The organism is Corynebacterium sp. H130 (assembly GCF_037572395.1).
Classification (GTDB): domain Bacteria; phylum Actinomycetota; class Actinomycetes; order Mycobacteriales; family Mycobacteriaceae; genus Corynebacterium.
This window is the reverse complement of sequence record NZ_JBBHLA010000002.1, coordinates 1-114,877: the sequence shown is the minus strand read 5'-3', so window position 1 is coordinate 114,877 and position 114,877 is coordinate 1. Positions and strand designations below refer to the sequence as shown.

At 58.6% G+C, this 114,877-nt stretch carries 113 protein-coding genes, 1 tRNA gene and 1 other RNA gene (1 of these 115 cut by a window edge); 76 read left to right on the top strand and 39 right to left on the bottom strand.

Annotation, left to right across the window (positions count from 1 at the left end; genetic code table 11):
- Positions 1-421: the 5' portion of a Maf family protein gene (locus WG939_RS04095; protein ID WP_339982916.1), read on the bottom strand. Its footprint begins 155 nt before the window's first position; only the first 421 of its 576 coding nucleotides appear in the window; its start codon is at positions 419-421; the stop codon falls past the left edge of the window.
- Positions 422-559: 138 nt separating this feature from the next.
- Here WG939_RS04095 and WG939_RS04090 point away from each other — a divergent pair, with 138 nt between their 5' ends.
- Positions 560-1,282: a vWA domain-containing protein gene (locus tag WG939_RS04090; protein ID WP_339982913.1), complete on the top strand. Its 723-nt coding sequence runs from the start codon at positions 560-562 to the stop codon at positions 1,280-1,282.
- Between the two features lie 137 nt (positions 1,283-1,419).
- On the opposite strand, the gene WG939_RS04085 is transcribed toward WG939_RS04090, so the two are convergent.
- The 3 genes from WG939_RS04085 to WG939_RS04075 form a co-directional block, all read right to left on the bottom strand.
- Entirely contained in the window at positions 1,420-1,632 is a 213-nt protein-coding gene (locus WG939_RS04085) for an acyl-CoA carboxylase subunit epsilon (protein WP_339982911.1), read from the bottom strand.
- Positions 1,633-1,640: 8 nt separating this feature from the next.
- Complete coding sequence (locus WG939_RS04080; RefSeq protein WP_339982909.1) at positions 1,641-3,266, bottom strand: acyl-CoA carboxylase subunit beta; 1,626 nt, start codon at positions 3,264-3,266, stop codon at positions 1,641-1,643.
- Positions 3,267-3,388: 122 nt separating this feature from the next.
- Positions 3,389-4,987, bottom strand: coding sequence for an acyl-CoA carboxylase subunit beta (locus tag WG939_RS04075; RefSeq protein WP_339982907.1), 1,599 nt, complete (start codon positions 4,985-4,987; stop codon positions 3,389-3,391).
- Between the two features lie 190 nt (positions 4,988-5,177).
- On the opposite strand from WG939_RS04075, the gene WG939_RS04070 reads away from it, so the two are divergent.
- Entirely contained in the window at positions 5,178-5,939 is a 762-nt protein-coding gene (locus WG939_RS04070; protein WP_339982904.1) for a biotin--[acetyl-CoA-carboxylase] ligase, read from the top strand.
- Between the two features lie 35 nt (positions 5,940-5,974).
- Positions 5,975-6,370 (top strand): PH domain-containing protein, encoded by a 396-nt coding sequence (locus tag WG939_RS04065; RefSeq protein ID WP_339982901.1) that lies wholly within the window; start codon positions 5,975-5,977, stop codon positions 6,368-6,370.
- A 24-nt stretch (positions 6,371-6,394) separates the two neighbouring features.
- Here the strand turns inward: WG939_RS04065 and WG939_RS04060 are convergent, their stop codons facing one another.
- Complete coding sequence (locus WG939_RS04060; RefSeq protein WP_339982899.1) at positions 6,395-6,844, bottom strand: hypothetical protein; 450 nt, start codon at positions 6,842-6,844, stop codon at positions 6,395-6,397.
- Between the two features lie 91 nt (positions 6,845-6,935).
- Here WG939_RS04060 and WG939_RS04055 point away from each other — a divergent pair, with 91 nt between their 5' ends.
- Genes WG939_RS04055 through WG939_RS04045 form a run of 3 tightly spaced genes read left to right on the top strand, consistent with a single transcriptional unit; the run spans position 6,936 to position 9,059 of the window.
- Positions 6,936-8,093 carry a 5-(carboxyamino)imidazole ribonucleotide synthase gene (locus WG939_RS04055; RefSeq protein ID WP_339983734.1) on the top strand — a complete coding sequence of 386 codons (1,158 nt, stop codon included), beginning with the start codon at positions 6,936-6,938 and terminating at the stop codon, positions 8,091-8,093.
- A complete protein-coding gene (gene purE, locus WG939_RS04050; RefSeq protein WP_339982895.1) occupies positions 8,093-8,593 on the top strand; it encodes a 5-(carboxyamino)imidazole ribonucleotide mutase in 501 nt (166 codons plus the stop codon). Before WG939_RS04055 ends, purE begins: the two co-directional genes overlap by 1 nt.
- A 1-nt stretch (position 8,594) precedes the next feature.
- A complete protein-coding gene (locus tag WG939_RS04045) occupies positions 8,595-9,059 on the top strand; it encodes a YdcF family protein (protein WP_339982893.1) in 465 nt (154 codons plus the stop codon).
- A gap of 51 nt (positions 9,060-9,110) precedes the next feature.
- Here WG939_RS04045 and WG939_RS04040 read toward each other — a convergent pair whose 3' ends face one another.
- From WG939_RS04040 to WG939_RS04015, 6 genes are all read right to left on the bottom strand, one after another.
- Positions 9,111-9,743 carry a response regulator transcription factor gene (locus WG939_RS04040; protein ID WP_339982890.1) on the bottom strand — a complete coding sequence of 211 codons (633 nt, stop codon included), beginning with the start codon at positions 9,741-9,743 and terminating at the stop codon, positions 9,111-9,113.
- A complete protein-coding gene (locus WG939_RS04035; protein WP_339982887.1) occupies positions 9,740-10,873 on the bottom strand; it encodes a histidine kinase in 1,134 nt (377 codons plus the stop codon). Before WG939_RS04035 ends, WG939_RS04040 begins: the two co-directional genes overlap by 4 nt.
- A gap of 10 nt (positions 10,874-10,883) precedes the next feature.
- Positions 10,884-11,711, bottom strand: a complete 828-nt coding sequence (locus WG939_RS04030) for a hypothetical protein (RefSeq protein ID WP_339982885.1) — start codon at positions 11,709-11,711, stop codon at positions 10,884-10,886.
- 2 nt (positions 11,712-11,713) lie between these two features.
- Entirely contained in the window at positions 11,714-12,373 is a 660-nt protein-coding gene (locus WG939_RS04025) for an ABC transporter ATP-binding protein (RefSeq protein WP_339982882.1), read from the bottom strand.
- 169 nt (positions 12,374-12,542) lie between these two features.
- Positions 12,543-13,676, bottom strand: a complete 1,134-nt coding sequence (gene hypD / locus WG939_RS04020) for a hydrogenase formation protein HypD (RefSeq protein WP_339982878.1) — start codon at positions 13,674-13,676, stop codon at positions 12,543-12,545.
- Positions 13,673-13,936, bottom strand: a complete 264-nt coding sequence (locus WG939_RS04015; RefSeq protein ID WP_339982876.1) for a HypC/HybG/HupF family hydrogenase formation chaperone — start codon at positions 13,934-13,936, stop codon at positions 13,673-13,675. Before WG939_RS04015 ends, hypD begins: the two co-directional genes overlap by 4 nt.
- Before the next feature lie 73 nt (positions 13,937-14,009).
- Between WG939_RS04015 and hypE the strand changes: the two genes are divergently transcribed.
- Positions 14,010-15,113, top strand: coding sequence for a hydrogenase expression/formation protein HypE (gene hypE, locus WG939_RS04010; protein WP_339982874.1), 1,104 nt, complete (start codon positions 14,010-14,012; stop codon positions 15,111-15,113).
- Positions 15,114-15,210: 97 nt separating this feature from the next.
- The gene (locus WG939_RS04005) at positions 15,211-15,513 is read left to right on the top strand and encodes a hypothetical protein (protein WP_339982872.1); all 303 of its coding nucleotides are present in this window, start codon (positions 15,211-15,213) and stop codon (positions 15,511-15,513) included.
- A gap of 75 nt (positions 15,514-15,588) precedes the next feature.
- Here the strand turns inward: WG939_RS04005 and hypF are convergent, their stop codons facing one another.
- Positions 15,589-17,721, bottom strand: coding sequence for a carbamoyltransferase HypF (gene hypF, locus WG939_RS04000; RefSeq protein ID WP_339982869.1), 2,133 nt, complete (start codon positions 17,719-17,721; stop codon positions 15,589-15,591).
- Positions 17,722-17,746: 25 nt separating this feature from the next.
- On the opposite strand from hypF, the gene WG939_RS03995 reads away from it, so the two are divergent.
- The 6 genes from WG939_RS03995 (at position 17,747) to WG939_RS03970 (ending at position 23,849) form a co-directional block, all read left to right on the top strand.
- Positions 17,747-18,079, top strand: coding sequence for a hydrogenase maturation nickel metallochaperone HypA (locus WG939_RS03995; protein WP_339982866.1), 333 nt, complete (start codon positions 17,747-17,749; stop codon positions 18,077-18,079).
- A 3-nt stretch (positions 18,080-18,082) separates the two neighbouring features.
- Entirely contained in the window at positions 18,083-18,889 is an 807-nt protein-coding gene (gene hypB, locus WG939_RS03990; protein WP_339982863.1) for a hydrogenase nickel incorporation protein HypB, read from the top strand.
- Positions 18,890-19,237: 348 nt separating this feature from the next.
- Complete coding sequence (locus WG939_RS03985) at positions 19,238-20,416, top strand: hydrogenase small subunit (RefSeq protein WP_339982860.1); 1,179 nt, start codon at positions 19,238-19,240, stop codon at positions 20,414-20,416.
- On the top strand, positions 20,416-22,167 hold the full coding sequence (locus WG939_RS03980) for a nickel-dependent hydrogenase large subunit (protein ID WP_339982857.1): 1,752 nt from the start codon (positions 20,416-20,418) through the stop codon (positions 22,165-22,167). The genes WG939_RS03985 and WG939_RS03980 overlap by 1 nt, the downstream gene beginning before the upstream one ends.
- On the top strand, positions 22,164-23,318 hold the full coding sequence (cybH, locus tag WG939_RS03975; protein ID WP_339982854.1) for a Ni/Fe-hydrogenase, b-type cytochrome subunit: 1,155 nt from the start codon (positions 22,164-22,166) through the stop codon (positions 23,316-23,318). Before WG939_RS03980 ends, cybH begins: the two co-directional genes overlap by 4 nt.
- A 3-nt stretch (positions 23,319-23,321) precedes the next feature.
- A complete protein-coding gene (locus WG939_RS03970; RefSeq protein WP_339982851.1) occupies positions 23,322-23,849 on the top strand; it encodes a hydrogenase maturation protease in 528 nt (175 codons plus the stop codon).
- Here WG939_RS03970 and WG939_RS03965 read toward each other — a convergent pair.
- Positions 23,822-24,166 (bottom strand): hydrogenase maturation nickel metallochaperone HypA/HybF, encoded by a 345-nt coding sequence (locus tag WG939_RS03965; protein WP_339982849.1) that lies wholly within the window; start codon positions 24,164-24,166, stop codon positions 23,822-23,824. The genes WG939_RS03970 and WG939_RS03965 overlap by 28 nt on opposite strands.
- 26 nt (positions 24,167-24,192) lie before the next feature.
- On the opposite strand from WG939_RS03965, the gene WG939_RS03960 reads away from it, so the two are divergent.
- A complete protein-coding gene (locus WG939_RS03960; protein ID WP_339982847.1) occupies positions 24,193-25,314 on the top strand; it encodes a nickel-dependent hydrogenase large subunit in 1,122 nt (373 codons plus the stop codon).
- 5 nt (positions 25,315-25,319) lie between these two features.
- A complete protein-coding gene (locus WG939_RS03955) occupies positions 25,320-25,592 on the top strand; it encodes a HypC/HybG/HupF family hydrogenase formation chaperone (protein WP_339982845.1) in 273 nt (90 codons plus the stop codon).
- Between the two features lie 192 nt (positions 25,593-25,784).
- On the opposite strand, the gene WG939_RS03950 is transcribed toward WG939_RS03955, so the two are convergent.
- The 6 genes from WG939_RS03950 to WG939_RS03925 are packed head-to-tail and all read right to left on the bottom strand — an operon-like array spanning position 25,785 to position 32,158.
- On the bottom strand, positions 25,785-26,606 hold the full coding sequence (locus WG939_RS03950) for a carbohydrate ABC transporter permease (protein WP_339982843.1): 822 nt from the start codon (positions 26,604-26,606) through the stop codon (positions 25,785-25,787).
- A 2-nt stretch (positions 26,607-26,608) separates the two neighbouring features.
- Entirely contained in the window at positions 26,609-27,538 is a 930-nt protein-coding gene (locus WG939_RS03945) for a carbohydrate ABC transporter permease (RefSeq protein WP_339982840.1), read from the bottom strand.
- Positions 27,539-27,572: 34 nt separating this feature from the next.
- Entirely contained in the window at positions 27,573-28,820 is a 1,248-nt protein-coding gene (locus WG939_RS03940; RefSeq protein ID WP_339982837.1) for an ABC transporter substrate-binding protein, read from the bottom strand.
- A gap of 44 nt (positions 28,821-28,864) precedes the next feature.
- The gene (locus WG939_RS03935; RefSeq protein WP_339982835.1) at positions 28,865-29,884 is read right to left on the bottom strand and encodes an ABC transporter ATP-binding protein; all 1,020 of its coding nucleotides are present in this window, start codon (positions 29,882-29,884) and stop codon (positions 28,865-28,867) included.
- A gap of 12 nt (positions 29,885-29,896) precedes the next feature.
- On the bottom strand, positions 29,897-30,559 hold the full coding sequence (locus WG939_RS03930) for a TIGR03089 family protein (RefSeq protein ID WP_339982833.1): 663 nt from the start codon (positions 30,557-30,559) through the stop codon (positions 29,897-29,899).
- A gap of 24 nt (positions 30,560-30,583) precedes the next feature.
- Positions 30,584-32,158 carry an LCP family protein gene (locus WG939_RS03925; RefSeq protein WP_445227870.1) on the bottom strand — a complete coding sequence of 525 codons (1,575 nt, stop codon included), beginning with the start codon at positions 32,156-32,158 and terminating at the stop codon, positions 30,584-30,586.
- Between the two features lie 71 nt (positions 32,159-32,229).
- Here WG939_RS03925 and rfbD point away from each other — a divergent pair, with 71 nt between their 5' ends.
- From rfbD to WG939_RS03905, 4 genes are all read left to right on the top strand, one after another.
- Complete coding sequence (rfbD, locus tag WG939_RS03920; RefSeq protein ID WP_339982831.1) at positions 32,230-33,072, top strand: dTDP-4-dehydrorhamnose reductase; 843 nt, start codon at positions 32,230-32,232, stop codon at positions 33,070-33,072.
- Complete coding sequence (locus tag WG939_RS03915; RefSeq protein WP_339982827.1) at positions 33,069-33,965, top strand: glycosyltransferase family 2 protein; 897 nt, start codon at positions 33,069-33,071, stop codon at positions 33,963-33,965. Before rfbD ends, WG939_RS03915 begins: the two co-directional genes overlap by 4 nt.
- Positions 33,966-33,980: 15 nt before the next feature.
- Positions 33,981-35,069, top strand: coding sequence for an NDP-sugar synthase (locus WG939_RS03910; RefSeq protein WP_339982825.1), 1,089 nt, complete (start codon positions 33,981-33,983; stop codon positions 35,067-35,069).
- A gap of 322 nt (positions 35,070-35,391) precedes the next feature.
- The gene (locus tag WG939_RS03905; RefSeq protein WP_339983730.1) at positions 35,392-35,670 is read left to right on the top strand and encodes a WhiB family transcriptional regulator; all 279 of its coding nucleotides are present in this window, start codon (positions 35,392-35,394) and stop codon (positions 35,668-35,670) included.
- Between the two features lie 3 nt (positions 35,671-35,673).
- On the opposite strand, the gene WG939_RS03900 is transcribed toward WG939_RS03905, so the two are convergent.
- Positions 35,674-36,126, bottom strand: coding sequence for a metallopeptidase family protein (locus WG939_RS03900; RefSeq protein ID WP_339982822.1), 453 nt, complete (start codon positions 36,124-36,126; stop codon positions 35,674-35,676).
- Positions 36,127-36,218: 92 nt separating this feature from the next.
- On the opposite strand from WG939_RS03900, the gene WG939_RS03895 reads away from it, so the two are divergent.
- The 4 genes from WG939_RS03895 to manA are packed head-to-tail and all read left to right on the top strand — an operon-like array spanning position 36,219 to position 40,185.
- Positions 36,219-36,605 (top strand): DUF3499 domain-containing protein, encoded by a 387-nt coding sequence (locus tag WG939_RS03895; RefSeq protein WP_339982819.1) that lies wholly within the window; start codon positions 36,219-36,221, stop codon positions 36,603-36,605.
- Between the two features lie 45 nt (positions 36,606-36,650).
- Positions 36,651-38,042, top strand: coding sequence for a phosphomannomutase/phosphoglucomutase (locus WG939_RS03890; RefSeq protein ID WP_339982816.1), 1,392 nt, complete (start codon positions 36,651-36,653; stop codon positions 38,040-38,042).
- 9 nt (positions 38,043-38,051) lie between these two features.
- A complete protein-coding gene (locus WG939_RS03885) occupies positions 38,052-38,987 on the top strand; it encodes a hypothetical protein (RefSeq protein ID WP_339982814.1) in 936 nt (311 codons plus the stop codon).
- Positions 38,988-38,997: 10 nt separating this feature from the next.
- Positions 38,998-40,185 (top strand): mannose-6-phosphate isomerase, class I, encoded by a 1,188-nt coding sequence (manA, locus tag WG939_RS03880; RefSeq protein WP_339982812.1) that lies wholly within the window; start codon positions 38,998-39,000, stop codon positions 40,183-40,185.
- A gap of 51 nt (positions 40,186-40,236) precedes the next feature.
- On the opposite strand, the gene WG939_RS03875 is transcribed toward manA, so the two are convergent.
- Positions 40,237-40,983, bottom strand: coding sequence for a hypothetical protein (locus WG939_RS03875; protein ID WP_339982809.1), 747 nt, complete (start codon positions 40,981-40,983; stop codon positions 40,237-40,239).
- Between the two features lie 334 nt (positions 40,984-41,317).
- On the opposite strand from WG939_RS03875, the gene WG939_RS03870 reads away from it, so the two are divergent.
- From WG939_RS03870 to secA, 8 genes are all read left to right on the top strand, one after another.
- On the top strand, positions 41,318-41,671 hold the full coding sequence (locus WG939_RS03870) for a DUF4259 domain-containing protein (protein WP_339982808.1): 354 nt from the start codon (positions 41,318-41,320) through the stop codon (positions 41,669-41,671).
- Between the two features lie 2 nt (positions 41,672-41,673).
- On the top strand, positions 41,674-42,303 hold the full coding sequence (locus tag WG939_RS03865; RefSeq protein ID WP_339982806.1) for a dTMP kinase: 630 nt from the start codon (positions 41,674-41,676) through the stop codon (positions 42,301-42,303).
- Between the two features lie 51 nt (positions 42,304-42,354).
- On the top strand, positions 42,355-43,038 hold the full coding sequence (gene mtrA / locus WG939_RS03860) for an MtrAB system response regulator MtrA (RefSeq protein ID WP_339982805.1): 684 nt from the start codon (positions 42,355-42,357) through the stop codon (positions 43,036-43,038).
- 12 nt (positions 43,039-43,050) lie between these two features.
- The gene (mtrB, locus tag WG939_RS03855) at positions 43,051-44,661 is read left to right on the top strand and encodes an MtrAB system histidine kinase MtrB (protein WP_339982803.1); all 1,611 of its coding nucleotides are present in this window, start codon (positions 43,051-43,053) and stop codon (positions 44,659-44,661) included.
- Positions 44,651-46,363 (top strand): MtrAB system accessory lipoprotein LpqB, encoded by a 1,713-nt coding sequence (lpqB, locus tag WG939_RS03850; protein WP_339982800.1) that lies wholly within the window; start codon positions 44,651-44,653, stop codon positions 46,361-46,363. The genes mtrB and lpqB overlap by 11 nt, the downstream gene beginning before the upstream one ends.
- Before the next feature lie 110 nt (positions 46,364-46,473).
- A complete protein-coding gene (locus tag WG939_RS03845) occupies positions 46,474-46,971 on the top strand; it encodes a ComF family protein (protein ID WP_339982797.1) in 498 nt (165 codons plus the stop codon).
- Positions 46,972-47,117: 146 nt separating this feature from the next.
- Positions 47,118-47,780: a ribosome hibernation-promoting factor, HPF/YfiA family gene (hpf, locus tag WG939_RS03840; RefSeq protein ID WP_339982794.1), complete on the top strand. Its 663-nt coding sequence runs from the start codon at positions 47,118-47,120 to the stop codon at positions 47,778-47,780.
- 193 nt (positions 47,781-47,973) lie between these two features.
- Entirely contained in the window at positions 47,974-50,610 is a 2,637-nt protein-coding gene (gene secA / locus WG939_RS03835) for a preprotein translocase subunit SecA (RefSeq protein WP_339982791.1), read from the top strand.
- Here secA and WG939_RS03830 read toward each other — a convergent pair.
- A complete protein-coding gene (locus WG939_RS03830) occupies positions 50,607-51,038 on the bottom strand; it encodes an Rv3235 family protein (RefSeq protein WP_339982788.1) in 432 nt (143 codons plus the stop codon). The two genes, secA and WG939_RS03830, sit on opposite strands and share 4 nt — an antisense overlap.
- A gap of 160 nt (positions 51,039-51,198) precedes the next feature.
- Between WG939_RS03830 and WG939_RS03825 the strand changes: the two genes are divergently transcribed.
- From WG939_RS03825 to WG939_RS03810, 4 genes are all read left to right on the top strand, one after another.
- Complete coding sequence (locus WG939_RS03825; protein WP_339982786.1) at positions 51,199-51,609, top strand: HAD family hydrolase; 411 nt, start codon at positions 51,199-51,201, stop codon at positions 51,607-51,609.
- A gap of 1 nt (position 51,610) precedes the next feature.
- On the top strand, positions 51,611-52,117 hold the full coding sequence (locus tag WG939_RS03820; protein ID WP_339982783.1) for a DUF6912 family protein: 507 nt from the start codon (positions 51,611-51,613) through the stop codon (positions 52,115-52,117).
- Positions 52,118-52,253: 136 nt separating this feature from the next.
- The gene (locus WG939_RS03815) at positions 52,254-53,309 is read left to right on the top strand and encodes a ferredoxin reductase (RefSeq protein WP_339982781.1); all 1,056 of its coding nucleotides are present in this window, start codon (positions 52,254-52,256) and stop codon (positions 53,307-53,309) included.
- Positions 53,310-53,319: 10 nt separating this feature from the next.
- The gene (locus WG939_RS03810) at positions 53,320-54,594 is read left to right on the top strand and encodes a fatty acid desaturase family protein (protein ID WP_339982779.1); all 1,275 of its coding nucleotides are present in this window, start codon (positions 53,320-53,322) and stop codon (positions 54,592-54,594) included.
- A 75-nt stretch (positions 54,595-54,669) separates the two neighbouring features.
- On the opposite strand, the gene WG939_RS03805 is transcribed toward WG939_RS03810, so the two are convergent.
- The 3 genes from WG939_RS03805 to aroA are packed head-to-tail and all read right to left on the bottom strand — an operon-like array spanning position 54,670 to position 58,272.
- Entirely contained in the window at positions 54,670-55,959 is a 1,290-nt protein-coding gene (locus WG939_RS03805) for a chloride channel protein (protein ID WP_339982776.1), read from the bottom strand.
- A complete protein-coding gene (gene rsgA, locus WG939_RS03800) occupies positions 55,959-56,972 on the bottom strand; it encodes a ribosome small subunit-dependent GTPase A (protein WP_339982774.1) in 1,014 nt (337 codons plus the stop codon). Before rsgA ends, WG939_RS03805 begins: the two co-directional genes overlap by 1 nt.
- Positions 56,965-58,272, bottom strand: coding sequence for a 3-phosphoshikimate 1-carboxyvinyltransferase (gene aroA, locus WG939_RS03795; protein WP_339982772.1), 1,308 nt, complete (start codon positions 58,270-58,272; stop codon positions 56,965-56,967). Before aroA ends, rsgA begins: the two co-directional genes overlap by 8 nt.
- 19 nt (positions 58,273-58,291) lie before the next feature.
- On the opposite strand from aroA, the gene WG939_RS03790 reads away from it, so the two are divergent.
- Positions 58,292-58,936, top strand: a complete 645-nt coding sequence (locus tag WG939_RS03790; protein ID WP_339982770.1) for an SOS response-associated peptidase — start codon at positions 58,292-58,294, stop codon at positions 58,934-58,936.
- A 351-nt stretch (positions 58,937-59,287) separates the two neighbouring features.
- Here WG939_RS03790 and ybaK read toward each other — a convergent pair whose 3' ends face one another.
- Complete coding sequence (ybaK, locus tag WG939_RS03785) at positions 59,288-59,788, bottom strand: Cys-tRNA(Pro) deacylase (RefSeq protein ID WP_445227877.1); 501 nt, start codon at positions 59,786-59,788, stop codon at positions 59,288-59,290.
- A gap of 68 nt (positions 59,789-59,856) precedes the next feature.
- Between ybaK and WG939_RS03780 the strand changes: the two genes are divergently transcribed.
- The gene (locus tag WG939_RS03780) at positions 59,857-60,432 is read left to right on the top strand and encodes a sigma-70 family RNA polymerase sigma factor (RefSeq protein ID WP_339982765.1); all 576 of its coding nucleotides are present in this window, start codon (positions 59,857-59,859) and stop codon (positions 60,430-60,432) included.
- Entirely contained in the window at positions 60,429-60,674 is a 246-nt protein-coding gene (gene rsrA / locus WG939_RS03775) for a mycothiol system anti-sigma-R factor (protein WP_339982762.1), read from the top strand. The genes WG939_RS03780 and rsrA overlap by 4 nt, the downstream gene beginning before the upstream one ends.
- Positions 60,675-60,740: 66 nt before the next feature.
- Here rsrA and WG939_RS12040 read toward each other — a convergent pair whose 3' ends face one another.
- The 3 genes from WG939_RS12040 to WG939_RS03765 all read right to left on the bottom strand — a co-directional run bounded on the left by WG939_RS12040 (position 60,741) and on the right by WG939_RS03765 (position 62,439).
- Positions 60,741-60,815: a 50S ribosomal protein bL37 gene (locus WG939_RS12040; protein ID WP_445227876.1), complete on the bottom strand. Its 75-nt coding sequence runs from the start codon at positions 60,813-60,815 to the stop codon at positions 60,741-60,743.
- Between the two features lie 76 nt (positions 60,816-60,891).
- On the bottom strand, positions 60,892-61,152 hold the full coding sequence (locus WG939_RS03770; protein WP_339982760.1) for a WhiB family transcriptional regulator: 261 nt from the start codon (positions 61,150-61,152) through the stop codon (positions 60,892-60,894).
- Positions 61,153-61,470: 318 nt separating this feature from the next.
- A complete protein-coding gene (locus WG939_RS03765; RefSeq protein ID WP_339982758.1) occupies positions 61,471-62,439 on the bottom strand; it encodes a diacylglycerol/lipid kinase family protein in 969 nt (322 codons plus the stop codon).
- Between the two features lie 37 nt (positions 62,440-62,476).
- Here WG939_RS03765 and WG939_RS03760 point away from each other — a divergent pair, with 37 nt between their 5' ends.
- The gene (locus tag WG939_RS03760) at positions 62,477-62,902 is read left to right on the top strand and encodes a hypothetical protein (RefSeq protein ID WP_445227869.1); all 426 of its coding nucleotides are present in this window, start codon (positions 62,477-62,479) and stop codon (positions 62,900-62,902) included.
- Here WG939_RS03760 and WG939_RS03755 read toward each other — a convergent pair.
- A complete protein-coding gene (locus WG939_RS03755; RefSeq protein WP_339982755.1) occupies positions 62,899-64,155 on the bottom strand; it encodes an Rv3212 family protein in 1,257 nt (418 codons plus the stop codon). The two genes, WG939_RS03760 and WG939_RS03755, sit on opposite strands and share 4 nt — an antisense overlap.
- Positions 64,152-65,501: a DEAD/DEAH box helicase gene (locus WG939_RS03750; protein WP_339982752.1), complete on the bottom strand. Its 1,350-nt coding sequence runs from the start codon at positions 65,499-65,501 to the stop codon at positions 64,152-64,154. Before WG939_RS03750 ends, WG939_RS03755 begins: the two co-directional genes overlap by 4 nt.
- A 138-nt stretch (positions 65,502-65,639) precedes the next feature.
- Here WG939_RS03750 and WG939_RS03745 point away from each other — a divergent pair, with 138 nt between their 5' ends.
- The 8 genes from WG939_RS03745 (at position 65,640) to WG939_RS03710 (ending at position 78,108) form a co-directional block, all read left to right on the top strand.
- Positions 65,640-65,864, top strand: a complete 225-nt coding sequence (locus tag WG939_RS03745; protein WP_339982750.1) for a DUF3107 domain-containing protein — start codon at positions 65,640-65,642, stop codon at positions 65,862-65,864.
- A 9-nt stretch (positions 65,865-65,873) separates the two neighbouring features.
- Positions 65,874-66,761: a DUF3152 domain-containing protein gene (locus tag WG939_RS03740; protein WP_339982748.1), complete on the top strand. Its 888-nt coding sequence runs from the start codon at positions 65,874-65,876 to the stop codon at positions 66,759-66,761.
- Between the two features lie 21 nt (positions 66,762-66,782).
- A complete protein-coding gene (locus WG939_RS03735) occupies positions 66,783-67,634 on the top strand; it encodes a TIGR02569 family protein (RefSeq protein WP_339982746.1) in 852 nt (283 codons plus the stop codon).
- Between the two features lie 66 nt (positions 67,635-67,700).
- Positions 67,701-70,901, top strand: a complete 3,201-nt coding sequence (locus tag WG939_RS03730) for an ATP-dependent DNA helicase (RefSeq protein WP_339982744.1) — start codon at positions 67,701-67,703, stop codon at positions 70,899-70,901.
- Entirely contained in the window at positions 70,894-74,247 is a 3,354-nt protein-coding gene (locus WG939_RS03725; RefSeq protein ID WP_339982742.1) for an ATP-dependent helicase, read from the top strand. The genes WG939_RS03730 and WG939_RS03725 overlap by 8 nt, the downstream gene beginning before the upstream one ends.
- A gap of 9 nt (positions 74,248-74,256) precedes the next feature.
- Positions 74,257-75,312: a potassium channel family protein gene (locus WG939_RS03720; RefSeq protein ID WP_339982740.1), complete on the top strand. Its 1,056-nt coding sequence runs from the start codon at positions 74,257-74,259 to the stop codon at positions 75,310-75,312.
- Positions 75,313-76,056, top strand: a complete 744-nt coding sequence (locus WG939_RS03715; protein WP_339982738.1) for an NAD(+) diphosphatase — start codon at positions 75,313-75,315, stop codon at positions 76,054-76,056.
- Positions 76,057-78,108 (top strand): ATP-dependent DNA helicase UvrD2, encoded by a 2,052-nt coding sequence (locus WG939_RS03710; protein ID WP_339982736.1) that lies wholly within the window; start codon positions 76,057-76,059, stop codon positions 78,106-78,108.
- Here WG939_RS03710 and WG939_RS03705 read toward each other — a convergent pair.
- Positions 78,105-79,001: a hypothetical protein gene (locus WG939_RS03705; RefSeq protein ID WP_339982734.1), complete on the bottom strand. Its 897-nt coding sequence runs from the start codon at positions 78,999-79,001 to the stop codon at positions 78,105-78,107. The genes WG939_RS03710 and WG939_RS03705 overlap by 4 nt on opposite strands.
- A 20-nt stretch (positions 79,002-79,021) precedes the next feature.
- Between WG939_RS03705 and WG939_RS03700 the strand changes: the two genes are divergently transcribed.
- Positions 79,022-79,522 carry a M48 metallopeptidase family protein gene (locus WG939_RS03700; RefSeq protein WP_339982731.1) on the top strand — a complete coding sequence of 167 codons (501 nt, stop codon included), beginning with the start codon at positions 79,022-79,024 and terminating at the stop codon, positions 79,520-79,522.
- On the opposite strand, the gene WG939_RS03695 is transcribed toward WG939_RS03700, so the two are convergent.
- Positions 79,519-80,811 (bottom strand): zinc-dependent metalloprotease, encoded by a 1,293-nt coding sequence (locus WG939_RS03695; RefSeq protein ID WP_339982729.1) that lies wholly within the window; start codon positions 80,809-80,811, stop codon positions 79,519-79,521. The genes WG939_RS03700 and WG939_RS03695 overlap by 4 nt on opposite strands.
- Positions 80,812-80,902: 91 nt before the next feature.
- Here WG939_RS03695 and WG939_RS03690 point away from each other — a divergent pair, with 91 nt between their 5' ends.
- The gene (locus tag WG939_RS03690; RefSeq protein ID WP_339982727.1) at positions 80,903-81,946 is read left to right on the top strand and encodes a YlbL family protein; all 1,044 of its coding nucleotides are present in this window, start codon (positions 80,903-80,905) and stop codon (positions 81,944-81,946) included.
- Between the two features lies 1 nt (position 81,947).
- Here WG939_RS03690 and WG939_RS03685 read toward each other — a convergent pair whose 3' ends face one another.
- Both WG939_RS03685 and WG939_RS03680 read right to left on the bottom strand, forming a co-directional pair.
- Positions 81,948-82,535 carry a hypothetical protein gene (locus WG939_RS03685; protein ID WP_339982725.1) on the bottom strand — a complete coding sequence of 196 codons (588 nt, stop codon included), beginning with the start codon at positions 82,533-82,535 and terminating at the stop codon, positions 81,948-81,950.
- 38 nt (positions 82,536-82,573) lie between these two features.
- On the bottom strand, positions 82,574-83,038 hold the full coding sequence (locus tag WG939_RS03680; RefSeq protein WP_339982723.1) for a PPA1309 family protein: 465 nt from the start codon (positions 83,036-83,038) through the stop codon (positions 82,574-82,576).
- Between the two features lie 89 nt (positions 83,039-83,127).
- Here WG939_RS03680 and WG939_RS03675 point away from each other — a divergent pair, with 89 nt between their 5' ends.
- The 12 genes from WG939_RS03675 to WG939_RS03620 all read left to right on the top strand — a co-directional run bounded on the left by WG939_RS03675 (position 83,128) and on the right by WG939_RS03620 (position 98,031).
- The gene (locus WG939_RS03675) at positions 83,128-86,049 is read left to right on the top strand and encodes a UPF0182 family protein (protein WP_339982720.1); all 2,922 of its coding nucleotides are present in this window, start codon (positions 83,128-83,130) and stop codon (positions 86,047-86,049) included.
- Between the two features lie 163 nt (positions 86,050-86,212).
- Positions 86,213-86,286: transfer RNA gene (locus WG939_RS03670), tRNA-Met, on the top strand.
- 769 nt (positions 86,287-87,055) lie between these two features.
- Entirely contained in the window at positions 87,056-89,164 is a 2,109-nt protein-coding gene (locus WG939_RS03665) for a pyruvate formate lyase family protein (RefSeq protein WP_339982718.1), read from the top strand.
- 5 nt (positions 89,165-89,169) lie between these two features.
- Positions 89,170-89,421 (top strand): autonomous glycyl radical cofactor GrcA2, encoded by a 252-nt coding sequence (gene grcA2 / locus WG939_RS03660; protein ID WP_339982716.1) that lies wholly within the window; start codon positions 89,170-89,172, stop codon positions 89,419-89,421.
- A gap of 6 nt (positions 89,422-89,427) precedes the next feature.
- A complete protein-coding gene (pflA, locus tag WG939_RS03655) occupies positions 89,428-90,297 on the top strand; it encodes a pyruvate formate-lyase-activating protein (protein ID WP_339982714.1) in 870 nt (289 codons plus the stop codon).
- Positions 90,298-90,532: 235 nt separating this feature from the next.
- Positions 90,533-90,814: a FeoA family protein gene (locus tag WG939_RS03650; protein WP_339982712.1), complete on the top strand. Its 282-nt coding sequence runs from the start codon at positions 90,533-90,535 to the stop codon at positions 90,812-90,814.
- Positions 90,811-92,745 carry a ferrous iron transport protein B gene (gene feoB, locus WG939_RS03645; protein ID WP_339982710.1) on the top strand — a complete coding sequence of 645 codons (1,935 nt, stop codon included), beginning with the start codon at positions 90,811-90,813 and terminating at the stop codon, positions 92,743-92,745. The genes WG939_RS03650 and feoB overlap by 4 nt, the downstream gene beginning before the upstream one ends.
- Before the next feature lie 434 nt (positions 92,746-93,179).
- Positions 93,180-94,676, top strand: a complete 1,497-nt coding sequence (locus WG939_RS03640) for a methylmalonyl-CoA carboxytransferase subunit 5S (RefSeq protein WP_339982708.1) — start codon at positions 93,180-93,182, stop codon at positions 94,674-94,676.
- A 10-nt stretch (positions 94,677-94,686) separates the two neighbouring features.
- The gene (locus tag WG939_RS03635) at positions 94,687-96,246 is read left to right on the top strand and encodes an acyl-CoA carboxylase subunit beta (RefSeq protein WP_339982706.1); all 1,560 of its coding nucleotides are present in this window, start codon (positions 94,687-94,689) and stop codon (positions 96,244-96,246) included.
- Between the two features lie 9 nt (positions 96,247-96,255).
- On the top strand, positions 96,256-96,507 hold the full coding sequence (locus tag WG939_RS03630; protein WP_339982704.1) for a hypothetical protein: 252 nt from the start codon (positions 96,256-96,258) through the stop codon (positions 96,505-96,507).
- Positions 96,508-96,515: 8 nt separating this feature from the next.
- Positions 96,516-96,875, top strand: coding sequence for a biotin/lipoyl-containing protein (locus WG939_RS03625; RefSeq protein WP_339982702.1), 360 nt, complete (start codon positions 96,516-96,518; stop codon positions 96,873-96,875).
- Between the two features lie 304 nt (positions 96,876-97,179).
- Positions 97,180-98,031: a S1 family peptidase gene (locus WG939_RS03620; protein WP_339982700.1), complete on the top strand. Its 852-nt coding sequence runs from the start codon at positions 97,180-97,182 to the stop codon at positions 98,029-98,031.
- On the opposite strand, the gene hisN is transcribed toward WG939_RS03620, so the two are convergent.
- Together hisN and WG939_RS03610 are read right to left on the bottom strand one after the other, a co-directional pair.
- Positions 98,023-98,799 carry a histidinol-phosphatase gene (gene hisN, locus WG939_RS03615; RefSeq protein WP_339982698.1) on the bottom strand — a complete coding sequence of 259 codons (777 nt, stop codon included), beginning with the start codon at positions 98,797-98,799 and terminating at the stop codon, positions 98,023-98,025. The genes WG939_RS03620 and hisN overlap by 9 nt on opposite strands.
- 9 nt (positions 98,800-98,808) lie before the next feature.
- Positions 98,809-99,654: an inositol monophosphatase family protein gene (locus tag WG939_RS03610; protein WP_445227868.1), complete on the bottom strand. Its 846-nt coding sequence runs from the start codon at positions 99,652-99,654 to the stop codon at positions 98,809-98,811.
- A 23-nt stretch (positions 99,655-99,677) separates the two neighbouring features.
- On the opposite strand from WG939_RS03610, the gene WG939_RS03605 reads away from it, so the two are divergent.
- The 9 genes from WG939_RS03605 (at position 99,678) to ssrA (ending at position 106,118) form a co-directional block, all read left to right on the top strand.
- Positions 99,678-100,121 carry a hypothetical protein gene (locus WG939_RS03605; RefSeq protein ID WP_339982694.1) on the top strand — a complete coding sequence of 148 codons (444 nt, stop codon included), beginning with the start codon at positions 99,678-99,680 and terminating at the stop codon, positions 100,119-100,121.
- Between the two features lie 11 nt (positions 100,122-100,132).
- The gene (gene prfB / locus WG939_RS03600) at positions 100,133-101,227 is read left to right on the top strand and encodes a peptide chain release factor 2 (RefSeq protein WP_339982692.1); all 1,095 of its coding nucleotides are present in this window, start codon (positions 100,133-100,135) and stop codon (positions 101,225-101,227) included.
- A 360-nt stretch (positions 101,228-101,587) separates the two neighbouring features.
- Positions 101,588-102,526: a hypothetical protein gene (locus WG939_RS03595; RefSeq protein ID WP_339982689.1), complete on the top strand. Its 939-nt coding sequence runs from the start codon at positions 101,588-101,590 to the stop codon at positions 102,524-102,526.
- Between the two features lie 246 nt (positions 102,527-102,772).
- Positions 102,773-103,462: a cell division ATP-binding protein FtsE gene (gene ftsE, locus WG939_RS03590; protein WP_339982687.1), complete on the top strand. Its 690-nt coding sequence runs from the start codon at positions 102,773-102,775 to the stop codon at positions 103,460-103,462.
- A gap of 1 nt (position 103,463) precedes the next feature.
- A complete protein-coding gene (ftsX, locus tag WG939_RS03585; protein WP_339982685.1) occupies positions 103,464-104,366 on the top strand; it encodes a permease-like cell division protein FtsX in 903 nt (300 codons plus the stop codon).
- Between the two features lie 43 nt (positions 104,367-104,409).
- Entirely contained in the window at positions 104,410-104,898 is a 489-nt protein-coding gene (gene smpB, locus WG939_RS03580; protein WP_339982683.1) for an SsrA-binding protein SmpB, read from the top strand.
- An 11-nt stretch (positions 104,899-104,909) separates the two neighbouring features.
- Positions 104,910-105,377: a hypothetical protein gene (locus tag WG939_RS03575; RefSeq protein ID WP_339982681.1), complete on the top strand. Its 468-nt coding sequence runs from the start codon at positions 104,910-104,912 to the stop codon at positions 105,375-105,377.
- On the top strand, positions 105,355-105,705 hold the full coding sequence (locus tag WG939_RS03570) for a DUF488 domain-containing protein (RefSeq protein ID WP_339982679.1): 351 nt from the start codon (positions 105,355-105,357) through the stop codon (positions 105,703-105,705). The genes WG939_RS03575 and WG939_RS03570 overlap by 23 nt, the downstream gene beginning before the upstream one ends.
- 35 nt (positions 105,706-105,740) lie before the next feature.
- Positions 105,741-106,118, top strand: a transfer-messenger RNA (tmRNA) gene (gene ssrA / locus WG939_RS03565).
- A gap of 44 nt (positions 106,119-106,162) precedes the next feature.
- On the opposite strand, the gene WG939_RS03560 is transcribed toward ssrA, so the two are convergent.
- On the bottom strand, positions 106,163-106,438 hold the full coding sequence (locus WG939_RS03560; RefSeq protein WP_339982677.1) for a type II toxin-antitoxin system RelE family toxin: 276 nt from the start codon (positions 106,436-106,438) through the stop codon (positions 106,163-106,165).
- Positions 106,435-106,683 carry a type II toxin-antitoxin system RelB family antitoxin gene (gene relB, locus WG939_RS03555; RefSeq protein ID WP_339982675.1) on the bottom strand — a complete coding sequence of 83 codons (249 nt, stop codon included), beginning with the start codon at positions 106,681-106,683 and terminating at the stop codon, positions 106,435-106,437. The genes WG939_RS03560 and relB overlap by 4 nt, the downstream gene beginning before the upstream one ends.
- A gap of 148 nt (positions 106,684-106,831) precedes the next feature.
- On the opposite strand from relB, the gene WG939_RS03550 reads away from it, so the two are divergent.
- From WG939_RS03550 to WG939_RS03530, 5 genes are all read left to right on the top strand, one after another.
- Positions 106,832-110,491 (top strand): phosphoribosylformylglycinamidine synthase, encoded by a 3,660-nt coding sequence (locus WG939_RS03550; protein ID WP_339982673.1) that lies wholly within the window; start codon positions 106,832-106,834, stop codon positions 110,489-110,491.
- A 186-nt stretch (positions 110,492-110,677) separates the two neighbouring features.
- Entirely contained in the window at positions 110,678-111,658 is a 981-nt protein-coding gene (locus WG939_RS03545) for a siderophore ABC transporter substrate-binding protein (protein ID WP_339982671.1), read from the top strand.
- A gap of 53 nt (positions 111,659-111,711) precedes the next feature.
- Complete coding sequence (locus WG939_RS03540) at positions 111,712-112,713, top strand: ABC transporter permease (protein ID WP_445227867.1); 1,002 nt, start codon at positions 111,712-111,714, stop codon at positions 112,711-112,713.
- A 106-nt stretch (positions 112,714-112,819) separates the two neighbouring features.
- On the top strand, positions 112,820-113,827 hold the full coding sequence (locus WG939_RS03535; protein WP_339982668.1) for an iron chelate uptake ABC transporter family permease subunit: 1,008 nt from the start codon (positions 112,820-112,822) through the stop codon (positions 113,825-113,827).
- Positions 113,824-114,579 carry an iron ABC transporter ATP-binding protein gene (locus tag WG939_RS03530; protein ID WP_339982665.1) on the top strand — a complete coding sequence of 252 codons (756 nt, stop codon included), beginning with the start codon at positions 113,824-113,826 and terminating at the stop codon, positions 114,577-114,579. The genes WG939_RS03535 and WG939_RS03530 overlap by 4 nt, the downstream gene beginning before the upstream one ends.
- Positions 114,580-114,877: the final 298 nt, after the last annotated feature.

Below are 114,877 nucleotides of genomic sequence, written 5' to 3'. Positions count from 1 at the left end.
GCTCTCCACTCCGGGCGTATGCCTCAATGTCCTTGTCACTCGGGGAACCAAAATTTACCACCGTCCGCGCGGTCCCGGCGAACGTACCACCAGGTGCGATGATGTAGTGCCCGGTCAGGAGCTCTGCAGACTTGCCGCGCTGCTGTTTCCACCGCTCAATCGTATTTTCAACGGTGTGGGGTTTGCCTTGCAGTTGCCCGTCGAGAAGCAGCATGGAGTCGCAACCCACCACCACGTCGTGCGGGAAGCTCACCGCCTCGGCCTTGGCTTGCGCGAGCTTTTCGACGACCGGTGGCGTGGCCCCAAACTCTTTGATGATGGCGTCCTCGTTGACGTCAGCCGGAGCGATCACCGGATTGACTCCCGCGGATTCGAGGATCTTCTTACGGGACGGGGAAGCCGAAGCGAGTACGAGCAGCATGTTCCCAGGATAGCGTTCGATAAACATTTGGTGACAAAACCGAAATTTGCGGGGACGTTCCTGCCGTCTCCGCATCAAAATAAGTGAACTTACTTTTCATAGGACGGATCGGACATGTTTAGATAGATCCTCGCAACGATGATTGCCCTAGGTGAGGCCGCGCTTGCAACACCAGCAGCGAATGCGGAGGAAAAGTCAGCCACGATGCTCATTATCGATGCCTCCGGCTCCATGGCCAACAACGACGCCGGCGGCAAGACCCGCATGGAGGCGGCGAGAGATGCGGGCAAGAAATTCGTGGATGAGGCGGGTGAGCTGGGGCTCGTCACATATGGCAGCAAGGTCGGTAGTGGCCCGGCGCTGAAGGAGAAGGGCTGCGCCGATATCGATGTGGTGAGCAAGCCGGCCAAGGGAAACGCAGCGAAGATGAAGGCGGAGATCGATAAGCTGCAGCCGAGCGGCTACACCCCGATCGGCAATTCGCTGCGCAAGGCCGCGGAGCAGTTCGGTGAAAGCCGGGCACCGTCATCCTCGTCTCTGACGGCATCGACACCTGCGCCCCGCCGCCTGCCTGCGAGGTCGCAAAGGAACTTAAAAAAGGGCGTTGACCTGGTCATCAACACGATCGGCTTCAATGTCGACGTGCGTGACGCAGGCAGCTTGTCGACGGCACTGAAGGAGGCAAACACTCGAACCGCTGACCGCTACTCGAGTTCCGTCCCAGCACTGCAAGGCGCTTCCGTACTTGTTGGTAGGCGGAGTTGTTGTGGTGTTGATGGCGGTGCTGGGCATTTCCTTTGCTCTTTGACGGAAATAGCTGCGGAAAGCTGTGAGCACGCGACTTTGACGAAGTTGTTTTGACGAGGATCCGAGGTGGCGGCTTTTAAGCGGTAGGGCTATCCAGCAAACCTCGTCCAAACGACTTCGTCAAAGATTGTAGGGGTACGAAAAGCAAAAGGCCCGGGATCCTGTTAAGGATCCCGGGCCTTAAAAGCAACCTAGAAGTACGTTACGTTGTGGAACGCATTCGGGTTGTACGTGGTTGGGCGCTGCAGACGCTCGGAGAGGCTACCCCAGTTGTTGCGGTCAGGCTTTTCCTCTGGTGCGCCGGCTGCAGCCAGACCAGCGAAGAGCGCGGTCAGAGCAGCTACCTGGGTAGCATCTGGGTTGCCCTTCGTGATGGTCAGAAATGACTTTTTGGTCTCTTCCATGGAAATCCTTACAGTGGGATGTTGCCGTGCTTCTTAGCAGGCACGTTGACGACCTTGCGCTCAAGCAGACGCAGGCCTTCGATGATCTGGCCACGGGTCTCAGATGGTGGGATAACCGCGTCGACGTAGCCGCGCTCAGCAGCCATGTATGGGTTGACGAGGGTCTCCTCGTAATCCTGCTCGTACTGCTTCATCAGAGCCGCAACGTCCTTGCCCTCGGCTGCCGCAGCCTTAAGCTCCTTGCGGTAGATGAAGCCGACGGCGCCGGAAGCGCCCATGACGGCGATCTGAGCGGTTGGCCATGCCAGGACGATGTCCGCGCCCATGTCCTTGGAACCCATCACGGTGTAAGCGCCACCGTAGGACTTACGGGTAATGACGGTGATCTTAGGGACGGTTGCCTCAGAGTATGCGTACAGCAGCTTTGCGCCACGACGGATGATGCCGTCGTACTCCTGGTTGGTGCCAGGGAGGAAGCCAGGAACGTCAACGAACTCGATGATTGGAACGTTGAAGGCGTCACAGGTGCGGACAAAGCGGGCAGCCTTTTCGGAAGCCTTGATGTCCAGGCAGCCTGCGAACTGCATTGGCTGGTTAGCAACGATGCCGACAGAGCGACCTTCGACGCGACCGAAGCCGATGACGATGTTCTCGGCGTAGCCTTCCTGGATCTCCAGGAACTCGCCATCGTCGACAACGCGGGTGATGATGTCCTTGATGTCGTAAGGCTGGTTTGGAGAGTCCGGGATGATGGTGTCGAGCTCGAGGTCGGTGTCGTTGATGTTCTCCTGGATGGAGCCAACCATGATGTCGGCGTCCATGCGTGGCGCCTCAGCGCGGTTGTTGGAAGGCAGGTAGGAGACGAGATCGCGGACGAAGTCGAGAGCATCAGCATCGTCAGCACCGGTGTAGTGGGAGGTGCCGGACATTGCCATGTGGGTGTGTGCACCGCCCAGCTCTTCCTGGGTGACCTCTTCGCCGGTAACGGTCTTGATGACGTCAGGACCGGTGATGAACATCTTGGAGGTCTTGTCCACCATGACGATGAAGTCGGTGATGGCTGGGGAGTAAACGTGGCCACCAGCACAAGCGCCCATGATCAGGGAGATCTGAGGGATGACGCCCGATGCCTGAACGTTGCGGTAGAAGATCTTTGCGTAAGCGCCCAGGGAGACAACGCCCTCTTGGATACGCGCGCCAGCGCCTTCGTTAATGCCGATCAGCGGAACACCAGTCTTGACAGCCAGGTCCATGATCTTGACGATCTTCTCGCCGTAAACCTCACCGAGCGCGCCACCGAAAACAGCGCCGTCCTGGGAGAAGACACAAACCTTGCGGCCATCGATGGTGCCGTAACCGGTCACAACACCGTCGGTGACAGGTCGCTTGGCGTCCAGGCCGAAGTTCTTCGAGCGGTGACGTGCAAGAGCGTCAACCTCGACGAAGGAACCTTCATCCAGGAGGTACTCGATACGCTCGCGGGCAGTCTTCTTGCCAGCTGCGTGAACCTTCTCAATGGAAGCTTCACCCATTGGAGCGCGGGTCTCGGCAATGCGGGCGCGAAGGTCGGCCAGCTTACCTGCGGTGGTCGTAAGATCGGGCGCCTGTGCGCCAGTGTTCGTTGCGGCAGTCATGGCAATCAGTCTAGGGGGTTGACCTACTTTTGTTCACAGAGTGGGCAACTCAATTGAGTTCAACCCCAAAAATAGTGGTGACTCGCCCCGCTTTTAGGGGTAAAAGCGGGGTAAATCACGAATTACAACGGGATGTTTCCGTGCTTACGGGCGGGGCGAATCACATTCTTGCTGCGAAGGAGGCGAAGATTGCGAGAGATCTGCTCGCGGGTCTCGGATGGCAGGATGACGGCGTCGATAAGCCCGCGCTCGGCGGCGGCGTACGGGGTGAGCATATGCTCCTCATACTCGCGCTCAAAAGACTTGATGAGCTGCTCAACGTCCAAGCCCTTGGCCATCGCGTCCTTGATCTCCCGGCGATAGATGAAGCCCACCGCCCCCGCTGCGCCCATGACTGCGATCTGGGCTGTTGGCCATGCGAGATTCACATCGGCGCCAAGGCCCTTCGAGCCCATCACGCAGTAGGCGCCACCGTAGGCCTTGCGCATCGTCACCGTAATTTTAGGGACAGTGGCTTCGCCGTAGGCGTAGAGCAGCTTTGCGCCACGACGGAGGATACCGCCGTATTCTTGGCCGGCGCCGGGGAGGAAGCCGGGGACGTCGACAAGCATGATGATTGGGATGTTGAAGGCGTCGCAGGTGCGGACGAATCGGGCGGCCTTTTCGGAGGAGTCGATGTCGAGGCAGCCGGCGAAATGCATCGGTTGGTTGGCGACGAAGCCGACGGATTGGCCATCGATGCGGCCGAAAGCGATGACGACATTCTCGGCGCGGTCGGCCTGGATTTCGAAGTAGTCGGAATCGTCGGTGAGGACGGAGATGACGTCGCGCACATCGTATGGGGTGGTGGGGGAGTCCGGGATGATGGAATCCAGGAGTAGATCGTCCACGGACTGCTCGAAAGGCTCCGCATCTTCCAGCGGCGCGTAATCGCGGTTGTTGCTCGGGAGGAACTCGAGGAGGTCTTGAACCCACTCGAGCGCTTCCTCATCTGTCTGTGCGACGTAGTGGCAGTTACCGGCCGTGGTCATGTGAGTGGAGGCGCCACCGAGCTCCTCCTGAGTGATGATTTCGCCAGTGACCGTCTTAATAACGTCCGGACCGGTGACGAACATCTTCGACTGCTTGTCGGCCATGACCACGAAGTCGGTAAGCGCAGGTGAGTAAGCGTTGCCACCTGCGCACGCGCCCATGATCACGGAGATTTGCGGGACGACGCCGGATGCGTTGACGTTGTGATAGAACGTGCGCGCAATCTGATCCAGGGATACGGCGCCGTCCTGGATGCGGGCGCCCGCGCCCTCGTAGAGGCCGATGAGTGGGCGACCGGTAGTGACGGCCAGCTCCATGATCTTGATCATTTTCTCGCCGTAAACCTCGCCGAGCGCGCCACCCATGACCGTGCCGTCCTGGGAGAAGACACATACTTCGCGGCCATTGATGGTGCCCCAACCGGTGACGATGCCATCCGTGACCGGGCGCTTGGCGTGCATGCCGAAGTCATGGGTGCGGTGGCGGGCGAGCATGTCGGTTTCGACGAAAGAGTCCTCATCCAAGAGGAAGTCCAGGCGCTCGCGGGCGGTGAGTCGGCCTTCGCGCTCCTTGGAAATGGTGAGCGCTTCTTCGCGGCGAGCCTTGAGGTCAGCGATCTTTTCAGACGTGCTGGCGTGGGCCGTGCTGGTTGGTTCCTGCAGGCGTGGCAAAGGTGAGGAAATGGTCATGTTCGAGGATTCTAAAGTGAAAGTTGGTTAGTTTCCACTAAGAAACAAAAATAGTTGAGGTTTGGCTCATGTTTTTCCTGTTCAGGGTGCGAAAGAAATCTACGTCACACGGCGTGTCGAAGGGCCAGCAACATCCTGGGGGTTTGCGTGCGGCAGTGCCGGAATTTACATAGAGCTACACTGTGTCACTATGAGAACCCCTTTGGACGTCGAGAAACTGCGTGCACTTCCGCTGCCACGCATCGACTACACCACCGAAACCGGATCTACCAATGCTGATCTGGTAAAAGCTGCACTTGAAGGCGCTCCCGAGTGGAGCGCAGCGGTAACCGAGTTTCAAAATGCAGGTCGTGGGCGGCACGGGCGAGTGTGGACAGCGCCACCGATGTCCCAAGCAACTCTCTCCATACTTATTAGGCCTACAGAGGTTGAGCGACTGGGCACCATGCCGCTGGTAACAGGACTCGCACTTATCGACGTCCTTTCCAGCGACTACGATGTCGCCCTGAAATGGCCCAATGACGTTCTGATTAATGGTCGTAAGGTCTGCGGCATTCTGGCGGAAGTGGCGCAGTTCCAGCCAACACCTGCCATTGTCATCGGCCTCGGTGTCAACGTTTCGCTCACCCAGGAAGAACTCCCAGTCCCGCATGCCATTTCGCTGGAAATGGTGGGTCCAGAAGTGGACAGGACTCAGCTTGTGGGCGCCATCCTGCTCGCGCTGAAAAACCGCCTGGAGCAGTGGATGGCAAACGATCCGTCCTTGATGGAGGACTACCGCAAGGTCTGCAGTTCTATTGGACAGCAGGTTCGGGTGCATTTACCTGGCGACAAGGAACTGCTGGGCGAATGCGTTGGCGTCGCCGACGACGGCCTTATCCACGTGCGCTCTTCAGATGGGGAAGTGCACGCCATCGCAGCCGGAGATGTTGTCCACCTGAGGTTGCAGTAGTGGACGAGCAGCTAAGACTGGACTTCACTGCCCCTTTGACCTCGTTAACATTTCCGGTCATCGAGTCAATGTTCCTCACCACCGTGTGCTGGATGGCGATCGGCTGGGTGGATAGCCAAAACATCCCAGACTTGCACAACGGCATTGTTGCCCTGTGGGCTTTGTTGATGCTGTGGCGTCTAGTTCTGCCGGTTGTGCGCTCTCGCCGGCAGCGGTTTGCCCTCACCGACCAGCGAATCATCGTGCGGGCGCCAAGCTTTGGGGCTCGAGAGGATTCTATTCCTTTGGTGCATGTTCTCGGGGCCTACAAGCGTAAAGGGGCTCTATACGTTGACGTGGCTGGAATGAGCCGACCATTGGTGTTCCGGGATGTACCGCGTGCCAAGAAAGTGGCGGCGGAAATCAACCAGCTGACCGGGCGGGGTTGGTAGCGAGCGTGCCCACCCGCCACAGCATCACATGCTCCAGCGGAAATCTTCAGACGGCTTCGCCTCCAGCTTCGGGGTATCACTCGACCGAGCGCTGATGGTGACTCCCCACGGAATCTCGTCGATGTAGGCAAACAGTCGGGGCGTTTCCTCGTGGGACAGACCGAAGTGGCTGTCCCAGATAAAGGCCTGAGTATCAACGATCATTGTGATCATCGAAACGAGCATCCACAGGCATTCATTGTCTGTGGTGAGGTCGATTCGACCACAGGGGAGCTCGTAGGATGCTGCTATTTTTGGTAGGTCAAACACGAGAGGCACATGCAGAGTCCACGATGGCGCGCTTGACGTGGTCACTACCGCATCCGGATAAAACAACAAGTCGTCGCTAAGCCACACGCGCTCGCCCAGCTCGATGCTGGAGCCCGCGCACATCTTCCCCCACGTCTCAGGAAAACTCTGCCTATCGAATGCCATAAAACCCAAGGTTATCTGCATTAACATCGAAGCGCTATAGTTATTAGCCGTGACTCACAACATCGATAATCCGGCAGCGCACGCACCAGACATGCCAATTCTGTGTGTGATTGGCGATGGGCAATTGGCACGAATGATGCAGACCGCGGCGATTGAGCTCGGGCAATCCGTCCGTGTGCTCGCCAGCTCGCTTGACGCGAGTGCCGCTCAGGTCGCTGCCGATGTTGTGCTCGGTGACTACACCAACCTTGATGACCTTCGCGCCGTCACCGCAGGATCTACCGCGGTCACCTTTGACCACGAGCACGTGCCAAACGAGCACCTGGAAACCCTCATAGCCGAGGGCATCAACGTGCAGCCTCGCCCGGAGGCGCTGATCAATGCGCAGGACAAGCTGGTCATGCGCATGCGGCTGAAGGAGCTCGGCGCTCCGGTGCCACCGTTTGCGTCGATCGAATCCGTCGAAGACGCTGAGAAGTTCTGGAACGACGTCGACGGTCGCGTCTGTCTGAAGGCCCGTCGTGGCGGCTACGACGGCAAGGGCGTGTGGTTCCCTGGTTCCCTCGAGGAGCTCAAGGACCTGGTAGCTGAGCTGCTGGCCAACGGCACCCCGCTCATGGCTGAGGAAAAGGTCAACCTCGTGCGCGAGCTTTCCGCCATGGTTTCCCGCCGACCTTCTGGCGAGGTCAAGTCTTGGCCAGTGGTGGAGTCGATCCAGAAGGATGGCATCTGCTGGTTTGCCATTGCGCCTGCTCCAAACCTCAAGCCGGAGCTGAAAGAACAAGCCGAACACGTAGCGCGAAAGACCGCCGAAGTTCTCGGCGTCACCGGCAACCTGGCCGTCGAGCTCTTTGAGACCCCAGAAGGGATCTTCGTCAACGAGCTGGCCATGCGCCCGCATAACACTGGCCACTGGACCCAAAACGGCTGCGTGACTGACCAGTTTGAGCAGCACGTTCGCGCGGTTTTGGACATGCCGCTCGGTTCCACCGAACTCAAAGCAGAGTGGACTGTCATGGCCAACGTTCTCGGCGCGCCGGAGGATCCGGACATGCCGATGCCGGAGCGCATGGTGGAAGTGTGGAAGCGCTTCCCAGATGCGAAGATCCATTTCTACGGCAAGGGCCACCGCCCGGGCCGTAAGATCGGACATGTAAACATGTCGGGCACTGGGGATGTTGAGGAACTTCGTCGTAATGGCGAGCTCGCCGCGCACTTCCTGGTACACGCGGAATGGAAGGATCAGTAATGGAGCCACTCGTAGGACTCATCATGGGCTCGGATTCGGACTGGCCGACGGTCGAGCCAGCTGCCGAGGTGCTCGCTCAGTTCGATATCCCGTTTGAGGTGGGCGTCGTGAGCGCGCACCGCACCCCGGAGCGCATGCTGGCGTATGCCAAGGAGGCCCACACGCGCGGTCTGAAGTGCATCATCGCGTGCGCTGGTGGCGCGGCACACTTGCCGGGCATGGTGGCTGCTGCGACTCCGCTGCCGGTCATCGGCATTCCGCGCGCGCTGAAGGAGCTGGACGGCATGGATTCGCTGCTGTCCATCGTGCAGATGCCGGGTGGCGTGCCAGTTGCGACCGTCTCGATCGGCGGCGCGAAGAACGCTGGTCTGCTGGCTGCGCGCATCCTGTCTGCGGGCGACCCTGCGCTAGTAGACAAGATGGTCAAATACCAGGAGAACATGCGCGACGAGGTTCTGGCCAAGGACGAGGCCCTGCGCCAGCGCCTGATGGAGGGCTAAATTGGCACCGGTGCTGATCCTGGGGAGCAGGCTTATCGACGGCCGTCCCGGAAGCACCCTTCAGCGGCGGCTCATTGCCTCCCTGCCGTACATTTCCGATCACGTTGTCGTCTCCGGCCACATGGGGGAGGCCGAGGCGATGCGTGATTGGCTGATTTCTCATGGCGTCCCCTCGGGCGTCATCACCCTGGAGAACCAGGCCCGCTCCACTAACGAGAACCTGGAGCAGGCTTTCAGTGTGTTGAAGGGCTACCCGCGCTGGACGGTCGTGACCAGCGACTTTCATGCCTGGCGCACCAAAATGTGGGCGTGGCACCACGGAATTTCTATTGATCTGGTGACCGCCCGCACGCCACTATCCAAGGCCCCCAAAATGTGGATTCGTGAAGCGTTCGCCCTGCCACATTCCTTAGGGAGGATTCTCTGGCGCAGAGCCAAGGACGCTGGATTTGGTAAAGCAAATTGACGAAAACGGCTCAAATCGTCAGTCTGCTTCACCAAATCCGACAAGGGGTGTCTAACTCACCACTCCTGCCCGAAACGCCCAGATCACCAGCTGCACCCGCGAACTTGCCCCGACTTTCGCCATCGCGGACGACAGGTGTGTTTTCACCGTTGACGGCTCCAAGTACAGCTCCCGCCCGATTTCGATGTTGGTGAGGCCTCGCCCCAATGCTCGCACACAGTCAAGCTCCCGCGCGGTGAGCAATTCTGAGTCCACCACGGCCCGCGCTTTTCGACGCCCAAATTCCGCAATCACCCGTTTCGTGACCGCAGCGTCCACCATGCCTTCTCCTGAAGCGGCTCGCTTGACGCCCTCGATGAGGTCGGCCATCGGGGAGTCCTTCAACATAACGCCGCAGGCGCCGGCTTCGAGTGCGCCGAAGACGTATTCGTCCAGGTCAAAGGTGGTGATTACGATGATCGCGGGTGGATTCTCTTGCTTGTTGATCTCCGTGGTGGCGTAGATGCCATCTCCATCGGGCATGCGGATGTCCATGCACACCACGTCCACATCTCGGGCCTTGGCGATCGCCTCGTTTCCGGAAGCTGCCTCGGCCACCACGGTGATTTCTCCGGTGGCCTCGAAGATCGCTTTGAGACCCTGTCTGATCAGTGGCTGATCATCTACCAGCAGAACTCGAATCATCGCTTCCTCCACGTGATGTGCACGAGCCAGCCGTCCTCGGTTGGTCCGTTGAATGCGGTGGCACCAACTGCATGGGCGCGTTCCTGGATGCTGATGGTGCCGCGCCCAGATTCGCCTCGTTGAAAGGAACCGGACGTGAAAATGTGCAGTTCATCATTAGTCAATGTCACGGTCACGGGCGCGCCAGCTGCATGCTTGCGCGCATTGGTGAGTGCTTCCTGCGTGATCCGGTAGGCAGCAACTCTTTCGGCGCCGGACAAATGGGAGGTGTCCGAAAAGGACACTTCCTGACCCAAACCGCGTACCTCGGAGATCAGTGCTGGCAGATCAGTCGGTTGTGGCACCCTGGAAACTTCGGCATCGGTGACAGATAGCTTGCCAACTGTAGCGCGGACATCCTGTAATGCCTTTTGGATGGAGGAGGTCACGTGATCGAGGTGTTCCTTGGATACCGTGGGATTGACGTCGATGAGCGCCCGTGCCGCTTGGGCCTGGATGGCGATGGCGGAGAGGTGGTGGGCGGTGGTGTCGTGGAGTTCGCGGGCGATGCGGGCGCGTTCCTCGATGATGGCGCTGCGTTCGGCGAGTTCCGCTTGGCGGGCGAGGGACGCGGTGAGTTCGCGGTTGTTGCGGACCGCAAGACCGATGGCGAACATGACGACGAGCGGAAGCAGCCAGCCGAGTGCGGTGAGCAGGGCGAACAACTGGGGATTCATGTCGCCCAAAACGGGGGTAGTGAAGGCTCGAGCGATGCCAACCACGAGGCCTGAAATCACAAGAATCACGGTGTCGCGGGTCTTCGAGCGGGTATGAAGCGCCAGTGAAAACGCAGCTACCGAGGCGGCAATGCCGTTGTAGCCCAGGCTCTGCTCACCGCTGACCAGGCAATAGAGGGGGAGCAGTAGCTCGGTTGCCGAGATGCCGAGCATCACGAGGATCGGGAAGTTGCGGCGCCACAGTAAGAACGTCGCTTTGGCAACGATGGTCAGCAGGATAAGCCAAAACTGTACCGGCGAGGCTGTGAAACTGAAGGTCGCTGGCGCCATCGTGTGGGACATGAGGAATCCGAAGAGGTCTAGTCCCAGCACGATGGCGGCCACCGAAATGTCCCTAGTTGAAGGGCGATTCATAACATCCATGTTAGAGGTTTGCGCGGGTGAATCGGGCAAGTCCAAGGCCCATGCTGAGTGCCGCCCACGCGGCGAGCGCACCGATGCCGACCCATGGATTGAGCGTTTGGGTCAGTCCTTGGCCACCGGCGATCGTGACGGCGGAAGTCGGCAGCCAGCTGTACACATAAGGATCCCAGCCAGCCATGGCGCCGACGGTTCCGAAGATCACGCCAGCCATCACCACAGCGACAACGATGCCAATCGCAGGACCAACTTTGCGCACGGCCAGCACAACACCGGTGATCGCGAGTGCGAGCAGTGCAACGGCCAAGCTGCCACGCAACCACATCATCGCCACATCCGCAGCTGGAGCAACCAAGGACGCATCGTTCATGGGGGCCGCTACCAGGGCAATCAAGGCATTGAAGATGCATGCCCCGACGCACACAAGCAGGACGGAGCACAGCACTGCGGCTGTCAGCGACAGTGCCCACTTCAAACGCGAACCTGTTCCGACTACTTTCCACACCACCGCGCCGCTGGAAAAGGCATAGCTAGCTGCGGTGATAGCGAGCGCGACGATGGCAATGACAAAGATTGAAATGCCTGAGGACTGTCCGGATCCGGTGATGTCGAGGGCAGCGAGCTGGAATCCGGCCTTGGCCGGGTCTGCGGCGTCGATAAGCGCCTGCACCTGCTGGCCTGCGGGGCCGTCACCGGCTTGCGGCGGGTCGATCTTGAGCAGGAACGGCAGCGACCATTGCAAGGTGGCGCCGACACCGGCCATGAGGATCGCGAGGATGGAGACGACCAGCACGTTTGGCAGGTGACGCAGGGTGTAAAGTTCGGATTTCATGGCTAGCCTTTCGAGGTGTGGGCGAAGTAGGTGGCTTCGAGGTCGGGGATGTCGGCGACTGCGCCGGTGAAAGTGGTGTGGCCGCGGGCGATGATGACAACGTCGTCGGCAATGGCCGCAGCCTCGGCCAGGTGGTGGGTGGCCATGAGAATGGTCTTGCCACGGTCAGCTTCGGCTCGCATGAGCTGGCCGAACCAACGGATGCCGTCGGGGTCCAGTCCCGAGGACGGCTCGTCCAGGATGATGATGTCCGGATCCTGCAGCAGCGCTCCCGCCAGTGCAATTCGCCGCTTCATGCCAAGCGAATACGTTTTGATCGGGCGGTCGCAGCGGTGCGCCATGTCGACGAGCTCAAGGACCTCCTGCACCCGCCGCTTATCGACGCCATAAAGGTGCGCCATCGCGTTGAGATGCTTGCGTCCAGTGAGGCTTGGAACGAGGCCACCGTCGTCAAGGAGGAGGCCGATGCGACCATTGATTTCTTTAGTGCCGGTCGATTTCACCAGGCCGAGCGTGGCGCGCAACGTGGTGGACTTGCCCGCGCCATTGGGACCGAGCAGGGCAGTGATTCGGCCGGGAGTTGCGGTGAGGTTTGCGCCGTGGACAACCTCATGTCCGTTAAATGAGACCTTGATGTCTCGTGCTGTGAATGTGGTGTTCATGTCTTTAACGCTATTGAGCGCGGACATGAAAAACATCGGCTAAGCAGGCAGTCTTTGGTCTCCGCCATTTGGGGGAGGGGTGAGTAGGAAGACAAAGATGTCGGATTTGGTAGGGCAGACTGACGAAATCCCCCGAAAAAGTCAGTCTGCTACACCAAATCCGACGTCCTTAGTTCTGAGCCAGCGACGCCGTGGCTTCGCGGTCGATGCGACCGAAGTTGTAGTACGCGGCGCAGGCGCCTTCTGGGGAGACCATGCAGGTGCCGATTGGGGTTTGCGGTGTGCAGGCGGTGCCGAACACCTTGCATTGCCATGGCTTGATGCGTCCGGTGAGGACAGAACCGCATTCGCAGGCCTTCGGGTCTTCGACGCGTCGGCCAGGCACGTTGAACTTCTTCTCCGCGTCCCACTTGGCGTATTCGGGGGCAATGCCCATGCCGGAGTTGTCCAGCCAGCCGAGGCCGCGCCATTCGAAGGTGTCGCGAAGGACGAAGACGCGGTCAAGCAGCGCCTTAGCAGCAGGGTTGCCCTGCGCGCGGACGACGCGAGCGTACTGATTATCCACGCGCTTTGGTTCGTCGTGGGCAAACTGGGAGACGAGCATGGCCACGGCCTGCAGTACGTCGAGAGGCTCGAAGCCGGCGACGGCGCATGGCATGCCGAACTCTTCCACCAGGAAGTCGAAGGCGTGGGTGCCGATGATCGTGGAGACGTGACCTGGGCCGATGAAGCCGTCGACCTTCGTTTCGCCACCATTGACGATCGCGCGAAGTGGTGGCTCGATGGTGACGTGGTTGGAGAAGATCGAGAAGTTATCGATGTCCTTCTTCCGAGCCGCCTCCAAGGTCACGGCCGTCGAAGGCGTGGTGGTCTCAAAGCCGACCGCGAAGAATACGACTTCTTTGTCAGGGTTCTCCTCGGCGAGCTTCAGGGCGTCGAGAGGCGAGTACACGAAGCGCACGTCGCAGCCCTTGGCGCGCGCCTGCATGAGGGATTCATCGGAACCAGGCACGCGCATCATGTCACCGAACGTGGTGAGGATGACGTTCGGCTGGTTGGCGAGCCAAATGGCGTCGTCAATGCGCCCCATCGGGATCACGCAGACAGGGCAGCCTGGGCCGTGCACGAGCTCCACGTTTTCCGGCAGCAGGTTCTCCAGGCCGTAGCGGTAGATGGTGTGGGTGTGGCCGCCACAGACCTCCATGAGGCGGATGGGTTCCTTGAGCAGGGCAGCGTCGCGCTCGATGCGCTTCAGCAGGGCCTTGGCGGCCTCTGGGTCGCGGAACTCGTCGACGAATTTCAAATCGAACTCTCCTTAAACGCATCCAGCTCGTCCTCGAATGTGTTCGCGCCAAGCTGTTTGATCTGCTGCAGAGTCAGCTGAGCCTCTTCCTCGTCGATCTTGCTGAGCGCAAAACCAACGTGAACGAGGACCCAGTCACCCGTCGTGAGCGGCTCGGTCATGAGATCAGTGGAGATCATGCGGGTCACGCCGCTGATCGAAACTTTCGCGCGCGCTGGCTCGGGAATTTCCACGATCTGCGCTGGCACACCAAGGCACATATGCCCTCCTTCGAATATGGCACAAGCTTACCAGCGCTACGATTGATTTCAGATCACTAGCGAAGGAGCATTCGTGGACCCGAAGAACCGCCTCAACGAGGACGAATCCCGCGTCAACCTCAACATTTCCAAGGTGCGATCGCGCCCATTCCGACTCCTCGAGGATCGCGTCACTCTCGCCCACGGCGCCGGAGGTAAGAGCTCCGCAGCCCTCGTTGAACAGGTCTTTTTCGACGCCTACGGCAATGATCTCCTTGCGCAAGGTGGCGATTCAAGTGTCGTAACAGCGGCTTCGCTCATCAAAGAACATGGCTCTTCCATCGCGATGTCTACCGACTCCTATGTGGTCAATCCGATTGAATTCCCGGGCGGCAACATTGGCGAGCTGGCTATCAACGGCACGGTTAATGACCTGTCCGTGGCCGGTGCTGTGCCGAAACTCATATCTGTGGCGTTCATCCTCGAGGAAGGGTTGGAGTTTTCAGAACTGCGTCGCATTGTCGTGTCGATGAAGGAAGCTGCTGATAAGGCAGGCGTTGTCATCGCCACCGGTGACACGAAGGTCGTGCCGAAGGGTGCTGGTGACAAGGTGTACATCACCACCGCCGGTATTGGCGTGATTCCGCCTTCTCGAACTCTTGGCTTTGACCAAATCAAGGTGGGGGACCGGATCATCGTTTCCGGCCCGATCGCGGACCACGGCATGGCAGTCATGATGGCTCGTGGCGATCTCGCAATTGAGGCCCCAATTGAGTCTGATACCCGCGCGGTGAATAGCCTGGTCGAGGCGCTGTGCGAGTCTGCTGACGTGCGCTGGATGCGCGACGCTACTCGTGGTGGCCTGGCGACCTCTATGAATGAAATGGCGCGGGCTACGGGGCTTGCTGCCGTTTTGGAAGACTCCGCCATTCCGGTTCGCGACATGACCCGTGGTGCCTGCGACATGCTCGGCATCGATCCGCTCTATGTGGCCAACGAAGGTACTTTTGCAGCCGTGGTTTCTGAAGAGACCGCCGATAAGGCAGTGGAAGCTCTACATGCTGCCGGTGCAGAGGGCGCTTGTGTGATCGGTCGGGTAGAGGCGACCCCGGAAGCATCCGTGGTGTTGGTCACTGGTTTTGGTGGTACTCGCATGGTGGACATGCTCGTGGGTGATCCGCTTCCGCGAATTTGCTAATTTTCCATGCCGTGACCGGGTGATTTTCATTAGCCTTCCATTAAGGGCGTTTTCAATATAGGCTGTTAATTGAAAACGTCGAGGAGAGGAAAACACCATGTCTTGCGCAACTCACGCAGCACACGATCACAAGCACGGCCCAGATTGCGGTCACACCGCCATCAAGCACGGCGACCACACTGACTACGCTCATGACGGTCACCTCCACCACGAGCACGAAGGGCACTGGGACGAGTGCGTTCCGGCTGATGGCTGCCACGCTCACGAGGGACACGACCACGAGCACGGTCCAGATTGCGGCCACGAGGCTGTTGAGCACGGCGACCACGTCGATTACATCCACGATGGTCACCTGCACCACAAGCACGAAGACCACTGGGACGATTGCATCCCTGCTTAAGCGGTAACCGTAAATAAAATTCGACATTCTGGCCTGGAGGACCCCGGTTTGAAAGGCCACAATGTCGAATTTTTCTTATGCCTCGAAGAGCCTTCCCGCCAGCGCCTGCCCCAATGACAATCCACCGTCATTGGCAGGCGCTGTTTCATGCTTTAAGACCTCTAGTCCAGCCAGCTCAGTTCGCAGGAACTCCATGAGCAGGCGGTTCAACGCGCAGCCTCCGGTAACGCCCACTAGCGGAATTTCGGCAGAGTGAAGTTCCTGCGCTAGGAGTACCGCGCAGCCGTGGTGGAAGCGCATGGCCCGATCAGCCACGGAAACCGAAGAGTCCAGGACTTCCAAAAGCAATGCACGCCATGTGGTGGCAGTAGACCGCAGGCTGCCCGTTGCCACTCGCTCCAATTCCATGGCCGCTTGGGCCTCGTAGGTTTGCTGGACACAGACGCCAAGCATTGCGGAAACGGCATCAAACAAGCGTCCCAATGAGGATGTCTGTACTAGGCCAATTTCGCGCGAGAGCTGCAGCTTGACCTGGGCCGATTCAGCGTGGTCGTAGTCGAACGGCAGATCCCAGGCGTGAGCCAGCCCAAGAGCGAGTCGCCAAGGCTGACGCACGGCGCGGTCGCCTCCCACGATCGGAAATACGGGTAGGTGCCACGCACGTTCAAAGGTGCGTAGATCGTCGGAAAGTACCAGCACCTCGCCGCCCCAGACGGTTCCGTCGGTGCCGTAGCCGGTGCCGTCGATGGTGAGGCAGGCGAACGGTCCCTCGAAGCGGCCATGGGACGCCAGCAAAGACAACGCATGTGCGTAGTGGTGCTGAACAGGAAGAACTGCGTATCCCGAGCGTTCCGCCCATGCTGTGGTGGCGTAGTTCGGGTGCAAGTCGCACACCACGAGGTCAGGGGTGCAGCGCTGCATGGTCAGCATCTGATCCACGGAGCGGTCGAAGGCCTGCTGGCTCGCGAGTGATCCCATGTCGCCGATGTGGGCCGATACGTGGGCGACATCATCGTGCGCTAAACAGAAAGTATTTTTCAGCTCTCCTCCCACGGCAAGCACTGTCTTGCAACCCGGCATGGGGAAGGGGAGAGGGGCGTAGCCACGGGACCTTCGGACCGGCATAGACTCCAGGAACACGGAGTCCTCCACTGGCACGTGAATATCGCGGTCGTGCAGCAGGAAGTAGTCAGCAAAGGCGCTCAAGCGGGAGAGGGCATCCTCGTTTGTGTAACACAGCGGTTCGCCCGATAGGTTTCCGGACGTTGCAACCAATGGCCGGTCCACCAACAGTGTGTGGAGCGGGGTATAGGGCAGCATGATGCCGACGTCGGATAGCCCTGGTGCCACTGAAGGCGCCAGGTCGTAGGATGAAGACATTGGAGCGATCACGATGGGGTGCGCCGGCGATTCCAACAACTCAACCTGCTCGGGAGTGAGCGAAGCCAAGGACAAGTCTGGCGTCATCACCGCGAACGGCTTTCCGGGGCGCTGCTTTCGTCTGCGCAGCTCAGCTACTGCTGATTCATTCCGAGCATCGCACAAGAGGTGGAAACCGCCGAGCCCTTTTACTGCCAGAATATGACCCGCGTCCAGCATTGACTGCGCCTCTGCGATCGGATCCTCGCAGTCCACCCCCTCAATCCAGAGTGTTGGCCCGCAGTTCGGGCAGGAGATCGGCTGTGCGTGATACCTGCGATCGTTGACATCCGAGTATTCGGCCTCGCACGAAGGACACATCGGAAATTTCTTCATCGTGGTCAGTGGCCGGTCATAGGGCAGATCCTCGATGATTGTCAGCCGCGGCCCGCAATTGGTGCAGGTGGTAAACGGGTAGCGATACCTCCGGTTGTCAGGCGAGGCCATGTCCGCCAAACAATCCGGGCAGGTCGCCACATCAGGCGGGATGAGGGTACGGACTCCAGGGACATGCCTAGACGACACGATTGAAAAGCTCTGCTCGTCGACAAGCTCCAGCTCGCTCGTTGAGACCGAAAGCACGCTGGCGAGCGGCGGCAACGACTCCAACAACGAGGCAAGGAAGGCATCGACGTCGCTTGCAGAGCCCTGCGCCTCGATGAACACCTCACGGTCGTCGTTACCGCAAAAGCCGGTGATGGGGAAACGCGCCGCCGTTTGCGCAACATGCGGGCGAAAACCCACGCCTTGCACCACGCCACGCAGGCGGATCAGTCGACGAACCTTCATAACGCTTAAGCCTAGACTGATTCGTATGCATGAAGTTGCACTCAGCACCCAACTCGCGCGCGCTGTTACCCGCGCCGCCGATGGTGCCAAGGTTTACGGCGTCCGCCTCAAGATTGGCGCGCTGCGGCAGGTGGTCCCCGAGACGCTCGATTATGCGTGGGGGTTCGTGGTCAAGGACACGGAGCTTGCCGACGCCCAATTGGACATACACTGGGTGCCATTGCAGATTACGTGTCCCATGGGGCACGTCAGCGAACCGGAAGAAGTGGATTTCATGTGCCCCAAATGCGGCGAAATGGCCGAGATAACAGGGGGAAATGAATTCACGATTCTCGACATTGAAGTAGCTAGGAGCTAAAACATGGGACGTTTCCACCGCCACGACGACGGCACTGTTCACAGCCACGACCACGATCACGACGGCCATGAGCACGCTCACGTGCATGATCATGACCATACGCATGATCATGACCACGGCGACCATTCCGGATATGAGACTGGCCGTGAGCGCATCCAGGTGCTCGAGGACATTTTTGCCGAAAATGACCATCGTGCGGCACACAACCGGGAACTGTTTGACCAGCACGGCGTGCATTGCATCAACCTGATGAGCGCACCGGGTTCCGGCAAAACGTCTGTGCTTCAGAAGACCTTGGCTGCGCTGCAAGGCAAGAAGCGCGTGGGCATCATTGAAGGCGACATTGAGACGTCTATCGACTCCGATCGTCTTGAAGGTTTCGGCGCGCAGATTTCCCTGCTCAACACCGGTAATGGTTTTGGTGGCGAGTGCCACCTGGATGCGCCGATGGTGTCGCGTGCGCTGAAGGGCCTGGATCTGTCTCAGCTTGACCTTGTGCTGATCGAGAACGTGGGTAACCTGGTGTGCCCAGCTGAATTTGAGGTAGGCGAGCATCGTAAGGCGATGGTGTACTCGGTGACTGAAGGCGAGGACAAGCCACTGAAGTACCCAGTGATGTTCCGCTCTGTTGGGGCAGTGGTGGTCAATAAGATCGACCTGATGCCATACCTGGACTTTGATATGGATCTATTTAAGAAGAATCTTGAGCAGGTCAACCCGGGAGTGAAGGTTTTTGAAGTTTCGGCTAAAACTGGCGAAGGTTTGGATGCTTGGGTCGATTGGGTATTGGCCCCGAATGGGTCTATTTGATTCATTAGTTGCAGCAAATGTGACGAAGATTGCGTTTGTTTTGCAGGGTCCCTACACCGGTTGGTGTGGGGGCCCTTCGCGTTGCTTAGGTGGTCTTAACTACCCAGCTAGATGACTAATATTCACGCCCCCAAATTGGCGCCGAATTAAGACACAAAAATGTAGCGAAATCCCAGGTGAGTGGCCCTTTTCACATTTTTGATTATTGTTGAACAATGTTGGATTAATTAGCTGGTCATATCCACTCCCCAATGCCGGTGTTACTTGATACGGTTCTACTTGAGATGTCGCATTGACACTAGTAATAACTGTGCCTTGAGTCACTAACCAAAGAAATGGGGCTCACCAATGAATTTTGGTGCTAACTGGCAAGGGGAGACCCTCGCTGAGAATCTGGAACTCCGCGGTGTTCCGCGTCGAGACTTCCTCAAAATGTGCGGCGCATTGGCCGGCGTGTTTGCCGTTGGATCTCCATTGGCCAACATGCCGGAAGCTGCCGCAGAAGAAATTGCTAACAAGCTGGGTTCTGTAAAGAAGCCAAACGTTGCATGGCTGCAGCTGCAGGAATGCACGGGTTGCATGGAATCCACCATCCGCTCTGGCGGAACCACGGTGGAGGAAGTCGTCCTCGAGCTGCTTTCGGTTAACTACAACGACCTCGTGATGGCCGCCTCCGGTACCGCCGCTGAAAAGGCGCTTCACGACGTCAACAAGGAACCTCACATCCTCGTCGTCAATGGCTCCGTCCCATTGAAGGACGACGGAATTTACTGCACCATCGGTGGCAAGTCCGTGGAGCAGGTGCTCAAGGAAGCTGCCGAGAACGCAACCGTTATTCTCGCAGTCGGCGCTTGCGCAGTCTACGGTTCTGTCCAGGCAGCTCGCCCTAACCCAACGGGAGCTGTTGGTGTCGATGAGATCATCAAGGACAAGCCGGTCATCAATGTGGCAGGTTGCCCACCAATCGGCGAAGTTATCACTGCGTCCCTGACCTACATCCTGACCCACGATGGCAAGGCACCAGAGGTCGACGCAGAAGGCCGCCCACTGTTTGCCTACGATCAGCGAATCCACGATTCCTGCCCTCGTCGTGCTCACTTCGACGCCGGCCAGTTCGTTCGCTCCTTCGACGATGAAGGTGCCCGCAACGGTTGGTGCCTCTACGAAGTCGGTTGTAAGGGCCCATCCACCTTCAGCCCTTGCCCAATCGTCCAGTGGAACATGAAGGCTGGCTGGCCGATCGGTGCTGGTCACCCATGCATCGGTTGTACCGAGAAGGACTTCTTCGACCAGTTCACGCCGTTCTACAAGGAACTGCCAAACGTTCGAGGCTTCGGCATCGAGGAGCCAGTGGAGAAGATCGGCCTCGGCCTGATCGGCGCCGCTGCCGTCGGTACCGCCATCCACGGCGGACTCACCCTGTTCAAGTCCATCCCAGTAAGGTCTTCGGCGGAAGCCTCGGCCGAAGAAGCAGAGATGCTCGCTGCATTTGGCGACGGCCCTGTCGCAGAAAAGAAGGATAACTAATGGCTACAGAACGCGTTGTCATTGACCCATTGACCCGTATCGAAGGTCACCTGCGACTCGAACTTGAGCGCGAAGGCGACAAGATCTCCAAGGCCTGGGCGGAGACCACCCAGTACCGCGGAATTGAAACGATCGTGAAGGATCGCGACCCTCGCGACGTCTGGGCCTTCGTCGGCCGCATTTGTGGCGTGTGCACCGGCGTTCACTCTGTGGCTTCTGTTGCCGCAGTGGAAGACGCAATCGGTTCCCACCCACCAAAGCAGGCTCAGCTGATTCGCCAGCTGGTGCTCGGTTCTCACGGTATCCACGACCACGTCGTGCACTTCTACCACCTGCACGCGCTTGACTGGGTCAACGTGGTGTCTGCTTCCAAGGCAGATCCACAGAAGACCGTCGAGTTCGCTCGCTCCATCGGTTCCACCTGGAAGCTCAACTCGGTAGATAAGTTCGCCAAGGTCAAGAAGACCCTGGAAGACGTGCTCGCCTCGGGCCAGCTGTCCATCTTCACTAATGGTTACTGGGAGCACCAGGACTACCGCCTGCCACCAGAGGCCAACCTCATGGCAGTGTCCCACTACCTGGACGCACTTGAGTTCCAGCGCTCCATGATCCGTATCTCCACCGTCTTCGGTGGCAAGAACCCGCACCCGAACTTCCTTGTCGGTGGCATGGCTTGCTCCATCGATCCAGACAAGTCTGAAACGGTCAACGAAGTCTCGCTCAACAACATTCGTGAGTGGGTCAAGGAGATCGACGAGTTCGTCAACGAGTGCTACGTCCCAGACGCGCTGGCAATCATGGGCGTGTACAAGGACTACTTCGACATCGGAAAGTCCTCGCCAAACATGATGGCAGTGGGCATGCAGGGCACTGTGTACGCCGGTGAAGTCAAGAACGGCATTCCAGTCACCACGCCTAACAAGAACGTTAAGCCGGGTATCTTCCTGGATGGCGACTTCCGCACGATCCACCCATTCGACGAGTCCAAGATCGAAGAGTTTGTCTCCTCCGCTTGGTACGCCTACGAAGAGGGCGACGACGCTGGTAAGCACCCATCGGTGGGCACCACCGAGGTCAACTACACCGGCCCGAAGCCTCCATACGAGTGGCTTGCCGACGACACCAAGTACACCTGGTCCAAGGCACCGCGTTACGACGGCCGTCCAATGCAGATGGGTCCTGTCGCCCGTGTCCTCCTGGCATACGCTCAGGACGAGCCAAAGACCAAGCAGCTGCTGGACAGCGCAATGCTCAAGCTCGGAATCACCCTCGAGCAGATGAACTCCACCGCAGGCCGCACCCTGGCCCGCGCCATCGAGGCAGCAACGAACGCTGACCAGATGATCAACAATCTGCTGCCTGAGTTCATCAAGGGCATCCGCGACGGCGACATCGACGTCTTCGACTCCACCAAGTGGGAGCCAAGCTCCTGGCCAAAGGAATGCTCCGGCTACGCCTTCGTCGAGGTTGCTCGTGGCTGCCTTTCCCACTGGGTCACCATCAAGAACGAAAAGGTTGCCAACTACCAGGCAGTTGTCCCTACCACCTGGCTTGCTTCCGGTCGTGATCCAAAGGACCAGCTTGGCCCATACGAAGAGGCACTTGCAGGTGACGGCAAGCACCCACTCGTCGATCCGCAGCAGCCTCTGGAGCCAATGCGCACCATTCACTCCTTCGACCCATGTATGGCTTGCGCCGTCCATATCCTCGATCCGGATGGCAAGCCATTGTTCCAGGTGATGACCTCATGACCGCACTGAAAGAGATCCGCATTGCGCAGGTGTACTCGGCTGGCAAGTACACCCCCGAGGAAATCCTGCGCTTTGCTGCGGCCTCTCGAGCAGGAACAAGCGATCCTGTGGAAAAGGCTCTGCAGCAAGAGGTAGGCGTGGTCGTCGCTGACGACTACGTCCCAGTGACCGAGAATGGTCGCTACTCGCTCGCAAGCATCGGCCAGGGCTCCAAGAAGCAGCTGGTCATGCGTGGCGATACCCGGACGATTCTCGATCGAGCATCGATGGAGCGCACCCGAAAGCGTGACTTCGAAGACAACTTTGAAGCCGCACGTATTCTCGGTCACCGCATCATGACTGTGGCCGTCGCGGATGTCGATCCAATTGGCCAGAAGTCCCAGTACTACGTTGAGGGCTTCGTGGCTATGGGCGTCGACAAGCCACATGAGCACGGCCACGAGGGCAACAACCAGTGGGTACGAGTACAGCTGTGGAGCAAGTCGCTGCGCTTCCAACACTGGTTCAACGTTTTCCTGATCATCATGATGTCGCTCACCGGCTACTACATCATGGATCCGTTCTTCGGTGGCCAGCCAACCAACCCTGGCGAAGTCGGCTACCTGATGGGCTACGTCCGGTTTGCGCACTTCCTCTGTGGTTTTGCGTGGATCGCGATGGGTGTGTGGCGTCTGAGCCTGTGGCTGTTCTCCAAGTACCGGCAGCTCAGGTGGCGTTCGCTGTGGCCATTCGACTCGATGCGCGACTTCGACGGCCTCATCGACACCATCCTGTACTACTGCTTCGTCAAGAAGGAACACCCAACCTACCTGGCACACAACCCACTGCAGCAACTGGCCTACACGGCGATTTACTTCCTGTGCTTCATCCAGCTGCTGACTGGCCTGGCGCTGTTCGGCATGTACGACCAGAGCAGCTGGTTCTGGATCATCCTGAGCTACCCAATCCACTGGACTGGCATCGCCTTCGTCCGCATCGTTCACGCAGCACTGATGTTCATCATGTGGACCTTCGTTGTCATCCACGTTTACCTCGCGGTACGCGCGGACAACCAGGAAACGCTGGGTGGTATTTCCTCGATGATCAACGGTGGCGTGTGGGTCCGCAAGGGCACTGTTCCACGCGACGCTCACCGCATCGGACAGGTGTAGCCCGTGCCGGTTACTGTCATCGGTATCGGAAACCCGATCATGCAGGACGACGCAGTTGGTCTCGCCATTCTGCGTCGCCTGCAAGGCAAGGGATCTGACGAACTGGCCTGGGTGCCGGAGCGACGCCAGCAACCAGTGCTTCCTTCCGAGGAAGCAAGCGACACCATCTTCATCGATGGCGGCACTTCTGGAATGGAGCTGCTCCCCATCATCCAGGACGCCGACAAGCTCATCATTTTGGATGCCCTTGCCGGTCCAGGAGAACAAGGAACGGTGGTCCAGCTGGTGGGGGACCAAATCCCACGCTTGCTGAACTCGAAGCTGTCCCCGCACCAGGTCGGTCTGCTCGATTTGCTGTCAGCAGCCCGGTTGCTGGGACGGGAGCCTAATCAAGTCGGCGTCGTCGGCGTTGTCGCCGGAGGAACCGACCTGCACGTGGGAATGTCTCCCGAGGTGCTGGCTGCCATTCCGGAAGCGGCAGCTAAGGCGCAGCAGCTGATCGATCAGTGGTCAGATTCCACATCAACATAAGCAATTTCGAATTCCCTGCCGTGGCGCAAATCCGCGGTAGGGAAGTCACACACAGGGCAGGCCAGGGCGAAAAATTCGTCAATGGGCTGCTCTGTTTCACATTGCGGGCAATACACCGTCGCCGGGATCATCTCGATGGACAGCGGAACGTCCTGGCAGGCCGTACCGTCGATAGCAATCGGCCACGCGGCGTGCAATGCCTCTTCCACCACGCCACTACGAGTGCCAACGCGAAGCCCCACGGCCGAAATCGGTCGTCCCTTTGCTGCCTCGGTTACGGTGGAGACAACACCGGTGAGAATACCCAATTCGTGCATACAACCATTATCTTCAGGAGCACCACATGAGCACAACAACGCTGCAGCTGGACCACTTCGTCGACCCATTCGAAGCACGCGTCGTGTACCAGCGTGATGCCTCCGGCACCATCATCGATGCCCGGTTCGACCTTTCCGGTTTGCCTCGCCTCGACCCGCTCCTTATTGGCAAAGAGGTAGTCACCGTTCCGGACGTCGTGAAGCGACTGTGCGGCATTTGCCCCGTCACGCACCACCTCGCCGGAGTCCGTGCCCTCGACATGCTGTATGGCGCCACCGTGCCGGAAACCGCCCGCCTCGTGCGCACGCTCCTCGCCGACGGCGCCATTCTCGACGCCACCGCGCCGAAACTTTTCGCCAGCCATCGCGAGCTCGCCACGCTGCTGAAAAAAGTGGGCAAGCAGGTCATGGCCGCCGCTGGCTGCCCCGGCCATTTTCCGGATGTCGCCATCCCCGGCGGTGTGCGCGCCCCCGGCAACCCGAGCCTGGTCACCGACCTGCCCGCGCTTATCGACGCCCTAGCCAGCCTCCCCTTGGACGAAGATTGGACCGACACGTTCACTGGCTTGAGCGTTGCCCTCGTCAACAATGGTGCGCTGCACAGCCTGGGTGACTCCGTAGCTCTTAGCGATGGCCGGGTGCTTTCGCCTGCAGAGTTTGCGAGCGCCGTGATGGAAACGAAGCCGGGTGAGCCGGCACCACAGCCCACCGTGGACGGCCAGTTGTACCGCGTTGGGCCGATGGCTCAGTCGGTGGTTGCCGGTCGGGCTGCGGGGCCACAGGGGGCTCTCAAAGAGATGTTGCTCGCGGTGACCACGCGAATTACGGAGGTTTTGGCCGATCCAGCACTAGTCGAGGGCACATTAGTTGGTGAGGGAACCCTGACGGCAGGGGAGGGGATCGGCCTTGCTGAGGGGCCACGCGGACTGCTCATGCACCGCTACGTTGCAGATAGCGAAGGAACGTTGACCCACTGCCAGATTCTCACCCCGACGGCGCAAAACGAGCCGTGGCTAGCCCAAATGCTGGCCGAATCCCTCAACGCAGGGGCAACGTTGGAAAACTCCATCCGTACCGCCGACCCCTGCCTGCCCATCACCTCTGCGCCAGCAGGCGCTATGAGCATTGACGTTGCGGAAGTAGACTAAGAACCATGTGCCTTGGAATTCCCGCCCGAATCGTTTCGATTGACGAAGGGCTCATGCCCACCGCAACCATCGATGTTGCTGGGCAAATCAGGCAATGCTGCACCGCCTACGTACCTGAAGTCCAGGTCGGTGAATATGTGCTCATTCAAAACGGCTTTGCCATGAGCGTCTTGTCCGAGGAAGATGCGCTGCTGTCCCTGGAAGCAATCCAGGAAAACAACCTACTACCGGCTGCGGCGCCAGATGACGACCGTCGAGGTGACCAAAACCAAGGCTAGGACCGCTGGCCACATCTTAGGCTCCGGCTGCACCACATTAATCGCTGCCTGGATTACCGACATCACGGATAAGAATGTCAGGAAACCTAGGAGCGTTTGGTTCTGCAGCCGTTTTCTTTCGTCTGACATAAAGGGAAGTCTACTACGATTGCGCGTTCTTCCCCCGAGTGTTTGGGGTGTGCGAAAGCTGCCCTAGGACTTCACGCCACCCGCGGTAAGGCCAGCGACGATTCGACGCTGGAATACTAGCACCATGATGACCAGTGGGATCGTCACGAGCGCGCCGGCCGCCATGATGGAGGCGTACGGGTACTCGAAGGAGTTCGGACCCGCGAAGCGAGCGATCGCAACGGTGACAGGCTCCGTGGCATTGGTGGAGAGCTGCTGGGCGATCATGAATTCATTCCATGTCGCGATGAAGGCGAGGATGGCCGTCGTAAAGAGCGCTGGAGCCGCGAGAGGCAGCAACACGAGGCGGAATGCTTGGCCGCGGGAGGCGCCGTCGACACGCGCTGCCTCTTCCAATTCCCACGGCAGCTGGCGGAAGAAACTGACCAGGGTGTAAATGGTCAGTGGCAGTGCGAAGGAAATGTTCGGGATGATGAGGGCGCGGTAGGTGCCGATCCATTCCATGTCGCCAAACATTTGGAACAGTGGGGTGACCAAGGCGATGCCGGGGAACATCGATGCTGCGAGCACGATGCCGGTGACGAAGCCCTTGCCGCGGAATTCCAGGCGGGCCAGTGCATATGCGGTGAACACGCCGACGAGGACGGCCAGCACCGTCGTGATGAGGCCGACGATGAGGGAGTTTCCGATGGCGCCGAGGAAGTCGTTGCCCTTATCGGTGGCCAGGGCTTCTTTGAAGTTATCCAGCGTGACGTGGGTTGGCCACGGGGTGGTATCGAAGGTGTGGCTCTTGTGGCGGAAGGCTGTGACGACCATCCAGTAGAACGGGGCCAGGCCCCACACCAGAATCAAAATGACGCCGAGGTAGTTGCGGAGAGTCTTCATGGTTAACGACCGTCCTTAGAAGAGACATCGGCGCCGAGGAACTTGATCATCACGAAGGCGACGAAGAAGATCAGCAAGAAGATCAGGGTAGAGAGCGCAGAGGCCGAGTTGAAGTGGCCCTGACGCATGTCCTCGACCACCAACTGCGAAATCGTGGCGGTAGGGGAGTTGGAGGAAGCGGAGATCAAGATCACCGGCAGGTCGTACATGCGCAGTGCATCCAAGGTACGGAAGAGAACCGCTACCATGAGCGCCGGTTTGACCAGCGGAAGCGTGATTCGGGTGAAGATCTGCCAGGAGGAAGCACCATCCACGCGGGCGGCTTCGTAAACATCCTTCGGGATCATCTGCAGGCCCGCCAAAATGAGCAGCGCCATGAACGGGGTGGTCTTCCAGACATCAGCGATGATCACTGCGAAACGCGCCGCCCAGGGATCAGTCGTCCAACCGACGGAAGTGCCAAGCAGAGAGTTCGCAATGCCGTGGTCGGCAAAAATGAACTGCCACAGCTTTGCGGTCACTGCTGTTGGGATGGCCCACGGAATCAGGACGGCGGCGCGAAGCAGGCCACGGCCCTTAAAATCGCGGTTCATCACCATGGCCATCCACATGCCGAGTATCGTCTCGAACAACACGGTGACCACGGCAAAGAACAAGGTAATCCGGACCGCCGGCCAAAAGTCCGTAGAGATAACTCCGGGAGGGCAGGTAGCAATCTCACCTGACGGCGACATGCAACGCTGCGTGAGCCAATACAGGTAATGCTGCATCCCCGCGAAGCCACCCTCAACGAACATGCCAGTGTCCGGATCAAGGTGCTTATCTGCCTGGAAGGACAGCCAAATCGCGCGGATGATGGGGTAGCCAATCACCACGGCCAACACAGCGAGAGCTGGGGCGATGAGGGCGTAGGCTGACTTATTCTTCAGCACTGCTTTGCTGTCCTTCCAGGGGGTAAATCACAACTTACTTGGAGGCGTTCTCGATGGCTGCCTTCATGTCCTTGGTGGCGTCATCAACGCTCTTGCCAGCGGTCAGGGCAGCGTAGGAGTTGTCCTGGATTGCCTTAGAGATGGCAGGGTAGAACGGAGAAACTGGACGAGGAGATGCATTCTGCAGGGACTCCTTCAGCGCAGGCAGGTATGGGTACTTCTCCACGAGGGCAGCGTCATCGTAGATGGATGCGAGCACAGGTGGGAAGGAGTTGTCTGCGAAGGACTTCTGGTTCTCCTCATTGATCACGAACTCGATGAAGTCACGGGCCGTAGCCTTGTGCTTGGAGTTGACGTTGATGCCGTTGTTGTAACCACCCAGGGTGGATACGCCCACGCCGTCCTTGCCAACCAGTGGCTGAACCTCAAACTTCACGCCAGCCTTCTGAGCGTTGGTGTACATGTATGGCCAGTTGATGGCGTAAGCGGACTTGCCCTCAGTAAAGGCCAAGTTGGTCTCTTCTTCGGTGGCAGAGATGGAGGACTTGGAGATGGTTCCGTCGCCGTAGGCGTCGACAAGCGCCTGCAAACCAGCCTTGGACTCAGCGGAGTCGACCTTTGGGGTCTTGCCGTCGGAATCGAGCACCTTGCCACCCCAGCCTTCCATGAAGCCGACGGTGTTCACGGTGAGGCCCTCGTACTGCTTGAGTTGCAGGGTGAGGCAGTCCTGGCCCTTGACCTCGGCGCAAGACTTCTTCAGATCGTCAAAGGTCTTTGGCGCGGTTGGGGCGAGCTCCGTGTTGCGGAACAGCAGCTGGCCGTTGGTGTTCTGCGGAACTGCGTACAGCTTCTTGTTGTAGGTGGCAGATTCCACGGTGGACTTCAGCAGCTTCGAGGTGTCAACCTTCAGGTCGTCCTCGAGTGGAGCGAGCCACTGGTTCGCTGCGAAGTCAGCGGTCCAGATGACGTCCAGTGCCATGACGTCGTAGTCGGAGTTGCCAGCCTGCAGGGACTGGACCAGGGTGTCGCGCTGGGCGTCAGCTTCACCGGCGAGCTCCTTGAGCTCAACCTTCTCGTCTGGGTGGGCCTGGTTCCACTTCTCAATCACTGGCTTGATCTTGTCCGTGTCGTTCTTGCCCATCGCGAAGGTGATTGGGCCACGGGCGGTGTTGGACTCGGTGGATCCCTTGCCCTTGTCATCGGAGGATGAGCAACCGGTGACGAGAGCGGCAGTCAAGCCCGCAACAGCGAGGACGCCTGCGGTGCGTCGAGTGAACTTCATGAGGATATAACCTTTCGGGTTGAGGGTTTATACCAAATCTAGCGTTAATCGATGCGTTGTCCAGTAGTTTTCGAAAAATAGTGCGCTTTATCCATGTTGAATTCCAGGAAGATCTTCGCGCCCGGAGCGGGCGACGTTCCTGGTAGCTGGCGGCTCACCAAAGCGACCTCTGGCGAGTCGACCATGTGGGAGTACACGTAGGACTCGCTACCGAGCTCCTCCACGATGTCGACGATGGCCGCGATAGATCCTGGTCGCTGCTCAGCATGCGTGACGACGTCCTCCGGTCGCATACCCAAGGTCACGTCACCCAGCTTTTCGTGCTGATACGGAACCAAGTTCATGGCAGGAGAGCCGATGAAACCTGCGACGAACACATTGGCTGGCTTTTCGTAAAGCTCTCGTGGCGGTGCCACCTGCTGCAACTGGCCATCCTTGAGTACGGCGACGCGGTCGCCCATCGTCATTGCCTCGACCTGGTCGTGGGTGACGTAGACGGTGGTGGTGCCAAGGCGGCGCTGCAGTGCAGCCAGCTCGGTTCGGGTTTGGACGCGCAGTTTCGCATCCAGGTTGGACAGCGGTTCATCCATCAGGAACACGTTTGGTTTGCGCACGATCGCGCGACCCATGGCAACTCGCTGGCGCTGACCGCCAGATAGGTCCTTGGGCTTGCGGTCCAGGTATGGGGTGAGGCCAAGAATTTCCGCTGCTTCTGCTACTTTTTCCTTGATCTCTGCCTTCGATAGCTTGGCCAGGCGCAGCGAGAAACCCATGTTATCCGCCACACTCATGTGTGGATAAAGCGCATAGTTCTGGAACACCATCGCGATGTCGCGATCGGCCGGATCGAGCTTGGTTACATCCTTGTCGCCAATGTGAATGGTTCCGGATTCGACCGGTTCCAAGCCAGCGAGGGACCGAAGAACGGTGGACTTGCCACAGCCCGAGGGGCCCACGAGGACGAGGAATTCCCCGTCGGCGATCTCAAGATTGAGCTTGTCGACAGTAGGCTCGGGAGCCTTGTGATATCTGATGGTGACGTCGCTGAATGTAACCGAAGACATACAAGAACGCTATCAGCTTGATAAAGCTTTTGTAATGCGTTCCGCCTGTGAAATCTTTTCGAGTCGTCCGGTGGATGCCGGGCCAGTGACGATGACGCAGCTTCCGCCACAGGCCAGCGGGGCTAAAACGGTGCGCGCAAATGAATCCCAGTCGCTCCAGCCACTGGTCAGAACTCGCTCGCCAGGCGCGAAATTGAGTAGTTCTGGTGGAAGGCACTCTTCGAGTCTGCGGGTGGGCAGTGGGAAGGAGTCGCCATAAAAGCGGACGGTAGGACCAAAGTCCACTGCGCCTTCTGGCATCTCCTCACCAATTTCGGCCACGCCTCGCCCAAAGGGATCGTCGGTAACGATGGCAACGTCGGTGAAGTCGTCCTTGGCTTCAGAATTCAGTCCACAGAACAGGACTTCTGCGGGGGATTCATCGAAGTTAACAGTGATGTCCGCGGCCAGCGCGCCCAGGCTGATAGCAGCAGATTGCCAACTTGGGGGAAGATCGATCGAAATGCTGTCTCCAGCCGAAAGATCGAATTCCTCGAGCAGCATATTGCCCACTTTTGCAGCCCAGTTGTCCAAGGTGACCGCGGAAAAATCGAGTCGAGAACCCGTGCTTTCGTTGTAAAACGTCAGCCGGGGTGCCGCGGGGTCTGAGGACAACAGATTCTTCAAGATCTCCATGGCACCCAGGGTACTGACAGGGTGCTAGTTGACGCAGCGAGGGCCGTCGCCACCTGCATCGATGGCTGGAGCAACTTCAACTTCCTCGCCGAAGTCTGCTCCTGGCTGTCCGACGGACTCCGCCTCGGTAGCCTGCGGGGAAACCGGATCATTCGACTTCGGTCCTGCGTAATCGTCGGCGATCACCACAACGAGAGAATCGCTTTCCAGCGATGGGGAAGCCGTGACCGGGACCCCGCCTAGCTCCTGGGCAAGCGCGGTCGCCTCGGCGGAGGACGGATCGGCGGCAACAACCTGGGTTTGGCTGTACATACCTGTCGGAGCGTTGCCGACCTCAGCAACTTTGTAACCGCTCGACTGTAATGCACTGGAGACCTGGGTAGCCAGGCCAGTCGTGGTGGTAGCATTGAGGATGTGGAGCTGCGCGGACTTTGGCGTAGCTGTAGCTGACGCGGATGGAGATGGCTTCGCGCTGGATGCCTTGGTGGATCCGCTACCGAGCAAGGTGTCAAAGTATGCGTGGACTTCGGTCGGATCGATCGTCACGACGGATTCGCCGTAGTCGCCGACGCCATCGATGGAGGTTACCGGGATAGTTTCGAAGTGAACATTGCCGCCAGCCAGGTTCTGGAGCTGGTTGGCAAAGCCCATGATGTCCCAGTCTTCATCGATGACCACGGAGCGACGCACAGCCTCGGAAAGGCTCGACAGCTTGGCGGGATTGGTCAACGTGCCGGTCTCCAGGGCCTGGTTCACCAGGGAGGCCATGAAGGCCTGCTGGCGGACGATGCGGTCCAAGTCACCTCGCGGCAGTCCGTGGCGCTGACGCACGAACGACAGTGCGTCTGGCCCCTTGAGCGTCTGAACGCCCTTCTTGAAGTCTGCGCCGGAGTACTCGTCCTGAGTGTCCTCATTCAGGCACACCTGCACGCCACCGACTGCATCGGTAAACAGCACGAATCCGAGCAAGCCGATCTCTGCGTAGTGATCCACAGTGATGCCGGACAGCTTGGCGACGGCGTCAATCAGGCCCTTTCGGCCCGCCTCTGTGCCCATCTTCTCGAGCTTTTTCTCATCAGTGACGCCCTGCTCGCGCAACTTGTTAATTTCCTCGGTCTTATAGCCGAGGAACACACCGTTGATCTTGGTATTACCCAGTTCCGGGTCCTTGATGTACGTGTCACGCGGGATGGAAATAGCCGTTGCCGATGAACCATCATTTGGGATACGAATCACCATGATGGTGTCCGTATTGAGGTTTTCCTCGTCGCCAGCGCGCAGCATGGCGATCTCGGATTCAGACAACGGATTTCCCTGGGCATCCGTACGAGAGTCGGAGCCAACCAACAAAATATCGGTGGCGCCATCCTTGGCATCCTTGATGCCCTTTCCGCCACCGCCGAGCTTGAGCCCACCAGCAGAAGCAATATCGTTGCCTAGCGATCCTACCAGCGCATATCCAGTGCCAGAGACCAAAAGGACAAGGGCGGACAAGGTTGCGAGCAACACCTTGAGCGAGCGTGGTCCCACTTGTGCAAGATCCGGCTTTGGAATAGGAGCTGGCTGGATGTCACGGCCATGGCGGGGTGGGTGGTTCACGTTCGGCTCCACAGGTTGGATCAGGGTGTTTTAGAGTGGTTTAACAATAGTCATCAAAGGAGTTTAGGGCAATGCGCGTTGTGGTCGTGGGAGGCGAGGGCCAACTTGGGCAAGCATTGCTGAAGGTGGCTCCGAAAGATATAGATGTGCGGGGATTGTCTCGAGCGGAATGTGATGTGACGGCGCCAGCCGTCGACAAGCTCGCTGACGCGGACGTCATTATTAATACTGCGGCGTTCACCAACGTCGATGGTGCGGAGGCAGCGCCGAACGCGGCCCGGGCGATCAATGCGGTCGGGGCGGGCGCGCTGGCCGAGGTCGCGGACGAGGTGGGGGCGCACTTCATTCAAATCAGCACGGATTATGTGTTCGGCGAGGGCGTGGAGCCGCGACCTTTGCTTGTCGACGATCCAAAGGAGCCCAACACGGTTTATGGAAAAACCAAATTGGAGGGCGAGCTGGCGGTGCTTTCGGTGTGCCCTTCCGCTGCCATCGTCCGTACCGCGTGGCTGTTTAGCGGTGATTTGTTGCCGCACAAGGACTTCGTGTCGACCATGCTACGACTTGCTCGCGGAAGTGATCCGGTACGCGTCGTGAATGATCAGTGGGGTAGTCCGACGAACGCGTTTGATTTGGCTGCCGGGCTGTGGGAAGTGGCCCAGCGGCAGGTTGGTGGCGTATTGCACGGTGTTGGTGCTGGTCAAGCTACCTGGTATGACCTTGCTCGGGAAGTGTTCGAGGCGTGTGGCGCTGATCCGGAGCGGGTCTCGCCGTGCACCACGGAAGAGTTCCCTCGGCCAGCACCTCGTCCCCATTGGTCGGTACTTGACACTTCATCATGGTTAGCTGCGGATTTAAGCCCGCTTCCGGAGTGGCGCACAGCGGTGCGTCGCTCAGTGTCTACTAAGCTTTGACAATTGTGAATGAACCAATAGCGATCGTCACGGTGACGTACTCGCCAGGAAAGCATCTGTCTGCGTTCCTGGACTCGGTGCCACGCGCGACGAACCAACCCACCATCGTTGTCATGGCGGACAATGGTTCAGTTGACGGTGCCCCTGAAAAGGCTGCAGAAGAGTATCAAAATGCCGAGTTTCTTCCGACTGGTGGAAACATTGGCTATGGCAGCGCCATCAACTTCGCAGCGCGGGCCCTGGCAGAGCGACGTGCCAAAGGCGAGATCGACACCGAATTCTTCGTCATCTCCAACCCGGACGTGGTTTTTGATGAGGGGGCCATTGACGTCCTCATTGACTGCGCTCGTCGCCATCCGAAGGCTGGTGCGGTGGGGCCATACATTCGGGAAGCCGATGGCTCGGCTTATCCGTCGGCCCGCGCTGTACCGACCCTGAGCAATGGCATCGGGCATGCGCTGTTCTCCACAGTGTGGCCGTCGAACCCATGGTCCCGCGCCTATCGCAATGATGCGGACATGGAGACCGAACGCGAAGCTGGCTGGCTCTCCGGATCGTGCCTGCTGGTGCGCTGGGAGGCCTTTGATCAGATTGCTGGGTTCGATGAGGACTACTTCATGTACATGGAGGATGTAGACCTCGGAGATCGGTTGGGGAAGGCTGGCTGGAAGAACATTTTCTGCCCGGCAGCGCGGATCCAACACAGCAAGGGACACGTTGCGGGCGAGCACCCGGAATCAATGCTTCCAGCGCATCACCGCAGTGCGTACAAGTTTCAGGCGGACAGGCATCCTGGCCTCGTTCAGGCGCCGATTCGGGCGCTGTTGTGGTTGGGTCTGAAAGTCCGAAGTGAAATCGCTGTGGCCGCCGCCCAGAGACGTCGGGCCAAGTAGGGAATAATCGAAAGTATGAGTATGGAAAATCTGACTAGCGCAACCGATGCAGTCATCCTCGTTGGTGGCAAGGGAACCCGCCTTCGCCCACTGACCCTGTCCACTCCAAAGCCAATGTTGCCAACCGCAGGCGTGCCATTTCTCAAGCACTTGCTTGCGCGCATCAAGGCAGCAGGTATCACCCACGTGGTGATGGGAACGTCCTACAAGGCAGAAGTCTTTGAGGAATACTTTGGCGATGGCACCGATATGGGCCTGGAGATTGAGTACGTCGTCGAGGAGCAGGCGCTGGGCACCGGCGGTGGCATCCGCAACGTCTACGACAAGCTGCGCCACGACACCGTCATGGTTTTCAATGGTGACGTTCTCGGCGGTACCGACCTCACGCAGGTGCTGAACACCCACGCCTCGAAGAACGCCGATCTGACCATGCACCTCGTGCGCGTTGCTGATCCACGCGCTTTTGGTTGTGTGCCAACTGACTCAGATGGTCGCGTGTTGGAGTTCTTGGAAAAGACCGAGGATCCTCCGACAAACCAGATCAACGCCGGCATTTACGTGTTCAAGCGTGAGCTGATCGAAACCATTCCAGAAGGTCGTCCGGTCTCCGTTGAGCGCGAAACCTTCCCTCGTCTGCTCGAAGAGGGCCGTCGCGTGTACGGCTACGTCGACCAGTCTTACTGGCGCGACATGGGCACCCCGGACGACTTCGTGCGCGGTTCCTCTGACCTCGTGCGTGGTATCGCGCCTTCGCCATTGCTTGAGGGTCGAACCGGTGAAGGGCTTGTCGACGACACGGCCGGCGTTCACGACGGGGCATGGCTTCTTGGCGGAACGGTTGTTGGCCGTGGAGCAGAGATTGGTGCTGGAGCTCGCCTGGAAGCGACTGTCGTTTTTGACGGTGTGAAGGTGGAGCCGGGCGCCATCATCGAAAACTCCATCATTGGCGCTGGCGTGACGATTGGTGCGAATGCACGCATCTCTGATTGCGTCATCGGAGACGGCGCCAAGATTGGCGCTCGCTGTGAACTCAAGGGTGGCATGCGCGTCTGGCCGGGCGTTGTTATTCCGGACAATGGTGTGCGATTCTCCTCTGACGCTTAAGTCAAGTAGGTGGGTCACGACACGCCGAAGCAACTCTAGAGTTGTTTGGTGCTGAATGGGTCACCACTAGATGTAGTACCCCCGACCCTCGCCCCCGTGGCGGGGGTCTTGTTAATTCTGTTACTGGAGTTAATTACATCTTGGGAAAATGGCGATTTGACCGGAAAATATCTGCCACGAGGTTGACGATATCTAGTGATCGGTGTGTAATCACACTTGTGTAAGTCCACAAATGGTGGACCGACGAAAACTCACCAAAACACCTACGGAAGAAGGAGGAGCGTCGATGGAGTACGTGGCGAATGACGCAACTTCCCGCGGGATGAATTCTGGGTTGGAAACTGGCTCTGATCTGTCTTTCGATGCCCTCTTCGGGGCAGTTGAGCAAGAATGGCAGGATCAAGCGCTGTGCGCGCAGACTGATCCAGAAGCCTTCTTCCCTGAAAAGGGTGGCTCAACCCGCGAGGCTAAGCGAATCTGCCAAGCGTGTGGCGTTCGAGATGAATGCCTGGAATTTGCCCTCGAGCACGACGAGCGATTCGGCATCTGGGGCGGGCTTTCCGAGCGAGAGCGCCGTCGCCTGAAGAAGCAGATCGGCTAAGTTTTACTCGAAATCTGGGTCGATGTCGGTTGGATCGATCCCCAAATGATTTGCCACTAGCGTTGTGAGAACCGTTGACAGGATCTCGCTGCGCTCTTCTTTGTTTATGCACCTTGCCTCAATTGGCTTACGGAAAATGACAATGCGAGGCCTGGTCGGCTTGCCACGACGATCAATACCCGCCGGAATAACGCGACCCAATGGGACAGTTCCATCGGCCACGATTTCGTCCGTCATCAGTGAGTAATCGACACCAAGACGCATGCGTGGCACCGTGTCGACAGCGATGTCAAGGTTTGCTAGCTCTTCCGGATAAGAGTTGGCAATTGGGGCATAGGCTTCCAGGACGGCGGCGTCGAAAAGCTCGGCCCGACTACGAAATCGCGGCGTGGCGTGGGGCAGTAGGGGGCCGCGCAGCCCGCGCCCGTGTCGATCTCGTCCAGCCTTAACGTCCATGGCACTAGATTAAGGTGTTCTGCGCAGCGGAAAAGCCAGGCGCGCCGTGTGTGCACTACCAAAGTGTCAACTAAAGGTCTAGACTTTGTCGGGTGAGTAATTTTCGTCGTTGCAGTCGTCCGGGATGCGGCAAGCCCGCAGTCGCTACGCTGACTTACGCGTACGCAGAATCTACCGCCGTCATTGGCCCACTAGCTCCAGCCTCCGAGCCACACAGCTGGGACCTATGCGAAGAGCACGCTGCGAAAATCACCGCACCACTGGGCTGGAACATGCTGCGTGTGTCCGAAATTGACCGCGATGACGACGATGACGACCTCACCGCACTGGCTAAGGCCGTGCGTGAAGCCGGCAGCGGTGGCTCTGGATTGGTCATCGACGAGCCAACACAGAACCATCCAATTCATCGTTCCAAAATCAAAGAAGCAGAGAAGGGACGCCGACGGGCACATCTGTACGTCGTTGATGGCGAAGATTGATCTAGGATAGGTAGTTACTGTTGCACCTACCTAGGAGATTGCCCCATGCGCACTGCCGCACCCCGCAGCCGTGAAGCTGTCGAAGCTGTTATCAAAGCCTATGACGTTCGCGGAATCGTTGGCGATGGAATCGACGCTGACTTCATGCGTGATACCGGCGCCGCCTTTGGCCGACTGATGCGCGCTGAAGACGCTACCCAAATCCTCATCGGTCACGACATGCGTGAATCCGGTCCAGAACTCGCGGGTGCATTTGCCGAGGGCGTCATTGAACAGGGCGTCGACGTTGTCATGCTTGGGCTGACCTCCACCGACCAGCTTTACTACGCCTCTGGCGTTCGCGAATGTCCAGGCGCGATGTTCACCGCCTCCCACAACCCAGCTGCCTACAACGGCATCAAGCTGTGCCGTTCCGGCGCACGACCAGTGGGGCAGGAGTCCGGACTCGCCACCATCATCGATGACCTGGTCGCAGGTGTTCCTGGCTACGACGGCGAACCAGGAAAGCTCACGAAGGACGACTGCCTGGAAGGCTACGGCGAATACCTGCGCGGCCTCGTCGATCTCAACGGCATTCGCCCACTCAAGGTAGCTGTAGACGCAGCCAACGGCATGGGGGGCCACACCGTGCCGGCAGTGCTGAAGAATCTGCCTCTTGATATCGAGCCACTGTACTTCGAGCTCGATGGTTCCTTCCCGAACCATGAGGCAAACCCACTCGACCCAAAGAACCTGGTCGACCTGCAAAAGTTCGTCCTCGAGACCAAGGCGGACATCGGACTTGCGTTTGACGGCGATGCCGACCGCTGCTTCGTCATCGACGAGCTCGGCCAGCCAGTCAGCCCATCTGCAATTTGTGCGATCGTGGCGGAGCGATACCTGGCAGAAAAGCCAGGTGCAACCATCATCCACAACTTGATCACCTCCAAGTCCGTTCCGGAAATCATCGCGGAAAACGGTGGCAAGGCTGTTCGCACCCGCGTGGGCCACTCCTTCATCAAGGCCACGATGGCTGAAGAGGGCGCTGTCTTCGGTGGCGAGCACTCCGCGCACTACTACTTCACCGAGTTCTTCAACGCAGACTCCGGCATGCTTGCAGCAATGCACGTCCTTGCCGCATTGGGTGGCCAGGACAAGCCACTGAGTGAAATGATGGCACAGTACAACCGCTACGAGGCTTCCGGCGAAATCAACTCCAAGCTGGCTTCCAAGGAGGCGCAGCAGGAGCGCACGCAGGCCGTGCTGGATCACTTCGCTGATCGCATCGAAAGCGTGGACCGCCTCGATGGCGTCACAGTCGAGCTGAAGGGCACGAAGGCGTGGTTCAATGTTCGCGCTTCCAATACCGAGCCACTGCTTCGCCTGAACGCTGAGGCTCCGACTCGTAAAGAAGTCGACGAGCTCAGCGCTGAGGTGCTCTCCGTTATCCGCGCCTAAGGAGGCAAGATGTACGACGCAGCTGCCGTTCGATTTTTCGACCTCGCGCACGAGGGCGCCTTCATCCGGGGAGCCCGCGGGCTCATCGACGACGGTATCTGCTCAGACATCTCCGATCTTCAGCCACGCAGTTTGATCGTGCTTGTGGCTGACGAACTTTCCCGGGCAGCCGCGCATCTTGCCTGCGCACTCGTAGAGCCGCTTCCGCTGCCAGTAACCATTGTGGAGTCGCTGCCACGATATGCCGGTCCACTGGACGTCGTAGTGGTGGCGTCGTCGAAAAGCGTGGCGCCTCAGGAACGCGACCTTCATGAAGCGGCGCGACGGGGCTGCGTCTCCGTCCTTCTTGCCCCGTCCGAAGGGCCGCTGCGGGATGAAGCGCCCGAAGGCGCGTATATGGTGCCTGTGCCCGCGACGACCGAGGGGATCGAGCCGTCTGCGGTGGTCGCAACGGTGTATGCCCTGGCAACGAGCTTAACGACGCCCGCGCGGGTGGTCGGTGAGCACCTGGATTTGGCGGCTGCGGCTGTGGATGAAGAACTGCTCAGCGTGAGCCCAGAACGGGACGAGCTGGTGAATCAGGCTCGGCAATTGCACACACTTGCGGTAGAAAACCGCGTCGTGCACTCCGGACTATCGGGAGCCCCAGCTGAGCTAGCGCGAGTGATCTCGACCGGCTGGGCGGCTAATGGCCTGGTCAGCGCAGCACTTGAGCTTTCTGAGCTACAGGCTGCACTGCCGAATCTTAATGTAAATGAGACCGATATTTTCCATGACCTGTTCGAAGAGGGAGAGCAGTTGGTGCTACCCTTGAGGACTGTTGTCTGGGCCCAGCGGGATTCGGCAGTTCCGCGGTCCGTTACCCAACATGCCGAATCAGACGAAATATCGCTAGAAAACATTCTGCGGCTGATGGTGAGAGGCTTAGCTGCGGCGGTGTACTAAGGAGTTGTACATGGAACTGCTGACTGGTCGACTACGCCATTATCCGTGGGGGTCGCGCGAACTCATCGCAGGATTGCGTGGTGAAGAGCAGTCTTCTCGTCCAGAAGCGGAGCTGTGGTTCGGGGCACACCCAGCTGCATCAGCAACCATCGGGGAAGCAGAGCTCATCGACATGATTCATGCGGATCCTGTCCATCATCTTGGCCAGCGAGTCATTGCACGCTTCGGGAACAATCTGCCGTTCCTGCTCAAGATCTTGGCAGCTGCGGAGCCACTTTCTCTCCAGGCACACCCATCTTTGGCTCAGGCCCAGGAAGGCTTTGCCCGCGAAAATGCGCAGGGAATTGATATTTCTGCAGGTGACCGCAACTACAAGGACGACAATCACAAGCCAGAGTTGATCGTCGCTCTCACCGAGTTTGAAGCGATGGCGGGCTTCCGTCCGCTGGTTAAATCTCTTGAGCTGTTCCAGGCCCTGGACAGCGCTGAGGTAAATCGTTACGTCGCCATGCTGGATAGGTCTGCTGAAAATGAATCAGATGATTTGCGTGTCCTGTTCACCACGTGGATTACGATTCCTTCCGCCAGCCGCACCATGCTCATCGACGACATTGTTTCCTCTGCCACTGCGGCCCTCGAGAAGAAGGACCTGCCGGAATGGATGCGGGAAGAGCTGGCCAACGTCGTGGCCCTGCACGAACGCTACCCATACGACGTTGGCGTATTGGGGGCACTGTTGCTGAACAAGTTCACCCTCCAGCCAGGCGAAGGACTGTACCTTGATGCAGGTCAGTTGCACGCCTACGTCAAGGGTTTGGGCGTGGAAATCATGGCCAATTCTGACAACGTGCTTCGCGGGGGCCTGACGTCGAAGCACGTGGACGTGCCAGAACTCGTGCGTGTGTTGACCTTTGATTCTTTGGCAGATCCTCGTATCAGCCCGGTCAGCACTGGTGTGCGCACGGATTTCCCAACGCCAATCGATGAGTTTGAGCTGGCCTGCTGGAACTTGGCGGAAGAGGCTTCGTTTGAACACGATGGTCCTGCGATCGTCCTGGTGACGTCTGGGGTTGCCGAGCTGTCCTGTGGTGACACGAAGCTAGAGGTACCTGCAGGTAGTGCCGCTTGGGTACCTGCTGGGGATCCGGAGGTTACTATGGCTGCGACCGGTGCGACGGTCTTTGTAGCAACCGTTTAGCTGTAACAAGAAAGAGCGACGAGCCTTATGTGGCTTGTCGCTCTTTTTCGTTTAGTTAGTAGCAAGTGGCTCGGCTGCCAAGCCACTGCTAATTGGAGCCTCGGAGGGGGTTGGTTCCGTTGTGCTTGGCTCCGTCGGAGCTACTGGATCGATTGGAGTTGGCTCCTCCGGGGCTGTCGTCGACGTTTCCGTTGACGGCACTGGCTGCACCAGAGTTGGTGGCGAAACCTCTTCAGTGGTCGGAGTAGGTTCCGGAACAACCTCGGTCACAGGTGGCTCTGGCGATGGTTCAACAGATGGCGACGGCGACGGCGATGGTGCATCTGTTGGGGTTTCCACAGGCTCACGTGGCTCGTCGATAGGGGTGTCGGTGATTGGTCGAGAAGTCGTGGTATTCACCGGCTGAGATGAAGGCGGAACAGACGTCTCCACCTGTGGGGTTCCCGCGATGGTCGTAGAAGGGGAGTACACCCGGGTAGGAGTGCTTGCCACAATTGGGCCGTTCGGGATGAAGGCATTAGGGGCCAAGTAAGGATCCGACTGAGACACGGGGGCCTGCTGCTGAGATCGCTTTGATTGCTCAGAGCTCGGTGCCGGGGCGGTCGAAGGAGTGGCCTCCGAAGACGACTTCGGAGAGGACGAGGTTGAGGTCGAATTTGCGACACGAGAATGTGACGACTCGCTGGAAATGCGAGTGTCTTCAGGGGCGGAATTGGCCCACACGCCCCAGCCCACGGCACCAGCCGCGACGCAGCCGAAAGCTACGATCGCGAGGAACCCTCGGGTGTGCTTTTTCACGTATCGTTCTCCTCTTTATGAGTGGACACAGCGCTTGAACTATGTCCTACAAGTGAGATCGTATGGGCATAGAAATTAGTTACATCGAGTAACGAATTAGTAACAACGCTGACCCTAGCATGTGATTGCGGGCATGGAAAGATCACAGGCAAAATATTGAATGAAAAATAAGGAAACCAAATTAGGTGAAGTGTCACACAGTGTGTGAGGGGTGGCAGTGGCGCGAACGCGCTAATCCAAGTAAATCTAGTAGGTGACTGTCGGCCTTGAGATTTTCAGCAAGACACTTATGGACTAACGGCCTGCGCTGCGGGCCCCGATTGGCAGGAGAAACATGGGAGCCTGGGACGTCGCAATCTTTGCGGACGAGAACAACGTTGACTTTCTGGACGAAATGGCCAGCCTGGATTCCGAAGATATCGTGGAGGCTATTGAAGATGCGGTAGCGCTCGTTGCCAGCGGCAAGGCTGTCAACGACGAAGAAACTGCCAATGGTTTGCTTGCAGCTACCATTGCGGCGATTTGGGCCGGTGCGCCATTCACTGCTGGCGAAATCGCTGAAAACTACCCATTCGTGCGCGAGCTGGCAGGCTCTGGCTCTGAGGTGCTGCGCGAGCAGGCAGCCACCTTGTTAGAGGATGTCGACACTGAGAAAGACCTTGAGGTCTACCTCGAGGCGCTCAACTAACAGTGATTATCTGCATCGAAGGCATCGATGGCGCCGGCAAAAATACGCTTGCCACGGCGCTAGCCGAGCACATCACTGTCGAGCGTCTTGCGTTTCCGCGCTATGACGAATCCATTCATGCCCAGCTGGCTTTGCGAGCTCTCCGGCACCAGATGGGCGATTTGATCGACAGTGCCTACGGAATGGCTACGTTGTTCGCGTTGGACCGCCATGGGGCCGTCGATAAGCTGCGCGCTGCAGCGCAGGGGGACAACATTTTGCTGCTGGATCGCTACGTAGCATCCAATGCCGCATACAGCTGGGCGCGTACGCAGGACGAGTCGATTGTGGCGTGGGTCGAGAATCTCGAGTTTGAGAGTCTGGGCCTGCCTCGTCCCGACTTGCAGATCCTGCTCGACACGCCGGTTGAGGTCGCTGCAGAGCGTGCGAATCAGCGAGCGATCGACGACACCAACCGCGCCAAGGATGCCTACGAGACCGATGGGGGATTGCAGGCCCGGACCTGCGACGCTTATCGACGCCTAGCGGCCGAATCCTGGGGTTCCGAGTGGATTGTCGCTGCCCCGAATGAAGATGTGACAACATTGTCCCGGCGCATTATCGCGCGCATTAGGGATCAAAAGAACCTATGATGGACGATTACTGAATAATTTTTGCCTGCGCGAGAGCAACCAGAGGAAGAAATGACAAACGCGAAAATTCTCGTCGTTGATGACGATCCTGCTATCTCCGAAATGCTGACAATCGTGCTGCAAGCTGAAGGCTTCGACACGGTTGCAGTCATGGACGGCGGCGAAGCTGTTGGAGTATTCCAGCGCGAGCAGCCGGATCTTGTCCTTCTCGACCTGATGCTGCCAGGCATGAACGGCGTTGACATCTGCCGTGCTATTCGTCTCGAATCCATGGTTCCAATCGTCATGCTGACGGCGAAGACCGACACCGTTGACGTGGTGCTGGGACTCGAGTCCGGTGCAGACGACTACGTGAGCAAGCCATTTAAACCAAAGGAACTGGTGGCGCGTATTCGCGCCCGCCTGCGTCGCACTGATGAGGAGCCTTCTGAGCTCATTGAGGTCGGTGACCTCGTCATCGACGTCCCTGGTCACCTCGTGCGTCGTGGCGATGAAGAAATCCAGCTCACCCCACTCGAGTTTGATCTGCTCCTGGAAATGGCTCGCAAGCCACGCCAGGTCTTTACTCGCGAAGAGCTGTTGGAAAAGGTCTGGGGCTACCGTCACGCCTCCGATACCCGTTTGGTCAATGTTCATGTTCAGCGTCTGCGCGCCAAGATCGAGAAGGACCCTGAGAACCCTCAGATCATCCTCACGGTTCGTGGCGTCGGCTACAAGACTGGCCACAACGACTAACAGTAATTCTCTATGACTTCTGCCCGCCGTATGTGGGACCGGATGCTGGATAGCTGGCGCACCTCCCTGCAAGTACGCGTGATCGGCTCGATCCTGGTCTCCACCACTGTTGTGGTGTTGTTTCTGGGTCTCACCCTGGTGAGCATCGTTGCGCAACAGCTTGTTGATACGAAGCTCGAGACCGCCGAGAGCGAGATCGAGCGCGCCCGCATTGCCGTGGAAAAGCAAATATCTGCTTCCGACTCCTCCAACTCCCTGCAAGCCAGGCTCAACTCTGCTCGTGCCTCGCTGACCAACCTGGGAATGGTGGAACCGGATGGGCCGAATTCGATTTACGAACCTGTCCTGATTGTCGATAATCCTGATGGGACGCAGACGGCGTCGCCAGAAGGTTTCGAGATTCCGCAACGGCTGCGTCACTTCGTGTCGCAAGGACAGATTTCCTACCAATTCGCCTCCCTTCCCGGTTACGACGGTAGCCCCTATAAGGCGCTCATCATCGGTACCCCAACTGATACCGATGTCAGCGGGCTGCAGGTCTATCTAGTCATGCCGCTAGCCACGGAAGAAGCGACGTTGGCGCTGATCAAGGGCCTGTTCGCTGCCGGTGGCGTGGTGTTGCTCGTGCTCATCGTGGCCATTTCCTGGCTGCTGACCCAACAGGTCACCGCGCCAGTGCGCTCCGCTAGCCGCATTGCAGAGAGATTTGCCGCGGGGCATCGTAGGGAGCGCATGGTCGTTGAAGGCGAAGACGAAATGGCGCGCCTGGCGAACAGCTTCAACTCGATGGCGGAGTCGCTGTCCAAACAGATTGACCAGCTCGAGGAATACGGCGACCTGCAACGTCAATTCACATCCGACGTCTCGCACGAACTGCGCACACCGCTGACCACCGTGCGCATGGCGGCCGACATGATCGCCGACCATGCTGAGGAACTCGATCCTTACACCAAGCGTGCGTCCGAGCTCATGATCCGTGAGCTGGATCGCTTTGAGACGCTGCTCGCCGACCTGCTAGAAATTTCCCGCCACGATGCCGGTGTAGCGGATCTTTCAGAAGAACGCGTTGATATCCGCAGCGCGCTTCAGGCGGCCTGGCAGCAAACGGAGCATTTGTCCAAGCAACTCGGGGTAACCGTAAGCTTCGATGTGCCTGATGAGCCAGTCAACGTTGTTATGGATGCTCGCAGAATCGAGCGAATTCTGCGCAACCTGTTGGCAAATGCCATCGACCACTCCGAGGGCAAGCCAGTTGACGTGCTCCTGGAGACAAACGAAGACGCCGTAGCCATTGCCGTAACCGACCACGGAGTAGGCCTGAAGCCTGGGCAAGAGGAGCTGGTGTTTAACCGTTTCTGGCGCGCCGATCCTTCCCGCAAGAGGCATTCCGGTGGCACCGGTCTGGGGCTTGCGATCGCCTCCGAAGATGCACGCCTGCACGGTGGGCGCCTGGAGGCGTCGGGAAGCATCGGCGTTGGTTCGCGTTTCCGGCTCACGCTGCCGCTCGTCGCGAAGCAGCGATACAGCAATAGCCCGATTCCATTGGCGCATCCCGATGTGGCCGCAGTTCCGATTTCGAATTCTCCTGTGACAGATGGCGGGGTGGTCATTGATGAACGCTAAGCTCCTCGGCACGCTGGCCTCGCTCAGCTTGCTAGCTTCGGCATGTACCACAATTCCGAGCAATTCCGCTCCGCAGGCGTTGCGGACCTTCGCCCCGGCAGCCACGGGTTCTGATGCCTCAGGACCTGAGATGGGGCAGGACCCGGATCTTTTGGTGCGTGACTTCTTCAAGGAGTCGATCAAGCCAACCGGCCGTCATCAGGCGGCTAGGCAGTACCTCACCCCGGAGACTGCCAAGTCCTGGGATTCACAGGCAGGCATGCTCGTCCTCGATCGCATTGACGTCAACGCGCTTCCCGGTGCAACTGACAACAAGATTTCCTATAGCGTGCGCGGGCCCGTCATTGGTTCTATCGGAATTGGGGGCGTGTATCAGCCGGAGCACGGCCAGTATGAGGCGACTATCGACGTCGAAAAGCGCGATGGGCAGTGGCGCATCGTCAGTCTTCCTCCGGGCATCGCGGTGGAACACACTGAACTGCGCAACAACTACCAGCCTTACGCGCTGTACTTCATGGACCCGACGGATCGTGACCTCGTGGTCGATCGCAGGTGGGTGTACAACGGAAACGCGTCGCTGAACACCGCTTTGTTGTCGCTGCTTGTTGAAGGGCCGCAGCAAGTGCTCAAGCCAGGTGTGAAGTCGTATGTCCCACCAGGAGCGACGTTCTCTGGCTTTGACTCGGGCGTGTACTCCTTCTCCGGGTTCGGCGATCTGAGTGCTGAGGGACGCTATCGCTTCGCTGCGCAAGTGGTGTGGACCTTGGCAAAAGCGGGCGTCCCGGGGCCGTACAAAATCGAGATCGATAACACGCCGGCGATTGAAAATTCTGAATACCTGACCATTGAGCAGGTTGCGGAATACAATCCGGGGGCATCCCCAGGTGCAGGTTCGCCGCTGTACGCCTTGGCTGGCGGGAAGCTGCTTGCAGTGGATGGGGACCGCGCGGTCCCAGTCCCAGGTACGTGGGGAACGGCTTCTGACATTGCATCTGCGGATGTTGAAGCGGGCACCGAGCTTGCAGCGATGGTCAAAACCACAGGCGAGGAAGACGCGAAGCGCTCCTCACTGATGGTCGGAAAGATCGACGAAGAGCCTCGCCCAGGTATCGATGCTCGCACCCTCTCCGCCCCGACGTTTGAAAATGGCGGAAATGCCGTGTGGACGGTTCTGGATGGACGCAAGGTTGCCCGAGTTGCCCGTTCCACAACGAGTGGGGAAGTGTCGCACACCGAGGTCGACACGTCCGAGCTGGAAGGTTTGGGTGGGCTCATTTCCGTGCTGAGGCTCTCGCCGACGGGTGCGCGCTGCGCGTTCATTGTCGGTGGACGTGTCTACCTGGCCACTGTGGAACGTCCGAGTGTCGGTCACCGAAAGCTGGCGAACGTGCGTGAGATCGCTCCGGCGCTGGCTGGAACGGCGCTCACCGTGGATTGGAAGATCGATGGTTCCATGCTCGTCGGAACTTCCACTCCTGAAACGCCGGTATGGCAAGTGCAATCGGACGGTTCCGCACTGACGCCTCTTCCTGCGGGCAACGTCTCAGCTCCCGTCGTGGCGATTTCTGCTAGCAGCTCGACCATTTACATCACAGACTCCCGCGCGCTGCTACAGCTGCCGATTAATACCTCTGGTCTTGCGTTCTGGCGTGAAGTCCCTGCGTTCCAAGGACAGCGCGTCGCACCGATTGTGGCGAAATAATGGAACTGCTGCTGCCGAAACATTGCGCGGGGTGCGGCGCAGCAGGGGAAACTTTATGCCGCGCTTGTCGACGCCACCTGGCCCGAACTCCGCAACGCATTTTTACTACCGTGGACCCGCACATTCCGGTGTGGGCCCTCGGCAACTATTCGGGCGTGCATAGGGAAGCCTTGCTGGCGATGAAGGAAAGGGGACGACGCGACGTCCCGCAATTTCTTGGTGCCGTGGTTCGCTCGGGACTGGAGTATTTAGCTGCGCGGGGTGAATTGCCTGAGGTTGAGGAGCTAACGCTGGTACCTGCTCCGACGAGGCGAGCGTCGGCACGCCTGCGTGGGGGAGACCCGGTCACACTCGTTGCACGGGCAAGCGGGGCCAATGTGGTCAGCTGTGTGCGTCATGGTTCGCAGGTGAAGGAGTCGGTGGGACTTGATGCTTCATCCAGGCAGCGAAACTTGGCGGGAAACGTGGTGTTGGAGGCAATTCCGCCATCGCCAGTTGTGATTTTGGATGATGTTGTGACCACTGGTTCGACGATTTCTGTGACCTCAGCCCTACTTCTTGCGGCAAAAGTCCAGGTCGCTGGCGCTCTGGTGATTTGTGCTGCGTGATAAGTATTGCTTTATAGAGGGGGGTCATGGCGCAATGGTTATGACCAGATGTAAAATTAGGGCTGTAGCAAGATAAGCGTCACCGTGGACGTTGTGAGTAATCCCGCTCACATTGTGCGGTGGCTGATACCGGGAGGTAAAGCAAAGTGACTACACCTGCTGATAACAACGACGTCCTGCGCGCTCAGGTCAACATCACTGGCCGCAACGTCGAGGTGCCCGATCACTTCGCGGAACGAGTCAAGAGCAAGCTCGCTAAGATCGAGCGCCTTGACCCGACTCTGACGTTCTTCCACGTGGAGCTCCAGCACGAGCCAAACCCTCGTCGTGAAGCTCAGAGCGATCGCATTCAGATCACTGCGACCGGCAAGGGACACATCGCTCGTGCAGAAGCTAAGGAAGACAGCTTCTACGCAGCACTCGAGACTGCGCTGGCAAAGATGGAGCGTTCCCTGCGTAAGGTCAAGGTTCGCCGTCAGATCAGCCGTTCCGGTCACCGTGCACCACTTGGCGCAGGTGAGATGGCAGCCGAAATGGTAGCTGAGGCTAAGAAGGCTCAGGAGCAGGTCGGCGAATTCGATGTCGATCCATACGCAGACAAGGTCCAGGACGCTACCCCTGGTCAGATCGTCCGCACCAAGCAGCACTCCGCAAAGCCAGTGTCTGTGGACGATGCACTGTCCGAAATGGAGCTCGTTGGCCACGACTTCTACCTCTTCCTGAATGAGGAAACCGGTCGTCCATCCGTGGTTTACCGTCGCCACGCCTTCGACTACGGTCTCATCGAACTGGTGGAAGAAGATAAGTAGTCCTAGAAAGTATGTGTAAACCCGCTCCGGGCGTCCGCCCAGGGGCGGGTTTCGCCATAGGTGAGAATTGCTAGGAATTTTTCACCTTTTCCCGAAACTTAATCCACCATGAATCCGCCCCAAGATAAGACTGTGCGTAGAATGGTCGGAGATTTGTATTTTTACCTACCCCAAGTTGTAAGGACCACTGCCCGTGTTTGGACTGTCCAAGATTCTCCGCGTTGGCGAAGGCCGCGCTATCAAGCGCCTGGGTGCCATTGCTGATCAAGTGATCGCCCTCGAAGACGAGTATGCGGCACTTTCCGACGAAGAACTCAAGGCGAAAACCGCTGAGTTTAAGGAGCGCGTGGAAAAGGGCGAAAAGCTCGACGACATTCTCCTCGAGGCTTTTGCCACGGCGCGCGAAGCATCCTGGCGTGTTCTTGGTCAAAAGCACTACAAGGTGCAGATCATGGGTGGTGCGGCACTGCACTTTGGCAACGTCGCCGAGATGCGTACTGGTGAAGGTAAGACCCTGACCTGTGTGCTTCCTGCATACCTCAATGCCCTCGAAGGCAAGGGCGTCCACGTTGTTACCGTGAACGACTACCTGGCGAAGCGTGACTCCGAGTGGATGGGTCGTGTTCACCGATTCCTGGGCCTGAAGACGGACGTTATTCTGTCGAACATGACGCCACCGCAGCGTCGTGAAGCATACAACGCTGACATTACTTACGGCACCAACAACGAGCTCGGCTTCGACTACCTGCGCGACAACATGGCGCACTCCCTGAACGACCTGGTTCAGCGTGGCCACCACTACGCCATCGTCGACGAGGTTGACTCGATCCTCATCGACGAAGCTCGTACCCCGCTCATCATCTCCGGCCCGGCCGACGGCTCTTCCGAGTGGTACAACGCGTTCTCCCAGATCGTGCCTCGCATGACCCGCGATATCCACTACGAAGTGGATGAGCGCAAGCGCACCGTTGGTGTGAAGGAAGAGGGCGTCGCCTTCGTTGAAGATCAGCTGGGCATTACAAACCTGTACGCGCCTGAGTACTCGCAGCTGGTTTCTTACCTGACCAACGCCATCAAGGCGAAGGAGCTGTTCACCCGCGATAAGGACTACATCGTCCGCAACGGTGAGGTCATGATCGTTGACGAGTTCACCGGTCGTGTGCTCGACGGTCGTCGCTACAACGAAGGCATGCACCAGGCCATCGAGGCGAAGGAAAACGTCGAGATCAAGGCCGAAAACCAGACCCTGGCAACGGTTACCCTGCAGAACTACTTCCGCCTCTACGACAAGCTCGCCGGCATGACCGGTACTGCTGAGACGGAAGCTTCCGAGCTGCACCAGATCTACAAGCTCGACGTCATGCCGATTCCGACGAACCGTCCGAACCAGCGCGAAGACCTCACCGACCTGATCTACAAGACTCAGGAAGCCAAGTTCGCTGCCGTTGTCGACGACATCGCTGAGCGCGTCGACAATGGCCAGCCGGTTCTCGTCGGTACTGCCTCCGTGGAGCGTTCCGAATACCTGTCCCGCCTGCTGCAGGCAAAGGGCATCAAGCACAACGTGCTGAACGCGAAGCACCACGAGAAGGAAGCCGAAATCGTTGCGCAGGCAGGTCTGCCAGGCGCCGTGACCGTTGCAACCAACATGGCCGGTCGCGGTACCGACATCGTGCTCGGAGGCAACCCGGACATCCTCGCCGATATCTACCTACGCGAACGTGGCCTCGACCCTGTGGAGAAGCCAGAAGAGTACGAAGCTGCGTGGGACGAGGAAATCGTGCGCGTGAAGAAGCGCTCTGAGGAACTCGCCGACAAGGTTCGTGAAGCAGGCGGTCTGTACGTGCTCGGCACCGAGCGTCACGACTCCCGCCGTATCGACAACCAGCTGCGCGGTCGTTCCGGCCGTCAGGGCGACCCGGGCACCACCCGCTTCTACCTGTCGCTTCGCGACGACCTAATGCTCCGCTTCGTGGGCCCAATGCTGGAAAACACCATGAACCGTCTGGACATTCCAGACAACCAGCCGATTGACTCCAAGATGGTGTCCAATGCGGTGAAGAACGCTCAGACGCAGGTCGAGTCCCAGAACTTCGAAATGCGTAAGAACGTCCTCAAGTACGACGAAGTCATGAACGAGCAGCGTAAGGTGATTTACTCCGAGCGTCGCTCCGTCCTCGAAGGCGCTGACGTTTCCGAACAGATCCAGGCCATGATTGACGACACCATTTCTGACTACGTCGCCGCTGCCACGGCAAATGGCTACGTCGAAGACTGGGACCTGGACACCCTGTGGAACGCTTTCGAGAGCCTCTACGGTCCATCCATGACGTGGAAGTCCCTCGTCGACGGCACCGAGTACGGCGCAGCCGGTGAGCTGTCCGCAAAGGACCTGCGTCAGGCTGTACTTGATGATGCACACGCGCTGTACGCAGACATGGAGGAAAAGGTCTCTGCCATCGGTGGCGAGGACCAGATGCGCAACATCGAACGCGTCGCCATCCTCAACGTGGTGGACACCAAGTGGCGTGAGCACCTCTACGAGATGGATTACCTCAAGGAAGGCATCGGCCTGCGTGCAATGGCGCAGCGCGATCCACTAGTCGAGTACCAGCGAGAAGGTGGCGACATGTTCGCTGCTATGAAGGACGGCATCAAGGAAGAGACTGTTCGTCAGCTGTTCCTGATCCGCAAGCAGTTTGTCCCTAAGGCAGAAGCTGCCGGAACCATTGACGTCAACCACGACGGCAAGCTGGATGCGGAAGATCTCGGCGCGGCTTCGGGCCCACGCCCAGATCAGATGCGTACCTTCGGGCCTGAAGAGGTCTAAAACAGACGTAGTGATCGAATGATCCACTGGCGTTTGCCATCCGGGCGTTCCAGCCTGGCGGCAAACGCCAGTACTCTTTTTCCGACCTGGTAGCTGCCCACCGCGTCGACGCACTCCTCGATGTGAATGGCCAGCGGATCCGTATTCTTTGGGATTGGCGCCGGTCGGACGTCGATATGGCGCACTGCCACAGGACCTCGAATAGCGTGCGCTTTCTGGAAAGCTGTAATGTGACTGCGCACGCGCGGGGAAACCCAGGCGCGGGGCAGGGAAGCAGTAGTTCGCATTCCGCAGGCAGCATCGAGGACAACCTGAATGCACGCCCGAATTGGGCCGTTATTGGGAAGCGTGACCTGGGGGCTCTGCGCAGTAGTAGTCGTTGGAACCAGTAGTTTGAGATGGCTGTATCCGGGGATTGTTTGAAGCATGTGTCCTTCTAATTCAGTCCCGGGGTCTATCGCGACAAGCCAACACCGCTCGAGCTGTGGAAGAATGAGTGACGTTGGTGGCTATTGCTTCCTCTAAGTGTGCCATGAATTATGATTTTTGGTCGAGAAGCAATTATTTGAGAAAGCGGGATGGAGCAGCGTGCGAGGACTCATCGTCGACTTCGTTGGAGTGTTGGACGGAACGGAAGAAGACCAGCGCCGGTGGCGCCATTTGTTGGTGGCTGCTAAGCGCGAAGGCGTTGCGACGGCCATCTTGTCCAATGATCCGGGCGGCCCTGGCGCTGACCCAATTCGCAAGTGGCAGCACGATGAATTTGTCGACGCTGTAATCCTTTCCGGTGAAATCGATGCGGAAAAGCCAAATCCGGAAGCTTTCCAAGCTGCAGCTGATGCCCTTGACCTGCCGATGCGCGATTGCGTGCTTGTCGACGACAGCATCCTCAACATCCGCGCTGCCGTCGAATCGGGCTTGGTTGGTGTCTTCTACCAGCAGTTTGATCGTGCAGTGGTAGAAATTGCCGGCCTCTTCGGTCTGGAAGGCGAGTTCTAGGATGCGGGTGTATCTGCCTGCCACGTTCTCGATCCTGCGTGAGCTGAAGGAAGAGGGCTCGTTTCCGGCCCGTTCTGGGTGGGGCTTTGCTGTCACCCCTGCGCTCATTGAGTTCTTTGATGAGGGCGATGAGGAGGAGTTTGCGCACTTCGCGTTCATTGAAGCTGCCCGCGCGTCCTTGCGCTTGCTCGCGATTGGGGATGAGGAGAAATTCCCGCACCGTCGCGTGGTGATCACCGCTGATCTCGACGATTCCCGCGTTGAACTCGCCCCGGAGCAGGGTGAAGCAGTGGTCAAGATCAACCCGGCGCGCATTAGTTTTGACGAGGTTGCAGCTCTCCATGTTGATATCGAATCCTCCGAGGAGGCAACTGCTGCTGCGATTGCTGTCATCGATGCCGCGGATTTGGGCGATGAGGATGCTGAGTTGACCGTCGGCGATGCTGATGACAATTTCATGGCTTGGTACGACACCGTAGAACTGCCGTTTCTGGTGGACTTGATGTAATTTCGCTTTTCGCAATTGGGGCTCCCTCGACTGGAATGGTCGGGGGAGTTTTTGCGTTTCGCTTGCGCACCTAACCTACGCTAGCGTAAGCTACGCAACCGTACCTTATGGTTTTGTGAGCGAAACGAATCGAGATATGAGAACCACCCTAGATGCACTTGCGAGCGTGCGTACCGCGCTCAAAGCGTGGACCACACCGCTCCTGCCAGATGACTACACAGCTTTGCTCAATCCCCTCTGGAGCACCCGGGAACTGCGTGGCAAGGTGGTGCGCGTCGAAAAGCACACCGACGACACCATCAGCCTCGACGTCACGCCAGGTTGGGGCGTCCCTGTCGACTTTGCCCCAGGACAATACATTGGCATCGGCGTGCAGATCAACGGCCGATTCGTCTGGCGTAGCTACTCCCTGACAAATGTTTCCGGCCAAGGCGACCTGTTCAGCATCACCGTGAAGGCCCAGCCGGGCGGGCGACTATCCGAGCACTTGGTGGATAACGCGCAGCCGGGGATGGATGTGCGCATCGCGCGCCCAGCAGGCGACTTCCAACTTCCTGATCCGCTGCCCGAAAAGCTGCTGTTCATTGCGGCGGGCACGGGAATCACGCCAATCGTGGCAATGCTGCGCTCCTTAAAACAGAACTCGCCAGAGCATGATGCGGTCCTCATCTACTCCGTCCGAACCGAGCAGGATGCGCTCTTCCTGGATGAATTGCACGGCATACCGGGCCTGACGTGCCACCTGCGGATCACCTCCGAACAAGGTCGAATCCGACCGGTAGACATTGGCACTCTGGTTCCGGACTTCGCCGAGCGAGCTCCATTTGCATGCGGGCCAAGTGAGATGCTCGAGGCTCTTGAGCAATGGTGGGACGGTGGCGTCGAAAAGCGCTTTGAGTTGCGCACCGAACGCTTCAGCCTTGACCGCACCTCTGACGCCGAGGGCGGGCTCATCACGTTTGGCAGCAAGGGGCAATGCCAGGCCGATGGGGCGACGACAATTCTGGAAGCTGCGGAATCCCAAGGAATCCAGTTGCCTTTCGGTTGTCGCATGGGCATTTGTCATACCTGTGTGCAACCCATCAAGGACGGGGCAGCACATAACCTCACCACCGGGGAGGTCCACGAAACCGGCGAACGAATCCGCACCTGCGTGTGCGTAGCCCACGGCGATCTCACTTTGGACGTGTAAGGAAACCACCATGGCAATCAAAAACATTCAGGCATACGCCCACCTCACGGATGAGGACATTGAGGAGATTGGTCGTCGCTTCGACGCGATCAAGAAAGAAGTAGAAGATTCCCTCGGCGAAAACGACGTCAAGTACATCAAGGGGCTGATCAAGTTCCAACGTGGCACCGAACTCACCGGTCGCGCACTGCTGCTGCTCAGCCACAAGAAGCCGTTCTTCTGGGCAGGTACGGGACTGCTCGGTTTGGCCAAGATCCTGGAAAACATGGAGATCGGCCACAACGTGATCCACGGCCAATGGGATTGGATGAACGACCCCGTCATCCACTCCGCCACCTGGGAATGGGACATGAACTGCCCAAGCGCGCAGTGGGCGCACACCCACAACCACGTGCACCATACCTACACGAACATTCTGGGCATGGATCACGATGTCGGATACGGCGTGCTCCGCGTCACCCGTGACCGCAAGTGGGCGCCGATGCACGCTTTCCAGCCAGTCACCAACGTCGTGCTTGCGTCGCTGTTCCAGTGGGCCATCGCCTTCTACGACGTTGAACTCGGCCGCTTGTTTGCCGGAAAGCAGACCTGGGAGGAAACGAAACCAAAGTTCTGGGAGACCGTGGGTAAGGTGCGCAACCAGGTGCTCAAGGACTACGTGTTCTACCCGGCCCTCACTGGCCCGAACTTCCTGCATACCGCGCGAGCAAACCTCTTCGCCAACCTTGCGCGCAACTGGTGGTCCTACGCCGTGATCTTCTGCGGGCACTTCCCGGATGAGACCGAGACATTCACCAAGGACCAGTGGGCTAATGAAACCAAGGGTGAATGGTACCTGCGCCAAATGCTCGGCTCCGCGAATTTCCGCGGTGGCAAGATCCTCACCATCCTCTCGGGCAATCTGAACTACCAGATCGAGCACCACCTCTTCCCAAACATGCCATCCAACCGACTCGCCGAGGTCGGCAAACAGGTGGAGGCAATCGCCCGCGAATTCGACCTGCCGTACAACACCGATTCCTTCCCGGTACAGTTCGGCAAGGTGCAAAAGACGCTGCTCAAGCTCACCCTGCCGAATTCGATGCTCGCCGCCAGCCCACACAACGCGCCTGAGGTTCGTTCCGAGGAAGCCTTCACCCCGGACATCGAAGCGAAGCTGCATGTCGGCGCGCTTGCCGACGGACGCAGGCGGGGCCTCCTCCCAGGACTGAAGCTGCTGAAGGAAGCTCGGCCGACTTTCGGGGAGGCAGTGCGCTACGCGCTCATGCGCCCCGTGCGTCGCTAGGAAATCTTTCCCCTCAATGGACAGCTTTTCTGGCGTTTTACCAGGACGTGCTGTCCCAGTAGGGGAAAGATTTCCTTAGCCTTTGCTGGTGAAGAGGGCGGAAGTGAATGGCACTAGCTTCCGCTCGTCGTGGGTGAACAATCCCCAGAGCCGGACCGCCAGTGCTGCGGCACAGACGGCGACGAACACTGGCAAATATCCCTGGGCTGCCATGTCGGTGAATTCGATGGCTGCGATCATTCCGAACATTGGGGCAGCCATGGCGGTGGACAGGAACGCAGCGGCTCCGAGGACCGCGAATACTCCGTAGGGAATGGCGGGGAACAGTGGATGGAGCAGGACGCCGATGAGGGCGCCACTGATGGCGCCAAGGCCGAATGCTGGGGTTAGCGTGCCGCCGACCACGCCGACTCTGAAGGCGATGAGGATGGCTAGAACGCGCAAGGCTCCGATCAGGAGCAGTCCGGCTGCGGCATCTTGAGAAGTGAGAACGCTGTCAGTGGTGAATCTGGCGTTGGTGCCAACCCCTGGTACGAGATAAGACATCAGGGCCAGAGCTGCGAAACCGAGGGGCATCTGCCACAGCACTTGACGGCCGATGGCCCGCGATTTGACGGCTGAACGGGCGGCTTTGCCGAAGAGGTGGCCTGCAAGGCCTGCGATGGCGCCGACTGCCACTGCGATGATCAGTGTTGTACTTGATTCCGTGACCGGAACGCTGTGGTACACGGGGTGGGGTTCCACGAAGATGCCGGTGACTGCCGTTGCGGTTGCGGAGGTGAGCATGACGGCGATGACGGCTTGGGTGCTCATGCTCACCAAGAGCAGTTCCAGTGCGAAAATGGCCCCTGCCAGAGGCAGATGGAAAGTGGCTCCTAGACCAGCGCCGGCAGCTGCGGCGACGAGGATGCGCCTCGAAGCCGAATCGAGTTTGCTGCGGGCGCTGATGCGAGAGCCGGCGAGCCCGCCAAGGATTCGTGGTGCGTTCTCACGCCCCACCGGGGCGCCGGCCGCGACAGACATGACCTGGATGAAAGCGGAGGCCGATGTGGCTAGCAGCGGCATGGTGCGGCCGTGCATGGCGTCGGGGACGGACACCTGCGGCTTGCCGAACCTATCGAGGAGGAACCACGCCCAGGAAAGCACGAGCCCAAGGGCAATGAGGGTGAGGGAGTGTCGCAGGGGTGACACCGCGGAGGTGGGGTCTTGGTTGTGGAGGTGATCGACGCCGAAGACGATTCTTTCGGTAAAGATGACGGACCAGTTCAACGCCGCGACGCCAACACCCGTTAGTGCGCCAGTGATCACGGAATAGACGGACAGCCGACTGATGGATGTTCGTTCCAGCGGGGTGCGCTCAGCCATCAGGAGTCCTTTTCGATGCCGAGTTCCCAGTCGTCGTTGGAGCGAAGCGAAGCCAAAAGCTTGCGGACGGCCAATGCCCGGCGCAGTGACGGACCCTCAAGATGATCAAGAGCGCATTCGGGATCCGCAGGCGGGCCCATGTGGGTGCAACCACGCGGGCACTCTTCGGCTGCTGCCGCGAGGTCGTCAAAAACATTCACCACGGTGTCGGCGTCAACGTGGGCGAGCCCAAAGGACCTGATTCCTGGGGTATCGATGATCCAGCCGTCGTCAGGCAGCTTGAGCGCCACTGACTGCGTCGACGTGTGACGCCCCTTGCCGACGCCCGACACCTCACCCGTCGCTCGATCCGCATCCGGAACCAGGCGGTTGACCAGCGTCGACTTACCGACACCGGAGTGGCCAATGAGCGCCGTGACCTTGCCGTTCACGACTTCCTGAACGCTGTCGAGCGGGTCGTTGACACCCGCGACCACCACTGGAATATCCAGGTCAGCGAATTCAGCGGCGAATTCGGTGGGGTCGGCGAGGTCCGATTTGGTCAAACACAGCACGGGGCGCAGCTTGCCGACGAACGCAGCCACCAATGCGCGTTCCACAAACCCAGCGCGAGGCGGGGGATCCGCAACAGCGGAAACAATGAGCAGCTGGTCTGCGTTTCCCACGACAATGCGTTCGTAAGGGTCGGTGTCGTCGGCAGTTCGCCTGAGGACGCTGGTTCGCTCTTCCAAGCGGACGATGCGTGCCAGGGTACCGGGCTTGCCGGAGGTATCTCCGACGATGCCTACGCGGTCGCCCACCACAATGTTGGTGCGACCGAGCTCGCGGGCGCGCATGCACACGATCGGAATGTCGGTCTCGTCAATAACCACGCCCCACCGGCCACGATCTTTGGACACCACCATGCCCACTTTGGCGTCCTCGTGGGAGGGGCGATCTTTGGTTCGAGGGCGAGAGCCTCGTCCTGGTCGGACCCGGATGTCGGATTCGTCAAAGAAGCGCCGGTTAGCCATCGATCATTGCCTGCCACATCAATTCGAATCCAGGGAGGGTCTTGGAGGTGGTTGCGATGTCTTCGACCATGACGCCCGGGGTGACCAGGCCGATGATGGCGCCGGCGGTGGCCATGCGGTGATCGGCGTAGGAATGCCACACGCCACCGTGAAGCTGCGCAGGTTCGATGATGAGGCCATCTTCAAACTCCGTGCACTTGCCACCGAGAGCATTGATTTCCGTGCTCAGCGCCAGAAGTCGGTTGGTTTCGTGTCCGCGCAGGTGAGCGATGCCCTCCAACCGGCTTGGCGTGCTGGCAAGGGTGGCGAGCGCCGCGACGGTAGGGGTGAGCTCGCCGATATCGGACAGGTCGATGTCGATGCCCTTCAGGGAGCCCTTCGAAGGGCCCGTGACGACGAGATTGTGCGTAGCACCCGCAGCTTCAAACTCAACTGTGCAGCCCATCTGCTCCAGGATTCCTCGGATCGCGTCGCCCGCCTGGTGCGTTTCAGTAGGCCAATCATGGACTCCGACCCGGCCACCGGTGGCAGCGGCGGCAGCGAGAAACGGCGTCGCGTTGGAGAGGTCCGGCTCGATGGCCCAGCTGTGGCCGTCGATAAGCCCGGGAGCTACGCGCCACTCGTTTGCGACGCTGGTGTCTACCTTGACCCCCACGCGTCGCAGCATGTCAACGGTCATTTCGATGTGTGGCAGGCTAGGGAGCTTGGCGCCGATGTGGCGCACCGTGAGGCCTTCGGTGAAGCGCGCGCCCGCAAGAAGGAGGCCGGAAACGAACTGGGAGGAGGCGCTCGCGTCGATCTCGACAATGCCGCCGCGCACGCTGCCTTGCCCGTCAACGGTGAAAGGAAGGCTGTCGCCGGTGACGGAGACGCCGAGGGTGCGGAGGGCGTCGAGAAGAGTGTTCATGGGGCGCACGCGCGCTGCGACATCGCCGTCGAAGAAGACGGTCCCCTCGGCAAGAGCTGCGACCGGAGGGACGAACCGCATGACTGTGCCAGCCAGCCCACACGACACAGTGCCGCCGGTCAGTTGGCCCGGTTCGATGCGGATGGTGGTGGAGGGGCTGCCGTGGCTCGGCTCGGTGCTCGTCACCGTGATGCCCAGCTCAGCCAGTGCCGACATCATCAGCTCAGTGTCCCGGCTGACCAGCGCATTCTTGAGCGTGGACGGGTAGGTGGCCAGCGCGGCAAGGATTAACGCTCGGTTGGTCATCGACTTGGAACCAGGGACCGAGGTGTTCCAGGAAATCGGCCCCTCAGCCACCGGCGCGGGCCACTGCGTTAAACCTTGTGAATCCATGTCCTCCATAATAGGTGGTATGTGCGGACGCTTTGTTCTCTTCACCACAGGTGAGTCCCTCCTCGGCGACACCGCGGCGCTTATCGACGACCCAGGCCGACCTACCCGGGCCCCTCACGGCACCCCGGGACCCCGATACAACATCGCGCCCACGAACGTCATTCCGATAGTCCGGCTTGGTGTCGAAGAAACTCTTCTGGAGCCCGCCCGCTGGGGCCTTATCCCACACTGGAAGAAGGATCTCACCGGGCCGCCCCTGTTCAATGCGCGAGCAGAGACCGTGGCGGAAAAGCCATCCTTCCGCGACGCATACAAAAAGGGGCGCTGCGTCATCCCTCTCGACGGCTACTACGAGTGGCACGAAAAACAGCCCTACTTCGTGCGACCCGAGTCAGGGGAACTGCTGTGGGCAGCAGGGCTGTGGTCCACAGGCCTTGACCAGCTGTCAACCACCATGGTCACCACCTCCTCGATTGGGCCTCTCAAGTGGCTACACGACAGGTTGCCACGATTCCTGGAGCCTTCCGAAGTGATGCCATGGCTCACCGGCGCCGAAGACTTGCTCGAGCCGAGTCCATTGTCTCTGGTAGAAGGGCTGAAAGTCACTCCCGCGGACAAGGCCGTGGGAAATGTTCGGAATGACTATCCGGAGTTGCTGGGTTGAGGTTTATTCCGGGGGAATTTGGCACGAATCATACAAACCCCCGGCCTAGCAAAAGTGCTAGCTGCGAGAACTTACTTTTTGGCAACCACCGGGCCGGAGGAATGTGCACTTGGCGCCAGATTCCTCCGGGGGTTCCGGGACGAGCTACCCCAGTAGATCAGTAAGCCGTGCCTTCTGGAAAACCCGGCTTAGCACAAGTGCTAGCAGCATGGACATGCTTGTAGGCCGGAGGAATGTGGTGTGCCTTCTGAAAACCCCTGGCTTAGCACAAGTGCTAGCAGCGAGAACTTACTTTTAGGCCGGAGGAATGTGTACTGGGCGTCAGATTCCTCCGGGGTTTCCTGCTAGGAGCTAGCCCACCAAATCAGCCAACCCGGCGCCAGTAACTTCCTGCAGGGTTGCAACGGTCAATTCGACGTCGATGCCACGCTTGCCACCGGAGACGAAAATCGTGGCGAATTCAGAAGCGCTGGAGTCAATGATGGTGGGAAGCGGATTCTTTTGACCGATTGGCGAGATTCCGCCAACGACGTATCCGCTGCTGCGCTCAGCAAGTTTCGGGTCGGCCATGGTGGCTTTGGGCACGTCAAAGGCGTGGGCGGCCTTTTTCAAGCTGAGGGAGTGCGAAACGGGCAAGCAGCAGACTGCTAGTTCGCGCCGGGGGCCTTTGCCTGCTGTGAGGTCGATGACCAGTGTCTTGAATACTCGGTCGGGCGAGACTCCCAGGGCGTCAGCGGCCTCTTCACCGTAGTGGGTGCCGGTTACTTCAAATGTGTGCAGCGTGTAATCCAGCCCTGCCTTATCCAGGGCGACGAGCGCTGCTGTTCCTGCTTGCTTTTTCTTGGCCACGATTTCTCACTTTCCTGATGTGCCTAGAATAGGTGAGAGCTTGCAAGCAACTACAGAAAGGCCTGCAGCATATGACTAACTCTGCGCTGGTCGCTCGATTCGAGGCGGATGCGTTACCGCTGCTCGATCAGCTTTATGGTGGTGCATTGCGCCTGACTCGCAATCCTGCGGATGCGGAAGATTTGGTGCAAGAAACCTACATGAAGGCGTTTAAATCCTTCGGCAGCTTCCAGGAGGGAACGAACCTCAAGGCCTGGCTGTATCGCATCATGACGAACACCTACATCAATTCCTACCGGAAAGCGCAGCGGGAGCCGTCGCAAATGCCGACGGACGAAATAACCGACTACCAGCTGTATTCCACGTCCTCGCACCAGTCTGCAGGGTTGGAGTCGGCTGAGGTGGAGGCTCTGAAGTCCTTGCCTGATAGCGACATCACGGCCGCCTTGAATGCGCTCAATGAGGACTACCGCATGGTGGTTTACTACGTGGATATTGAGGGCCTACCGTATAAGGAAGTGGCCGAAATCCTGGATGTTCCCATCGGAACTGTCATGTCTCGGCTGCATCGTGGAAGAAAACAGCTTCGCTCAGCGTTAAAGGAAGTAGCACTCACTTACGGTATCGGAGCAAAGGACGAATCATGACCAACGACAATTGTGCTTGTCATTGCACTGAAGCGTATGCCTTGCTCGCCGAGCTTCTCGACGGCAACTGCACCCACACCACTAGGGCGCAGCTGCGCGCCCAAATTGAACGGTGCCCGGAATGCTTCGAACGGCTCTGCATTGAAGAGGAAGTCCGTGAGATTCTCCGCAAGTCATGCGCAGCGCAAGCGCCGGTGCAGTTGCGGAGGCGAATTTCCATTTCGATTCGCTACTCCGAATAGGCAAAGCAAAAGGTCCTGCCGACTGTGAAGTCTGGCAGGACCTTTTTCGCTTGGTAAGAACTCGATTTAAGAGTTCGGACGACGACCGTGGTTAGCCTTGCTCTTACGGCGGTCCTTGCGCTTGCGGCCACGCTTGCTCATGGCTTGCTCCTTGCTTGAGTTGGAAAAGGGTAAAGATTCCCACTCACTTTAGTGGAGTGAGCGCTGAACCTGTTAATTAGACGGCAGTGCGGGTGCGACCGCGACCGCGGTTCTTGCGACGACGCAGCGCACGGCGCTCGTCTTCGCTCATGCCGCCCCAGACGCCGGCATCCTGGCCGGACTCGAGTGCCCATGCGAGGCACTGAGAGGTAACTGGGCAGCGGTTGCAGACCATCTTTGCGGCTGCGATCTGTGCGAGTGCTGGTCCGGAGTTGCCGACTGGGAAGAAGAGCTCTGGGTCTTCGTCGCGGCAAACGGCTTCGTGGCGCCAATCCATGGTGTTTCTCCTAAAAAAGTCTTCTTACATTGCGATGTATGTGGTCTCCATGGGCACAACTCACTCCAGGCACAGCTCAACAAAGGGGTGTGATGAGCGCGGTGCTCTCCAGACCCATGTTGGTGAGTGGGGTGGCGGTGTTAGCGGTGATGAAGAACTAGAAACTAGCTGGCTCTTATGGAGCGTGTTCACCAGGGCTTAACCTGTTGTACTCAAAGAGTTCGACTGCGGTTTCTCAACCCGTCGTTTTTGTTACCGATGAATCATGACATGTCTACACAGCTTTGGCTAGAGGTAAACGCCAAAATGTAACTAAGATCACTTAAAAGTGGAGCTTTTTGGGCAGATTACATCGACCGCAGCGGGCACAGTTGCGATAGAAATCGACGTAGTTTCACCCGCATATTCGCCGTCTACCTGCCACTTTAACGGCTTGTTGGATTCGAGTGTGATTGCAGTGGCATCGTCAACTCGCGTTTCATGCGCATTCAGAGGATTTTTCGCTGAATCTGAGAGTGAATTAATCAATAGTGAACCCAGTGCACGAACCCCGCCAATTTCGGAGAAGTCGCTAAGCGCAAACAAGCTGCAGCCATCCTCAATATCGTGATCTGGATTGGTAACCAGAGGAACTGGCCCAGCATAGGTCCACGGATTGGTATTCGACACAATCACGAACGGGACGTCACCAGTAACCACTTCACCAGTACGATTGACAGCTTCAAAGTGGATGCTTGGTTCGAGCATTCGGAGCTTACGCCACGCGCCAAAGGTCACCAAAGAGTAGTGCCATGGGGTGGCAGGAATACCGCGATCACGGAGCTTGTCCATTCGGCCAATGACCTCGGCGTCCATTCCGAATCCCACATTGACGCAGAACCAACGGTCATTCACTCGTCCCACCGGCAGGCGTCGATAAGTGCCCGCTTTGAGCAGGTCTGCGAGCTGGGCGGCAGCTTCGGCGGGGTCGTTGGGGAAGCCGAGCGCGCGTGCAAAGACGTTGGCCGAGCCAGTCGGAATGACACCGAGCATCGGCTTGGTATCAGGAGACGGATGCGAGCCAAGCAGTCCGGAGAGTGCCTCATTGACCGTGCCATCACCACCGATGACAATGACCGCGTCCACATCCTTCTTCGTTAACCCGGAGACAATCTCGGTCGCATGGCCTCGGTATTGGGTGTGGCGGGCATGAATATGCGCGACCTGCCGCAGCGGCGCAACTGCCTGGCGGAAGGCTTCATCGTTCAAGCTGGTCGAGTTTGGATTCGAGAGCACTAGGACACGCATGATCGAACAGTTTAGTCGCAATGGTTAGGATGTGCCTGTGACGAAAACAGAATCTCGTGTCCCCGCGCCCGTTAAATACGCTGGATATCTCGCCATGCTGCAATCGCTGATTGGCCTGGGATATGCCGCAATTTTGATCTACCGGGAAATCGTGGGACATCGCGATCCCAGCATCGTGACGGACACTGACACCCGCGCCGGGCTCATCGGCTACGGCACGGCCATCTACTTCATCATCATTTTCGGCGCGATCCTCGCGGGCGCGCTCAGCATGAACGCAGGCAACCGTTGGGGCAGGGGCCCTGTAGTGATGCTTGAGTTGTTCCTGCTGGTTGTTGCCTACTACATGTGGACCGCGGGCCAGCCAGTGTGGGCCGGACTCACCGCGGTATCCGCAGTGGCCGGCCTTGGTTTGTTGTTTAACTCGAAGTCACTGGCGTGGGCGACGGCTAACCACCGCTAGCCGGTAAGGCCAACCAGAGTGTCGCCGCGCTTTTCGACGACCGTTGCGTTGGCCACCGCGAGGGAAACTCGGCCCTTGTAATCGCCACGGTCAACCGGAATCGTCCTTTCGATCTTGCCGGTGGACCAATCGCCAACCGCGATGCCGCCCTCGATTGGGAAGAGGATGCGGTCGCCAACGGCAACGCCAGTTCCAAGCGCGCCCTCAAAGACAATCTCAGCTGCCAAGGTAGCTGGATTGAGCAGGTACAGGCGCTGCCCGTCGAACCACGTCATGTGGTGTGGCAAGTCCGAAGTCTCTGGAGAGAAAGCGGTGCCAGTTGGATTGTTAAGGTAGTCCGCGACCAGCGGGCTTTCCTTCACATCTAGGCGAGCCTTCTCTTTGCCCTGGTCATCGTAGGAAATCAGGCGCGGAGGATTACTTGGCACGTAGACGGCGCCCTGCGACTGGCCAATGGCGATCATCTGGGCATCAGTACCAGGGACAGCAACATCCGCTTTGATCTTTGGTTTGCGGGAGTCGTCCGGAGTGGTCGGCTGGAAACGCAGCATCGAGTTGTTCGGCTGCTCCGGGCAGTTTTCTACAACAGCGAGCAGCTCTTTACGGGTCAATGCGGAAGAAATCGTGCAGGCCTCGTGAGGCTGCAAGTTTGGCTCCTGCTTTGCGTCCTTGTCTCCATACTCGACGGTGCGAACAAGGTCGCTGCGCCAGATCTCCACGCGCTCAGAGCTGACCGTACCGACCCGGTCATTGGAGGAAACTGGCACCACGTTTTCTGGGGCAGGTGCGCTACGAGTGGAACGGTACTGGCCGGTCTTGGAATCGATCTGGGTCACGTCGCCACAACCAGCGTTATTGCGGTAAGTAACGACCACAGAGCTAAAGGACGTGCTGATCGAGCAAATATCCAGGTCTCGCTTGTACGTCCACACAGCCTCGCCCGTGGTTGGATTCAGTGCGGTAACCGTGCCCCCCTCGGCCTGAATAACGAGCCCATCGACGACCAAAGGCCGGTTCTGAGCCGGAACGGCAGAGTTAGTCACGGTCCACTTTTGCGACAGCCCGCTAGGAACAACAGCAAGGATGCCACCGTTGTTGTACTGCTCCGCAGCAGGAGTGAGCTCAGAACCACGGATTGGGGCAGTGGCCCACACAGTTCCGATTCCAACAGCTGCGATTGTGGCCAAAGCTGCAGTCGCAATCAGATCCTTCTTGGATCGTTGAAGCGGAGCATTGTTGTGGTTTCCGGTCACTTGTTGTTTGCCTTTCGCTGCGGGCGTGGAGCTGTAATTCTATCTGACGCTGGGTTCTTTCCTCTCACTGACTTAGGTCCGCGCAGCCTCTGTGTGCTGCGGAATCCGCCGAATACACGACGAGGAGGCCCCACGGTAGCCGTGGCGTCTTCCGGAATATCCAAGAGTTCATACAGCTCCGGCGAAGTAGAAAACAACTCCAGCGGAGCAGGGATTCCCAGGTCAAGCTCGGAATTGATCAGCTGCCATTTCGGCACTTCATCGTAACCGACCAGGGTGATGGCGATTCCGCTGTGACCGGCTCGGCCGGTGCGGCCGATGCGGTGGACATAGGTCATTGGATCGTCTGGAGTTTGGTAGTTGATCACGTGCGTGACGTCGTCAACGTCGATGCCTCGCGCAGCCACATCCGTAGCGACCAAAAGGTCGATAGTGCCGTCTCGGAATGCAGCGAGGGACTGCTCGCGGGCAGCTTGCCCCAGGTCACCGTGGACAGCGCCAACGGTAAAACCTGCTGAAGCCAAATCGTTTGCCACCTCGGCAGCGCTGCGCTTAGTACGAGTGAAAATGATCGTGCGCCCGCGACCAGCACTTTGCAACGCCCGCACAATGATGGCCACTTTGTCCATGCGATGGGCTTGCAGCACGACCTGCTTTGTTGTGGCGTGGGTGTGCTGAGAGCTGTCGCTTTCGGCACGGATATGGATCGGCTTATGCATGAACCCGCGAGCTAGCGCCAGGATTGGGCCCGGCATGGTGGCGGAAAACAGCATTGTCTGATGCTTGTGAGTCAAGGCTTGCAAGAGCTTCTCGATCGCTGGCAGGAAGCCCAGATCAAGCATTTCATCGGCTTCATCCAGCACCAGGATGGCCACGCGGTCGAGCTGCAATGCGTCCTGCTGATGCAGGTCGATCAAGCGTCCTGGGGTGCCGACGACCACGTCAACGCCAGCTTTTAATGCAGCAATTTGCTCTTCGTAGGGGCGACCGCCGTACACCGTGGTCACGCGAACCGGGGTGTGGCGTGCTGCCTGCTCCAAATCTTCAGCAACCTGAACCGCAAGTTCGCGAGTGGGGGCGACGACGAGAGCACGTGGCGTACCGTCGAGCTCCTCAATGTCCGCAGAGTCAAAGACACGATCGATCAGCGGGACGCCGAATCCCAAGGTCTTGCCCATACCCGTGCGAGCCTGGCCGATGATGTCGTTGCCGTCAAGAGCGATGGGCAGGGTGAGCTCTTGGATGGCAAACGTGCGGTGAATTCCGCGCTCGCGCAGTGCTTGACAGATTTCTGCAGCTACGCCGAGCTCAGCAAATGTGGGATTCTTAGGTTGTTGAGCGGACACGATGTTGATCCTAGTCAAGTAGCAGCGGTTTCGACACCGGCCAGGCCTGCCACCTAGTGGCGGACAGGGTGTGGATAATATAAATCGGACGATGCGCCTCATTTCGGGCGCGAACACATACCTGGAGAATAGGACGTTATGGATATCAAAATTGGTTTTAGTGACAGCCCACGCGAACTTGCTTTCTCCACCGATGCATCGAAGGAAGAACTGCAGGCACGCGTCAGCGAAGTGCTCGCTCAGGATGCAGGCACCCTCGAGCTTCACGACGACCGTGGTCGCACTTTCCTGATCAAGGCGTCCCGCATCGCTTATGTAGAACTGGGCTCCGGATCCACCCGTCCAGTGGGTTTCATCGGCTAATACATCTTCATGAATGATCAGCCAGAATCGCCTTTGGTGCGTTTTGCCAAAGAATATGGGTGGCGTGCTTATGCCATCCCTGTTCTTTTGGTGATCACCTTGTGGATCATCGTTGACGTCGTTCGAGGACAGGGAGTGCCGGAAGAGCAACCGCAGCACGCCGGTGCCCAAACGTCAGCGTCCTCGATGAATGTTGAATCAAAGGATTCACGCGGTTCTGGCCCGATTCCCGCAGATTCCGCTCCCATTAATTTGCCAACGGGGGCATTGCCTGACGGCGGACCCTACACTGCTCGTGGTGACAAGACTTTTCGTGTTGTTGGCGCGCCTGGGCCCAAGGTAGGGGAAGGTAAAGAAAAGCAAATCACCTACGTAGTCGAGGTCGAAAATGGCGTCGATACGGCAGCGTACGGCGGCGACCAAGCTGTGGCCGCGATGATCGACGCGACGCTGTCGAATCCCAAGGGATGGATCGCTGACAAGGCTTTCTCGTTCCAGCATGTTCGCGCGGATGAGAATCCGACCATGCGGATTCAGCTGACCTCGGTGGAGACGACGCATGAGGTGTGTGGCGCTGACCTTGCGATGGAAACCAGTTGCTATACCGCTGATGGAAATCGGGTCGTCCTGAATGAGTCACGGTGGGTGCGAGGCGCTGTTACCTCGCAAGGCGATATCGGCGGCTACCGGCAATACCTCATCAATCACGAGGTCGGGCACGGGCTGGGATACGCTGAGCATGCTGCGTGTCCGAAGTCTGGCGAGCTTGCTCCGATCATGATGCAGCAGACGTTGAGCTTGGATAACTCGGTGCTGCACGGCATCGATCCGAAGGAGATCTATCCCGACGATCACAACGCATGCACCTTCAACCCATGGCCGTTTCCGCGGTCCTAACGCACGAGAGAAAGACGCAAAATGAACACTGTGCCAGAACACGTTCGCGCTGCGTTCCGCGCGGAGTCCGGTGACCCGCAGCCATTGGGATACGCCTGGGACTACGGCTTTCGGATCGGTCATGTCGTATTGAGCCCGGTTCACGATCCTGACAATGCCGCTTGGTCGGCAAAGGTGCGTGAGAATCTGGCAGTGGATGGGCTGCGTGTGGCGCGTCCTGTGCGTTCCACAGATGGTCGATTCATTGTGTCTGGTTGGAAGGCCTCTAGCTTCGGCGCTGGTGAGCTTGCTTCTGGGCGTGTCGATGAGGTGGTGATTGCCGGACTTCGGCTGGCTGACGCACTTGCTCACGTTCCTGCTCCGGATTTTGCGTCCGCACCGGTTACTGGCAAGTGGGAAGACCACGAGATTTACCGGGTAGCGGATAAGGCTGCGTGGTCGTCCGATCCTGCGTCTGTCTTGTCGAAAGGGCTTGACGGGGCAGCCGTGGCGACGTCCCAGGTGGAATCCGCGCTGACCTTGGCTGCGCGTCTGAGCGGCCTGATTCCACCCATCGATGCGCCATCGCATGTTGGGCACGCTGACATGCTCACCACGACACTGTTCTCTGGCACTCAGGCCCCACTGGTTACTGACCTGGTCGCGACCGTGCGCCCACATGGCTACACTGCGGCGCTGGCTGCCGTCGATGGCTTGCTTTTCGACGCCACAGACTCGGGAATCGTGCACCGTTTCTCCCACGTTCCAGATTTCACAGCGCTGTTGATGAGGTCCTTGTTGTACCGGGTTTTTGTTGCGGCCCTCGATCCGAACGTGACGGATGAAGCGTCCGATCGACTGGAGAAAGTCGCGGATATTTTAATCCGGGGCTAGAACAAGCATTCGAAGTCGTGGGGGATTGGCATCCCCCGTGTCTTTCGGGTCTGCCAAAATAGGTGCATGACGTCTTTTGCACCTTCCTCCCGCTTCGCTCCGCCCGAAAAACTACAGGTCAAGCTAGTTCCCACGGAGACGCTCGACGCAGCTTCGCGCGAGTGGAATGGTGAGGCACGCGCTCTTATCGATGCCATGGGGCAGCAACGCGGCGGGCGTTGGAAGATCAAGGGTGCTGCAGACTCAGGCACTACCTCTTTGCTCGTAGATGCCGTTATGGCGCGCATCGCATCCGGCGTGGATCCTTCCACAATTGTCGTGCTAGCGACGTCGAAGGAATCAGGTGCTTTGCTGCGCAAAGAATTCGCCCGATTGCTGCCCGAAGTTGGTTTTTCCTCCGAATCACCGCTTGTTCGATCAATCCATTCGTTTGCATTCACATTGGTCCGATCCGCTCGGCTCCGGGAACCCGAATCCGTCGATGACGCAGCGCTCGGGCGTGCCCCACGGTTGATTACCGGCGCCGAGCAAGACCTGCTGATCCGAGAATTATTGCACATCCACTCAGAAACCTCAGGTGCTTTCTGGCCGGAGCATGTGCAAGAGGCTCTTCCTATGGTGGGGTTTGCCCGCCAGCTGCGTGATTTTCTGCTTCGAGCTCAAGAACGCGCCCTTGGGCCTGATGAGCTGCGGGAATTGGGGCAACAGCACGGACGAGCGATGTGGGTTGCAGCGGGTGATTTCCTAGCCGAGTATCAACAGCTCGCAAAACTGTCCGGAAACCAGTTGTATAACGCTTCCGAGCTGGTCGTTAGCGCTTTGGGGCATCTGAATTCCGATCCGGCCTTCCTGGAGGAAATCCGAGGCGGGATCAATTCGCTCTTCATCGACGATGCCCACAACCTTGACCCGCAATCCAGCGAACTGGTCGATCTCGTTGCTAGCACTGCTCAATGCGCAGTTCTCGCTGGTAATCCGGAGCACGCAGTTTTCCACTACCGGGGCGCTTCTCCAGAATTTTTCCTCACGTGGCAAGCAGAGAAGCAGGTGGTGCTGGACAAACGTCGACACGCGCCAACCCAAGAAATCCACTACGCCGAATCACCGACAATGGAGCAGCTCGTTGTAGCCAATACCGTGCGCAGGGCCCATCTGATCGACGGCATTGCGTGGAGCGACATGGCGGTGATCGTGCGCTCAAGCAGTAGCATTCCTACGATTCGTCGTGCACTGCTGTCGGCGGGTGTGCCCGTGGCACTCGAAAAGACGGCCATGGTGTTGGTCGAGCAACGCCTGGTGGCCGGGCTGCTTTTGGCAGTGTCCGCCACCAGCAGAGCACTGGCACCTGCGGAACTCGAAGAGCTCATCTTGGGCCCACTGGGCAGCGCCGATTCCGTGACTTTGCGCAGGTTGCTGCGCGGACTTAGGCAGGCGGAGCTCAAACGTGGCGGCATCCGGCGCGCCGCCGAGGTGCTTGCCGACGTCCTCGCCTCCGAACAGCCAGTGCCCGACGACATCGTGGAATTTCTCACTCAGCGAGAACTTGATATTTTGTCGCGCATCGCCACGATTATCAATGCGGGCAAACTAGCTCGCGATGCAGGCGGATCCATTGAAATGGTGCTTTGGGAAATCTGGGAAGCCACGGGACTTGCCGACCGGCTGATGACGGCGTCCTTGCGCGGCGGCGCAGTTGGAAGCCAGGCAGATATTGATCTCGACGCGGTGATGGCACTGTTCGACATGGCGGGCGACTTTGTTGAGCGTCAGCCACATGCGTCAATTGAGCGTTTCATCGAGACGGTGACCAGTCAAGAGCTACCGAGCGGAACGCGCGATAGACGAGGTTTTGACACCGAAGCCGTCTCAATTCTCACTGCTCATGGCAGCATCGGTCAGCAATGGCCACTTGTTGTCGTCCATGGGGTGCAGGAAGGCGTGTGGCCGTCGCTAGGAGAAACGGGATCGCTCTTTGGACAGGAGGAGCTCATTGAGCTGCACGACCGTGGCATTGATCCCAACGTGATTACCTCGCTGACCGCGGACAAAGTGGCTGAAGAGCGACGATTGTTTGGGCTCGCCACCTCTCGTGCAACGCAGCGACTAATCATCACAGCGGTTGCGGTACCGGAATCCGATGAAATTGAGGAACCCTCTCGCTTCCTCACCGAGTTTGCAGCCAAGCCGGATGTCGCCGAATTTTACGACGGCGCTGAAGAAAGTTTCAGTGCCCTCGCCGACGACCAGGTACTTGAGCACCGAGGTTTCCCGCGATTGCTTTCCTTGCCAAGCGTCATCGCAGAGCTGCGCCGAGCTTTGGCCAATGCCTCGACAGCGCCAGAAGTGAAGGCCGAGGCGGCACGCCAGCTAGCTCGTCTGGCGGAAGCAGGAATCTACGGCGCGCACCCGGATCATTGGTGGGGATTGGCGGAGCCTTCGGAGCAGGAACCCGTGCTCAAGACGTCGTCAGGCGTGCGACTGTCGCCTTCCAAGATCGAAAGCGCCATGGCATGCCCACTGCGCACCGCCCTCAGCTCTTACGGCGAGGAAGACGACAACCCATTGCACCTGTTCAAAGGCATTCTGGTCCATGCTGCTGCAGAAGCCAGGGCAAGGGGAGTGGCTGCCGACGAGATTATCGATGTCGTCATGGAAGCATTTGATGAGAACACTGACTTCCCAAGGTGGAGCAAGGAACACAATCACCAAGAGTTTCGACAGCTCCTCACTCGCACGCTGGATTGGGTGAATGCTCGAAAAGACCTGCTTGTCGGCGTTGAGATGACGGTGAACGTGGTCGTTACTGCCTTAGACGACGGCACCCCTGTGACTATCTATGGCCGCATGGACCGACTTGAGAAGGACGCTAGCGGTGACTTGCTCGTGGTTGATCTCAAGACCGGAACAACGCAGGTGGCGAATGGTGCTATTGGTACCCACCCGCAGCTTTTCGCCTATCAGCTGGCTCTTGCGTGCGGAAGCGTGCAAGGCGATGAAGTTGTGAATAGGGATTCCGGGCTCGACACTGGTGACCTCGGCGGAGGCATTCTCGTGTATCCAGCCTGCGGGGCGAAGGAACCAAGCATCCGCCAACAGGCGCCAAAATCGGAAGATGAACTCACTGACTTCGCGGGACTGCTGCCTGGAATCGTCGCGGCCATGACAGGCCCCCAGTTCCAAGCGCGGACCAATGACGGGTGCAAGAACTGCACCTTGACCACCATGTGCCCTGCTCTGCCTGAAGGAAAGGCCCTGACCAATGTCTAACATTCGCATCACTCCAGAGCAGCTCGCAGCAGCGCAACGCCAGAAGTTTCCACCAACGCCACAACAGGCTGCCGTCATCGGTGCGAATCCCGGGCCGATGCTTGTTGTCGCCGGCGCGGGCGCAGGAAAGACCGAAACCATGGCCAATCGAGTCGTGTGGCTCGTGGCTAATGGCCTCATTGAACCCGAACGAGTGCTGGGCCTGACCTTTACCAAGAAGGCCGCCCTCGGACTTAAGCAGCGAATCAAGCAACGCCTCGCCACCTTTGCGCAGGCCCCCGAAGCCCGAGACATTGACCCAACTGGGCAGCTACTCGACGCGCTACAGAACATCAATCCAACGGTGTCAACCTACGACTCTTACGCCGGACGACTCGTCGCTGAATATGGCCTGCTCCTGCCAGTCGAGCCGTCAGCTCGGTTGATTACTGCTACAGAGCTGTACACCATTGCGCGTGATGTCGTGCAAAATTACGGCGGGCAACTGTCCGTAACGACACAGCTTCATCACACAACCACAGCGCTGCTCAAGCTATCTTCAGACATCGACAACCACATGGCCACCCTGGAAGACGTCCGCGACGAGACTGCTGCGTTCCTCAGTCTCTACGATGACACGGTCGATGCCAAAGGAAAACCAGCTACGCTGACCAAAACGCAAGACATTCCAATCGTTACAACCCAGCAAAAACGCCTCGAATTCCTGCCCCTCGTGCGGATTTTGCAGGAGAAACTGGCAGAGCTGCAGGTCATCACGTTTGGCCAACAAATGACCCTCGCCGCCAAGCTTGCCGAACAACATCCGGAGGTCGGCAGGCGAGAGCGCGCCAAATTCGGTGTAGTCATGCTGGACGAATACCAGGACACCTCCCATGCACAGCGCGTCTTGCTGCGCAGCCTGTTTGGTGGGCACGATCCCGAGCTAACCGTCACCGCCGTGGGCGATCCCATGCAGTCGATCTATGGTTGGCGTGGCGCAACAGCCGCCAACCTTGAGCGCTTCGCGACAGATTTTCCTCGCATTGATGCAGCAGGAAATGCAGTTGGGGAAGCAGACAAACTTCAGCTCACCACGTCATTTCGTAATCCCGAGCACGTGCTAACTGCAGCCAACGCCGTGGCGGACCATGCCTTCAAGGACTACAAGAAAGACAAGCGCCCTGTCGAACCTCTCGCTGCACTTAAAGCACGAGGCACAGGAGATGTGCGCATTGGCTGGTTTGGATCTGCTGCCGAGGAAATCACTTGGGTTGCGGACGAAATGTCTGCCATCTACCACGCTCCTCGCGCAGAAGGTGAAGAATTCACCGGCGCCGTATTGGTACGAAAGCGAAAGCACATTGCAGACATCGCCCAAGCGCTGGAACAACGTGGCGTTCCGGTAGAAATCGTTGGTCTCTCGGGCCTGCTGTCGATGCCGGAGATCGCAGATCTCAATGCCATAGCATCGATGCTTATCAGGCCACAGGACAACAAATCTGCCCTGCGTATTCTCACTGGCCCCGCAATCAACCTGGGGGCCAACGACCTCATTGCACTGCACAAACGAGCCCGCAACCTTGCAGGACGCGCAGCAGAGGACATGAGCGATGCCCCCGCAGAGCCCAAGGAACGCCTGCAGTGGATCATCGACAACACCCAAAGCCCTGACCCCAGCGTCACGGCCGGCCTTGCTGACGCCATCGCTGATCTCGGTGAACCCGAAAACTATTCCCCGATCGGCTATCAGCGACTAGCGGAGCTGTCAGCTGCATTGCGCTATCTGCGCACGCACAGTGTCCGGCGCAGCATCAGCGATGTCTATGCCGACATCGAAGAAATCATGGGCATCCGCACCGAGGTGTTGGCGCGCCAAGATCCACACGTCGACGGCAGCCACGGCACCGCGCACCTCGACGCCTTTGCCCAGATCGTAGCCAACTATGAGCGCATCGCAGGAGCCACCCTGCCAGGAATCTTGGACTATTTCGCGCTCGCACAAGAGCAAGAGGACGGCTTTGAACCTGGAGAAGTGACCGTGCGGAGCGAGCGAGTTCAGCTGCTCACAGTGCACAAATCCAAGGGCCTTGAATGGCAACACGTGGCCGTCGTCCACGCCGACAACAAGACCTACGAGGATGAGACGACCAAGGGCGAAAGCTACGAGAATTGGACGAAGAATTTCGAGTTCATTCCATCAGTGCTACGCGGTGACGCCAGGGGAGAGGATGACCTTTCCGGTGCCCCAGTGTTTGACGCTGACCCAGCCGACTTTGAGACCCTGAAGGAACTGCGTGAAGCGGTCAAAGCCCATGGCGACGAATTCCGCGCCAGCTATGAAGCCGAAGCTGCCCGACTGTTTTACGTTGCCATCACCCGTAGCGAACGCACGCTCCTCGTCAGCGGTTCCTACAACGGGAAAGAGAAACATCATGCAAACGCGCCGTACCTCCACTTGAAGACGATGCAACAAGCACTACCGAATGCTGTTGTGCATTGGGAAGAAGAGCTCGTCGCGGAAGCATCGGACAAGGAAGCGACAACAGCAACATTCCCTCAAGATGCCTTGGGGGAGCGTCGAAAAGCAGTCGAATCGGCGGCCACCATGGTGCGGCAGGTGCTCGCGGAAGGTGCGGACAATCGCGCTGCCACCAGCGAAATCACCCAGCAATGGGATGCGGATGTGACGGCATTGCTGGAGGAACATGCTCGACAAGCGGTGACCACGATCGAAGTGCCAGTGCTGCGGGAACTGACTGCCACACACTTGGTTTCGCTCAAGGAGAATCCAGAAGAATTCGCCCGACGCAGCCTCAGACCCGTGCCCTTCAAACCGAACTCCTACGCAAAACGAGGAACAGCGTTCCACGAATGGCTCGAACGCCGCTTCGGCGGTACCTCACTGCTCGGCGACGATGAGCTCCCCGGTACCGACGAGGAAGCGCTTACCGATGAGGCAGTTGCGGCGCTCAAGGCAGCGTTCCTGCAGTCCGAATGGAAGGACCGGACACCAGCGCGAGTTGAGCAACCCTTCGAGATCACGATTGGCAAGCATGTTGTTCGTGGCCGAATGGACGCCATTTTCCATGACGGCGATGATCCCCAAACAGGATGGATGATTGTCGACTGGAAAACCGGACAGCCACCGACAGGGAAAAACCTGGCAAAAGTCAGCCTCCAGCTGGCGGTGTACCGACTCGCCTGGGCGCAATTGCTCGGTAAGGAACTTGGGCGAGAAGTGGATCCCGGGGAAATTAGAGCAGCGTTCTACTACGTGGGCGCCGGATACACAGTGGAGCCAGGTAAACTACCTGACGCGAGCGAATTGGCACGGCTGCTCGAACTAGATCTCAACTGGACTGGATAAGGAGCGCACATGCGAAATCGGATCGGGGACAAGTTCCGTGGTGACATGGAACTCAGCGACCTACCCGACCACGCTCTCACCAACATTGTGCGCCTGCCTGCTGGCGTGCATGCGAGCCCATGGGCGCTCATTATCCGACGCTTTGCCTACGCCACGATCCTGCTCACCCTGGTGGCAGTCCTGGCCTACTTTGACAAGGGCGGATACACCGAGCACCTCACGTTCATCGACGCCGTCTACTACTCAGCGGTGTCGATGACCACCACGGGCTACGGTGACATCACCCCGGTCACCCAGCACGCCCGATTGATGAACATCATCATTATCACGCCACTTCGCATGGCCTTCCTGATCCTCTTGGTCGGTACCACCTTGTCAGTGCTCACGGAGGAATCCCGACGTGCACTGCAAATTCAACGATGGAGAAAGCGTTTGCGTAATCACACCGTGGTCATCGGATTCGGCACCAAGGGCCGATCCGCCGTCGCAGCACTGCTTGCCGACGGCACCCCAGCCAGCCAAATCGTGGTCATCGATACCGACCCGATTTCCCTGGAACGCGCAGCCAACCAAGGCCTCGCCACCGTGCAGGGCTCCGCAACCAAGTCCGACGTGCTCAAACTAGCCGGAGTCACCCGAGCCAAAGCCGTTGTCGTCGCCCCAAATCTCGACGATACGGCAGTGCTCGTCACCCTTTCCGTCCGTGAAATCGCGCCGAGCGCAATGATCGTGGCCAGCGTTCGCGAGTCTGAAAACATGCACCTTCTCAAGCAGTCAGGTGCCGACTCCGTGGTCATTTCCTCCGAAACCGCAGGTCGCCTCTTGGGCCTGGCAACCGTGACCCCTTCAGTGGTGGAAATGATGGAAGACCTCCTCTCCCCAGACGAAGGATTCTCCATCGCGGAACGAATCGTCGGCGAAGACGAAGTGGGCGCAAACCCACGCCACCTCGCGGACATCGTGCTTGGTGTCGTCCGCTCCGGCGAGCTGTACCGCATTGACGCGCCAGAGGCAGAAATCGTGGAACCTGGCGACCGCCTCCTGTACGTCCGACGAGTGTTCTAAATGTCCGTCCTCCTGGTAACCACCGATTACCGCATCCTCGTCGATGCCAACGATCACCCAGTCTGGCTCCCATTCGAAGCCGTGGCGCCCGAACGCTACCAGGAGGCCCTAGCCACACACACGACAACTCACGTGGCAGTGCGCGCCACTGAAACAGACCTCGACACCTGGGGAAACACCACAGGAATGTCATGGAAAACACTCCGAAGCCACCTGCAAGAACCCCACGTGGCAGCAGCCGTAGCGCAACTCAAATTTCGGGAAAACTACCGCTTTCACCCAACCACCGGTGAACCACTCGAGCACCCCGGTGGCAGAGCGCTCGGAAGCGGCAAGCAGGTATTTCCAAGGATTGACCCCGCAGTCATCGGACTCGTGGAGCTCGACGGGGCAGACAAAATTCTTCTCGGCCGCAACCGGCTCCGACCCGACTACTTTTCTCTCATTGCTGGATACGTCGGACTCGGAGAATCCCTGGAAACTGCGTGGGCGAGAGAAGTCCTCGAAGAAACCGGCCGACACGTACACCACATCGAGTACTGGGGATCCCAGCCCTGGCCGTCGTCAGGCTCGCTCATGGTCGCCTTCCGCGGCCGAACAATTGACGAACACCCCACGCAGCAAACTGACAACGAACTCCTGGAAGTCCTTTGGGCTAGCCGCGACGACCTCAGCCACGTGCCACTCGCAGCGCCAGGAAGTATCGCACGCACGCTTATCGACGCCTGGCGGGAAGAAATCTAAATGATCAACCTGAACGAACTGGACGAAGATCAACGACGCGCAGCCACCGCGCCCCGCGGGCCGGTGTGTATTCTTGCGGGCGCTGGCACAGGCAAGACTAGAACAATCACTTATCGCATTGCGCACCTGATTGATCAGGGTTTTGTCAGCCAAAATCGTGTCCTGGCAGTCACCTTCACCAACCGTGCCGCCGAGGAAATGCGTCACCGACTTGCCTTGATGGGCATCGGGGGAGTGCAAGCCCGAACCTTCCACTCAGCGGCGCTGCGCCAACTGAAATACTTTTGGCCACAGATCGCGGGAAACCTGCCGTGGCGGATGCTTGACAACAAGTTTCCGCTGGTAGCGCGGGCAGCGCGACATGTAGGCGTGGATTCCAATACGGAAAACCTCCGAGACCTCCTTGGGGAGATCGAATGGGCGAAAGCGAGCCTCATTACTGCGCAGAATTATGTGGAGGCCGTCGACAAGGCACACCGCACACCACCGGTACCTGCGGACAAGGTTGCCCAGGTTTACACCCTGTATGAACAGGGGAAAACCACCGATGCGGGCATGTTGCTCGACTTCAACGATCTGCTGTTGCACACCGCCGGAGCCTTGGAAAATTCGCCTGCGGTTGCCGAGGAATTCCACGAACAATACCGCAGCTTCGTCGTGGACGAATACCAGGACGTCACCCCGTTGCAGCAACGTGTGCTGCAGGCGTGGCTTGGGCAGCGCGACGACCTCACCGTGGTGGGCGATGCGAACCAGACCATCTACTCCTTCACTGGCGCATCTCCCGAGTTTCTGCTCGACTTTTCTCGTACCTACCCGCACGCAACCGTGACCCGACTGCAGCGAGACTACCGATCAACACCGGAAATCACGAAGCTGGCTAACGAAGTAATCGGTAAGGCCACGGGCCGGGTGGCGGGAACGAGACTCGAACTCATCGGCATGCGACCATCGGGACCAAAGCCGACATTCACGTCCTACCCGGATGAGCCGGCGGAGGCGCGGGAGATCGCAAAGAAGATCAAGGCACTGATTGAGGGAGGTACTCCTGCCAGCGAAATTGCAGTGCTGTACCGCATCAACGCACAGTCGGCGACCTTTGAACAAGCGCTGGCAGACGAAGGCATCGCCTACCAAGTCCGTGGTGGGGAAGGGTTCTTCCACAGAAACGAAATCAAACAGGCAATATCCCAGCTGATCCGCACCGCGCAACGCACCGACCTGCCAGAAGAAGCGGTAGGGCCAAAGGTTGCGGTACTGGCTCGGGCGGCCCTAGCGCCGATGGGGCTGACGAAGGAACAACCCGAGGGCGCGGAGGCCCGCGACCGCTGGCTCATGCTCACCGCGCTCGTCGACCTCATTGAGGAACTAGGAACTGCGACCCCGGACGCGCGGCTCCAGGACATCCTCGTTCTCCTGCGTCAACGGGCTGAAGCCAAAGCCCCACCCACTGTTGAAGGGGTGACTCTGGCATCCTTGCACGCAGCCAAAGGCCTCGAATGGGATGCGGTGTTCCTCGCCGGATTGGTGGAAAACACCCTTCCAATCTCCTTCGCGATCAAGGCCGGCGATGAACAAGTGGAGGAGGAACGACGTCTCTTCTACGTCGGCATTACCCGCGCCCGCGCGCATTTGCACTGTTCCTGGGCTTTGGCACGCCAGGAAGGTGGCCGGCAATCCCGCAAGCGCAGTCGATTCCTGGATGGCATCGTTGTCGAGGCAGCCGATGTTCCGCCCCGGAGCAAACGAGCGAAACGCTGCCGCAGCTGTGGCACATCGCTGTCCTCACCGCAGGAAAAGATCCTTGGCCACTGCTTCGATTGCCCATCCAGTGCCGACGATGCAGTTTTTGACCGGCTCCGCCAATGGCGACTGGATATCGCGAAGGAGTTGCAAGTACCGGCCTACATTGTCTTCACGGACGCAACGTTGATGGCGATCGCGGAGGCCTGCCCGCAGGACGAAGCCGAGCTGCTAGAAATTTCCGGCATCGGACCGGTAAAGGTGGAAAAGTTCGGCGAGTCATTGCTAGAGGTTCTTCGTCAGGATTAGCAGCTCGCAGCCGCTATCGGCTTGTTGCGGGTAACCTGGCGGCCCTCCGCCTCGAAACACAGCGGGCAGCCGGAGTGCTTTCCGATCAGGACCTTCCTTGACTCCGTAAACGGATCGACCTCCAGCATCGTCCCCGCAGTCCACTGCGCCTGCACCGCTCCCAGCGCCGGATCCGACATCCCCACGAAACTCGCGACAACAGCCGCAGCTTGAGCTGCAGTCGCAGCAACCGTGGGAGGAGCGCCCGCGGCGCCGACCGGTAGCTGAGTCAACAGGTGTGGCCAGGAAGAATCAATATCCGTCCGGTGCAACTGAAAACAAACCGGACATGGGCCATCCGAATGCGAAGCGACAGGGCCGATGATGCCTTTGCCGTCGACAAGCTGCACCGGCAGAAACAGCTCACGGCGACCATTCCGAACGGCCGGCCCCAGCACGCGCGCATGAGCGAGCTTGTCGACGGCCACCAAAGGCGTTTCCTTCTGCAGGAACCGGAGGAAATGCTCGATGCTTTCCCCACGAAGTGGACGACGAACAATGATCCCGCTGCCTCGTAGCAGCTCGCTCAAAGCGTTGGCGAGGGCGCTGCGCCCGATAACGGCGACCGCGGGAGGAGTGTTTGGGACTGCCCGGAGGATACCGAAAGACTCCAGTTCATCAACAAACGTGCGAGCTGCGGGTTGAGTGAGTCCCGCTAGGCTCAACTTCGCGATGAGTTCCTCGCGATTTACTACGCTTCGTGCCGACTGCAATGCATCGACGACGGCCCCGACCTGGGGCGCAGCGATGGAATCAATAACCCCCGATGTCGTGGCGTCCACCCCGAATTGGATCGCAGGCCCAGGACGGACCAGAATGCGCGCAGCGCTGACTAGTTTAAGCTTTTCCCCCATGTGCCATAGAATAACCTGTCATGGCGCATGAGGTAGAAGTTATTCGTTCGACAAAACGAAAGCGGACGATCAGCGCCAAACTCGTGGGGGAGAAAATTCAGGTCCGGGTACCTGCCGGGATGCCGAGGACTCAAGAAGAGCGCGAAGTGGCCCAAGTGGTGGCTCGACTGGAAGCGAAGCTCGCAATGAAGGCCAGTTTCCTGTCAGATCATGACCTTGAGGAGCGTGCTCGGCAGCTCAATCGTCAGGTCTTGGAAGGAAAAGCTTCGTTCACCCGGATCAAGTGGGTGACGAATCAAAACTCCCGCTGGGCATCGTGCACAGCTGCGACCGGCGAGATCCGGGTGTCGCACCGCCTGCAAAACGTGCCCGACTACGTGCTGAATGCGGTTCTGGTGCACGAACTCGTTCACACCTTCATCCACACCGGGCACTCGGCTGAGTTTTGGGAATGGGCTGACCGCGCGCCCCAAGCGGAGCGCGCGAAGGGATACCTCGAGGCCTACGCCCGCCAGTTTTAGCCCTCGTCCTCGTCTTTTTCGGCCTCTTTTTTCAGCATCTCTTCTAAGGCGTTGATTTCAGCGATCGGGTCGAATTCCTCGCTGGAGCCGTCGCCAAGCAGTGCGTCGATGAAGCCGGCAGAGTTGTCCAGATCTTCCGCCACCGGCAGGAAATCAGGGTGATCCCAGACCGCGTCGCGGCGCTCCATACCCACCGCAATTTCGACGCGGCGCCACAGCTCCTGCGCCTCCGCGACCTTCGGTGCGGCAAATTCAATGCCGACCACCTTGGAAAATGCCTGCTCAGCGGAACCGCCGGTGGCTCGACGACGACGCCACGCCTCGTTCAGCGCGCTTGTCGACGGCACACGCTCGCCCATCGCCTGCGTAACAACCAACTCGACCCAGCCTTCGACGAGAGCAAGCATGGTCTCCAAACGACTGGTTGCGCCCGCGTTGCGAGAGGTGATGCGAGGCGAAAGATCCATATTCTGCAGGCGTTGCATTGCCTCTTGGATTCGCGCAGGATCGCCTGATTCGAGGCCCAGTTCGCGGGTGGCTTCCTCGATGTGGGACGTATCGATGACCAGGCCAGCGGCGTACTCCTCGACGGAAGAGACGAGGCGTTCGACCAACCAAGGCACGTGCTTGAACAGGCGCTGACGTGCAGCTTCACGAGCGCACACGTACATCAACACATCGAGTTCCTTGATCTCCAAGTCCTTAGCGATGTCCTTCAGGTGGCTTGGCATGATAGCTACGGTGCCACTAGGAACAACTGGCAGACCGAAGTCGGAGCCGGTGAGTGCCTGGCTAGCAAGATCGCCCAGGGAGTGGCCGAGCTGCATGCCGAAGTTCATTCCGGACATGGAATTCATCATCTGCAGCAATGGGCCAACCATGTCGCGGGCTTCTTCAGGAAGCTGCTCTAATTGCGCCTCGTTCATGCGCTGCGCGACAGGGGTAACAAAACGCTTCCACGTGGGAAGGGTGGCCATGAGCCACTGCTCCGCGTTCCATGCCTGGACTGTGCCATCGGCGGAGGGAAGCACGGTGGCATCGTTAAGCCACAGGTCGGCTAAGCGCACGGTGTCAGCAACCGCAGCGCTTTCCTTCGAGCTAATGGGCGCAACCTTGCCTATCTGTTGCTTTGCAATACGCTCGGCAAGCTCGTAATTCACGGGCTCGTCTGAGCCCGCCTCAAAACTGCCGCTAAACATTTTGCCCAGCTGGTTAAAGAAGTCCCCGAAGTTGCCACCGGGGCCACCACCGAAGTTGCCACCAAAGAAGAAATTGTTGTTGTCGCTCATAGTCACCAAAGTACCGCAGCGCAACCGGAGAATTAACGATCCTGACCAACGCTGTCAGCGAACAGAGGCGAAACATGTAAGGTATCTAGCTGTGAATCGTCGATCAAGGACCATCGTGTGGGGAGCAATCCCCGTTTTGGCATTCAGCTACCTCGTGTCGGCGCCGACGGTGCCGTTCACTGACATCCCGCTGACCGTGCCTTATGCCGCTGAAGGCCCCGGCCCGACATACAACACGCTCGCGGACTACGAGGGCAAGCAGATCGTCGACATCAAGGGCGCCGAGGTAGACAACACCACCGGCAACCTCAACATGACCACGGTGTCAGTGCGCACCCGCATGACTCTGGCGCAGGCAATGAGCAGGTGGCTGTTTAGCGACGACACCCTGGTCCCAATCGAAACGATCTTCCCGCCGGATCTGTCGGAGGAGGAGGTCAACACGCAGAACAAAGCTGCGTTTACCGACTCGGAATCCTCCGCTACGCTGGCAGCTTACAGCTATCTGGGGCGGCCGACCATTGTTGAGGTCGTTGAAACCATGCCCGATTCTCCTGCTGCGGGATTGATGACTGCCGGCGACAAGATCGAAAAGATCGACGACACCGTGATTGGCTCTCCAGCGCAGCTCCGCGACATCGTCAGCAATAAGAAGCCAGGTGACGTAATTCGAATTGGTTTTGTCGGGGGAGACTCACGTGAAGTGACCCTAGGCAAGAACCCTCACTCTGGCGCTGGGTTCCTCGGCATCACCATGACCTCGGTACCAGCAGACAACACGTCTATTGAGTACAACCTTGAGGATATTGGCGGGCCGAGCGCCGGATTGATGTTCTCGCTGGCAGTGGTGGACAAGCTCAGCCCAGGGGAATTGACGGGCGGAAAGTTCATCGCCGGAACCGGCACCATCAACGAAGCGGGACAGGTTGGCCCTATCGGTGGCATCGTCCACAAGGTCCGCGCTGCAAAGGATGCTGGTGCAGAGGTGTTCCTCACCCCGGCTGCGAACTGCGCGGAAGCTGCAAGTGGGAAGACAGAGGGTATCACCTTGCTCAAGGTCGATACCCTCAACGACGCGATCTCCCAGCTGGAGGCCTACAACAAGGGTGAAGAAGTCACCACCTGTAGCAAGTAGGTTATTGCTTCTTTTCCGCCAGCTTGAGCTCGTAAATCCGCTCTAACGGATCCTGCTTATCGGACGAAACCATCTGCTGCATGGTCAGGCCCTTCTCGTTGTCCACCACAGTGATAACAGCGGTGGTTCCCAACGTGGACCAGCCAACAATGCGATCGCCGGTGTCTTCGACCACCCGTGAGCTGCGCAATTCTGTGAGTAGCTGTGTCGTGGAGGCAGCCTTTGCGTCGCCCTTGAAGAACTGGAATTGGCCAACCTCAGGGCCAGTGCAGGCCGAGGAATCGGGAATGCCGTTGGGAGCACAGCTTTCAAACATCGTGAAGAACTCTTTTGGTGCGAGGGAACCGTACATGTCGGCCACCTTGCGCACCGAAGAGACTTCCTTATTCACGCTGGTCGCGACAGAAGAAGAGGCGCTCGCGGAGGCGGAAGCCGTCAATTCGGTTGACGTTGGCGCAGATGACGCCGACTCGGTTGACTTCGGTGTAACCGGTGACGGCGCAGGGAGAGGTTCAGGTGCAGGAGCAGGCTCCGGCTTAGTGCACGCGGAGATCCCAATGACGACGACCGGGAGGAGCGTTCCCGCCATCCCTTTCTTCCAGCTTCTAAGCACTGCGCACGTGGTCCTTAAATATCGTCCGTTGGGGCTTCCAAGGTGTAGCGTAGCGCCTGAATCACGCCTGGCGCTACGCCGGGGCCACCCCGAAGGTCAATTTTGTCTTCCGCAAATGGCTCTTCAAGCTCCTCTTCGGTAGGGCGAAGTTGCAAGAGAGTCAGCTCTGCTCCGTCGCGAAGCACGCCAGAAAACAGTCGCGCCGGGCGGGCAGGGGCGCCGGCATCGCTAAACATGATCTCCTGCGCCAACACCACCCCCTCAACCTCAGCCGGCCACGCGACGGTGGGGAGGAAGTCCTCGACCGCGCCAGGGATGTCGTCCTGCACCACCAATGCGAGCGGTCCTTCTTCCTCTGGAAGCCCGAGCTTTTCGACGCCCACCAGCGCAAACAGTGTTGGATCTGCGTCCCACCCTTCGGCGTGGATGAAATCAACAGCTTCGAGCATGGCCTTGTTCAGGGCGGCGTTCTGAGTCATGGTGTCTTTCTCTTATCAGGGCGATGCGCCCTTGATCATTAGAATCCGTAGAGTATAGGAGAATACCGGCAAAATAGAAGGAGTTGGAATTGGCGACGCGCCTACAACCCCCAGCTAGACGCTCTCCCAAGGGGCTTAGCATCATTCTTACCGTGCTCACGCTGCTGATCGTGGCAACGCCACCATTGGTGACGTACTTTACGGACTGGATGTGGTTCGGGGAGGTGAATTATCGCGGAGTGTTCACCACCAAGTTGGTGACCCGCATCGTGCTGTTCCTCATCTTCTTTATTTTTGCGGCTGCGATCGTGTGGGCGTCTGGCTTCCTAGCATTCCGAAATCGCCCGGACTCGCTTGATCAATTTGAATTGGACAACCCGATTCACGGCTACCGTCGCATGGTTGAAGCTTCGCTGAAGAAGCTGCTCATCGGCCTGCCAATTCTGGTCGGTGTTCTCGCCGGTATCGCCGGACAGTCGGGATGGCGGACGGTGTCGCTGTTCCTGCACCGCGAGTCGTTCGGTGTGAAGGATCCGGAATTCGGGATGGATCTCGGATTCTATGCCTTCGTGCTGCCGATGCTGCGGATGATCACCGACACCCTCTCGATTCTCCTTGCCGTTGCATTCTTTGTCGCTCTGATCGGCCACTATCTGCTGGGAAGCATCCGTGCAGGTGGGCCGGGGGTTAAGAGCTTTGTATCCAATGCTGCTCGCACGCAGCTCGCTGTGACTGCGGGATTGTGGATGCTCGTGAAGGTAGCTGGGTACTGGTTGGACCGTTTTGACCTGATGGGTAGCCGCCACGAAACCTTCCACGGTGCCTCCTACACCGATTTGAACGCTTACCTGCCTGCGAAGATCCTCCTCATGATCATCGCTGCGGTTGTGGCCGTTGCGTTCTTCTCCGCAGTTGTGCTGAAGGACCTTCGTATCCCGGTGCTGGCTGCAGTCCTCATGCTGCTGTCCTCTATGGTGATCGGCGTGGCATGGCCACTGATGATGGAACAGTTCTCGGTGCGCCCGAACCGCGCGCAGAAGGAAGCGGAATCGATCAGCCGCAATATCGAAATGACCAGGTACGCCTATGGTCTGACCGATGACAAGGTCACCTACGAGCGCAACTGGGGTGCACAGGGTTCTGATGCTGAAAAGGTGGCCGCGGACGAAGCCACTGTGTCTAACATCCGACTCCTGGACCCGGAAGTTCTCTCCGATACCTTCACGCAGCAACAGCAGCTCAAGAACTTCTATGGTTTCCCGGATACCTTGTCGATTGACCGCTACAAGGTTGACGGCGAACTGCGTGACTACGTTGTTGCTGTGCGCGAGCTGGACCCAAATGAGCTGGACGGTAACCAGAAGGACTGGATCAACCGCCACACCGTATACACCCACGGCAACGGTTTCATCGCGGCCCCAGCCAACCAGGTTGACGAGGTTGCCCGCGACGTCGGATCTACCCGAGGTGGCTACCCGCTGTACTCCGTGTCTGACCTACAGACACAGGAACGTGGTGGACAGAACGACATGGGCATCGAGGTGAATCAGCCACGCGTCTACTTCGGCCCAGTGATCTCCAATGTCAGCCCAAACACTGACTACGCCATTGTGGGAACCACCGGTAACCCAGTGGAATACGATGCCGACGGCGTGAACTTCACCTACGACGGCAAGGGTGGCGTTGACGTATCCAACATGTTCAACCGCACCATGTTCGCCCTGCGTTACCAGGAAATGAACCTCCTGCTTTCCGACCGCATCGGCGAAAACTCCAAGATCATCTTCGAGCGTGACCCACGTACGCGAGTGCAAAAGGTGGCACCGTGGCTCACGGCGGACTCGGTCACTTACCCTGCCGTTATCGACGGCCGGATCAAGTGGATCGTGGATGGGTACACCACCCTCAACAACATCCCTTATGCACAGCGAACCTCGCTCACAGAAGCAACCGAGGATGCTCTCAATCCAGATGGCACCCGCCAAAACCTGATCAATGAGCAAACTAGTTACATCCGTAACTCGGTGAAGGCTACTGTCGATGCCTACGACGGCACGGTTGAGCTATACGAGTTCGACACCGAAGACCCGGTTCTGAAGGCGTGGAAGGGCGTTTTCCCGGATACCGTGAAGCCAAAGTCGGCGATCCCGGCAGAGCTCAACGAGCACCTGCGCTACCCAGAAGACATGTTCAAGGTTCAGCGCAAACTGATGGCTAAGTACCACGTGGAAGATCCAGGGGTCTTCTTCACCAACGATGCGTTCTGGTCTGTGCCGGAAGATCCAACGGCGTCGGAAAGCAGGAAGGCGCTTGACCAGCCTCCGTACTACGTCGTGGCTGCGGACCCTGAGACCGGCAAGGCTACCTTCCAGCTGATCACGCCATTCCGTGGCCTCAGCAGGCAGTTCCTGGCGGCGCACATGACCGTCTCTTCGGATCCGGAGAGCTACGGCAAGATCACCGTCCGCGCGCTGCCAACCGACACGCAAACTCAAGGACCTAAGCAAGCACAGGACACGATGATGTCCTCCGACCAAATTGCGCGTGACCGTGCACTCTGGGAACAGACAAACAAGCTGACCAACGGCAACTTGCTCACCCTGCCAGTTGGCGACGGGGAGATCATTTATGTTGAACCGATCTACTCGCAGCGCAAGGATCAGGAATCTGCGTTCCCGAAGTTGCTGCGCGTGCTCGTGTCTTACGACGGAAAGGTCGGCTACGCGCCAACCATTGCAGAAGCTCTGCAGCAGGTAGGCATTGATCCTAGGGCCGCGAGCGACCTTGAGGAAGCGGAAAATATCGAAAAGTCGGAAGAAAAGCCGGAAGAGAATGCCCCGCAACCTGAGGCGCCAAGTGGCCACATTGATGCAGGTGCCGCCACTGATAACCTTCGCAAGGCTCTGGACAAACTCAATGAAGCAAAGTCCAAGTCGCATGAAGAATACGGTAAGGCGCTAGACGAACTAGACCGTGCCGTAGCTGAGGTACAGAAGGCACAGCAACAGTAACCGTAATGCGTGGGCCCCATTCGAGTATGTCCTCTCGGGTGGGGCCTTTGCTAGCTCTCTGACCTGCGGATTGGTCATTGGGGAAGAGTGTATGTATAGTAATCACCTGTCGCCGGAACACAGTGTTAAACATTGGGTTAAGGCGAGGTGAATTATCACCCGTCGCGGGGTGGAGCAGCTCGGTAGCTCGCTGGGCTCATAACCCAGAGGTCGTAGGTTCGAATCCTGCCCCCGCTACTAAGTAAAGTCCCTGACTTGCAATTGCAAGTCAGGGACTTTTTTGTGCTTGTTCTGGCTTCCCGGAGGAATTTGTGGGTGATGGGCACATTGCTCCGGTGGGGCTCTGGGGTAGTTGTTGGTGGCAGGTGGGTGTGGTTTGTTGCCTCCTCTCCCGGGGGACTTTGTGCTGTGGATGTAGATTCCTCCGGGTTTGATCTGCATTTGTGATGGGGGCAGGTGTGTCACTCCGGAGGAATTTGCGAGTGAAGGACAAATTCCTCCGGTGGCGCCCGGGAGCACGTTCTCCACTGTTATGCAGTTGGTGAATATTTTGTGTCCGTTTGGAGACAATCGGACATCTGCCTGTGGCTTTTTAAAGGCGCGGTGATGTGGCGTTGGGCATAGTGGCAAGAGGGCGGAAGGCTGACAAAAAAGTGTCCGGAAACACACAAGGTATTGATTAATAATTCGCACCTGTCAAATCTTTTCTCACTCTATTTTGGAAATGTCCTACTAGCTGGCGAAATGTAATTATGCGCATAAAATTCCAGATTGTTTGAAATAGGGTAACGTTATTAAAGATGTGAAAAAGTACATATTAATTTGATGTGACTACGGCTACGTTGCGACGTACACTGGGATCAGAAAGAGGGTTAGCCTTCTTTGGTCTTAGATCACAGTGATGACCGAAAACCAAAAGTGGTGCAGAGAGTAAAAAGCACCAAGCGAGGCAAACCCTTGAGTACTTGGGAACCTATATGCCTATCTGGAAAGGAGGTCACGCTAAGTGACCACCGCAACACCATCCCTCAAATTTGATGCCTGGAACGGTTTTGAGCCGGGCAACTGGTCGGAAGTCATCGATGTTCGTGACTTCATCCAGCGCAACTACACGCCATATGACGGCGACGCATCCTTCCTCGCAGGTCCAACCGAGAAGACCTTGCGCACCTGGAATCACCTTGACTCCACCTACCTCGCTGTCGAGCGCGAGCGTCGCGTCTACGACGTCGATACGCACACCCCATCTGACATCGACGCTTTCCCAGCTGGTTACATCAGCGAAGATGACGATGTCATCGTTGGTCTGCAGACCGACGTCCCAACCAAGCGTGCAATGATGCCGTTCGGTGGCTGGCGCATGGTTGCTCAGGCAATCCGTGAGGCTGGTAAGGAGCCAGAGCCTGAGGTGGAGAAGATCTTCACCCGCTACCGCAAGACCCACAACGACGGCGTGTTTGATATCTACACCCCACGCATTCGTGCGGCTCGCTCCTCTCACATCATCACTGGTCTGCCAGACGCATACGGCCGTGGCCGCATCATCGGCGACTACCGTCGTGTTGCTCTCTACGGTGTTGACTTCCTCATCGAAGAGAAGATCAAGGCTCGCGACGCTGTTGCTGACCTGCCATTCACTGAGGATTGGGCACGCTACCGCGAAGAGCACTCCGAGCAGATCAAGGCTCTGAAGAAGCTCAAGAAGATGGCTGAGTCCTACGGCTTCGACATCTCCGGCCCTGCGAAGACCGCCAAGGAAGCTGTTCAGTGGACCTACTTCGGCTACCTCGGCTCCATCAAGTCTCAGGACGGCGCCGCAATGTCCATCGGTCGCCTCTCTGCATTCTTCGACTGCTACTTCGAGCGTGACCTCGCTGCCGGCATCATCACCGAAGAAGACGCTCAGGAAATCATCGACGCACTCGTCATGAAGCTGCGCATCGTCCGCTTCCTCCGTACCGAAGACTATGACCAGATCTTCTCCGGCGACCCATACTGGGCAACCTGGTCCGACGCAGGTTTCGGCGAAGACGGCCGCCACCTGGTCACCAAGACGGCATTCCGTCTCCTGCAGACCCTGATCAACCTGGGCCCATCACCAGAGCCAAACATCACCATCTTCTGGGATCCAGCACTCCCAGAGGGCTACAAGAAGTTCTGCGCCCACATCTCTATCGAGACGTCCTCCATCCAGTACGAATCTGACAAGCAGATCCGTAATAAGTGGGGCGACGACGCTGCCATCGCATGTTGTGTTTCGCCAATGCGCGTCGGCAAGCAAATGCAGTTCTTCGGCGCCCGCGTGAACGCCGCAAAGTCCCTGCTCTACGCCATGAACGGTGGCCGTGACGAGGTGACCGGCAAGCAGATCGTCGAAGGCTACGAGCCAATCAAGGGCGACGGTCCACTGGACTTCGATGAGGTCTGGGCAAAGTACGAGGACATGCTCGACTGGGTCATCGGCACCTACGTGGAAGCTCTCAACATCATCCACTACTGCCACGACAAGTACGCATACGAGTCCATCGAGATGGCGCTGCACGATTCCAACATCCTGCGCTCCATGGGCTGTGGCATCGCTGGCCTGTCCATCGTGGCTGACTCCCTGTCCGCCATCAAGTACGCCAAGGTCACCCCAGTTCGTGACGAGACCGGCCTCATCGTCGACTACGTCACCGAAGGCGAATTCCCTGTCTACGGCAACGACGACGACCGTGCCGACGACATCGCCGCAACCGTGGTCCACACCGTGATGGAAAAGATCAAGGCCATCCCGATGTACCGCAACGCGCTGCCAACCCAGTCCGTCCTCACCATCACCTCCAACGTGGTCTACGGCAAGGCAACGGGTTCGTTCCCATCCGGCCACAAGGCAGGCACCCCATTCGCTCCAGGTGCAAACCCAGAGAACGGTGCAGACAACCACGGCATGGTCGCCTCGATGCTGTCCGTCGGCAAGCTCGACTACAACGACGCACTTGACGGCATCTCCCTGACCAACACCATCACCCCATCTGGTCTGGGACGCACTCCAGAAGAGCGCATCACCAACTTGGTCGGCGTCCTCGACGCTGGCTTCATCATGAACCCAGAAACCATCACTGAAGGAGAATAAGCACAATGGCTACCCACACTTTCGACGAGCGCCTCGAAAACATGAAGAAGAACCGCGCCGAGAACAACATGGAGGCAGGTCTCTACCACGCCAACATCAACGTTCTGGACAAGGCAACCCTCGAGGATGCTGTTGAGCACCCAGAGAAGTACCCAAACCTGACCGTTCGTGTCTCCGGATACGCAGTGAACTTCGTCAAGCTCACCAAGGAGCAGCAGCTCGACGTCATCTCCCGTACCTTCCACCAGGGCTCCTAAAGATCCATGGCTGACGGCATCACTGGAGTAGTCACCCTCAAACCCGAGCTGGGGGAGAAGGTGCGTGGCGTCGCTGCCGGTCTCGGCGCCACGACAGGACTCAACGACATCACTAGGCCCGAGCTGTTCGAGGCGCGCCGCAACGGCGACATCGCGCTCGTCCACTCCTGGGAACTTGTGACGGCTGTTGACGGTCCAGGCACCCGCATGACAATGTTCATGTCCGGATGCCCGCTGCGCTGCCAGTACTGTCACAACCCGGACACCATGGAAATGAAGACCGGCACCCTGGAACGCGTTGAAGATGTGGTGAAGCGAATCACTCGCTACAAGTCCATCTTCGCAGCGTCCGGAGGCGGGCTCACCATCTCCGGTGGCGAGCCACTGTTCCAAATTGCCTTCACACGGCGAGTTCTTAAAGCGGTTCACGATGCCGGCATTCACACCGCCATCGACACCTCCGGGTACCTCGGCTCGCGTCTCACCGACGACGACCTCGAGAACATCGACCTCTTTTTGCTTGACGTGAAATCCGGCATCCCGGATACCTACAAATCTGTCACTGGGCGCGAGCTGCAACCGACGATCGACTTCGGGGATCGGCTCGCCACCAAGGGCAAGAAAGTATGGATCCGATTCGTGGTCGTGCCAGGGCTTACCGACGCCCCTGAAAATGTCTCTGCCGTCGTTGACATCGTCTCCAGGTGGAAAGACAACGTGGAAAGGGTAGAAGTCCTGCCATTCCACAACATGGGCGCAGATAAGTGGCACGAGCTCGACTTGCATTACACCCTGGCTGACGTGAAACCACCAAGCCTAGAAAGCATGACAGAAATCAGGGAGAAATTCCGCGCCGCGGGATTTGTCACCTACTAATTGCACAAAGTTTGAAACCCGTAGCTCGGCGCGCGGTGGTCCCAATTGGGTGGGGTTCACGTCGATCTACGGGTTTCACACGTATCGAAATCGGGCTAATCAATCAAAGATTGATTTTCGCCATAGTTTTGTTCTTTTATTCCAAAAATGCTCTTGCTTGCATAGGTAAATTACTGCTAAGGTTAGCCTTACCAAGACCAACATAGGTTGCCCTAAAAGTAAAAGGTAGACGCACATGTTTAAGCGTTCGCAAGGTGCACAGTGCACCCGCAAGGACTGCATCTCAGCAGACCAGGCCCCGGTAGGTTGCCTGGCGAGCTTGCCAGATTGCTGCCTTGAACGAGCGACGTCATGCAACCCAGCGCTGGCAATGCGCTTGCAGGAACTCGGCATTCGTCCGGGAAGCACCCTCAAGTTGGGCCAAAAGGTCTCCGGCGGAGGTCGAATCGTCACTGTAGGTACCGCACGTTACGCGATTGATCGCGACACGCTGCGCCAACTAGACGTTTCGCTGTGAGTCGGGGAGTAGCCAGCGCACCAAGTTGTCACGCAGCGTCATCGACGGTCGTAGCTCCGAAGGGTTCTCCGATCGTCGCGCTCGTTGGTGCGCCAAACTCAGGAAAATCCACCACCTTCAATGCGTTGACTGGCGCAAAGGTCAAGACTGGCAACTGGCCAGGCACCTCCGTCGAAGTCAGCCGCGGCGTATGGCACACCCACTGCGGATGTACCTTCGACCTCATCGATTTCCCAGGAACCTACTCGCTTGACCCGCTCAGCCCGGATGAGGAACTAACTCGGGAGATGCTCATCGAACGTCCCGAGGATGAGCGTCCGGACCTCGCAGTCGTCGTCATTGACGCAACCGCGCCTGCGCGAGGCCTCAACCTGGCCTACCAGATCGCCGAGCATCCCTACCGGGTGGTGCTCGCGGTCACCAAGCTTGATGTGGCGGAAGCACAAGGCACCTACGTTGATATCGCCAAGCTTGCCGAAGTAACTGGCATGCCAGCTGTCCCGTTCAACGGCCGACGCCACGAGGGCATCGACGCCCTTGGCGATGTTGTGCGTGATGAATTGGCCCGCCCAAGGCGTCAAATTCGACAAGATACGGGCGTCGACAAGCGCTTTGCCGACCTTGACGCCGCCACCAAAGCTGCGGTGACTGAGGGCGAACAAGAAAATACGCTGACGCAACGTATTGACGCCTTTGCCCTGCATCCGATCCTTGGGCCCATCCTGTTCCTTGCTGTCATGTGGCTCGTGTTCACCATCACCACCAAGGTGGCGGCGCCACTGCAAGATGGCCTGGAAACGCTCATCACCGGCTGGTTCGGTGGACTTGTGGAAACGGGACTCACCAAGCTGGGGCTCGATCACCCGCTGGTTACAGGGTTGATCGTTGATGGCCTTATCGGTGGTGTCGGCATGGTGCTCACCTTCGCGCCACTGCTTGCGCTGATGTTCCTGTGTCTCGCGGTGCTGGAAGACTCCGGATACATGGCCCGCGCGGCTGTGGTGACCGATCGCGTCATGCGTGCAATCGGTTTGCCGGGTAAAGCATTCATTCCGCTGGTGGTGGGTTTCGGCTGTAATGTGCCGGCGATTTCCGCAACGCGAGTGCTGGGAAGCGCCCGACACCGACTGCTGACCTCGCTGCTCATCCCATTTACCTCATGTTCGGCACGCCTCATCGTATTCCTGATGCTGTCCACGATCTTCTTCCCGGATCACGCCGCCACCGCCGTATTCACGATGTACGTGCTGTCTATCGTGCTGGTTGTTGCGGTCGGCCTGGTGCTGAAGACGACCCTTTGGCGGGCGATCCCGAACGAGGCGCTCGTCATTGATCTTCCTACCTATCAGCTTCCCACCGCGCGGATGGCTGCGTCGGTGACCTGGCTGAGGTTGCAGGGATTCCTCAAGACTGCAGGTGGCATCATCGTCACCACCGTTATCGTGGTGTGGCTGCTCATGTCCATTCCGGTCCAGGGCGACCACGAATTGGCAGACGTGCCACCTCAGGATTCGGCCTACGGGGCAGTCTCGCAGGTCATCGCTCCGGTGTTTGAACCAGCCGGATTCGGTTCTTGGACTCTCACAGGGCCACTGATTACCGGATTCGTGGCGAAGGAAGCCGTCATTTCCACGTGGGCGCAAGTCTATGCCGTCGATGACGTCACCGACGCCGCCCCAGAAGAGCAGGCCGAAAGTGCACTTTCGCAGCACATTCGCCACGACTTCAACGAAGCCTCGGGCGGGCATGCGCTCGCTGCGGTGTGGGCCTTCATGATCTTCATGCTGTCCTACACGCCATGCGTGGCGACGATCGCTGCGCAGCGCCGAGAAATCGGTGCCAAGTGGACCTTCTTTGGCTTTGTTACTCAGTTTGTTGGGGCGTGGATCCTTGCCGTGTTGGCATTCCAGATTTTGAAGGTGTTCCTGTGACCCCAAGCGAACTTGTTCGGGCGGCGATCCTCGACGGCAAAACGTCGGCTGAGGCAATCGCCACGAGCACCGGGTTGGGGAGGGGAACTGTCCAACTGATCTTGGAGCATTTCGAAAGAACTGGCAGCTTGGTGCGGGAAACCATGTCTTCCTGCCCGTCGTCTGGTTGTGGCTCCTGCGGGCAATCTTCGGGCTGCAGCGGAGCTTCGGGCTCCCGTGGGCCGGTGTTGCTAAAACTCACAAAACCGGGCAGATTGTGACCGTTTCTGGTCCGAAAGCCACTAAAACAGACTCGGTATGGCTAAGCTCACTGTGAAGTAGAGCACGTCTTTCGGGTTCATAAATGCAGCTCACACAATGAATTTAAGCGGTTGACCTGCGCTCAGTGGTCTTAGCCCCTGCGACCGGCCGAAAGCTCACCTAACCTTAAGGTCATGAGCCCACGAAAAATTGGTGTTACTGAAGTTGCCCTCCGTGATGCCCACCAGTCCCTGATGGCCACCCGCATGGCCATGGAAGACATGGTTGGGATCTGTGAAGAAATTGACCAGGCTGGTTTCTGGTCCGTCGAGTGCTGGGGCGGTGCCACGTTTGACTCGTGCATCCGCTTCCTCAATGAAGATCCTTGGGAGCGTCTGCGCACCTTCCGCAAGTTGATGCCGAACTCCCGCCTCCAGATGCTGCTGCGTGGCCAGAACCTGCTCGGCTACCGCCACTACGAGGACATGGTCGTCGACAAGTTCGTCGAAAAGTCCGCAGAAAACGGCATGGACGTATTCCGTGTCTTTGACGCCCTCAATGACCCACGCAACCTCGAGCGCGCAATGAACGCTGTGACTAAGGTCGGCAAGCACGCTCAGGGCACTATCTGCTACACCGTCTCCCCACTGCACACCGTTGAAGGCTACATCGAGCAGGCCGGTCGCCTTCTGGACATGGGCGCCGAGTCCATCTGCATCAAGGACATGGCCGCGCTGCTCAAGCCGCAGCCTGCCTACGACATCGTTAAGGGCATCAAGGACAAGTACGGCGAGGACACCCAGATCAACGTCCACTGCCACTCCACCACGGGCGTGACCCTCGTGACCCTGATGAAGGCGATTGAAGCCGGTGCCGATGTCGTCGACACCGCAATTTCCTCTATGTCCCTCGGCCCTGGCCACAACCCAACCGAGTCCCTCGTTGAAATGCTCGAAGGCACCGAGTACGACACTGACCTGGACATGGACAAGCTGATCAAGATCCGCGATCACTTCAAGGCTATCCGCCCGAAGTACAAGGAATTCGAGTCCAAGACCCTGGTCGACACCAACATCTTCCTATCCCAGATTCCAGGTGGCATGCTCTCCAACATGGAGTCTCAGCTGCGCGCCCAGGGTGCTGGCGACCGCATCGACGAAGTGATGCGCGAGGTTCCAGTGGTCCGCAAGGACGCCGGCTACCCACCTCTGGTGACGCCTTCCTCCCAGATCGTTGGCACCCAGGCCGTGTTCAACGTGCTCATGGGTCGCTACAAGGTCATGACCGCGGAGTTCGCTGATCTCATGCTCGGCTACTACGGCGAGTGCATCGGCGAGCGCAACCCTGAGCTGATCAAGCAGGCCGCCGAGCAGACCAAGAAGGAAGCAATCACTTGCCGCCCAGCAGATCGCCTGGAGCCAGAGTGGGACAAGCTGGTTGAGGAAGCAAAGGCCCTCGAAGGCTTCGACGGCACTGACGAAGACGTCCTTACTAACGCACTGTTCCCAGGCGTGGCACCGGGCTTCTTCAAGACCCGCCCAGAGGGCCCGAAGAACGTCGGCAAGACGCAAGAGCAGATTGAAAAGGAAGCCGCAGCTGCTTCCGGCGCTTCCAACGCCGTACGCGAGCCAATCCAGTACAAGGTCACCGTCGGTGGCCGCAGCCAGACCGTCAAGGTCGAGCCAGCCTAAAGGACAAGACATGACGATTCAAGAACCAACCATGCAAGAGCGCCTCGAAAAGCTAGCCGAGGCCAAGCACAAGGTCTCCCTCGGCGGTGGCGAAGCGAAGCTGGAGAAGCAGCACGAGCGCGGCAAGCTCACCGCCCGCGAGCGCATCGACCTGCTTATCGACGAAGACACCTTCCGCGAGACCGGAATGTTCGCCAAGCACCGCACTGTGGAGTTTGGCATGGACAAGGCAGAAGCACCGGCCGACGGTGTTGTCACCGGCGTTGGCGCAGTTTTCGGACGCCCCGTGCACGTCGCTTCCCAGGACTTCACCGTCATGGGTGGCTCCGCTGGTGAGACCCAGTCCAACAAGGTCGCAGCCATGATGGAAGCCTCCGCGACCACCGGCACCCCATTCGTGTTCATCAACGACTCCGGCGGAGCCCGCGTTCAGGAGGGCATTGACTCCCTCTCCGGCTACGGCAAGGTTTTCTACCAAAACGTGCTGCTCTCTGGCCTCGTACCACAGATCTCCATCATCGCTGGCCCTTGTGCTGGCGGTGCAGCGTACTCCCCAGCATTGACTGACTTCATCATCCAGACCCGCAAGGCCAACATGTTCATCACCGGCCCGGGCGTGATCAAGTCTGTCACCGGCGAGGTCGTCACCGCCGAGCAGCTCGGTGGCCCAGACGCTCACATGGCTAAGGCTGGCAACATCCACTTCATCGCAGAGGACGACGAGCAGGCCATCCTGATCGCGCAGAAGCTCTTAAGCTTCCTGCCACAGAACAACACTGAAGAGCCACCAGTGGTGGATCCGGATTACATCGTCGAGCCTGACGAGTCTCTGCGCGACATCGTTCCAGTGGAGGGCAAGAAGGGCTACGACGTCCGTGAGGTCATCACCCGCATCGTCGACCGTGGCGACTTCCTCGAGTCCCAGGCAGGTTTCGCACCGAACATGGTCGTCGGCTTCGGCCGCATCGTCGGCCGCACGGTAGGCATTATCGCCAACCAGCCAAACGTCATGTCCGGCGTCTTGGACATCGACTCCTCCGACAAAGGCTCCCAGTTCATCCGCTTCTGCAACGCCTTCAACATCCCACTGCTCACCTTCGTGGACGTCCCTGGCTTCATGCCGGGCGTTGCTCAGGAGCACGGCGGCATCATCCGCCACGGCGCCAAGATGCTCTACGCTTATTCCTCCGCGACGGTTCCAAAGATCACCGTGGTCATGCGCAAGTCCTACGGCGGCGCACACCTGGCCATGTGCTCCAAGGACCTCGGCGCCGACCGCGTCTTCGCATGGCCAACCGCAGAGATCGCCGTGATGGGTGCCGACGGCGCCGTCAACGTCGTCTTCCGCAAGGAAATCGAGAACGCTGAGGACCCAGAGGCCAAGCGCGCCGAGCTGGTCCAGCTGTACAAGGACACCTTCTCCACGCCATTCATGGCCGCTTCCCGCGGGCTTGTCGACGACATCATCGACCCAGCCGACACCCGAGCAGAAGTTGCCATGGCACTGGAAGTTCTTGCAAACAAGCGCACGACTCGCCCAGCCAAGAAGCACGGCCTCGGACCTGCCTAAAGGATTGCCATGACTAATGAAGAACTCCAGGAGCTCGTAGCTTCGCTAGCCACGCGACTCGACGCCGTCGAGTCCGAGCTTGCTGAGCTGAAGAAGCGCTCCGATCAGGAAATCCCAGAGGACGTCCTCATGGCGATCAGCGCAGCGGTCTCCGCCTACCTGGGCAACCGCGGCAAGATCAAGGCCGTGAAGTTCTCGCGCCACCGCACCTGGGCTGCCCAGGGCCGCCAAGCCGTCCAGACCCGAGCACAGCAACTCTAAGGAAGATCATGAAACTCAAAGTGACCGTCAACGGAGTCGCTTACAGCGTCGACGTCGAGGTAGAAGAAGAGCAGCGCACCCTCGCTCCGATCGTGTTCGGTGGCGTAGGCGCACAACACTCCGAGCCAGCAAACGCCAAGGTCTCCGGCACGTCCCTCAACGCCGTGACCGCGCCACTGGCGGGCTCCGTATTCAAGGTTCTCGTTGAAGAAGGCGACGCCATCGAAGCCGGACAGGTCGTTCTCGTCCTCGAAGCCATGAAGATGGAAACCGAAATCACCGCGCCAAACGCGGGCACCGTGACCGCAATTCACGTGCAGCCTGGCGATCCTGTCCAGGGGGGCCAGCCACTTCTCGAAATCCAGTAGAAATCTTTCCCCCATTTGGACTGCTTGCCTGGTGTTTTCCCAGGTGGGATTGTCTGAATGGGGGATCTTTTTGTCCAGAAGGGAAATCTTTCCCCCATTTGGGCAGATTATCCTGGGCTTTTCCGGAAAATCTGGTCCAAATACGGGATGTTTTTCCACGAACGGGGGTAACTGGCCCCGCAGGGCATCGAACCATGACAGGATTGCTGGAAGCGTCGCATCATCAAATCACACCTGTCACATCTGTAACAGATCTTGTAGGGTGGTGCAGGTAGTAATTGTCCATTGGGAAAGTTCGTGAGTTATGACTTCGAAGCGTTCTGTTCGTGCACTTGTAGGTTCGTCTCTTGCAGCGGTTACGCTGCTGTTAGGTGCAGGCCAGGCTCAAGCGTATGAAGCAGCTCCAGCGACGTTTGAAGGCCTGGTTGATGGCCCTAATTACCACTGGCGTACCGACCCGCAAGCTCAAGTGATGGCCCAGCATCTCGGTCCAGTGCTGCACCGAGTTCCTGGTAGCTGGTTCAATGCTCCAGATATTCCTAACGAGTCTCGTGCTCACGAGGGGGCGGGGCAGGCCCTCTTTGGTCCAGGTACCCCGATTTTTATCGGCGGGGACAAGATGTGCACCCTTGCGGTTTCGGGTTTTGATCAGCAGGGAAACAAGGTTGGTATCACTGCGGGACACTGTGGTTCGGTGGGCGCGCCGGTGTTTTCCGCTGATGCTCGGAATGCTGGAGTGGCAGGCCACATTGTGCAGGTTGTTCCTGAAAAGGACTTTGCGCTGATTCAGTTCAATGAAAAGGCCCAGGTGACCCGTTCGTATGGTGGCGTGACCATCAATGCCATCGGCGGGCAGGCTGCTCCGATGCAGAATCTGTGCAAGAAAGGTGTTGCCACGGGCTTTACGTGTGGTCCAGCGTGGGATGCGTACAACTCCCAGGTGTGCGCAATGCAGGGTGATTCTGGCGCACCGATGATGCTTGGCGATCGTTTGATCGGAGTCGTTTCCGGTGGCAACCCTGTCGTTCCTGCCGGTGCATGCACGACCCCTTGGCAGGGGCCGTTGCATATGCCAACTCTGTCCACCCCGATTGATGTCATTCTCGCGCACCTGAATGCGCAGGGTGGAACCGGAGCTGGGTTCTACCTAGCGTAGGTAGTTGCGGGTGGCGTCGTGAAGCAGCCCGTTGGTGGCAATCGCGTCGCCGCCGTGCGGTCCATCCTCGCCGGCGAGCGAGGTGAAGCGGCCACCGGCTTCGGTGACCAGCACGGATAGGGGAGCGAGGTCCCAGAGCGAGACCTCCGGTTCGGCCGCGATGTCGACGGCGCCTTCGGCTACGAGGCAGTAGGAGAAGAAGTCGCCGAAGCCACGGAGTCGCCAGGTGTCGTCGGCGAGTTTGATGAAGCCTTCGCGCAGGTCTCGATCGCGCCAGCCGTCCAGGGAAGAGAAGGAGACGGAAGCGTCAGCGATCTCGGAGACCGCAGAAACAGCGAGTTTCTTGGGGGAGCCACCGTTAAAGCTCCGCCATGCGCCGGAGCCTTCGGATGCCCACCATCGGCGCGCAAGGGCCGGTGCGGAGATGACGCCGACGACGGGTTGGCCGTCGACAAGCAAGGCGATCAGGGTGGCGAACACGGGGACGCCGCGCACGAAGTTCTTGGTGCCGTCGATGGGGTCGATCACCCATTGGCGCCCCTCAAGCACCGCGTTCCCGCCGAATTCTTCGCCGAGAATCGCATCGGTTGGGCGGTCGGTGGCGAGCCGCTCGCGGAGAGCTTCCTCTACAGCCAGGTCCGCGTCGGACACGGGGGTCAGGTCCGGCTTGGAATTAACCTGCAGGTCAGAGGCCTCGAAACGCTCGAGGGTGATCTTGTCAGCAATGTTTGCCAGTTCTAGCGCAAGGGCGAGGTCTTCTGCATACATGCATCCAGCTTAGAACAGGGCAAGGGCCTCATTCACGGCTTTTTCATTACCGGCCAGGCACCACGTGACTCCGCCAGCATCAAATTTGACGGCCTTACCGCCAGCGCCTTCCACGAGCGCACGACCTGGCAGCCAGTCCCAACTGTGCACAGTGTGCTGCAACCACAAGCCCAAAGAACCATCGGCCACGCTACCCAAATCCACCGACCCGGCACCGAGCATGCGCAGCGCAGCGACCTTTTCGGCAATCGTCTGCCACGCCGCCCGAACAGGCTCCTGAACGAGGTAAGTGGGGTGCAGGTACGTGCCGAGTCCCACCTCAGCTAGCGCTTTCTCGCCTAGCTTCTCGACGGCCTTGCCATCCCTCGTGGTCGCAATGTTTGGACCCCCAAACCAGGTGTACCCCATGGCTGGTCGGTGCACCGCCCCGAAATGGAGCTCAGATGGGTTTTCAGGATCGCCAGTAACGAGCGCAAGTGCGGAGCACCAGTAGTCAGAGCCCTGGGAGAAGTTGTAGGTGCCGTCCACCGGATCGATGACCCAGGTGCGACCGGAGGTGCCGGGGCGGGACGCTCCCTCTTCGCCGAGGATGCCATCTTCCGGGCGCAATGCCTCGAGAGCGCCGGAGACGAAACGTTCGGCAGCCTTGTCAGCCTCCGTCACAACATCGGACACGCTGGTCTTTTGTTCGGTGGTCACGCCGGTTTCGCGCATACGCCACGCGAGGCGGCCAGCATTGAAGACGAGGGCCTGGGCGAGATGTTCGTCGGAATCCTGATCGTGAGCGATGACGAAAGTCTTGGTCAGTGCGTCGATCATGTCATTGAGATTCTGTGGGACAGTCATGGCATTCATTCTATGATGGGGGCGGAGGAACCATGATCTTTCCAGCTGCGTTGTTAACTGTCGGCGTCACGGCTGCCGTTGTCATGCTGCAAAACAGTGAGAAGTCGCCTCCGAGCGCGAAGCGGAATCTGTTGCTGATCTGTTGTGCGCTGCTCACAGGGGTGGCGGCGGCTGGCCTCGCGATTGCCTTTGATATGTCAGGAAGGTGGGGGAACTGGGAAGACAACATGCCCTGGATGCTTGGGATAGGCAGCTTCGCGTTACTTATGTGGGCGCTCAAGGGGCGTGGCAGTGAAATCATTATCTTGTGGTGGGCGGAATCCCTGAGCTTCCTCACTACCTATGGCACGTGGGAAAATGGGCCCGGAGATAAAGGAATGGGGGCGCTCCTCACAGTCATAATGTCTTTCGGCGCCACTGCTTTTATGGTGGTCCTGATCGGGGTGATCGTGGTCGACCACTTTGCTTCCAAGTAATATAGGTGCCTATGCGCCCGGAGATTTCTGCAGAACTTGACCAGCTTGAAGCGACCCTCACCAGTATTGAAAAGGTGATGGATCCAGCGGAAATGTCTGACAGGGTGCGCGAGCTCGAACAAAAGGCCTCCGACCCTTCACTGTGGGACGACCCGGACGTCGCCCAGCAGGTCACCTCCTCGCTGTCATCAGTGCAGGCGTCCCTGCGCAAGCTGAAGTCCCTGCGTCAGCGCCTGGAAGACATGCCTGTGATGTACGAGCTTGCCGAAGAAGAGGGCGAGGGCACCGAGCTTGCCGACGAAGAGTTGGCCTCCTTGCGCGATGACATCGCTGCTCTCGAAGTGAAAACCATGCTTTCCGGCGAGTACGACGCCCGCGAAGCTGTGATCAACATCCGTTCCGGCGCTGGTGGCGTGGATGCTGCAGACTGGGCAGAAATGTTGATGCGCATGTACGTGCGTTGGGCCGAGAAGAACGACCATAAGGTCGACATTTACGACATCTCCTATGCAGAAGAAGCCGGTATCAAGTCTGCGACCTTCGTGGTTCACGGTGAGTACATGTACGGCACGCTTTCCGTGGAGCAAGGCGCGCACCGCCTCGTCCGAATTTCTCCTTTTGATAATCAGGGCCGCCGTCAGACCTCCTTTGCTGAGGTCGAGGTGCTGCCGGTGGTGGAACAGACGGACTCCATCGACGTGCCTGATTCCGACATCCGTGTGGACGTCTACCGTTCTTCCGGTCCAGGTGGCCAGTCGGTGAACACCACGGACTCCGCAGTACGCATCACCCACATCCCAACTGGAATCGTGGTCACCTGTCAGAACGAGAAGTCGCAGATTCAGAACAAGGCGTCGGCAATGCGCGTGCTGCAGGCAAAGCTCCTGGAACGCAAGCGTCAGGAAGAGCGCGCTGAGATGGATGCTTTGGGTGCTGGTGGCAACGCATCCTGGGGCAACCAGATGCGATCCTACGTGCTGCACCCATACCAAATGGTGAAGGACCTTCGGATGGGGTACGAGGTCAACGACCCATCGAAGGTACTTGATGGCGACATCGACGGTTTCCTCGAGGCGGGAATCCGGTGGCGGATGTCTGAACAGTAGGCCGTTGTAGCGCTGCTGTGGTGTTTGCGTCGAGTCCGCGCTAAAGACCCCGCTTTTCGGAGGTCGCGACATTGTGGGGTTGGGGAGTTGGTGGAGCTGGACCAGCTTAAAGCGGGATTCATGGCGCGGGATTGTGCGTTGCTGCAGGCTGGGGTGGGACCGGGCGTCGTAAAGCTGCTGGGCCGTGTATTCAAATCGCGCACCCCGCGGTATGGAACCCGCTTGTCGCAGGTCGCGACGAGTGGGGTTCGGATACTCGGCCTCGAGTGACCTCGGTAAAGCGGGTTCGATAGCGCGGAGGGAATGAGAGGGCGGGCATTTCGAGTGGCGCCTCCTAATCGTCCGGGGCACACTATTGATATGCACGTCTGGGGGGACGAAATCGAGATCATCGATGCTCGCACGCAGCCTGCGAGCAATCAAGAGTTTTGGACAGCGAAAGCGAAAGGGGAATATTCCCAGGTCCACGGGCACTTCTATGCGCGTCGGCAAGATTGGGAGCAACTGCCGGCATGGCGACGCGACCGATTGCGCACCATCGCAGTGGGCGTGTCCCTGCGCACGAGTGTGTTGATTGCGAAGTCGTCGTGTCGGCTGTGGGACATTCCGCTGATTGAACATGAAGCACCGGCGATGGCTGCGGTCACAGGAGGAGCGAAGTTGCGGGGCCGTAAGTATTGGCCGAAGGGGGTGGTGATGAAGCAGATCCATATTCCCGAGGCTGACATCATAGAAAGTAATGGGCTGCGCTACACCTGGCTGCGGCGAACTGTAATAGATCAGTGTCGGTTTGGTACGTTCGCAGACGGACTTGTAGCCGTCGAGGGTTATTTGCGACGACCAGAGAACACCAGCCTCCACTCGCTTCGACTCAAAATGGAATCGATGGGGCGCGTCGCCGGAATACGCAAAGTGCAGCGGGTGCTGAAATGTGCGAGTCCGCTGTCGGAAAGTGTCGCGGAGTCGTTCGCCAAGGCGGTGATTGTGCAGTCTGGTCTGGTGAAGAGGCTGGAGCAGCAGGTAGAAGTGTGTACGCCGGAGGGCGAATACCGGCTCGATTTCGTGGCAGACAACTGGCTCAACATTGAGGTCGACGGCCAATCGAAGTATGAGGGAGACGATGAAGAGACACGCGACGTGCTGCTGCGTGAGCGGGCGCGGGAAAAAGCAATCCTTAACGCCGGTTTTACGATGATTCGTGCATCGTGGCGTGGAATTGCCAGCGGTGAATTGCTCGTCGACATCAAAAATGCGTACAAGCGTCGGGAGGCCCTGCTACGAGTAGCACAATCAGGCTAGAGCTCTGGGTTCTTGGATGTGCACAGATATCCGCGTCCAAATGAATGAGTGCATAACCCGTAATCCCGCGTTGCCGAACCCGCTTTTCGCAGGTCGTCGCTTCCGGATGAGACCGTCGACTCGAACACTGACCTCGGTTAAGCGGGTTCCGGACCGCGGGTTTGACGCGAATACAACCGCAATCCCAACCCACAAGAATCACAACAAAAGTTTCCAACGGTAGAAAAGTCAACTACTGTTGCTGGTGTGATTAGATTCGACCACGTGACAAAGTCGTACAAAACGTCGACCCGCCCGGCGCTCGATGACATCTCGGTAGAGATCGAGAAGGGGGAGTTTGTCTTCCTCATCGGCCCATCCGGCTCGGGTAAGTCGACGTTTCTACAGCTGATGCTGAAGGAGGAAGTACCCACCTCGGGCAATGTGTACGTGTCGGACTTCCACGTCAACAAGTTGCGTGGCGGTCAGGTGAACAAGCTTCGCCAGCACATCGGTTATGTGTTCCAGGACTTCCGCCTGCTGCAGAAGAAGAACGTTTACCAAAATGTGGCGTTCGCCTTGGAGGTTATCGGCCGTCCAAAGCGCACGATCGAAAAGTCCGTGATGGAGACCCTGGAAATGGTTGGCCTGGACGCCAAGGCTAACCGTATGCCGAGTGAGCTGTCCGGCGGCGAGCAACAGCGCGTGGCTATCGCGCGTGCCTTCGTCAACCGACCGCTCGTGCTGCTTGCCGACGAACCAACAGGCAACCTCGACCCGGACACCTCGCAGGACATCATGGTGCTGCTCAACCGCATCAACAAGTTGGGCACCACTGTTGTGATGTCCACTCACAATGCGCAGGCCGTGAACAACATGCGTCGCCGTGTGATCGAGCTGCACATGGGCAAGCTTGTCCGCGACGAAGCACACGGCGTGTACGGAGAGGGGCGTTAAAATGCGACTAGGAATTGTATTCCGCGAAGCTTTCCAAGGTCTGGGACGCAACCTCACCATGACCATCGCCTTGGTCATCACCACCGCCATTTCGCTGGCGCTGCTCGCTACCGGTTTCCTGGTGACGGGGATGACGGAGCGAACCAAGGAGATCTACCTCGACCGCGTTGAGGTAATCGTGCAGTTTGATGAGCAAATCTCCGCGGGAGATAAGGACTGCTCGTCGGCAAGCTGCAAAGAGGTGAAGGAAAAGCTGGAGAAGCACGAGGGTGTGGAGTCGGTGACGTTCCGCAACCGCCAGGAGTCCTACGAGCGCTTTGTGAAGCTGTTCCAGGAAACCGATCCCGTGCTGGTCCAGGAGACCTCTCCTGATGCGCTGCCGGCCGCGCTGCACGTGCGTCTGAAGGATCCGCTGAAGAACGAGGCCATCGACGAGGTTCGCGACCTGAAGCAGGTTGACGGCGTGCTTGACCAGATCGATGACCTGCGTGGCGCCACCGACAACCTCAATGCGATCCGTAACGCGACCTTCCTCGTCGCCGCCATCCAAGCGATCGCCGCGATCTTCCTGATCGCGAACATGGTCCAGATTGCTGCCTTTAGCCGTCGCGAAGAAATGACCATCATGCGCATGGTCGGCGCATCCCGCTGGTTCACGCAGGCGCCGTTCGTGCTCGAGGCAGTAGTTGCCACCTTCCTTGGCTCAATCGCTTCGGTGCTCGGCCTGTACCTTGGCAAGCGGTTCGTGCTCGATCCGGCACTGCACGGGCTTTACGACGCCCAGCTGATCGCCCCAGTGACCAACTCGGACATCTGGGTCGTGGCGCCAGTGGTTGCGCTGATCGGCCTGGTCTTCGCAGCGCTCACGGCGCAAATCACCTTGAGACTGTACGTCCGCAAGTAAATTTCCTAGAGCCTACCGCTTCCCGGTAGGCTCTATTTTTGTTATGGCAAAGAAGAAAAAGGCGACTAATAATCCAGTCATCGCCACGAACCGCAAGGCTCGGCATGACTACACGATCCTCGAGACCTACGAAGCAGGCATCCAGCTCGTCGGAACCGAGGTCAAGTCGCTGCGCGAAGGCAAAGCCTCTCTCGTGGACGCCTTCGCAACCATCGACGATGGGGAAGTGTGGCTCCGCGCGCTCTACATCCCGGAATACTCCCAAGGGCACTGGACCAACCACACCCCGCGACGCAACCGCAAGCTACTGCTGCACCGACACGAAATTGACTCCCTCATGGGCAAGGTTCGCGACGGCAAGAAAACCCTCGTTCCGCTGTCTCTTTACTTCAAAGATGGCAAACTCAAAGTAGAGCTCGGCCTTGCGCAGGGTAAACAAGACTACGACAAGCGCCAAGACATCAAACGACGCACCGAGGAACGCGAAATCACCCGCGAACTCGGGCGCAAGATCAAGGGGATCAACGCCTAAGGAGTCTTCAAGTGGGAACGCGCCAACTTTTTGTTCTCCTCAACACTTTGGCCGCAGTTTTTACGCCTCCGCTGATTTTCCTGGGCAGGATGCTGGGGCAAAACGGCGGATGGATTCTGTTCCTTTTGATGCTCGGTGGATTCCTCATCTACCACGTCGCATACCTGATTTTGCTAGTCTTCTCGATCGGTCTCCCTAAAACGAAGTCGCCGAACCACGAGTGGCTAGTTGTCACTTGGGTCCTTGGATTCCTTGGGACCTACACATCCATCCTGACCATGCCCGACGCCGGCGACACTGTCGAATCGAAAACATTTTTCGGCCCACTCAATGACATTCCGGTGGAGCAAGCAGAAGCCATCAGCTCAGTTCTGTACAACGCGACCGGCATCATTGGTTTGGCTGCCTTTGCAGCGTGGCTTGTCCTGGTGATCAAAGAAATTCTGAGGGTGCAGCGTGCGCGTAGAGAAAATTCATGACATCCTCCCACTCGGGGAAGGGACCTTTGTCCTCGTTGACCGCCTGTGGCCGCGCGGAATCGCGAAACAAGACTTCGCGCCAGCGCTGTGGGCAAAAGGGGCGGCGCCGTCGTCAAGCTTGCGCCAGTGGGTGCACGCTGGCGGAGACTGGGACGAATTTGCCCGCCGATACCGCGACGAGCTCGACGCTTCGCTTGACGACGCCGATGTCCAAGCACTCATCGAGCTAGCGAGATCGAAGGAACTCACCCTGGTTTACGCCTCAAAAGACCGTCAACGTAACCATGCGCATGTGCTTGCTAAATGGCTCGCTGACCGTGTAAAGTAGGAAAATCCTACCGCTGCTTCTCGCGGTAGGGATATGGGGTCGATTTTGGTTTCGACTGCGTATATTGAGCCAGGGGAAGCGTGCCGGTGCAGGCTAGAGACCACCGTAAGCGTCGTAGCAATAAATAAGCGCAGAGAATACTCAGCGCGACTACGCCCTCGCTGCCTAATCAGCGACTTGCGTGTCTGCCGAACCAGGTAGGTTCCTGACCTGGACCTCGGCATCGACTTAGAGGAACTTGCTTGTTCGTTGCGTTGACAGGGCGAACAAGGACACTTACTGACAACTGGGCTCATCATCCGGACGTGTTCGACCGATCCGGAGGGCCGAGTAGAGATTCCGCGCGAACTGCGCACGGAGAAGCCCTGGCGAGGTGACGTAGGACCCGGGTTCAATTCCCGGCGGCTCCACAGCTAAAGCCCCTGACCTGGTAAAACAGGTTGGGGGCTTTGTGCGTTCAATCGCAAATCGTTTTCCGGAGGCCTATCGAAAACGCCTCAATGGTGATTACTTCGTCGTGAATGAGTGCGAGAATGCGGTATGCGCCCACGCGGTATCGCCACTCGCCGGATCGGTTGGCAGGCAGTGCCTTTCCCCATGCGCGGAGATCCGTGCACCCCTCCAGATTGTTTTTGATCCAGGCAGCAAATATTTTGGCGTCGAAGCGGTTCATCTTGCGAAGCTGCTTACAGGCATGCGCGGTAAGTTCGACCCTGAACCGATGCGAGCTCATGAAAGTTCGTCGAGTATCTGATCGATTCTGAACCGTTCTCCAGTGTCTGCCGCAACAGCGGTTCGCAGCTCCTCGCGATCGCAGACATCTTCGATCTTTTCCATAATTGCTGTGCGCGCAAAATCAGAAATGGTCATGCCTTCAAAGGCTGCAAACTTCCTGACCAGCTCGGCATCGGCCTCGTTCATTCGTACTGTCATTGTTGCCATATGCTCGGCCTCCCAGTTGTCAAAGGTTGAATACATTGCATTCAACTCTCAGGGATCAGCACAAGGGGCAATGTGCAATACAGGGCGTTCTTCGCCACTGAAAAGAACCCTTAGAATTGGTATCGGACAACTCCACCCAATACGCTGGTGGGGACTAGTTAAAGCCGATCACAATGGAGGCACGATGGTTCAGCGCGTGTACGTCGAAAATCGCGAAGGTGGGCACGCAGCGGCCCTGTCGAAGGAGTATGGCGTCAAGGTGCGCCTGCTTAATCGCTACGACGTCGAAGGCACGACCGATGCGGAGTTCGACACCGCCGTTAAGCTGGTACTTTCCGAGCCTCAGGTCGACAACACCTACGCCTCCCTCGAAGAAGCTGGCATCTCCGGCAATGTCCTAGCCGTCGAGCCACTTCCAGGCCAGTTCGACCAGCGCGCTGACTCCGCCGCGCAGTGCATCCAGTTCCTCTTTGAAAAGGAACGCCCAGTTGTGCGCACCGCGGTTCTCTACGCCGTCGACGGCGAGATCCCAGAGGCAATGCGCAAGGGCCTAATCAACCCGGTCGAGTGCCGCGAAGCATCCCTTGACCTGCCGGAAACCCTCACGATGACCGTCGAGTCGCCTGCGGACGTCGAGAAGCTCACCGGCTTTACCAAGCTCTCTGATCAAGACCTGCCCGCCTTCGTGGCCGGCCACGGTCTTGCCATGGACGCCGACGACGCGATGCTGATCCGCGACTACTTTGCCTCCGAGGACCGCGACCCAACAATTACTGAACTCAAGGTCATCGATACCTACTGGTCGGATCACTGCCGTCACACCACCTTCGAGACGGTGCTGGACAACATCACCTTTGGCGAGCCTGCAGTTGAGGCTGCGTACCAGGACTACCTCGCAGCTCGCGAATCCATTGGCCGCACCAAGCCAGTCACCCTCATGGACATGGGCACTATCGCTGGCAAGGTCCTGCGCGCGACCGGCAAGCTCGATGCGCTGGACGAATCCGAGGAAATTAACGCCTGCACCGTACACGTGAACATCACCGTAGACGGCAAGGAAGAGCCTTGGCTGCTGCTGTTCAAGAACGAAACGCACAACCACCCAACCGAGATTGAGCCATTTGGTGGCGCTGCTACCTGCATCGGTGGCGCGATTCGTGACCCACTCTCCGGTCGAGGCTACGTCTTCGGCGCGATGCGTCTTTCCGGCTCCGGCAACCCGCTGGAGACAACCACCCGCGCAGGCAAGCTGCCACAGAAGACCATCGCGCGCGTGGCACAGGCTGGCAACTCCTCCTACGGCAACCAGATTGGTCTGGCCACCGGCATCGTGGATGAGCTGTACCACCCAGGTTATGTGGCCAAGCACTTCGAAATGGGTGCAGTAGTCGCAGGTGTTCCGGCGGCCAATGTGCGTCGTGAAGTGCCTGCTGCTGGCGACCTCGTGGTGATGGTCGGCGGTGCAACCGGTCGCGACGGCATCGGTGGCGCAACCGGTTCCTCCAAGAAGCACACCGTCGAATCCCTCTCTACCGCGGGTGCCGAGGTGCAGAAGGGTAACGCTCCAGAGGAGCGCAAGCTGCAGCGTCTGTTCCGCAACGGCGACTTCTCCCGCCTGATCAAGCGCTGCAACGACTTCGGCGCAGGTGGCGTTTCAGTTGCCGTTGGTGAGCTTGCCGATTCCCTCGAGATCAACCTCGACGCCGTGCCAAAGAAGTACGAAGGCCTCGACGGCACCGAGCTCGCGCTGTCCGAGTCCCAGGAACGCATGGCCATCGTGGTCGAAGCGAAGGACGCCGACAAGCTGATCGAGCTGGCCAACGAAGAAAACCTCAATGCCGTGGTCGTTGCAGAGGTGACGGACTCCGGCCGCATGCGCATGAACTGGCGCGGCACCACCATCGTGGACCTGTCTCGCGAGTTCCTGAACACCAACGGCGCGAAGAAGCACGTCGTGGCAGAAGTTGCCCCGGCTGGTGACTGGCATGGCGCTGCCCGTGAGTGGGCAACCTCTGAGGACTTTAAGGAGTCCTTCCTCAGCATGGCCGCCGACCTGAACGTGGCCTCCAAGCAGGGCCTTTCCGAGCGCTTCGACTCCACCGTCGGCGCCGGCACCGTCCTCATGCCATTCGGCGGTTCCCGCCAGGCCACCCCGATCCAGGCAATGGCTAACACCATGCCGGTGCTGGGGGAGACCACCAACTGCTCCGTCATGTCCTGGGGCTACAACCCATACATCACCGAGGCCAGCCCATACCACGGCGCGTACCTCGCGGTGGTCGAGTCCGTGGCCAAGCTGATCGCCACCGGCGCCTCCTTCGAGGAGACCTACCTGTCCTTCCAGGAATACTTCGAGCGCATGAGCTCCGCTGAGGCATGGGGCAAGCCAACTGCCGCGCTGCTCGGCACGATCAAGGCGCAGCTCGGTTTGGGCGTCGCCGCCATCGGTGGCAAGGACTCCATGTCCGGCACCTTCGAAGAGCTGCATGTTCCGCCGACGATGGTCTCCGTCGCCGTCAGCCATGATGACGCCCGCAACATGGTCCCGAACCACTTCAAGTCTGCTGGCCACAAGGTGACGCTGCTGTCTCCTGAGCTTGGCACGGATGTTGCACTTGCAGGCCTGCCAACCGCTGAATCCCTGCTGGCCAACTTTAAGACCGTCACCGAGCTGCTGCGCTCCGGCAAGGTTGTCTCCGCGTACACCCCAGGCTTCGGCGGCGTGGCGGAAGCCGTGCTGAAGATGGGCCTCGGCGAAGCAATCGGCTTCACCTTCGAAGACGAAGTCGCCATGGGCGACTTGTACCAATACGAGTACGGTTCCTTCGTCCTGGAGTGGGCAGGGGAACCGACCGTCGGCAAGCTTCTCGGCACCACCGCTGAGGGTGGCTTCACCTACCGTGGCACCACCATCTCCTTCGCGGATGCTGAGGCTGCGCACATGGGCACCCTCGAGCCGATCTACCCAACTTCTGTGCCACAGTCCGGTGCAGTAGAGGTCACCGGTGCCACTACCGTTGCCGCTGCCAAGCCGACCTTCGGCGGTGCGCGTCCAACCGCGCTGATCCCTGTCTTCCCGGGCACCAACTGCGAATATGACTCCGCCCGCGCTCTCCAGCGCGCCGAGATCGACGCCAACATCCTCGTGGTCCGCAACCGTACCCCAGAAGACATCGCCGAGTCTGTCGACCGCATGGCCGCAGCCCTCGCCGAGTCCCAGATGCTGTTCATCCCAGGCGGCTTCTCCGGTGGCGACGAGCCAGATGGCTCCGCGAAGTTCATCACCTCCTTCCTGCGCAACCCAGCCCTCACCGCCGGTGTACAAGGGCTTCTCGACGACCGCGGCGGCCTCATCCTCGGCATCTGCAACGGTTTCCAGGCGCTGATCAAGCTGGGCCTGGTGCCATTTGGCCAGATTTCCGAGCCGGGAACCGAGACCCCGACCCTGACCTTCAACCACATCGGCCGCCACCAGTCCCGCATCTCCCGGGTGCGCGTGGTGAATAACAACTCGCCATGGCTGTCCAAGGTTAATGTCGGTGACGTTTTTGCCGTGCCGATTTCCCACGGTGAAGGCCGCATCACCGCAGGAGAGTCTCAGTGGGCACGTCTGCAGGCTGCTGCCGCGACCCAGTACGTCGACGCTGCTGGCAACCCATCCATGGACATCGCTCACAACCCGAACGGCGCACTGTTCGCGCTGGAGGGCATCATGTCCGAGGACGGCCGCGTGCTGGGCAAGATGGGCCACTCCGAGCGTATCTCCGCCTCTACGTACAAGAACGTGCCAGGCGAATACGACATGAAGCTGTTCGAGTCCGCAGCGGAGTTCTTCCGTAAGTAAACGCACAGCGCAAGAGAGGGTATCCGGGAAACGGATACCCTCTTTCTTTTTTCACACCCGCCGGTTCCCAATTAGATCACACCCGTTTTGCGTAATTATCGCGGCATTATGTTACCCTAACCTTACTTAGGCAAGGCTTACATTTGTTAACGGGACAATAGTCCACGAACCATAAGGAACCGTCACTTGTTTTCATCTCGATTCCGTACGGTAGCCGTCGTCACGGCTGCAGCTTTCGCTCTGACCGCGTGTGGCGGGGGATCCGCTGATCAGGCTAAGGGGGAGCAAGCCTCCAAGACTGTTCAAATTGAGGACAACCTTGGCACCCACGATGTGCCGTCGCCACCAAAATCGGTTGTGTCCCTGGCAAACCGCAACATGGAAACCCTGCAGGACTGGGGGATTGAGGTCAAGGCTGCGCCGAAGCCGATCATTCCGGCAACGATCTCCTACAGCAAGGATGACAAGGCGCTCGACCTTGGCTCCCACCGCGAACCAAACCTGGAGAACCTGGTTGCCGCCCAGCCTGATTTGGTCCTTGGCGGCCAGCGCTTCCTGAATCACGAAGAGGAAGTGAAGAAGCTGACCCCAGATGCTGCGTACCTGAACTTCGACGTGCGTCCTGACAAGCCGATCGATGAGGAACTTAAGCGTGAAACCACGGCTTTGGGCAAGATCTTCGGCAAGGAAAAGGACGCCGAAGCCCTGAACAAGGAGCTCGACGAGTCGATCAAGGCTGTCAAGGATTCCTACAAGCCAGGTGACAAGGTCATGGCAGTCAACGTCTCCGGTGGCGCATTCGGCTACATCGCCCCAACCAAGGGACGCACCGTGGGCCCAATGTTTGACCTGTTCGGCTGGGATCCAGCACTCGAAATTGAAAACGGCTCGAACAACCACATGGGCGACGAAGTTTCTGTGGAAGCAATCGCACAGTCTAACCCTGACTGGATCATCGTGCTGGACCGCGACGCGGGTACGTCAGCAAGCAAGAAGGAAGGCTTCCGCCCTGCAGAAACTGTGCTCAAGGAAAACCAAGTTTTGCAGAACGTTGAGGCTGTGAAGCAGGGCAAGGTTATCTTCCTGCCAGCGGATACCTACACCAATGACGGCATCCAGACCCACATCGAGATTTTCAACTCGATCGCTAAGGCGTTCAAGGGCTAACTTCCCATAACACGCAGGCCACGCTACTTCAGGAGAAGGCGTGGCCACTTTGCATGTACACCGCCGAAAGGACCTTCATGACGGCAACCCGCATCCATGCCACTAGAGGCAAGCTCCTCGATTGGCGCCTTCTCATTGGCATCGCCAGCATCGGGGCACTTCTTGTCCTCTCCTTGTTCGTCGGCGCCTACGACATTTTGGGAAACGACCGGGGAATGGAAATCTTCGCGATTACGCGCGTCCCACGCACCCTTGCTCTCGTATTGGCGGGAGCTGCGATGGCGATGTGTGGCCTGGTGATGCAGCTGCTGACACAAAACCGATTTGTGGAACCAACAACCACCGGCACCACGGAATGGGCAGGACTCGGGTTGCTTTTCGCCATGATCTTCTTCCCACAAGCAGGTCTTATGCCTCGCATGATCATTTCGATCACTTTCGCGTTCATCGGAACGATGGTGTTTTTCATGTTCCTTCGGCGCGTGACGCTGAGGTCTTCGCTCATCGTGCCGATCGTAGGCATCATGTTGGGCGCGGTGGTCAGCTCGGTGTCCACTTTCATCGCGCTTGAACTGGACAAACTGCAAACGTTGGGCACCTGGTTCGCTGGTTCCTTCACCAGTGTGCTTCGTGGCCAATACGAAGTGTTGTGGATTGTCGCACTCGTGGTTGTTGCGGTGTTCTTCTTTGCCGATCGCCTCACCGTTGCCGGGCTGGGAGAAGACATTGCCACCAACGTTGGCCTCGACTACAACAAAATCATTCTGCTCGGCACGGGCCTTGTCGCGGTAGCGACGGGAGTGGTGACTGTGGTCGTCGGAAATTTGCCCTTCCTTGGGCTGATCGTGCCGAATGTCGTGTCCATGTTTCGGGGTGATGATCTGCGCAGCAACCTGCCGTGGGTGTGTCTGCTGGGAATCGGCGTCGTCACGCTTTGCGACATCCTCGGCCGCACCATCATCGCCCCTTTCGAGGTGCCTGTTTCCCTGGTGCTTGGGGTGCTGGGCGCTGCCGTGTTCATCGTCTTGATTGTGAGGCAACAACGCCGTGGCTAACCTTCCGCTCCGCTTTAAAGTCCGTCGCACCCCGCCCATTGATGTGGCCGTCGAGGTCCCACCCATCGAACCCTTTGACCCCTGCCGCACGTGTGTCGGCGAGTGCATGCACCAACGTTGTTCGGGCTGCTTTGCGACGAACAAGCTTCGCACCAGGTACTGGATCATCCTGGGCAGCATGCTTGCCATGTGCGCACTGTTCGCCTTTGGCCTGTTGGCTTGGAATAACCCGATGCCAATCGGGTCGCCCGGGTTCTGGCTGATTGCCGAACGACGGGCGACTGCGGTGATCGTGATGGCTGTGGTGGCTGTCGCGCAGGCGATTGCCACGGTGACTTTTCAAACCGTCACTAACAACAGGATCGTGACGCCGTCCATCATGGGGTTCGAGGCGCTGTACATGGTGATCCAAACTTCGGTGGTGTTCTTCCTCGGCATTTCCGGGTTGGCAGCGTTCTCTGGCACCTGGCAGTTTGTCGTTCAAGTACTGCTGATGGTGGCTCTTAGCGTTGTGCTTTATGGTTGGCTCCTCACTGGGCGATTCGCCAACATTCAGGTCATGCTGCTAGTTGGCATCATTATCGGAGGTGGATTGGGCTCGCTCTCGGCTTTTATGCGTCGCTTACTCACCCCAAGCGAATTCGATGTGTTGACGGCCAGAATGTTCGGCTCGATTTCAAATGCCAAGACTGAATACCTCTGGCTGGCGATTGGCTTGGTCGCAGTGGCCTCGATTGCCATTCTGGTGCGAGCAAAGGTGCTCAACGTTGTGTCGCTGGGTGCGGATCTGGCCAACAACCTGGGGATTAATCACCGTCATGCTTCGATCTATTTCCTCACGGCGGTGTCGGTCCTCATGGCGGTGTCTACCGCGCTCGTCGGCCCGATGACCTTCCTTGGGTTCCTCGTGGCAACGCTTGCTTATCAGCTCGCTGATACCTACGACCACCGAGCGGTCTTGCCGATGGCAGTAGCTTGCGGGTTCCTGGTTCTCACGGGGGCTTACTTCATCATGAACCACATCTTTTACGCCCAGGGCGTGGTGTCCATCATCATCGAACTCGTCGGTGGTTCGGTGTTCCTCTTTGTCTTGCTCCGAAAGGGTCGACTGTGATTGAACTCGTAGACGTCAAAAAGAAGTACTCGGCTTCCGTAGAGATCGGCCCTGTGTCACTCGAGATCCCGGCCGGGGGAGTGACCGCCCTGGTCGGCCCGAATGGTGCCGGAAAGTCAACACTACTCACCATGATCGGCCGTCTGCTGGACCTCGACGAAGGTGCCATTCGTATCGGCCAGATGGACGTCTCCTCGGCGAAATCCAGGGATTTGGCACGCGTCGTCTCAATCCTGCGGCAGGAAAACCACTTCATCACCCGCCTCACCGTCCGCCAGCTCGTCGGTTTCGGCCGCTTCCCGCACTCCGGTGGACGTCTCACACGCGACGACGAACAAATCATCTCCCGGTACATCGACTTCCTTGGCCTCACTGACCTGGAGGGACGCTACCTCGATCAGCTTTCCGGTGGCCAACGACAGCGCGCGTACGTCGCGATGGTCCTAGCCCAAGAAACCCACTACGTGCTTCTCGACGAGCCTCTGAACAATCTCGACATGGCACACAGCGTCCAGATGATGAAGCATCTACGAAACGCTGCAGAACAGTTTGGGAAGACCGTTGTCGTAGTTCTGCATGACATCAACTTCGCGGCCAAATACGCGGACTACATCTGTGCAGCGAAGCACGGGAAAGTGGTGGAATTCGGCACGCCTGCCGAGATCATGCAGGACGAGCTGCTCACCGAAATATTCAACACTCCAGTCCGCGTGATTGACGGGCCCGATGGGCCCCTCGCTTGCTACCACTGACCAGGGAATTTGCCTTTTAGTCAAATGGTGCGTAACTTAATCCGGGTCAGCGCGACAAGGTAACCAAAAAGTTACCAAGTTGGAACGGATTTTGACTCTAAAGGAGTTATCCGCTAAAGTCTGACAAGCCGCTTCAAAGAGAGTTAACTTCAGGTTAAATCTTAGAGATGCGTGCGTGTGTTGTTTGAGAACTCAATAGTGTGCCAAGTACTTTTTTATTTTTTGTTTTTGGTTGTGTGTTGGTGCCGGCAGGCCAGGAGTGGTCTGTGAAAGAGCATTAATACTCAATTGTTTTTTG

Bases quoted from the DNA above. Each gene is read 5' to 3' on its own strand.
- WG939_RS04090 (WP_339982913.1), top strand. From the start codon at position 560: ATGATTGCCCTAGGTGAGGCCGCGCTTGCAACACCAGCAGCGAATGCG.
- WG939_RS04085 (WP_339982911.1), bottom strand. From the start codon at position 1,632: ATGGAAGAGACCAAAAAGTCATTTCTGACCATCACGAAGGGCAACCCA.
- WG939_RS04080 (WP_339982909.1), bottom strand. From the start codon at position 3,266: ATGACTGCCGCAACGAACACTGGCGCACAGGCGCCCGATCTTACGACC.
- WG939_RS04075 (WP_339982907.1), bottom strand. From the start codon at position 4,987: ATGACCATTTCCTCACCTTTGCCACGCCTGCAGGAACCAACCAGCACG.
- WG939_RS04070 (WP_339982904.1), top strand. From the start codon at position 5,178: ATGAGAACCCCTTTGGACGTCGAGAAACTGCGTGCACTTCCGCTGCCA.
- WG939_RS04060 (WP_339982899.1), bottom strand. From the start codon at position 6,844: ATGGCATTCGATAGGCAGAGTTTTCCTGAGACGTGGGGGAAGATGTGC.
- WG939_RS04055 (WP_339983734.1), top strand. From the start codon at position 6,936: ATGCCAATTCTGTGTGTGATTGGCGATGGGCAATTGGCACGAATGATG.
- purE (WP_339982895.1), top strand. From the start codon at position 8,093: ATGGAGCCACTCGTAGGACTCATCATGGGCTCGGATTCGGACTGGCCG.
- WG939_RS04040 (WP_339982890.1), bottom strand. From the start codon at position 9,743: ATGATTCGAGTTCTGCTGGTAGATGATCAGCCACTGATCAGACAGGGT.
- WG939_RS04035 (WP_339982887.1), bottom strand. From the start codon at position 10,873: ATGAATCGCCCTTCAACTAGGGACATTTCGGTGGCCGCCATCGTGCTG.
- WG939_RS04030 (WP_339982885.1), bottom strand. From the start codon at position 11,711: ATGAAATCCGAACTTTACACCCTGCGTCACCTGCCAAACGTGCTGGTC.
- WG939_RS04025 (WP_339982882.1), bottom strand. From the start codon at position 12,373: ATGAACACCACATTCACAGCACGAGACATCAAGGTCTCATTTAACGGA.
- WG939_RS04015 (WP_339982876.1), bottom strand. From the start codon at position 13,936: ATGTGCCTTGGTGTGCCAGCGCAGATCGTGGAAATTCCCGAGCCAGCG.
- WG939_RS04005 (WP_339982872.1), top strand. From the start codon at position 15,211: ATGTCTTGCGCAACTCACGCAGCACACGATCACAAGCACGGCCCAGAT.
- hypF (WP_339982869.1), bottom strand. From the start codon at position 17,721: ATGAAGGTTCGTCGACTGATCCGCCTGCGTGGCGTGGTGCAAGGCGTG.
- WG939_RS03995 (WP_339982866.1), top strand. From the start codon at position 17,747: ATGCATGAAGTTGCACTCAGCACCCAACTCGCGCGCGCTGTTACCCGC.
- hypB (WP_339982863.1), top strand. From the start codon at position 18,083: ATGGGACGTTTCCACCGCCACGACGACGGCACTGTTCACAGCCACGAC.
- WG939_RS03985 (WP_339982860.1), top strand. From the start codon at position 19,238: ATGAATTTTGGTGCTAACTGGCAAGGGGAGACCCTCGCTGAGAATCTG.
- WG939_RS03980 (WP_339982857.1), top strand. From the start codon at position 20,416: ATGGCTACAGAACGCGTTGTCATTGACCCATTGACCCGTATCGAAGGT.
- cybH (WP_339982854.1), top strand. From the start codon at position 22,164: ATGACCGCACTGAAAGAGATCCGCATTGCGCAGGTGTACTCGGCTGGC.
- WG939_RS03965 (WP_339982849.1), bottom strand. From the start codon at position 24,166: ATGCACGAATTGGGTATTCTCACCGGTGTTGTCTCCACCGTAACCGAG.
- WG939_RS03960 (WP_339982847.1), top strand. From the start codon at position 24,193: ATGAGCACAACAACGCTGCAGCTGGACCACTTCGTCGACCCATTCGAA.
- WG939_RS03955 (WP_339982845.1), top strand. From the start codon at position 25,320: ATGTGCCTTGGAATTCCCGCCCGAATCGTTTCGATTGACGAAGGGCTC.
- WG939_RS03950 (WP_339982843.1), bottom strand. From the start codon at position 26,606: ATGAAGACTCTCCGCAACTACCTCGGCGTCATTTTGATTCTGGTGTGG.
- WG939_RS03940 (WP_339982837.1), bottom strand. From the start codon at position 28,820: ATGAAGTTCACTCGACGCACCGCAGGCGTCCTCGCTGTTGCGGGCTTG.
- WG939_RS03935 (WP_339982835.1), bottom strand. From the start codon at position 29,884: ATGTCTTCGGTTACATTCAGCGACGTCACCATCAGATATCACAAGGCT.
- WG939_RS03930 (WP_339982833.1), bottom strand. From the start codon at position 30,559: ATGGAGATCTTGAAGAATCTGTTGTCCTCAGACCCCGCGGCACCCCGG.
- rfbD (WP_339982831.1), top strand. From the start codon at position 32,230: ATGCGCGTTGTGGTCGTGGGAGGCGAGGGCCAACTTGGGCAAGCATTG.
- WG939_RS03910 (WP_339982825.1), top strand. From the start codon at position 33,981: ATGAGTATGGAAAATCTGACTAGCGCAACCGATGCAGTCATCCTCGTT.
- WG939_RS03905 (WP_339983730.1), top strand. From the start codon at position 35,392: ATGAATTCTGGGTTGGAAACTGGCTCTGATCTGTCTTTCGATGCCCTC.
- WG939_RS03900 (WP_339982822.1), bottom strand. From the start codon at position 36,126: ATGGACGTTAAGGCTGGACGAGATCGACACGGGCGCGGGCTGCGCGGC.
- WG939_RS03890 (WP_339982816.1), top strand. From the start codon at position 36,651: ATGCGCACTGCCGCACCCCGCAGCCGTGAAGCTGTCGAAGCTGTTATC.
- WG939_RS03885 (WP_339982814.1), top strand. From the start codon at position 38,052: ATGTACGACGCAGCTGCCGTTCGATTTTTCGACCTCGCGCACGAGGGC.
- manA (WP_339982812.1), top strand. From the start codon at position 38,998: ATGGAACTGCTGACTGGTCGACTACGCCATTATCCGTGGGGGTCGCGC.
- WG939_RS03870 (WP_339982808.1), top strand. From the start codon at position 41,318: ATGGGAGCCTGGGACGTCGCAATCTTTGCGGACGAGAACAACGTTGAC.
- mtrA (WP_339982805.1), top strand. From the start codon at position 42,355: ATGACAAACGCGAAAATTCTCGTCGTTGATGACGATCCTGCTATCTCC.
- mtrB (WP_339982803.1), top strand. From the start codon at position 43,051: ATGACTTCTGCCCGCCGTATGTGGGACCGGATGCTGGATAGCTGGCGC.
- lpqB (WP_339982800.1), top strand. From the start codon at position 44,651: ATGAACGCTAAGCTCCTCGGCACGCTGGCCTCGCTCAGCTTGCTAGCT.
- WG939_RS03830 (WP_339982788.1), bottom strand. From the start codon at position 51,038: ATGCTTCAAACAATCCCCGGATACAGCCATCTCAAACTACTGGTTCCA.
- WG939_RS03820 (WP_339982783.1), top strand. From the start codon at position 51,611: ATGCGGGTGTATCTGCCTGCCACGTTCTCGATCCTGCGTGAGCTGAAG.
- WG939_RS03815 (WP_339982781.1), top strand. From the start codon at position 52,254: ATGAGAACCACCCTAGATGCACTTGCGAGCGTGCGTACCGCGCTCAAA.
- WG939_RS03810 (WP_339982779.1), top strand. From the start codon at position 53,320: ATGGCAATCAAAAACATTCAGGCATACGCCCACCTCACGGATGAGGAC.
- WG939_RS03805 (WP_339982776.1), bottom strand. From the start codon at position 55,959: ATGGCTGAGCGCACCCCGCTGGAACGAACATCCATCAGTCGGCTGTCC.
- rsgA (WP_339982774.1), bottom strand. From the start codon at position 56,972: ATGGCTAACCGGCGCTTCTTTGACGAATCCGACATCCGGGTCCGACCA.
- aroA (WP_339982772.1), bottom strand. From the start codon at position 58,272: ATGGATTCACAAGGTTTAACGCAGTGGCCCGCGCCGGTGGCTGAGGGG.
- WG939_RS03790 (WP_339982770.1), top strand. From the start codon at position 58,292: ATGTGCGGACGCTTTGTTCTCTTCACCACAGGTGAGTCCCTCCTCGGC.
- WG939_RS03780 (WP_339982765.1), top strand. From the start codon at position 59,857: ATGACTAACTCTGCGCTGGTCGCTCGATTCGAGGCGGATGCGTTACCG.
- rsrA (WP_339982762.1), top strand. From the start codon at position 60,429: ATGACCAACGACAATTGTGCTTGTCATTGCACTGAAGCGTATGCCTTG.
- WG939_RS03770 (WP_339982760.1), bottom strand. From the start codon at position 61,152: ATGGATTGGCGCCACGAAGCCGTTTGCCGCGACGAAGACCCAGAGCTC.
- WG939_RS03765 (WP_339982758.1), bottom strand. From the start codon at position 62,439: ATGCGTGTCCTAGTGCTCTCGAATCCAAACTCGACCAGCTTGAACGAT.
- WG939_RS03745 (WP_339982750.1), top strand. From the start codon at position 65,640: ATGGATATCAAAATTGGTTTTAGTGACAGCCCACGCGAACTTGCTTTC.
- WG939_RS03740 (WP_339982748.1), top strand. From the start codon at position 65,874: ATGAATGATCAGCCAGAATCGCCTTTGGTGCGTTTTGCCAAAGAATAT.
- WG939_RS03735 (WP_339982746.1), top strand. From the start codon at position 66,783: ATGAACACTGTGCCAGAACACGTTCGCGCTGCGTTCCGCGCGGAGTCC.
- WG939_RS03730 (WP_339982744.1), top strand. From the start codon at position 67,701: ATGACGTCTTTTGCACCTTCCTCCCGCTTCGCTCCGCCCGAAAAACTA.
- WG939_RS03725 (WP_339982742.1), top strand. From the start codon at position 70,894: ATGTCTAACATTCGCATCACTCCAGAGCAGCTCGCAGCAGCGCAACGC.
- WG939_RS03720 (WP_339982740.1), top strand. From the start codon at position 74,257: ATGCGAAATCGGATCGGGGACAAGTTCCGTGGTGACATGGAACTCAGC.
- WG939_RS03715 (WP_339982738.1), top strand. From the start codon at position 75,313: ATGTCCGTCCTCCTGGTAACCACCGATTACCGCATCCTCGTCGATGCC.
- WG939_RS03710 (WP_339982736.1), top strand. From the start codon at position 76,057: ATGATCAACCTGAACGAACTGGACGAAGATCAACGACGCGCAGCCACC.
- WG939_RS03705 (WP_339982734.1), bottom strand. From the start codon at position 79,001: ATGGGGGAAAAGCTTAAACTAGTCAGCGCTGCGCGCATTCTGGTCCGT.
- WG939_RS03700 (WP_339982731.1), top strand. From the start codon at position 79,022: ATGGCGCATGAGGTAGAAGTTATTCGTTCGACAAAACGAAAGCGGACG.
- WG939_RS03695 (WP_339982729.1), bottom strand. From the start codon at position 80,811: ATGAGCGACAACAACAATTTCTTCTTTGGTGGCAACTTCGGTGGTGGC.
- WG939_RS03685 (WP_339982725.1), bottom strand. From the start codon at position 82,535: ATGGCGGGAACGCTCCTCCCGGTCGTCGTCATTGGGATCTCCGCGTGC.
- WG939_RS03680 (WP_339982723.1), bottom strand. From the start codon at position 83,038: ATGACTCAGAACGCCGCCCTGAACAAGGCCATGCTCGAAGCTGTTGAT.
- grcA2 (WP_339982716.1), top strand. From the start codon at position 89,170: ATGGCTACCCACACTTTCGACGAGCGCCTCGAAAACATGAAGAAGAAC.
- pflA (WP_339982714.1), top strand. From the start codon at position 89,428: ATGGCTGACGGCATCACTGGAGTAGTCACCCTCAAACCCGAGCTGGGG.
- WG939_RS03650 (WP_339982712.1), top strand. From the start codon at position 90,533: ATGTTTAAGCGTTCGCAAGGTGCACAGTGCACCCGCAAGGACTGCATC.
- WG939_RS03640 (WP_339982708.1), top strand. From the start codon at position 93,180: ATGAGCCCACGAAAAATTGGTGTTACTGAAGTTGCCCTCCGTGATGCC.
- WG939_RS03635 (WP_339982706.1), top strand. From the start codon at position 94,687: ATGACGATTCAAGAACCAACCATGCAAGAGCGCCTCGAAAAGCTAGCC.
- WG939_RS03630 (WP_339982704.1), top strand. From the start codon at position 96,256: ATGACTAATGAAGAACTCCAGGAGCTCGTAGCTTCGCTAGCCACGCGA.
- WG939_RS03625 (WP_339982702.1), top strand. From the start codon at position 96,516: ATGAAACTCAAAGTGACCGTCAACGGAGTCGCTTACAGCGTCGACGTC.
- WG939_RS03620 (WP_339982700.1), top strand. From the start codon at position 97,180: ATGACTTCGAAGCGTTCTGTTCGTGCACTTGTAGGTTCGTCTCTTGCA.
- hisN (WP_339982698.1), bottom strand. From the start codon at position 98,799: ATGTATGCAGAAGACCTCGCCCTTGCGCTAGAACTGGCAAACATTGCT.
- WG939_RS03610 (WP_445227868.1), bottom strand. From the start codon at position 99,654: ATGAATGCCATGACTGTCCCACAGAATCTCAATGACATGATCGACGCA.
- WG939_RS03605 (WP_339982694.1), top strand. From the start codon at position 99,678: ATGATCTTTCCAGCTGCGTTGTTAACTGTCGGCGTCACGGCTGCCGTT.
- prfB (WP_339982692.1), top strand. From the start codon at position 100,133: ATGCGCCCGGAGATTTCTGCAGAACTTGACCAGCTTGAAGCGACCCTC.
- WG939_RS03595 (WP_339982689.1), top strand. From the start codon at position 101,588: ATGCACGTCTGGGGGGACGAAATCGAGATCATCGATGCTCGCACGCAG.
- ftsX (WP_339982685.1), top strand. From the start codon at position 103,464: ATGCGACTAGGAATTGTATTCCGCGAAGCTTTCCAAGGTCTGGGACGC.
- smpB (WP_339982683.1), top strand. From the start codon at position 104,410: ATGGCAAAGAAGAAAAAGGCGACTAATAATCCAGTCATCGCCACGAAC.
- WG939_RS03560 (WP_339982677.1), bottom strand. From the start codon at position 106,438: ATGAGCTCGCATCGGTTCAGGGTCGAACTTACCGCGCATGCCTGTAAG.
- relB (WP_339982675.1), bottom strand. From the start codon at position 106,683: ATGTATTCAACCTTTGACAACTGGGAGGCCGAGCATATGGCAACAATG.
- WG939_RS03550 (WP_339982673.1), top strand. From the start codon at position 106,832: ATGGTTCAGCGCGTGTACGTCGAAAATCGCGAAGGTGGGCACGCAGCG.
- WG939_RS03540 (WP_445227867.1), top strand. From the start codon at position 111,712: ATGTACACCGCCGAAAGGACCTTCATGACGGCAACCCGCATCCATGCC.
- WG939_RS03535 (WP_339982668.1), top strand. From the start codon at position 112,820: ATGCACCAACGTTGTTCGGGCTGCTTTGCGACGAACAAGCTTCGCACC.